The organism is Mesorhizobium sp. M0618, from assembly GCF_040320765.1.
Classification (GTDB): Bacteria; Pseudomonadota; Alphaproteobacteria; order Rhizobiales; family Rhizobiaceae; genus Mesorhizobium.
Map to the genome: position 1 here is coordinate 56725 of NZ_JAMYQH010000001.1, position 112327 is coordinate 169051.

A 112327-nucleotide genomic window follows, 5' to 3' on the forward strand; every position below is an offset into this window, starting at 1 on the left:
TCGCTAATTCGCTGCTTTCAAGCGCTGCACGCGCGGCAGGTCCGGTCAAGGGCGGCACACTGAAGGCCGGACTTGTCGGCGGCGAGTCCACCAACAGCCTTGATCCGGCACTGTTCATGACTCAGGTGCCGTTCGCCTTCGGCAAGATGTGGGGCGAATTGATCGTCGAGCTTTCGCCGGAAGGCAAGCTCGAGAACCGCATCGCCGAGGAGATCGGCTCGTCGGACGACGCCAAGGTATGGACGCTGAAGATCCGCGACGGCGTCGAATTCCACAACGGCAAGACGGTGACCGCCGAGGACGTGGCCGCCACACTTGAGCGCCATTCCGACGAGAAGTCGAAATCCGGCGCGCTCGGCTACATGAAGGGCATCGAGACCATCAAGGCCAGCGGCAAGGAAGTCGTGCTGACCCTGAAGGAAGCCAATGCCGATCTGCCCTATTTGCTCAGCGACTATCACCTGATCGTCCAACCGAATGGCGGCAAGGATAAGGCCGACGCAGGCATCTCGGCCGGTCCTTACAAGGTCACGACCAATGAGCCCGGCGTGCGCCATGGCGGCGAGCGTTTCGCCAATTATTGGCAGGGCGACAAGATGGGCCATGCCGACCAGATCGAGATCATCGTCATCAACGATGCGACGGCGCGCACCGCCGCCCTGCAAGGCGGCCAGGTCAACATGATCAACCGCGTCGAGCCGAAGATCGTCGACCTGATCAAGCGCCTGCCTGGCGTGACCATCCGCAACCATGCGGGTCCTGGCCACTATGTTTTCATCGCGCATTGCAACACCGCCCCCTTCGACAACAACGATCTGCGCATGGCCCTGAAGCTGGCCATCGACCGCGAAGAAATGCTCGACAAGATCCTGCGTGGCTACGGTTCGATCGGCAACGATTTCCCGATCAACGCTTCCTACCCGCTGTTCACTGATATCGAGCAGCGCAAGTACGATCCCGACAAGGCCAAGTTCCACTTCAAGAAGTCGGGCCATGACGGCGCCGTGCTGCTGCGGACTTCGGACGTCGCTTTCCCGGGCGCCGTCGACGCTTCCCAGCTCTTCCAGCAGAGCGCTGCCAAGGCCGGCATCAAGATCGAGCTCAAGCGTGAGCCCGGTGACGGCTATTGGAACGAGGTCTGGAACAAGCAGCCCTTCTGCGCTTCCTACTGGGGTGGCCGCTCGACCCAGGACCAGATGTACTCCACCGCTTATCTGTCGACCGCCGACTGGAACGACACGCGTTTCAAGCGCCCGGACTTCGACAAAATGGTGCTGGCCGCGCGCGCCGAGCTAGACGAGACCAAGCGCAAGCAGATGTACCATGACATGGCTGTCCTGGTCCGCGACGAAGGTGGCCTGATCTTGCCGATGTTCAACCAGTTCATCGACGCTACCGGCGCCAAGGTCGACGGCTGGGTCGACGATCCACATCAGGAGCTGATGAACGGTTACGCGCTGGCGAAGTGCTGGCTCGAAGCCTGAGCTTGGCCTTGCGGATATGTCCTCACCCATCTTGAAACTGGTGGCCCAGCGCGTTGCGCTGGGCATTCTCCTCTTGTTGGCCGTTTCGGTCCTGATCTTCGCCGGCACCCAGATCTTGCCCGGCGACGTCGCGCAAGCCATTCTCGGACAATCGGCGACACCGGAGTCGCTCGCCAATCTGCGCGAGCAACTCGGGCTCAACCAGCCAGCCTATCTCAGGTATTTTCATTGGCTGGGCGGCGTGCTGACCGGCGATCTCGGCACGGCCATGTCGAGCGGGCAGGATATCGCCACGTCGATCAAGGGACGGCTGTGGAACACGCTGTTCCTCGCCTTCTGGGCAGCGATCGTCGCCGTGCCGCTGGCGATCATCCTCGGCCTGATCGCGGTACGCTATCGCAATGCCTGGGTCGACAAGCTGATCTCCGGGCTGGCGCTGGCCTCGACCTCCTTTCCCGAGTTCTTCATCGGCTACGTGCTGGTCTATTTCTTCGCCGTGAAATGGCAAATCTTCCCCGGCATCTCGACCGTCTATGACCGCATGCCTTTTGGCGAGCGCATGCAGGCGATCGCCCTGCCGGCGGCAGCGCTGACGCTGGTCGTGCTCGCCCACATGATGCGCATGACACGCGCGGCGATCCTCAATGTCATGCAGTCGGCCTATGTCGAGACGGCGGAACTGAAAGGCCTGTCGGCCTTCAACGTCATCCGCAAGCACGCCTTCCCCAATGCCATCGCGCCGATCATCAACGTCGTCATGCTCAACCTCGCCTATCTGATCGTCGGCGTCGTCGTGGTCGAGGTGATCTTCGTCTATCCGGGCATGGGGCAGTATCTCGTCGACCACGTCACCAAACGCGACGTGCCGGTGGTGCAGGCGGTCGGCCTGATCTTCGCCGCCGTCTACATCAGCCTGAACATCATTGCGGACATCGGGGCTATCGTCGCCAATCCGCGTCTCAGACACCCGAAATAGGGGGCGGATATGCTCGATATCAAACGCATCCCCATCCCCGCGCTGATCGGCATTATCCTGACGACGCTGTTCGTGCTGGCGGCGGTCTTCGCACCGTGGATCGCACCGCACGGCAATGGCGAAATCGTCGGCGATGTCTGGGAACCGATGTCGGCTGCCCATTTGCTGGGCACCGACAATCTCGGCCGCGACCTGCTTTCGCGCATGATCTACGGTGCCCGCATCACTTTGTTCATCGCGGTGCTGGCCACCGCGCTGTCATTCTCGCTCGGCGCCATCCTCGGCTTCTCGGCGGCGGTGTTCGGCGGCTGGTTCGATACGCTGCTGTCGCGCCTCGTCGATCTCTTGATGTCTATCCCGACGCTGATCATGGGTCTCGTCGTGCTGTCCGTGCTGCCTACCAATCTGGTGACGCTGATCCTGGTGATGGGCATTCTGGACTCGACCCGCGTCTATCGCCTGTCGCGCGCGGTCGCCGTCGACATCAACGTCATGGACTATGTCGAGGCGGCGAAACTGCGTGGTGAGGGCAGCGGCTGGATCATCTTCCGCGAGATCCTGCCCAACGCATTGTCGCCGCTGGTTTCCGAACTCGGTCTGCGCTTCATCTACGCGGTGCTGTTCCTGTCGACGCTGTCGTTCCTCGGCCTTGGCGTGCAGCCACCGGACGCCGACTGGGGCGGCATGGTCAAGGAAAACAAGGACGGCATCGTCTTCGGCATCGCGGCCGCACTCATCCCGGCGGCGGCGATCGCCTTGCTGGCGATTTCCGTCAACCTGGTTGCCGACTGGGTGCTCAACCGGACGACAAGCCTCAAGGGAGGACGCGGGTGATGGCCGACACCAAAGCGAAACCTGGCTTGTTGCTCGACATCCGCAATCTGCGCATCGAGGCCACCGTCTTCCCGCCCGGAGAGCCGCCGAAGAACATCGTGCTGGTGCACGATGTCTCGCTGACGCTCGAGAAGGGCAAGGTGCTCGGCCTGATCGGCGAATCCGGGGCCGGCAAGTCGACCATCGGTCTGTCGTCGATGGGCTATGGCCGCGGCGGCGTACGCATCACCGGCGGCGAGGTCATCCTGAACGGCCGCGACATCCTCAAGGGCGGCAAGGATGGCTTCCGCAAATTACGCGGCCGCGAAGTCTGCTATGTCGCGCAGTCGGCGGCAGCGGCCTTCAATCCGGCGCACAGACTGATGGACCAGGTGGTGGAAGCCACGCTGCTGCACGGCACCGCGACACGAGCCGAGGCCGAGAAGCGCGCGGTTGCGCTGTTCAAGAAGCTCAGCCTGCCCAACCCCGAAACCATCGGCGAGCGTTTTCCGCACCAGGTTTCGGGCGGCCAGTTGCAGCGTGTGATGACGGCGATGGCGCTCTGCTCCGAGCCGGACCTGATCGTCTTCGACGAGCCCACAACGGCGCTCGATGTGACGACGCAGATCGACGTGCTGGCGGCGATAAAGGACGCCATCCGCGACACCCATGTCGCTGCGCTCTACATCACGCACGACCTTGCCGTCGTCGCCCAGGTCTCCGACGAGATCATGGTGCTGCGCCATGGAAGGCTGGTCGAATGGGGCGGCACGCGGCAGATCATCAAGGAGCCGCGTCAGGAATACACCAACGCGCTTGTCTCGGTGCATGAGATCGAACACCAGGAGCAGAAGCCCGGCACGGCACCGTTCCTGTCGGTGAAGAACATCACCGCCGCCTATGGCGGCAGCCATATCAAGGTGCTGAAAAACGTCTCCGTCGACATCTATCCGGGACAGACGCTTGCCGTGGTCGGCGAGTCCGGCTCTGGCAAGTCGACGCTGGCGCGCGCCATCACCGGTCTGCTGCCGCCCGAACAGGGCACCGTCACCTTCGACGGGCGCCCGCTGGCGAACCGGCTGGCCGACCGGCCGAAGGAGGATTTGCGCCAGCTGCAGATGATCTATCAGATGGCCGACGTGGCGATGAATCCCCGCCAGACCGTCGCCACCATCATCGGCCGGCCGCTGGAGTTCTATTTCGGCATGCGCGGCCGCGAGCGTGACAGGCGCGTTACCGAACTGCTCGACAAGATCGAGATGGGCAAGGGCTTTTCCGACCGCTACCCGGCCGAGCTTTCCGGCGGCCAGAAGCAGCGCGTCTGCATTGCCCGGTCGCTTGCCGCCAAGCCCAAGTTGATTATCTGCGACGAGGTCACCTCGGCACTCGATCCGCTGGTGGCACACGGCATTCTCGAGCTGCTGCTCGAGCTGCAGAAGGAAGAGAACGTCGCCTATCTGTTCATCACGCATGACCTCGCCACTGTGAAGTCGATCGCCGATTCGATCGCGGTGATGTATCGCGGCGAGGTGGTGCGCTACGGCCCCAAGAGCAAGGTGCTGAGCCCGCCCTTCGACGCCTACACCGACCTGCTGCTCTCCTCGGTTCCAGAGATGGAAATCGGCTGGCTGGAAAAGGCAATCAAGGGACGGCGCATGGCCAGCGCGGGGAACTAAAGCAATTCCGGGAAAACTGGAGACCAGTACTCCCGGAAGAAATGCAGGGCGCTTCCCTGGAAATCGCGTCAGATCAAGCCGCCACATCGGGGCGCCGGCGACCGTCATCCGGATGCAACACTAGAACGCCACACGTCCTTCGGGACAAGCGCCGCTCGCACGACTTTTAAACAGGGGTAGGACATGAAGACTGAATTCGATTATCTCGCTGAACTCGCCGGTCAAGGCCGGATATCGCGTCGCGCCTTTCTCGGGCGCGCCGCCGCGCTCGGCGTATCGGCGGCCCTGATGCCGGCGCTGGCCGGCAAGGCATTTGCCCAGACGGCGGTGAAGGGCGGTATCATCAAGGCCGGCCTGCAGGGCGGTGAATCCACCAACAGTCTCGATCCGGCGTTGAACCTCAGCCAGGTTACCTTCAGCTTCGGCAAGCTTTGGGGCGAGTATCTCGTGCGCCTCACACCGGACAACAAGCTGGTCAACCTGATTGCCGAGGAGATTGGCGCCTCGGCCGACGCCAAGACATGGACAATCAAGATCCGCGACGGCATCGAGTTCCACAATGGCAAGACGGTCGGCGCGGAGGATGTTGCCGCCACCATCGAGCGACATGCGGATGAGAAGTCCAAGTCCGGAGCACTCGGCATCCTCAAGAACATCAAGGGGATCAAGGCGAGCGGCAAGGAGGTCATCGTCACGCTCGGCGACGCCGATGCCGACTTCCCCTATCTGATGGCCGACTATCATCTCACCATCCAGCCGAATGGCGGCAAGGACGATCCGAACGCCGGCATCAGCGCCGGTCCCTATAAAGTTAGCGTCAACCAGCCCGGCGTGCGCCATGGCGGCGAGCGTTTCGCCAATTACTGGCTGCGCGACAAGGCCGGCCATGCCGACCAGGTCGAGATCATCGTCATCAATGATGCGACCGCACGGCTTGCAGCCTTGCAGGGCGGCCAGGTGCACATGATCAACCGCGTCGAACCCAAGGTCGTCGATCTGGTCAAGCGCATCGCCGGCGTTTCCATCGAGAACGTCTCGGGCAAAGGCTACTATCCGTTCAACATGTTCTGCGACACCGCACCTTTCGACAGCAACGACCTGCGCATGGCGCTGAAGCTAGCCATGGACCGCGACGAGATGCTGGAAAAGATCCTGCGCGGCTATGGCTCGGTGGGTAACGACTTCCCGATCAACGAGGCCTATCCGCTGTTTTCCGCCGACATCGAACAGCGCAAGTTCGACCCGGAAAAGGCAGCGGCAGCCTACAAGAAATCCGGCCACAGCGGCTCGATCGTGCTGCGCACCTCGGACGTCGCTTTTCCGGGCGCCGTCGATGCCGCACAGCTCTATCAGCAGTCCTGCGCCAAAGCCGGCATCAAGATCGAGATCAAGCGCGAACCCGGCGACGGCTACTGGTCTGAGGTCTGGAACAAGCAGCCTTTCTCGCTCTCCTACTGGGGCGGACGCGCCACGCAGGACCAGATGTATTCCACCGGCTATGTCTCGACCGCCGACTGGAACGACACGCGCTTCAAGCGGCCGGAATTCGACAAGATGCTGTTTACCGCGCGCGGCGAGCTCGACCAGGCCAAGCGCCAGGCGATCTACCACGATATGGCAGTGATGATGCGTGACGAAGGCGGGCTGATCGTGCCCTTCTTCAACCAGTTCATCGACGCGGCCGCCATCAACAAGATCGGCGGCTATGCCAAGAGCCCTATCGGCGAAATGATGGACGGCTACGCGCTTGCCGAGTGCTGGCTCAACGCTTGAGCGGACTCTGATCGTCCGATTTCATCTATCAAGAACGCCGTGTGCCCGGGACGGCACACGGCGTTCCCGTTCCAACCGCCAACCGCATGGAGCAGCCCATGGCGCTCAAATCCAAGCTTCTGCTGATCATCCTCGATGGCGTGCCTTACCGGAACTGGCGCCGGCTGATGGGCAATCTCGAAGGTTGGGTGCAATCGGGGGAGGCGCGCGTCTGGAAGATGCGCTCGGTGCTGCCGTCGACCTCGGCCTGCTGCTATGCGTCGATCCACACCGGGGTTTCACCGCAGGTGCACGGGATTCTCTCCAACGAGAACCGGTTCCGCGTCGAGCAGCCCGATATCTTCTCCGAGGTCAGCAAGGCGGGCGGCAAGACGGGGGCGGTGACCCACTCCTACTGGTCGGAATTCTTCCGCGCCTATCCGTTCGACCTGGTCGAGGACATGGAATTCGACGAGCCAAGCGGGCCGATCACGCATGGCCGCTTCCACACCATGACCGGTTACAATCTTCGCAACCAGATGACGCCGAGCGATGTCGACCTGTTCGCCACGCTGACGATGCTGACGAAACGCCATGGCATCGACTATGGCATCCTGCACACCTGCACGCTGGACTCGATGGGACACCGCTTCGGCCACGACTGCCACGAGATGGACCATGCCGTCTATGCGATGGACGGCATGCTGGCGGCCTTCCTGCCGCGCTGGATCGAAGCCGGCTATGAGGTGATCGTCACCGCCGATCACGGCCAGACCGATCGTGGCCATCATGGCGGCCATGACGACGAGATGCAGGATTTCGCGCTGTACTATTTTGGACAAGATAAGGGTCCGCAGGCCGACACGCTGCTCGACCAGCTGCAGCTGGCGCCGACAGTGCTGAGCCGGCTGGGTGTGGCAATACCGGAGACGATGAAGGCGAAGCCGTTTTTGGGGTGACAAGCGCTCCGTTGGCGTCCCCCTCTCCCCGTCCTTTACGGGAAGAGGGTAAGGATGAGGGCAGCGCCAACATCGCATATCAACAGCGAACGCCGGCGCCGCCCCTCATCCGCCTGCCGGCACCTTCTCCCCGTATAGTGACGGGGAGAAGGGATGCTCTGGCAACCGCCCCGCTCTTCGGTTAGCCTCCTAAAAATTCCTTGGCGGAGGATGAACCTTTTTGGACCGATCAGCGACAGAGCAGACAGGAGCCAGGCGGCTCGACCGGCCATGACGGCAGCGACGGAGACCGATCGCGCTCTCGTCGACCGGGTCGCGAAGGGCGACCGTGCCGCCGTGCGGCTCCTGTTCATGCGTCACCACGCGCGGGTCTACCGCTTCGTGGCGCGCCAGACGGGATCGGAAATGATGGCCGACGATATCGCCAACGAAGTCTTCCTCGAGCTGTGGCGCCAGGCGCCCGGCTTCGAAGGGCGTTCCGAAGTCTCGACATGGCTGCTCGGCATCGCCCGTTTCAAGGCACTGTCCTTTCTGCGCAAGAAGAAGGAAGACTGGATCGACGACGAGGCCGCCGCCGCGGTGCCCGACGGCGCCGACACGCCGGAAGTCGTCACCATGAAGGAAGACAAGGCCGCCGCCCTGCGGCGCTTCGTCGACACCTTGCCCGAAGAGCATCGCGTCGTCATCGATCTTGCCTATTATCACGGACAATCGGTGAGCGAGATCGGCGAGGTGCTCGACATTCCGGTCGCCACCGTCAAGACCCGGATGTTCTACGCCCGCAAGAAACTCGGAGAGGCCCTCAAGGCCGCCGGTTACGACAGGGGGTGGCCATGAGTGCCGCTGAAAAAATGTCGCGCCGCGACGAAATGGAAACGCTTCTGCCGTTCTACCTGAACGGCTCGCTGGAAGGTTCCGACCTGGAAGCGGTCGAGGAATGGCTGGCCAGCGACCCGGCCGCACTTGCCGCCCTTGGTGAGGCTGAAGCCGAATTCTCCGGCGCCACGGCCGCCAGCGAAGCAATCCGGCCGCCGGCCGATGCGCTCAGCCGCTTTGCAAAGGCACTCGACGCCGAGGCCGGGCCGGCGCGCAAGCCGGCAGGATCGTCCTGGCTGGCGCAGGCCTGGGGCCGCTTCATGGCGGTGCCGGTCGGTGTCGCCTGGGCGGCAGCCGCGGTTCTGCTAGCCCTGGTCATGGTGCAGTCGTTTGTCGAACCCGGCGGCAAAGGCAATGATTTCGAGATTGCCGGCGCGGAAAACGATCCGGCGAAAATGCCGTTCGCCCTGGTCAAGTTCAAGCCGGATGCCAACATGTCGGACATATCCGCCTTCCTCGGCAGCAACGGGCTGAAGATCGTAGGCGGACCGACCGCCGACGGCGTGTTCCGGCTTGGCATCCCGGCTGCCAACGCAGCCGACTACACCAGGCAAATCGGCCTTATTGCCGCCCAGCCCTTCGCGGAAACTGTGATCGAGGGAAGGAAACCGGTTGATGGCGGCTGAGGCAGTCATTCGATTTGCGGCAATCCTTGCGGCGGCGATGACAATCGTCGCCGTGCCCGCGTCGGCGCAGACCAACGACCCCAATCCAGACCAGACCAAAATCGACTGCCGCGACGGGACCAATGCGGCGGGAGCCGACTGCGCCAAGAACGGCAATGACACAAAGGGCGGATCGGACGCAGGCCAATCCGGCGCCGTCTTCCTGCCGGCGCTGATCGTCGACCTGTTTCCCAACCCGGTGGCGCCTCCGACCCCTGTGCCGACGCCACGGCCGGCACCCGCGACGCTGCCTGCCGATACTCAAGCCGGCCCCCCGCATGGCGGCCCGATCGTCTCGCCGACCGATCTCATCGCCGTTCAGCCGCGGCGCGCCGTGGTCGGCGATTTCGTGCCCGACGAGGTGCTGGTGACCGTCGACGGCGATGCCGGTGCCGTGCAGCAGATCGCCGCCTCCTTCGGCCTGCAGGTGCGCTCGCAGCGCCAGTCGCGGCTGCTTGGCACCACGCTGGTGCGCTTCGGCATTCCCGACGGCCGGCCCGTCGGCGTCGTGCTGGCGCAACTGGCCGCCGACGGCCGCACACAGCGGCGCGAGCCCAATCATGTGTATTCGCTGCAGCAGGCCGCCGGCATCGTCAACTATGCGTTCGATCATATCGCGCTCGATTCCAAACAGGCCAGCGGCGAAAACGTTCGCATCGCGGTGATCGACACCGGCATCGACGACACCAACCCGGCGCTGTCGGGCGTCATTGCCGGGCAGTTCGACGCCATGCCCGACGTGCCGATCGAAAAGCGCGATCACGGCACGTCGATCGACGGGCTGATCGCCGGCGTCGGCGTGCTGGAAGGCATGGCACCGGGCGCAAAAATCTATCACGCCCGCGCCTTCGAGGGCGGCAAGTCGACCATGGACGTCATCCTGTCGGCGCTCGACTGGGCGGCGGAACAGGACGTGCGCATCATCAATATGAGCTTCGTCGGGCCGAAGAACGATTTGCTCGGCGTCGCCTGCCGCAATGCCCGCGCACTCGGCATGGTGCTGGTCGCCGCAGCCGGCAACAACGGGCCGAAGGCGCCCTATGGCTATCCGGCGGCCTTCGATGGTGTCATCGCAGTCACCGCCACCGACGCCAAGGATGGGCTGATGCCGCAGGCCAATCGCGGCGCCTATGTCTTCATCTCGGCGCCCGGCGTCGAGATGGTGGCGCCGAGCGGCGGCGGTTCGGACGTGGTCACAGGCACCTCATTCGCGGCGGCGATCGTGAGCGGCGCCATCGCCAATCTCATCCATGCCGCGCCCGATCGTTCGGCCGACGACATCGAGAAAGCGCTCGCGGCGACGGCCAGGGATCTCGGCCCAAAGGGACGCGACAATGATTTCGGCTACGGGCTGCTGGACATCAAGGCGGCAGGGGCTGCGAAGGAGTAAGGTCGGCGCTTGCAGCGCTTCGGGAGACAGTTCTAAACAGGCGCCCCCGCCACCGATCCCCTAACCACCAGGTCGACCGGCCAGACCTCGCCGCGAGCGCCCTCCTCCAGGCCGGAAATCCGTGCCGCCAGCCGCTCGGCGACACGGGCGCCGGCCAGACGGATCGATGAACGCGTCGTTGACAGCGGCACCGAAAAATTCTCCGGCCTCAGCCAGGGGAAGACATCGTCATGGGCGATCAGCGACACGTCGCCCGGAATGCTCAGGCCGAGGTCGCGCACGGCGCGCACGACGCCGAGCGCCATGATCAGGCTGGAGCAGGCGATTGCCGTCGGCGCGTCGCCTTCTTCCAGCAAGCGCCTGGTGGCGCGATAGCCGTTCTCCTCGGTCATTTCGACCGAGCAGACATGGCGTTCGCTCAATGACAGTCCGCTCGCGGCGAGCGCCCGGCGCACGCCGCGTTCTCGATGGATAGCGAAGGTCTCGCGGTCGTCACCGTTGATCAGGGCCAGCCGCCGATGACCGAGCTGGATCAGCAGCCTGGCTGCTTCGTGGAAGGCGCCCTCATTGTCGATGTCGGTAAAAGCATACTCGAAGTCGAAGCCCTCACTGCGGCCATGGACGATGAAGGGAATGCCGAGCGTGTTGACCAGCGCCACGCGCCGGTCAGCGGGCCTTGGAGAGGAGATATAAACAGCGTCGACCTGCCGGTTGGCGACGATGCGCCGGTAGGTCGTCTCCTGGTCGTCGGCGTCGGCCGGCGACAGCACAAGGTCAAGCTCGTGCGAGCGGGCATAGTCGCCAAGACCGGACAGGAACTCGACGAAATGCGGATCGATGTCGACGGACGCACCGGTCGGCAGGACATAGCCGATCATGCCCGTCTTGCCGGTCGCCAGCCGGCGCGCGCTCGGATTGGGACGATAGCCATGGCGCTTGGCGGCATCCATGACACGCCTGCGCGTCTCCTCGTTGACCTCGGGATAGCCGTTCAGCGCACGGCTTACCGTGGTTTGCGAAAGTGCCAGCATATGGGCGAGCTGCTTGAGGTTCACGAAAGGTCTCCATTCCCTCAAAGCGCTTTTAAATTGAATCGACCCAAGTCCCAGCGGGGCCGAGCCATACCAAGCCGAACCATAGACGCGGTTCGGGCGTGTTTGAAACAAAAACTGCTGCTGCATCGCCATAATAGTATATTGCAGCGCACTTCTAGGGGTGCAAATGCGCGAACCTAATCGATTAATCCGCCGGCCTCTTGACTTCCTAGCAATTCAATGGCGTGATCGAAAAAGCCAAAGCGCTTTGGAAGACTCTTCGAAAGGTTGCGGTTCCTTTCCGACTGAGTCACAGTCCTGCGGCGTCGGCGGGCGGAATGGAGGTTCCGTCCGGTGTGTGAGACCCACTGGGAGGAATACCGATGAAGAAAATGCTTTTGCTGGGTGCTGCCTTTGCCACGTTCGCCCTGAACGCGCCCGCGCAGGCCGAACTGAAGTTCAAGCCCGGCGAAGACAAGCGCTTCAACTGGGCGAACTACGAAGAGCTCAAGAAAGTCGACCTCAAGGGTGAGACGCTGTCGATCTTCGGACCGTGGCGCGGCGAGGACGAAGGCCTGGTGCGTGGCGTTCTCGACTATTTCTCGGAAGCCACCGGCGTCGAGATCAAATACTCCTCCTCGGAGAATTACGAGCAGCAGATTGTCATCGACACACAGGCCGGCAGCCCGCCGAACATCGCCGTGCTGCCGCAGCCGGGCCTCATCCAGGACTTGGCGTCGAAGGGCCTTTTGACGCCGCTCGGTGACGACACCGCCAAATGGGTCAAGGACAATTACGGTGCCGGCCAGTCATGGGTCGATCTCGGCACCTTCAAGGACAAGGACGGCAAGCCGGGCTTCTTCGCCTTCCCTTACAAGGCCGATGTGAAGTCGCTGGTCTGGTATTCGCCGGATAATTTCGAGGAAGCCGGCTACAAGGTGCCGAAGACGCAGGAAGAACTCGCCGATCTCGAAAAGAAGATCATCGCCGATGGCAGCAAGCCGTGGTGCATCGGCCTCGGCTCCGGCGGCGCCACCGGCTGGCCGGCGACCGACTGGGTCGAAGACCTGATGCTGCGCACCCAGCCTCCGGAGGTCTACGACAAATGGGTGAAGAACGAGATCCCGTTCAACGACCCCGCAGTGGTCAACGCCATCGACATTTTCGGCAAGATCGCCACCGACGACAAGATGGTCGACGGCGGCGCCAAGGCGGTTGCGGCGACCGATTTCCGCGACAGTCCGAAGGGTCTCTTTTCGGTGCCGCCGAAATGCTACCTGCACCACCAGGCATCGTTCATCCCGACCTTCTTCCCGGAAGGCACCAAGGTCGGCCAGGACGCGGACTTCTTCTACTTCCCGCCCTATGCCTCCAAGCCTGAACTGGGCACGCCGGTGCTCGGCGCCGGTACGCTGGCGATGATCACCAAGGACAGCAAGAGTGCGCGCGCGTTCATCGAATTCCTGAAGATGCCGCTCGCCCACGAGATCTGGATGGCCGAAGGCGGCTTCGTGACGCCGCTCAAGTCGGTCAACAAGGATGCCTATGCCAGCGACGCGCTGAAGAAGCAGGGCGAAATCCTCGCCAATGCCTCGACTTTCCGCTTCGACGGTTCCGACCTGATGCCGGGCAAGATCGGCGCCGGCGCCTTCTGGACCGGCATGATCGACCTGGTCGGCGGCAAGTCGGCGCAGGACGTCGCCACCGACATCCAGAAGAGCTGGGACGCGATCAAGTAGCGGCCGGCACGTAAGCGACCAACCATTCTCGCACTGGGTCCGGGCCGTACTGGCCCGGATCCGACGGCGGCCGTGCCGCAGCCTTTCGTCATGAGCGCATTGACATGAAGCGCGATCGGCAATGTGCGCAAACCGCCGATGACGTGCTCCAAACAACTGAATCGGCGCCTGGTCCCCGTCACCAAGGTCATTCCTTGTCGGGTCATGCGCAGGGGGAGAGGGACCCATGGCGGCTCAGATTTTCTCGGCCATAACTGTCATCATCATCGGGGTCGGCGGTTGCGTCGCCTATTTCTGGGGCGCCAACAGGCTGGTCGACCTGATATTCCCATCACGCGGCGTCGCCGGTGCCGCGGCCATCGACAATCTGCGCCGGCAAGGGCTGGTCCGGCCATGGCTGTTCGTCGGTCCGGCGATGATCATCCTCACCATTTACCTGATCTATCCGGTGGTCGAGACGCTGCGGCTGTCGTTCCTCGATCGCAGCGGCATAAATTTCGTCGGCCTGGCGAACTATGAATGGGCGTTCGGCGATCGCGAGTTCCGCAACTCGATCCTCAACAACATCGTCTGGCTGGCGGTGGTGCCGGCCGCCTGCACCTTCCTTGGGCTGATCATCGCCGTGCTTACGGACAAGATCTGGTGGGGCACGATCGCCAAGAGCCTGATCTTCCTGCCGCTGGCGATCTCCTTCGTCGGCGCCAGCGTGATCTGGAAATTCATCTACGAATATCGCGGCGAAGGCCAGACGCAGATCGGCATCCTCAACGCCATCATTCAGCATTTCGGCGGCCAGCCGCAGGTCTGGATATCGCTGCCGTTCTGGAACAATTTCTTCCTGATGATCATCCTGATCTGGATCCAGACCGGCTTTGCCATGGTCATCCTGTCTTCCGCCCTGCGCGGCATCCCCGAGGAAACGCTGGAAGCCGCCGTCATCGACGGCGCCAATCCGTTCCAGATCTTCTGGAAGATCATGGTGCCGCAGATCTGGGGTACCATCGCCGTGGTCTGGACCACGATCACCATTCTGGTGCTCAAAGTGTTCGACATCGTGCTGACCATGACCAACGGCCAGTGGAACAGCCAGGTGCTGGCCAATCTGATGTTCGACTGGATGTTCCGCGGCGGCGGCGATTTCGGCCGCGGCGCCACCATTGCCATCATCATCATGATCGCGGTCATTCCGATCATGGTCTGGAACATCCGCCAGGCGAACAAAGAGACGGGAGGACATTGAGATGGCCGTCGCGACCGGAAATTCCTTCGCCAGCCGCTTTGGCGTCCACATCGCCGTGCTCGTCTTCGTCGCGATCTGGACCATACCGACGCTCGGCATCCTGGTCTCGTCGCTGCGCGACAAGAACCAGATCATCGCCTCGGGATGGTGGAACTCGTTCGCCAGTTCCACCCAGACGGAAGCCGGCCGGCTGCCGCCCGCCTCGGCGCAGGTCGAGAAAGACGGCAAGTTCCTCCTCGAGGGCAATATCTTCGGCGACGGCGCCAAGCGCGACATCAGCGCCTTCGGCGTCAAATCGGCGGCACCGACGCAATATCCCGCCGGCACCACAGCCGATCTCGGTGACGGGGTGACCTTTCAACTCAATGCCGACGGCAGCTTCGTCATGCAGTCCCCGAAAGCGTTCGAAGGCGATCGCGGCCAGCGTGTCTATTATGCTTCGTCGGCGCCGCCGAAATTCACCACCGACAACTACAGAACCGTGCTGTTCTCCGAAGGCATCGGACGGTCATTCATGAATTCTCTGACCGTCACTATCCCAGCGACAATCATCCCGATCCTGATCGCCGCCTTTGCCGCTTATGCGCTGGCCTGGATGCGGTTTCCCGGCCGGGCGCTGCTGATCGCGGTCATCATCGGCCTGCTGGTGGTGCCATTGCAGATGTCGCTAATCCCGCTTTTGAAACTTTACAACGGCGTCGGCTCGTTCTTCGGCATGCCGTCGAAGACCTATCTCGGCATCTGGCTGGCGCATACCGGCTTCGGCCTGCCCTTCGCCATCTACCTGCTGCGCAGCTACATTGCCGGCCTGCCGCGCGAAATCATGGAATCGGCGCGCATCGACGGCGCCAGCGATTTCGAGATCTTCGTCAAGATCGTCTTGCCGCTGTCGTTCCCGGTGCTGGCTTCGTTTGCCATCTTCCAGTTCCTGTGGGTATGGAACGATCTGCTGGTGGCGATGGTTTTCCTCGGTACAGAGGCAGACCAGATCGTGCTGACCGCTAAGCTCAACGCGCTGTTGGGCTCGCGCGGCGGCGACTGGGAGATTCTGACGACATCGGCTTTCGTGACCATAATCGTGCCGCTGATCGTGTTCTTCTCGCTGCAGCGCTATTTTGTCCGCGGGCTGCTTGCCGGCTCGGTGAAAGGAGGCTGAGACGATGCAATCCGCTTTGAAGGCCAGCTCGAAGCCTGACCTCGCCATCGATCGCGACTGGTGGCGGGGCGCGGTGATCTACCAGATCTATCCGCGCAGCTATCAGGACTCGAATGGCGACGGCATCGGTGATCTCAAGGGCATCATAGGCCGCCTCCCCTACATCGCCGCACTCGGCGCGGATGCCATCTGGATTTCGCCGTTCTTCAAGTCGCCGATGAAAGATTTCGGCTATGACGTATCGGATTACTGCGATGTCGATCCGATGTTCGGCACGCTGGCCGATTTCGACGCGCTGACCGGCGAGGCGCACAGGCTGGGCTTGAAGGTGATGATCGACGAGGTGCTGTCGCACACCGCCGACAACCACCCATGGTTCAAGGAAAGCCGGTCGAGCCGCAGCAACCCGAAAGCCGACTGGTACGTCTGGGCAGACGCCAGGCCGGACGGCACGCCGCCCAACAACTGGCTGTCGATCTTCGGCGGCTCGGCCTGGCAATGGGACACCAGCCGCCAGCAATATTACATGCACAATTTCCTGGCCGAACAGCCCGACCTCAACTTCCACAACCACGAAGTCCAGGACGCATTGCTCGACGTCACCCGCTTCTGGCTGGAGCGCGGCGTCGATGGTTTCCGGCTCGACACCATCAATTTCTACTTCCACAGCCAGGGCCTGGAAAACAATCCGCCGCTGCCGCCGGAAGAGCGCAACGACCAGACCGCGCCGGCGGTCAACCCCTACAACTACCAGGACCATCTCTACGACAAGAGCCGGCCCGAGAACCTCGGCTTCCTCGAACGGTTCCGTGCCCTGCTTGATGAATATCCGGCAACCGCAGCGGTCGGCGAGGTCGGCGATTCGCAGCGCGGGCTTGAAGTGGTTGCCGCCTACACCGCCGGCGGCAAGCGCGTGCACATGTGCTACTCCTTCGATTTCCTGGCGCCGGAAAAGATCAGCGCGGGCAAGGTTCGCTCGGTGCTGGAATCCTTCGGCAAGGTCGCCAGCGACGGCTGGTCGTGCTGGGCCTTTTCCAACCATGACGTGATGCGCCCGGCCTCGCGCTGGGCGGCCAATGAGGCCGACCCGACCGCCTACCTCAAGGTCATCTCGGCGCTGCTGATGTCCCTGCGCGGTTCGGTCTGCATCTATCAGGGCGAGGAGCTTGGGCTCGGTGAAGCAGAGCTGCGGTTCGAGGATTTGCAGGATCCCTACGGCATCCGCTTCTGGCCGGAATTCAAGGGCCGCGACGGCTGCCGCACACCGATGGTGTGGGATGGCGGCGCCAAGAATGGCGGCTTCTCCCCAGCAAAGCCCTGGCTGCCGGTGCCGGCCAAGCATCTAGCGCAAGCGGTCAATGTCCAACAGGGCGACGAGGCTTCGCTGCTTGAGCACTACCGGCGCTTTCTCACCTTCCGGCGTGCCCATCCGGCGCTCGCCAAGGGCGACATCAATTTCATCGAAAGTGAGGGCGACACCGTCGCCTTCATACGCCGCGCGGGCAATGAGCAGATCGTCTGCATCTTCAATCTGGGAGCCCGGCCGGCCAAGGTTGACCTTGGCGGCCGATCGCTGCAACCTCTGCCCGGGCACGGATTTTCGGGGCAGGCGAACAGCGGTTCCATCGAGCTTGGCGGCTACGGCGCCTGGTTCGGGCGTCTCGACTGAATTTCCAATCACTGGAGGAACCAAATGGCCGATGTCACGCTAAGACAAGTGAAGAAGTCCTACGGCAATCTGAACATTCTCCACGGCATCGACCTCGATATTAAGTCGGGCGAGTTCATCGTCTTCGTCGGCCCGTCGGGCTGCGGCAAGTCGACATTGCTGAGATCGATCGCCGGGCTCGAGGAAATCACCTCCGGCGAGCTTAGAATAGCCGGCGAAGTGGTGAACGACGTGCCGCCGTCGAAGCGCGGCATCGCCATGGTGTTCCAGTCCTACGCGCTCTACCCGCACATGACCGTCTACGACAACATGGCGTTCTCGATGAAGATCGGCAAAGAGAACAAGGCCGAGATCGACCGCCGTGTGCGTCAGGCCGCCGAGATCCTGCAATTGACCAAATATCTCGACCGCCTGCCCAAGGCGATGTCAGGCGGCCAGCGCCAGCGCGTCGCCATCGGCCGCGCCATCGTGCGCAATCCGAAGGTGTTCCTGTTCGACGAGCCGCTTTCGAACCTCGACGCCGCGCTGCGCGTCGCCACCCGCATCGAAATCGCCAAGCTCAAGGAATCGATGCCCAACACGACCATGATCTACGTCACCCACGATCAGGTCGAGGCGATGACGCTGGCCGACCGCATCGTGGTGCTCAAGGACGGCCATATCGAGCAGGTCGGCACGCCGATGGATCTCTACAAGAAGCCCGGCAATCTGTTCGTTGCCCAGTTCATTGGCTCGCCGGCCATGAACATCCTGCCCGCGACCATCGAAAAGACCGGCAATCCGACCGTCGTCAGCCATGTCGGCGGACGCAAGGCAACCGTGCCGATCGCAACGCCTGCTTCGGCGAAGGGTGCTGCGGTGAGCTTTGGCGTGCGGCCGGAGGACCTGATCATCGCCAGCGGCGCGGACTATCTGTTCGAGGGGACGGTCGACTATGTCGAGCAGCTCGGCGAGGTTCAGCTGGTCTATGTCGACATCGGTCGCGCCGACCTGCCGCTGGTGACCAAGCTGCCCGGCAATGTCGAAGTCAAGCGTGGTTCGACGTTGCGGCTGAGCGCCAATGGCGAGGACCTGCATATCTTCGACGCTGACGGACGGTCGTTTGCCCTTCATGAGGCTGAAGCGAAGGCGGCCTGAGGCAGGACCGCGTCTTGGACGCAAAAAGAGCGGCGGGCTAGGCCCGCCGCTCTTTTGTTGAAGATCAGCTTCGGCTGTTAACGGCCGAAGAGATTCCGGTCGCTGCCCTGAGGGGCGGACTTCTCCACGTCGCCCGACGAATTGAGCAGCTTCTCGACGAGGCCACCGCTGTTGCGGACCGAGCTCGTATGCGCGCTGTCAACCGAAGTAACCGCAGGCTGATTGGCGCCATTGGAGCCAAAGTTGTCGCTGCCGGCGAACGCGCTGCCGGTGATGGCCAGAACGGCGGCGGCAGCAATAAGGATCTTGTTCATTTTAGTCTCCTGAATTCTGGATTTCGCCAGGACGGCAGACACAGCTGCCGTCGGTTGCGAAATTGGCTGTTAGCGACCGAAGAGGTTACGGTCGCTGCCCTGAGCGGGCGTCTGGGCAGCCGGTTCCGAGATCTTGGTGGAAGCCGTGTACGACTGGTCCACAGCAGCGGCAGGCTGATTGGAGCCGTTCGAACCGTAGTTGTCGCTGCCCGCGAAAACGCTGCCGGTGATGGCCAGAACGGTGGCGGCAGCAATGAGGATCTTGCTCATCTTAAATACTCCTGAATGTCTGAATTTCGAATGTCTGAAGTTCGCCAGGGCGGCGAGCGAGCCCGCCGTCAACTGGGAATCGGCTGTTAGTTGTTGCCGAAGAGGTTGCGGTCAGCACCCTGGGCAGGCGCCTGAGCAGCCGGTTCCGACTTCTTGGTCGAAGCGGTGTACGAGCTGTCGACAGCAGTGGCTGCCGCGGCGTTCGAACCGTAGTGGTCGCTACCAGCGAAGGCGCTGCCGGAAATGGCCAGAAGGGCTGCGGCAGTGAGAATGATCTTTTTCATTTTTGTACTCCAGTATCGTCTTTTTCCGTCCGTCTAGCGGCGTGTCTTGGAAATGAAATCGCGTCGTTCGGACAGCCCCGATGTGGGAGGGCAACCCCGCCTTTTCCAATCACGAAGTTGTTCCGTGTGGACCATGAATCCACACCTTGAAATTGTACCAAGGGAATCTACGGGTATATTTTTCTTCTTTATATCAGCATGTTAAGTGTAACCGCTGGATGGATCACTGACTGTTTCAGAGGCCCAGCGTTCACACCGTCCTGCACGCACCGTCAACAGAAACGAACCGTTCGGTTCGATTTTAGATCGAGCTAATAGTCACTTTTCGAAACCGTTAACCTTTTTTGACCCCGCCAAGGGCTCCGATTCGGGGATATCGCAGCCGGCAAAATGGCCATCCGGGAGGTGGATTTCAGCCCGCGACGGTCTGCGGGAACGTTCGCAGGCCGTGTCGCGCCGCATGGATACGATGTCGTTTTCATGCCGACGGCGCGCCCCCGATCGTGGTTAGATCATACCATCTCAGGTGCCGCTTCGTGACGACGAGGCGGAGAATTGGGAAGCCGGTCAGAATCCGGCGCTGCCCCCGCAACGGTGGTGGAGTTCAAGTCGCAACGGGAGACCACTGGGCAACTGCCTGGGAAGGTGTCGCGATGGTCCGCAAGGACAACTCCAGAGCCCGGAAACCAGCCCGAGATTGTTAGACTCGACTGATCGCGGTGGGCGGTCAAGAGGTGGATAGCGCATGTCTGGCACCTAGCCGGCCTGCGTTTCAATCCTTCCTCCATCACCACCAGTTCAGTCCTTAGAAACGAGGACAGGACATGGATACCCGCAACGACATGCTGAGGCTCCTGAAGGGGCACCGGCAAGGCTTTTCGCTGGAGCAGCCCTTCTACACCGATCCAGACTACTTCAAGCTCGACATGGAGCTGATCTGGTATCGCGACTGGCTGTTCATCGGCCATGATTGCGAACTGCCGAAGCCGGGCAGCTACATCACCGTGCAGATCGGCGACTACCCGGTCGTCCTTGTCCGCGACCAGCACGGCAAGATCAACGCCTTCCACAATTCCTGCCGCCATCGCGGCAGCCGCGTGTGCAACGCGGAAAAGGGTACGGCGGCAAAGCTCGTCTGTCCGTATCATCAATGGACCTATGAGCTGGACGGCCGCCTGCTGTTTGCCCGCCAGATGGCCGACGGTTTCGACAAGAGTGATTTCGGCCTGAAGCCGGTCGCCTGCGAGAGCGTCGGCGGCTACATCTTCATCTGTCTGGCCAAGGAGCCGGCGGATTTCGCGCCGATGCGGGCGATGATCGAACCCTATCTTTTGCCGCACCGGTTGCGTGAAGCAAAGATCGCCTTCGAGAGCACGATCGTCGAGAAGGGCAACTGGAAGCTGGTCTGGGAAAACAACCGCGAGTGCTATCACTGCGCCGCCAATCATCCTGAGCTGTGCAAGACCTTCCCCGAGGCTCCGACCGTGACCGGCGTCAACGGCGCCGACAGCGACCCTGAAATGGTCGCGCACTGGGCCAAATGCGAGGCATCAGGCCTGCCGAGCAAATTCCGCATCGATCCGGCAGGGCAGTACCGCGCCACCCGCGCGCCGCTGCTGCGCGATGCCGTCAGCTACACCATGACGGGAAAACGGGCGGTCCAGAAGAACCTGTCCGACAGCGTTTCAACCGACCGCATCGGCTCCTTGCTGCTTTATCATTATCCGACAACCTGGAACCATATCCTCGGCGACCATGCCGTCACCTTCCGCGTGCTGCCGATCAGTGCCACGGAAACCGCGGTGACGACAAAATGGCTCGTCCACAAGGATGCGGTCGAAGGCGTCGACTACGATCTCGCTGAGCTTACCCATGTCTGGACCGAGACCAACGACCAGGACCGCCGCATCGTCGAGGAAAACGCCTTCGGCATCTTGTCGCCGGCCTACGAACCAGGCCCCTATTCGGAGCTGCATGAGGGCGGCGTGATCCAGTTCGTCGAGTGGTACGCGTCGTTCATCGGACCGCGCCTTGCCGAAGGCGACCGGCCGGCCCTGCGCAGCGTCGCCTAGCCCAGGGGACAAGAGGATGAATGCGATGACGGACCTTGGCCTCTATCGCCATCTCGACCAGATGACGCCCTGGAACGACAGGCTGCAGGTGCTGGAAGTGATCGGCGTCAGTGACGAAGCGCCTGACGTGAAGACCTTCACCTTCCGCTCCGACAACCAGACCTGGTTCCGCTACAAGCCGGGCCAATTCGTGACTCTGGAACTGCCGACATCGGACGGGCCGCTGATGCGCACCTACACGCTGTCCTCCTCGCCATCGCGGCCGTTCTCGATCGCGGTGACGGTGAAGGCGCAGGCGGGCAGCACCGGCACGCGCTGGATGTTCGACCATCTGACGCCCGGTTCGCACGTCAAGGCCTATGGGCCGACCGGCGACTTCTCGCTGCATAGCCACCCGGCGGCCAAATATCTGTTCATTTCGGCGGGCTCCGGCGTGACGCCGATGATGTCGATGCTGCGCTGGCTGAACGACTGTGCGCCATGGACAGATGTCGGCTTCGTCAACTGTGCGCGCCGCCCGGAAGAGATCATTTTCCGCAAGGAACTCGAGCTGCTCGGCAGCCGCATGCCCGGCCTGTCGCTCGGCTTCATGATCGAGGAGCGGTCGAGCCGCGAGGGCTGGTTCGGCCATATGGGCCGCATCGACGCAATCCGGCTGCCATTGCTGGCGCCCGATTTCCGTGAGCGCGAGATCTTCTGCTGCGGCCCCGATCCCTTCATGCGCGCCGTGCGCGGCATGCTGAACGCCGCCGGCTTCGACATGGCGAAATACCATCAGGAAAGCTTTGCGGCGCCTGCCGTGGAGGAGATCCAGGCGCCGTTCTCGCCACTGCCGGAAGACGGCGCCGCCGTTGCCGTCGAGGCCGTGACGCCGATCCGGTTTTCGCTTTCCGATGTCGATGCCGAATGCGTCGCCGGCCAGACCGTGCTGCAGACGGCACGCGCCTCTGGGGTGCGGATTCCCGCCGCCTGCGAGTTCGGCCTGTGCGGCACCTGCAAGGTGAGGAAGGTCGCGGGCGACGTCGAGATGAGTCACAATGGCGGCATCCTCGATCACGAAATCGAGGACGGCTTTATCCTCGCCTGTTGCTCGAAGCCGCTTTCTGCGCTTGAAATCGAAGCGTGACCGGCTGCGCTCGCCCGAGTCTGCGCCATCTTGCCAAAAACCCTGCAAATGGTTAGACGCCTGCAACGGTGGGGTTGACCGTAAGGCCCGAAGATCATCTCCGCGGCCTGCTCGGCGGGGGAGCAAACATGCGACAATCCGGCATCTATGCCATTGCCAGCAAGGATATCGTCTTTGAATCCTTCGACGGCGAAGCCGTCGTTCTTGACCTGACCACGGGCAAATATTTCGGCTTCTCTGATTCAGGCAGCAGACTTTGGGATGCACTGTCGTCCGGCGTGCCTGCCTCCGAACTGGTCGGCGCCGCGACCGGAATTGGCGCCCTCGATGCCGCCGCAATTGACGGCTTTGTTTCACAATTGCTCGAATTCGGTTTGCTGGCGGCCGTAACCGATGGCGTGGCAAGACCGGCTCCAAGCGAATTGCTGGCTCAGCTCGCCGCTGCCAGAGAGCCCCTCAAGGTCGACATCCATGACGATCTCGCCGATCTCATTGTCGTCGATCCCATCCACGAGGTCGAGGAGCCCCTCGGCTGGCCCGCGGTGAAGCAGGCCAACTGAAGCGCCCATCAGGTTCTCGTTGCCGGACAGCTCCGGAATAGGCAAACCCATGCCGAACGTCACTCTCGAAAACTTGGTTGACTACGCACGCCATGTCCTGGCGCAAGCAGAGAGCAGCGCCGCGCATTATCCACTGACCCGCAAGGCGGGCTTGCCGCATCTGGATTTGAGCGCGCATGTCAGCGCCGGCGCATTGGCGGATGCCGTCGCTCATGGCTTTGTCACTGCTCCGGGCAACCGAACGCCTGCCGACATCTGCCGCGTCTTCGTCGCACATCCCGGCATAGACGGCATCGCGGCACCGGTCAGTTGGGGCCAGGGGCCCTTCACGCAGCATGGGTTCGCCACCCGGCTGGCGGAGGCCGGATTGCGCGGCAACCATTTTCACGACCTGGATTTCTGGCAGTTTTATGATCCGCAACGTCGCGTTGGCGTGCAATTGATGGCTTCGGCCGATGCCTTTCCACCGTGGGAGCCGGGAGCGCCGCTGCGCCCCTTCCTCCATTGGGAATATGGGGCGCGCGGCATGCGCCTTGCCCATGCCGGCACGCTCGGCGCCAATGGCAAGGGCGTGCTGCTGGCCGGTGCGGGCGGGGCCGGGAAATCTGGAACCGTCGCCGCCGGCCTCCTCAACGGACTGGACAGCGTCGGCGACGACTATGTGCTGATCGACCTCTCCAAGGGCGTGACTGCCCGCCCGTTGTTTTCAACACTCAAGCAGGATCCCCAGGGATTCGCTCGGCTTGGGCTGAAGCACCGGCTGCCGGCGCATGGCCCGCTTAACTGGCAAGGCAAATATGCGTTTCACATTGATGACATCGCTCCCCGGCCGGTGCCTGAAACTCTCGACATCGTCGCGCTGTTGGCGCCACATATCGGCGGTGGTGGGGCAAGTTCGATCCTGCCGGTGTCGCGCAGGGATGCCATGATCGCCTTGGCGCCGTCGGGCATAGCGCAGATGCCGGGCGAGCGGGAGAGCGGCTTTCGCTTCTTCAGCGACCTGACCCGCCTGCTGCCGTGCTATCGTCTGTCGCTGGGGACGCAGCCACAGGAGATAGCCGGCACGATTGCGGACTTTCTCACGCGGGGCGCTTCGTGAAACTGAGCGTGATAATGCCCGTCTACAACCGTGAGCGCTATGTCGTTTCGGCATTGCGCTCGCTGGTGCGGCAGCGGGACGCCGCCGATCTCGACATCATCGTCATCGACGACGGCTCGACCGACGGCTCTGCTGAGGCCGTGCGCTCGATGATGCGCGAAAACCCCTGCATCCGACTGTTCCAGCAATCCAACATGGGCGTGGCCAGGGCGCGCAACGCCGGGCTGCGGCAACTGCCGCCGGATGCGGAGTTCGTGTCATTCCTGGATTCGGACGATATCTCGCCGGCCGGGCGCTTCAAGAAGGACCTTGCGCGCTTCAGAGCAGACCCCGGCCTCGAGCTGACTTATTCGCTGATGACGCTGGCTGACAGGATTGACGATGAGCGGCTGGAGCCGGCTGTCGATAGCCACACGATGACGCTTCGGGGAATTTCGCTGAGCGCCGCCGTGTTCAGCAGAGGGCTTGTCGACAGGACGGGCGAGTTCGATGAGGATTTCGAGCAGGCTGAGGATACCGACTATCTGCTGCGCGTTTTCGAGGCGGGACCGAACTACGAATTGTTGGACGCCGTCGCGATCTACTACCGACGCCATGCCGGAAATGTGACCAGGGAGCATAGCGGCAGGGTCCGCAACCACTTGCGCGCGATCCACAAGTCGATGCGGCGGCGCAAGGCCGATCCGTCACGGCGAGAGGTTCAGGGCATCTTCGAATTGAAGAGCCCCGCCGATTGGCGGATGCTATGATGCTCGACACAATCGGGTCGGATCAGCCAAGCCCGCAACGCTGCTGGAGACGCCGATGAGGCTGAGCGTCATCATGCCGGTCTACAATCGCGAACAATTCGTTGGCCTCGCGCTGCGCTCGTTGCTCAGGCAGCGCGAAGACATCGATCTCGACATCATCGTCATCGACGATGGGTCGACCGATGGCTCGGCAGCCGTCGTGAGGTCATTGATCGACGAGGCCCCGTGCATTCGTCTTTTCCAGCAGACCAATGGCGGAGTCACCAAAGCGCGCAATGCCGGGCTGAAACAGTTGCTGCCGCAGACTCGCCTGGTGTCGTTTCTCGATTCGGACGACATCTCCCCGACAGGGCGCTTCAAGGCGGATCTCGCCTGCTTCGAAGAGGATCCGGGCCTGGACCTGACCTATTCGCGCATGACGCTGGTCGACAAGATAGATGGCGAGACGCTGGAACCGGCCGCCGACAGCCACTCCATCACCGTGCGAGGGATCCACCTGTCCGCCGGGATCTTTGCGCGAGACCTCATCGAGCGCACCGGTGGTTTCGACGAGGATTTCAAACAGGCCGAGGACACCGACTATCTGTTGCGTATCTTTGAGAGCCAGGCAAAATACGTTATGCCCGATACGGTGGCTCTCTATTACAGGCGTCATCCCGGCAACATGACCAAGGAAGCCGATGTGCCCTTTCGCGAGTTCATGCGCGCCATTCACAAGTCGATGAAGCGTCGTAAGGCCGACCCCAACTTGCACCGGGTGGAGGGGATCTTCGACTTCAAGGATCTCGCGCAGTGGCGATTCCTTTGATGGCAGCCTACGGCGTCGTCATTCCGGCTTTCAATGCGGCCACCACCATCGGCGCGGCCCTGAACTCCGTCCTGGCCCAGACGGTAAAGGCGGACGCCATCGTCGTGGTCGATGACGGTTCGACCGACGACACGGTTGCGGTGATCGATGCGATGAACCTGCCGGTGACTGTGCTGCGACAGGACAATGCCGGACCTGGCAGCGCAACGACCCGTGGCATTGCGGCACTCTCGACGCCGCTCATCGCGACGCTCGATGCCGACGATTTGTGGCTGCCGAACAAGATCGAAAAGCAGCTGGCCTATCTCGTCCGCCATCCCGGGACAGCGGGCGTCTTTACGCATTGGCGGACGTTTCGCGGCGACAACCCCGATTTGGCCGATGCGACCAGTGGAGCTGGCTGGTCGCGCACGACGATGATGATCCGCCAGCAGGTGGTGCAGAGCGTCGGTCCCATCATCGACCCACCAGGCGGCCGCGGCGAGATGATCGACTGGATCGCCCGGGTTCGTGAGGCAGGCCTTGCCCTTGCCATGCTCGACGACGTGCTTGCATTGCGCCGCATCCGTCCGGGCAGCCTTTCCTACGGCCGCGATCCGGCGCGCGACCGGGGCTATCTCGAGGTCGCAAGGCTCGCCATGCAGCGGCGAGCCCGGAACAAGGCGGGCTCCAATTGAACGCCAGGCCCGTTCGCCGCATCGGCCGCCGCTTCCCGGACTATGGCTGGTCGTGGCCCACCGGCCAACTGGACCTGTTGCTGAAGGCGGCGCTGTTCTCCGATGAGGACGCGGCCGCTGGCTGCGCCGCGCGCTGGCTGGACGAGAACGACATCGATCTCGCCTCGTTTCGAGAACATCGTCTGCTCGCCGCCATCTCCGACAGGTTCGGCAGGAAGCTGGCCGGGCATACCGCCCATCCGCGCCTCGTCGGCCTGCAGAAGATGCTGTGGACGAAGTCGCGCATGGCGATGCGCGAAGCCGAGCCGGCGCTGAAGGCGATGGCCGACGGCGGCGCCGACATCATGCTGATCAAGGGCGCCAGCCGCATCGCCTTGAACGCGTCGGCGCAGCGGGGCCGGGTGGCGCATGACATCGACATACTGGTGCGCCCGCGCGACATGGCTGCCGTCTTCGACATCTTGCGCGACCGCGACTGGCAGATCGCCTCGGGCGTCAGCGCGCAATATCTGCGAACCCGGTTGGCGTCGCTGCGGTCGATGAACTTCTTCAAGGGCCGTTTCGGCGACATCGACCTGCACCAGCTCGGCTATGACGGGTCGCAGACGAGCGCGGAAGACGACCTGGCGATCTGGCAACGGGCGGTCCCAGCCGAATTCAGCGGCGTCGCGGTCTTCGTGCCGTCGCCGGCCGATCGCATGGCCCTGGCCATCGCCCATGGCGGCCTCGACGCCCACACCCACAGCGACTGGCTTGTCGACTGCGCGGTCGCCATCCATGGCGAAGACGTCGATTGGGACATGTTCCTCGACATCGTCGGCAGACGCGGCCTGGCTGTTCCAGCGGCGGTGGCGCTATCCTATCTGGCGTTCGAGATCGGCATTCCGGTGCCGGAACCGACAATGGTCGGAATCTTGGAGATGGCCGACCGGGCCGGCCTGTCGCGTTGGTCGTCGGTTCTGCAAGCCAAGCCGCGCACGGATTTCGGCGGCCTGGTCTGGCTGTCGCGCGGGCTTGCCAAGCAGTTGCGCCTGAAGCGGAAGAAGGGTCGGTTGCAACAGGAGCCACCCGCCAAACCTTGGCGCGGCAGACCGGCCGCGCGCAAGCCGCAAGCAGCATCGGCGCCTCTGATGTTTTCGCAGGCCATCGCCTGTCCGCAAACGACCGGCGACATGATGCTCGATATCACCGTCCGGATCGGCGTTCCGCCGGTCCGACGCCGCATCGAAATGGAGATCAATGCCGGCGACGACCATGTCGCCCGCCTGCGCGCCATGGCCATCAGCCGATCCGGCAGAGAACGCGTGCTGCATTTTCGCGGTAAGGTGACGCTCGACGGCGCGCGAGATGCCTTGACGCTCGAAGCACGACCGTCGCGGCAGTTTCGTGAATGGAACGACGAAGCCACAGTGGCCGCCTATGGCGCCTTACCCTTCGAGCTGCTGTCGGCGGATTTCTCGCCGGTTGGCTAACGGCGAATCCGACGAACCTTTCTCGAAAGGCGGCGTCGGTTCACACTCCGTAGCGTTCGGTGCGAATGATTTCGGCTGCAACGCCGGCATCGATCAGTGCCTGGGCGGCCGCGGAAACGAAGGCGTTGGAGCCGCAGACGAAGGCGATGCCAGGCGGCTCCGGCAGCCGCGTCATGGCTTGCACCATCATCGCGACGTCCACCCGCCGCGCATAGTCGGCTGGACGGCGTGCAGCTTCGCGGGTCAGTGTCAGCACCAGGTCGAAGCCGTCCTGGCGCTCATCGAGAACGATCAGCTCGTCACGAAAGATCACTTCGTCCCAGACCCGGACCGAAAAGACCAGGACGACGGGCACCGCTGAATTACGTGCGGCGCGGTGGCGGAGCATCGACATCAAGGGCACGACGCCCGAACCGCCGCCGACCAGAACAAGCGGCCCACTCTCATCCTCGGGCCAGACGAAATGCCCGCCAAGCGGCCCGCGCAGTTCTATTTCATCGCCCACTGCCGCGACCTCGTGGAAGAAGGGCGAGACCTCGCCATCGTCGAGTTTTTCGATCGCCAGTTCAATTACGCCATGCGTTTCGGGCGCGGAGGCGATGGAATAGGAGCGGCGCGCCTGATAGCCGTCCGGCGCCGTTAGCCTGACGTCGACATGCTGCCCTGCGCGATAGGCGAAGGGCCGAGACGGCTGGAAAAAGAAGCTGGTGACACGCGGCGTGCGCTTTTCGATGCGGACGATGCTGGCTGTTTGCCAGGGCGACTGCACTGCTGCCGCATCGCTCATGGATCATCCGTGTAGCGCTGCTCGCGCCATGGGTCGCCATAGATGTGGTAGCCGCGCAATTCCCAGAAACCGGGCTCGTCGCGCGTGGTGAATTGCAGGCCGTTCAACCATTTGGCCGATTTCCAGAAATAAAGATGCGGCACCAGCAGCCTTGCCGGGCCGCCATGGTCCGGTGTGATCGGCTTGCCTTCGTAGAGCAGCGCCACCATGGCCTTGCCGGCGGTGAGATCCGTGACCGGCACGTTGGTGGTGTAGCCGTCGAACGCGTGCGCCAACGTGAAGCCGGTCGGCGGCTCGACCCCCGCATCGGCAAGGATATCGTCGACCAGCACACCCTGCCACGGCGTGTCGAATTTGGTCCATGCTGTCACGCAATGGATATCGCGTGTCATTTTGGTCATCGGCAGCGCGTTGAACTCGGTCCAGTTCCATTTCTTGATCGGGCGTGGCCCGTGTTTCAGCGTGAAAGACCAATCCTCGGTACGCACGCGTGGCGTCGGACCGGCCGACAGCACCGGGAACCCTGTTCTAGATACTGGCCTGGCGGGATGCGGGCATCGCCATCGGTTGGCGGGCGCCGTCCTGAAGAGAAACCTCGGGTGACCATAGCGGCAATCCCCATGCGATCAGGCCACTATCGGCCTGACGCAATGTTCTCGAAGATGTCGTGACGGGCAACCTAAATCTTGACGGGCGGAGACCGGCGGGACCGTCACCGATGGACCTGCCGCTCCGCGTGCACGTCAACGCCATTTCTCAGCCATTGGCGAAAGGCACCGCGATGTACATTTGAGCGTCGCCACGCTCGACCAGCAACAGCACCGATTTCCTGCCGGACTTGCCGGCCAAGGCGATCGCCTGGGTTACCTGCCTGGCATTCTTGACCGGCACCTGATTGACGGCAACGATGATGTCGCCGGCCTGTATTCCGGAAGCGGCGGCCGCTTTGTCGGGGTTGACGCTGGCAACCACCGCGCCGTGCTGCTTGCCGGCAAGGTTCATCTGCTGGCGAATGTCGGGTGTTATATCCATCAAGCCGAGCCCTATCGCCGGAGCGCGCCCGGCGCTCGGCGCGTCGGACCCGTCGTCCAGCGACGCGGTCCTCGCATCGGCGCTGTTTTGGCCGACATCGACGGAAATCCGAATCGGCTTGCCTTTGCGCCAGACATCGACCGTTTCCCGGGCGCCCGGCGCGACATCTGCGACCGCCCGCGACAGGTCCTTGGGATCCTTCACGTCCTGCCCGGCAAAGCTGGTGATGACGTCACCCGTCTCGATGCCGGCCTTGGCCGCCGGCGAACCGTCGTTGACCTCTGAAACCAGCGCACCGCCGGAATGGTCGAGCCCGATGGCGCTCGCGACATCCGGCGTCACCTCCTGGATCTGAACGCCGATATAGCCGTACTGGATGGAGCCGCCCTTCATCAGCTTGGCGACCACCTTCTGGGCCTGGCCCGACGGAATGGCAAAACCGACGCCGACGCTGCCGCCATTGGGTGAATAGATCGCCGTGTTGATGCCGACGACATTGCCGGCGACATCCACCAGCGGGCCGCCGGAATTGCCGTGGTTGATCGGCGCGTCGATCTGGATGAAATCGTCGAAAGGCCCACTATGCAGGTCACGGCCGCGCGCCGAGACGATGCCTGCCGTGACGGTGGTGCCGATGCCGAACGGGTTGCCGAAGGCCAGCACCTGGTCGCCTGGCATGAGCTTGTCGGAATCGCCCCATTTGACTGTCGGCAGGGGTTTGTCCGACTTGATCTTGAGTACGGCGAGATCGTTCTTGGCATCGCGGCCGACAAGCTTGGCCGGAAGTTCGGTGCCGTCGTCGAGCGTAACCTTGATCGAAGAGGCGCCATCGATGACGTGATTGTTGGTGACGATGGTACCATCCGCGCCGACGATGAAGCCGGAACCCAGCGCCTCGGCGCGCTGCGGTTGCTGTTGTGGCGGCGTCTTGGGCGTCGGCATGCCCTGGTCACCGAAGAACTGGCGGAAATAGTCATCGAAAGGCGAGCCGCCGTCGAAAGGAGAGGCATCGCTCATCGTTTCAGGCTGTGCCTTCATGACGGTGGTAACCGTCACCACCGCCGGCTTGTCGGCGGCCACGATGGGCGCGAACGAGCCGTTGGGTGCAGTGATGCCGGCAACAGGCGTCTGGGTCGTCGGAACGGTGTTGCCCTCGCCTTGGGCGAAAGACATGACGAAGGGGGATATGATCAGCGCAGCGCCCAGCAAGGCCGCGACGCGATGCCTACGAAGGATATCTGACATGGTCGTTTGTCCGGGCGAGAGTTGATCCAGCGCCGTGGCCTCTCCCGTGCGGGGAAAATCGGTCATCGGCGTGTCGAGGTCGCAATTGCCCGTCTCGCCTACATGGCAGCCAACCGGATCGACGGCCTTGCATCTAGGGCGCGGATTCGCCCGATTTAGGGTTTTAGGGCGACCTTACGAAGATTTAATATCCGCACGGCGGCAGCGTCGCAAAGTCGTCGGGCCCCGCCTTGCTGCCTCGCTGGAGCCTCAGCCACCGGCGGTTCGCTCGAGATAGGCCGTGGCAATCTCGCGCATGCGCTTGCCGTCGAAGCTCGGTCCGTGTCCTCCGTGACCGATGCGGATCGGCAAGTCGAGCAGGCGCTGCATCGTGCTGACATAGGCGGCTCGGTCGGAATCCGGCAGGTCGTCGATCAGCATGGCGTCGTAGATGGCATCGCCGCTGAAGAACAGGCCGTCGACCTCGTCGAACAGCGCGATCGAATCCGGTGAATGGCCCGGCAAATGCAGCACGCGAAATTGCCAGTCGCCAAGATCGACGACATCGCCCTCGTCCAGGGTTCGCGTCAAGGGCGCGGGCGGGATCCTGTAGTCGGCCGACTTCCATCCGGGCGCCGGCAGTTTCGAGACGGCACCCTCGAGGTCATGAAACATGTAGGCGTAGGTCGCCGCCTCATCCATGCTCTCGAATTGTTCCGCGCTCATCCTTGGCCCGGCCCGCAACGGGAATTCATGCAGCGAGCCGACATGGTCAAGATGGATGTGGGTGGCGACGACCAGCAGCGGCTTGCCGTCCGCCGTCTCGATCTGCGGCGCCAGCGGACAGATGCCCATGCCGGTGTCGACCAGCAGGTCGGCATCGCGACCGCGCAGATGCCAGATATTGGCCCGAACATAGGCATGCACGAAGGGCTCGGTCAGCATCGTCGTCTTGTCGTCGACGACGCTCCTGCTGAACCAGCCTGGCATCAAGTGTGAGTCCGGCATGAGAAGCGAGCCGGGCATCAAGTGTGAGCCCGGCATCAGACGAAGGGCTTCCCGACCTTGTACTTTTCCGGCACCAGCCGCTTGAGATAGGCCATGCCGGCATCCGACAGCTGATTGACCTCGGGCTTCATGAAATCGCCCGGCATGTGGCGTGTCTTGCCGGCGACGTTCTTCAGCGGCACCTTCTTCAGCACCGTTCTGGTGCCGTCATATTGCAGCGCCACCGAACCGCCGCCCTGTTCGGCGACAGTGACGGCAAAAGCGCCGGCATCGAAGGCCTCCTGCGCGTCGACCGCGCTGATGGCGCCGATATAGCCGCGCGGCATGTAGCCTAGCGCATCGACGCGGGCCCGCTTGCCCGGCAGGCCTTCGGCCAACGCGCGCTCGAGTGCGGCCGGCAGGTCGCTGCCCGACAGCTTGACGTTGCCGTGCGCGTCGCGCTCAAGCTTGTCCGGCGGCACCAGGCTTTCGACCAGGGCCTTGCCGTCGGCGGTGCTGACCCCTTCCGAAACGGCGACGATGCAGCGCTTGTGGCGATCGAGCGTGGCACGGACGTCGTCGATGAAGCCGGCGGCTGAGAATGGGCGCTCGGGCACGTAGACGAGGTGCGGGCCGCTGTCGGCGTCGAGTTGCCAGGCAGCGGCGGCCGCGGTCAGGAAGCCGGCATGCCGGCCCATGACGATGCCGACATAGATGCCGGGCAGCGCACGGAAATCGAGATCGACGGAGAGGAAGGCGCCAGCGACGAACTCGGCCGCCGAAATGAAGCCCGGCGTGTGGTCGTTTTCCTCGAGATCATTGTCGATGGTTTTTGGCGCATGGACGAAGGCGATCTTGCCGCCGGCGGCATCGGTCAGGATCTGCTGCGTACCCGACGTGTCGTTGCCGCCGATATAGATGAAGGCGTCTGCGCCGGTCTTCTTCAGGCCGTCGAGGATGACGTCGCAATAGGCGGCATCGGGCTTGTCGCGGGTCGAGCCGAGGGCGGCGCTCGGCGTGCCGGCAATCAGCCGCAGCCGGTCCTCGGGGATGGCGGAAAGGTCGACATAATTGCCGTCACGGATGCCGCGCACACCATGGATGGAGCCCAGCACCTTGGCACCGGGATGCCGCTTGCGGATCTCTAGCGTCGCTCCGACAACCGTCTGGTTGATGACGGCGGTTGGGCCGCCGCCCTGCGCGATGACAAACGTTCCAGCCATGCTTGATTTCTCCCGGCGCGATGGTTTTCAAGGCACCTTGGCCTGTCTTGCCGCATCGCGCAACGGGAGTTTCGAGCGGCGCCAACACGCCGCATAAGCGTCAGACGACGACGACCGGATTTTTCTTGGAGACGCGGCTGTAGAGGTCGATGATGTCCTGGTTGATCAGGCGCACGCAGCCCGACGACATCGCCTGGCCGATGCTCCACCATTCGGGCGAGCCGTGGATGCGATAGCCGGTGTCCTTGCCGTCCTGGTAGATGTAGAGGGCACGCGCGCCGAGCGGATTGGTGAGGCCGCCGGGCTGTCCGGCTTGCCATTTCACCAGTTCAGGCTTGCGGGCAATCATCTCCGGCGGCGGCGTCCAGGTCGGCCATTCCCTGCCGTACTGGATGTTGGCGCGACCCGACCAGCGGAAACCATCCTTGCCGATGCCGACGCCGTAGCGAATGGCGTCGCCACCCGGCTGGACGAGATAGAGCATGCGCTCCTTGAGATGGACGACGATGGTGCCGGGTGCCTCGCCTGTCGTGTCGACGACAATCTGGCGGCGGAATTCCGGCTTGACCTTCAGATACGGCACTTCCGGCACGTTGAAGCCACCATCCGTCATCGCGGCATACATCACGCCGGGGCTGGTGATGTTCTTGTCGACGCTGATGCTTGGCCGGATCGGCCGCACGGAACCCGTGGTGACGTCGTCGAGCTCGAGCGCCGGCAGACCCAAGCCCGAGGTCGAGCAACCGGCGGCGCTCAGCAGCGCGAGCGCCCCTGCCCCGGACAGGATGGCACGGCGGGAAAGATGATGATCGGTTTCGATTGCGTCGCCATTTCGCGGCGGCGTCAGACCTTCCGGCAACTCACGCATATACCCAGACCCTACGCTGTCGGCGGGAAGCACGGTCCGGCCGGATAGCGGGCATTTTCATCATTCATGGTTGATAAAGCGTGAAGACCTTGCACAGCCTGCATTTGCGCATGGCCTTGACGATGTTCGACCTTCTTGCCTGAGCTTGAACGAAGGCTGCTGCACAAAAAGACCTCGGCCGGGTCATATTCCCGGCGCCGGCGTTTCCTACTCCTCGAACCATCAGCGAGGGCCCTCCATGTGCAAGACCTTAAAAACCGACATCAAGCTTTTTGCCGCTGCCATTGTCGCGGCGGCAACCGTTCTCGGTGCCAATGTCAGCCTGGCCGATATCGTGAGCACGCCGAGCGGCGCGAACTGACACCGATCCGCCGCTGGCGCAGTCAGGTCAATCGCCTCTTTACATTCTCCCGGGCCTAAGGATTTATCCTCTTCTTTAAGCTCAAAGGAGATGAGCATGTCCTTCGAAAACTGGGCCGCCTTCGCTGCCGCATCGACGATCCTTCTCATCATTCCGGGTCCGACCATCCTTCTCGTCGTGTCCTACGCGCTGGGCCAGGGCTGGCGCACCGCCTTGCCGATGGCGATCGGCGTGGCGCTGGGCGACTTCACGGCGATGACCTTGTCGATGCTGGGTATCGGCGCGCTGCTGGCGGCTTCGGCGACCGTCTTCACCATCCTGAAGCTGATCGGCGCCGGCTATCTGATCTATCTCGGCGTGAAACTGTTTCGCGCAGGCGGCGCGCTGAAGGCCGAACCGCGCACCGACGCGGTCTCCTCGGCCAAGATGATGGCGCACGCCTGGCTGGTCACCGCGCTCAATCCGAAAAGCATCACCTTCTTCGTCGCCTTCCTGCCGCAGTTCCTCGACCGGTACGCCGATTTCTGGACGCAGATGCTGATCTTCGAGACGACCTTCCTGGCGCTCGCCTTTGCCAATGCTTTCGGCTATGCGCTGATCGCCTCACGCGCACGCAACGTGGTGCGCAATCCCAAGGCGATCCGCATCTTCAACCGCACCGGCGGCACGCTGCTGGTTGGCGCCGGCATCGCCACGGTGGCGATGCGTTCCAGCAATTAGGCTCTCTGTCTGACCGTGACCCCGAAACTGTTTTTCGGGGTCATGACCGGCCTTACCATTTGACGCTGAACCCCAGATTGCCTTCGAGGATCCGACGCTCGTCGCCGCCGAGATTGGTGGTGTAGTCGCCGGTGGCGAAGATGCTGACCTTGTCCGTCACCTTGGCGATCACACCGCCACCGAATTCGAACGAGGTCGATCTGCCCTCGGTGGAGATATCGGTGGTGTCGAAATTGACATGGCTCGTGCCGCCGAAATCGTGCCAGATGTTGGCCTTGAGGTACGGCTGCAGCGCCATGCCATTGATCGTTGTTTCGCCTTGCAGCCGTGCGCCGAGCCGGCCGGTCACGCTGCCGTCCGTATCAAAGGAAACCGAAGCAAAGCGGTCTGACGCATCGTCGAGCGACAGTTGCTGCCAGACCAGTTGCGCCTGCGGTTCAAGCGTCCAGCCTTGCCCCAGCGCGATGGGATAGCCGCCTTCCAGCGAAGCGGTGATGCCGGTCCCGCCGACATCGATGCCGATGTCGCGCGACGATGTTGCGTTTCCGCCGAAGAAGGTGGCCATGAGGACGCCGTCCAGGTACCAGCCACCCTGACCGATCCGGGTCCAGTAGCCGCCGACGCTGGTGCCGTTGATATCCATGCTGCCGACGGACAGATTGTCCCAGCCCAGCGCCTGGCCGCGCACGTCGCCATTCATGCTGGCATAGGCGACGAACAGGCCGGCGCGATCGGTCTGGCCCGACGCGGTTTCGCGGCCGAACAGATCGAAGCCCGCCTGAAGGCCGAACAGGGTGCCGTCGAAGGACGGCGATACCGTTCCTGAATACGCCATCTTGCTGTCCTGACCGAAGATGCGGCCCCAGACCGGCGACAGCTCGGTGTTCGACAACAGGCTCTGCTCGCCGCGCCGTTCGTGGAAGGTGCCGAGCGTCGTCATCGCCAGATGTTCGGCGACCGGCGGCAAGGCCGAATAGACCGGAACCTCGATGCGATAGAGCAGGATCTCCTCGCCCGCCGCTGGTGTCGGTAGGTCGGGCACCTCCGTTGGCACCACCGGCGGCGGCGGGGGCGGATCTGCCACTGGTGCCGGCGGTGGTGCCGGTGGTGTCGCGGGCGGCGGATCGGTCGGCACGACCGGCGGCGCCGGATCAACCGGATCGGGGTCGCCGGGGGTGGATTCCGGCGGCGGCGGCGGCGCAGGGTCGATGGGCGGCGGCGGCGGCGGTTCGGCCGCCGGCGGCTCAGGTTCCGGCGGCGGAGCAGGTTCCAGCACCGGCGGGGCTGCGGCCGGCGGGGCCGGCGTGTTCAGCGTCGAGCGCAGGTACCAGTTCTCCTCGCTGCCGGCGCTGACGCCGCCCTTGAACAGGTAATATTCGAAGGCACCGGCGGCGACCGGGGCGTCGAGCGCAAATGTCGTGGCGCCCGAGGTGGCGCCGTTGATTGCCTGGACGACCATGATGCCGTCCTGCGTGGTCGCAGCCCCCGCGCCGCCGAGATTGACCACGGAGATGCCGGTCGAACCGGAAGCCGTTCCGCTCGACAGGACCAACTTGTCGGATGCGGAGGAATCGTCACCGAGCTCGGTCTGGATAAGCAGCAGGCCACCCAGGCCGACATAATTGCCCGAAATCGTCAGGCTGTCGGTGGCACCGGTGCTGCCATTGGTCAGGTCGATGCGTCCGGCATTGGTGACCTGCGCCAACTGACCCGCCGTAAACGCCTGGATCGCCGCGTTGAAACCGCCGCCATAGAGCGTGCTTGCGGCATCGACACTGAGCGAACCTGTGCCGGTGCCGCTGTCGCCGAGCACCAGATTGCCATCGAGCGTCAGCTCGGTGTCATTGGTGGCGTCGATGCTTTCCCAGTTCTGGAGCCGGCTGATCCCATCTAGTTTGACGTTGTCCAGGGTGAGCGCGTCGGTGCCGAGACCACCCGATATGGTATTCGTGGCACCGAGATTGGCGTTGGTGAGGTTGCTGAGTTCGGCGGTGTCGTTGTCGCCGCCGAGATCGACGGAACCATAGATGATGCCGCCACCGTTCCAGACGAAACTGTCGGCGCCAAAGCTCATCAGTATATCGCCACCGACCGTACCGCCGGTGACCGTGACGCTGTCGTTGCCGCCGCTGACGCTGATGTTGCCGCCGATGGTGCCGCCCGACAGGATGATCGTGTCCTTGTCGAAGCCGGTGACGAGGTTGCGGTCGATGGTGCCGCCGGACATGTTGAAGTAATTCTGATCGAGCTTCATGTTGACGCGGCCGATGCGGCCACCGGTCATCACGGCACGGTCGCCATCGTCGAAGAAATCGACGATGCGCCCGCCGGTCATGGTGAACGTGTCCAGGCCATCGCCCTGGTTGAGCGAACCGATCTGGCCGCCGCTCATGTTGAAGTCGTCGATGCCGGCGCCCTGCTGGACATTGCCGGCGACGGTACCCGCGCCGATGGTGAAAAAATCGGTGCCGCCACCCTGATCGACGGTGCCGGTGATGGTGCCTGACTGCATATCGATGCGGTCCGTGCCGACGCCAAAGGTGACATTGCCTGATATCTGCCCGGTGCCCCCGGCGGGAAAATTGAGCGTGTTGTCGCCATCGGGATCGGCGAGGCTGCCGCCTGAATCGCCGCTGTCGCAGGTGTAAACGGTGTTTCCGGCGGATGGACCCAGCACGCATGCGGCAAACGCGGCGGAGTTGGGCAGCAACGCAAAAGCCGTAGTTGAGAGGATGCTAATAAGCCACGGGTGTAGCGGATGCGGCTTTCGCCGTAGCGAAGCAACTGCCACCTGCACATCCTCCGAATGACTGTTCGGAAGTGAGTTCTTCATATGCCGCATCGCGTCCCCTCTCGATTCGCGATTTCCAGCCCCCGCCAGTCGCCGTAATGAAGACACAATTCATTCGATTTTACAAAGCCTAATCTGCCCCGCATGGTTGCTAAACTGCAAAGACTACTCAAATGACCTGGCGTAGCGCGCGGTTGGCGTTGCCGTGGCCCATGCTTTAGGATCGGTTTGGGCCGAAGGATCGAGGGCCTGTCACGGGTCGACAGAAGGACATCGCATGGCAACCAGGGACGCATTCGGCCTGGCATTTTCGGGCGCCACGGAGGCGGGATTCACCCCCTACAGCCAGGCAGTGCGTGAACTGCAGTGCTTCATCGGCGATCCCGTAGCCTCCGTCGACCGCGCCATCGCGGAAGATCCCGGCTTCGTCATGGCGCATGTCTTCAAGGGATATCTGTTCGGCCTCGCCACCGAGCGGGAGGCGACGGCCGTGGCCAAGGCCTGCCATGAGGCCGCACTGCCGCTTGCCGCGACCACGCGCGAGCGGGCGCATGTCTCGGCCCTCGGGCATCTCGCCAGCGGACGATGGCATCAAGCCAGCCGCATTCTCGAGGACATCACCATCGAGACGCCCCGCGACGGGCTGGCGCTGCAGGTCGGCCACCAGATCGATTTCTTCACCGGCAATGCACGCATGCTGCGCGACCGCATCGCACGCGCCCTGCCGTCATGGCAAAGCGGCATGCCCGGCTACCACGCCATGCTCGGCATGCAGGCCTTCGGGCTGGAGGAAATGGGTGATTATGTCAGGGCCGAGCAGCTTGGCCGCGCGGCGGTCGACATGGAGCCGCGCGATGGCTGGGCCCAGCACGCCGTCGCCCATGTCATGGAAATGCAGAGCCGGCAAAGGGATGGCATCGCCTGGATGCAGGCCAACCCGGAAGCGTGGACAAGGGAGAGCTTCCTGCAGGTGCACAATTGGTGGCACCTGGCGCTGTTCCATTACGATCTCGGCGAAACCGACGCGGTGCTGGCCCTCTATGACGGCCCTATCTACAGCGTACAATCGACGATGGCGCTCAACATGGTCGATGCCTCGGCAGTCTTGTGGCGGCTCGCCCTCGGCGGCGTCAATGTCGGCGACCGCTGGGCGGCGCTCGCCGCCAATTGGCACAAGGCCGGCGCCGGCAATTATGCCTTCAACGATGCCCACGCGATGATGGCCTTTGTCGGTGCAGGGTTCGATGCGCCGGCCCTCGCTTTGCTCGAGGCGCAGCGCGAGGCCATGCGTGGCAGCGACGACAATGCGGCTTTCACGCGGGATGTCGGCCATCCGCTGACGCTCGCCATCAAGGCATTCGGTGAGGGCAGCTACACCGAGGCCGTGCGCCTGATCCGGCCGATCCGCTCGATCGCTCATCGTTTCGGCGGCAGCCACGCCCAACGCGATGTTATCGACCTGACGCTGATCGAGGCAGCGTTGCGCGCCGGTGAGGGTGCGCTGGCCAGGGCGCTCACGGCCGAGCGTTCGATGGCGCGGCCCGACAGTCCGCTGTCAGCGCTGTTTGTGCGACGCGCCGCCGATTTGTCGGAGAATTGACCCGAAGCGGATCTTGTTTTAAAAACTGGCCAAGTCAGATTTTTTCGAGACCCGAAAAAATTAACTGGCGTGGGAGGAAGACATGTATCTGGGCCTCGATCTCGGGACGTCGGGCGTCAAGGCGCTGCTGATCGATGCCGGGCAAACCGTCATCGGTTCCGGCCACGGTTCGCTTGATGTTTCACGGCCGCATCCCGGCTGGTCGGAACAGAATCCCGAGCACTGGATCCGGGCCTGCGAAGACGCAATCGCCGAACTCAGATCCTCCCATCCGGATGAACTCGCGGCAGTCAAGGGCATTGGCCTGTCCGGGCAGATGCATGGCGCCACGCTGCTCGACGCCGCCGACAAGGTGCTGCGTCCCTGCATCCTGTGGAACGACACGCGCAGCCATGCCGAGGCGGCCGTGCTCGACGCCGATCCGCGCTTCCGCGCCCTGACCGGCAACATCGTCTTTCCCGGTTTCACCGCGCCGAAACTTGCCTGGGTGAAAAACAACGAACCCGCTCTCTTCGCCAAGGTCGCAAAAGTGCTGCTGCCCAAGGACTTCCTGCGGCTCTGGCTTTCGGGCGAACACATTTCGGAAATGTCGGATTCTGCCGGTACCTCCTGGCTCGATGTCGGCAAGCGGCGCTGGAGTACGGACCTGCTCGCAGCGACGTCGCTCGACGAGAGGCAGATGCCGTCGCTGGTTGAGGGTACGCACAAGGCAGGCGCACTGCGCAGCGAATTGGCATCGAAATGGGGCGTCCAGGCCGGCATTCCGATCGCCGGCGGCGCCGGCGACAATGCGGCCTCGGCCTGCGGCATGGGCACGGTCGGCGCCGGCCACGCTTTCGTCTCGCTCGGCACATCGGGCGTGCTGTTTGCCGCCAACGCTTCCTACCTGCCCAACCCGGCAAGTGCCGTGCATACCTTCTGCCACGCGCTGCCGAACACCTGGCATCAGATGGGGGTCATCCTGTCGGCGACGGATTCGCTCAACTGGCTGTCCGAAATCACCGGGAAGAGCGCCGGTGAATTGACCGTTGAGCTCGGCGACACATTGAAGGCGCCCAGCGGCGTGTCCTTCCTGCCTTATCTTTCGGGTGAGCGCACACCCTACAATGATGCCGCCATTCGCGGCGCGTTCACCGGGCTGGCGCATGAATCGAGCCGTGCCGTGCTGACCCAGGCCGTGCTGGAGGGTGTGGCCTTTGCCTTCCGCGACAGCCTCGAAGCGCTGGCCAAGGCCGGCACGAACTTGACGCGGGTGACGGCGATCGGCGGCGGCTCGCGCTCGCACTACTGGTTGAAGGCGATTGCCACCGCGCTTCAACTGCCTGTCGACATTCCCGCCGACGGCGATTTCGGCGCCGCCTTTGGTGCCGCACGGCTCGGTCTGATTGCTGCGACGGGTGCCGATCCGCTTGAAGTCTGTACGGCACCGAGAACGGATGCGACGATCGAACCGGACGCGGCCCTTGGCGGGGTCTATGCCGACGCCTATCAGCGCTACCGGGCGCTTTATCCGGCAATCAGGGCTGTAACCGCGTGAGTCGGCGCGAGGCGCCCCCCTCTGCCCTGCCGGGCATCTCCCCCGCAAGGGGGGAGATCAGCAGCTTTGACGGCGGCGCCAGTCTTGCAACGTGGCTAATTGGCGAAGGCGCGGATGCCCGCCAATCTCCCCCCTTGCGGGGGAGATGGCCGGCAGGCCAGAGGGGGGTGCCTCGTACCTGCTTTACCCAGAAGAGTTCACTGCGCAGGCACCTTGTCGAGAAAGCCGGTGACGCTCTTGAGGCGGCCGTTCTCGATGATTCCGATGTCGGTACCTTCGATCACCGAAGGCGTCCCCTCAGGTCCGAGATTCCACGAGAAGCGGATCATGTCGGCAAAACCGTCCGGCGTGCCCTTCAGCGAGAACCGGAAGCCGGCAAAGCGCTGCTGCACGCCGTCGATCAGAGCCGCGACGCCTTCATGGCCGTCGCCCTGCATGAGCGGATCACGATAGCTGACGTCTTCCGTGAAGGCCGCCTTGAGCAATTCGGCCCGGCGGCCGGCATCGCTTTCGTTCCAGGCGGTGATGTAGTTCTGGGCGATCTTGGTGAGGTCGGTCATGGTCTGTCTCCTTCATTTGACGGTTTTGACATGACCCTTTTCGACCAGCGCTGGCCTGAAACCAATTACGCCTGAGGTAATGGCGGCAGAACTTTGTGAGAGGACAGAAATCATGAGCAGCGGATTTTTCGGCGACATCAAGAAAATCAAATATGAAGGGCCGGATTCGACCAATCCGCTGGCCTATAGATTCTACAATCCCGACGAGGTCGTCGCCGGCAAACGGCTGGAAGACCATCTGCGCTTCGCCGTCGCCTACTGGCACTCCTTTGCCTGGCCGGGCGGCGATCCGTTCGGCGGCCAGACCTTCGACCGGCCGTGGTTCCCCAAGGCAGGCGGCACCGACACGATGGAGTTGGCCAAGCTCAAGGCCGATGTCGCCTTCGAGATGTTCTCGCTGCTCGGCGCACCCTATTTCTGCTTCCACGACGCCGATGTGCGGCCGGAGGGCAAGGACTTTTCCGAAAGTGCCGCGCGCCTCGATGAGATCGCCGATTACTTCGCAGGCAAGATGAAGCAGACCGGCGTCAAGCTGTTGTGGGGCACGGCCAACCTGTTCTCCAATCGCCGCTTCATGTCGGGTGCGGCCACCAATCCCGATCCGGACGTCTTTGCCTACGCGGCGGCGACGGTAAAAAGCTGCATCGACGTCACCAAGCGGCTGAAGGGCGAAAACTACGTGCTGTGGGGCGGGCGCGAAGGCTATGAGACGCTGCTCAACACCGACCTCGCGCGCGAGCAGGAACAGGCCGGCCGGTTCCTCAGCATGGTCGTCGACTACAAGCACAAGATCGGTTTCAAGGGCGCGATCCTGATCGAGCCGAAGCCGCAGGAGCCGACCAAGCATCAGTACGATTACGATGTCGCCACCGTCTACGGCTTCCTCAAGCGCTTCGGGCTGGAGAAGGAGGTCAAGGTCAATATCGAGCAGGGCCACGCCATCCTGGCCGGCCATTCCTTCGAGCACGAACTGGCTCTGGCCAATGCGCTCGGCATTTTCGGTTCGATCGATATGAACCGCAACGACTACCAGTCGGGCTGGGACACCGACCAGTTCCCCAACAACGTGCCGGAAATGGCGCTGGCCTACTATCAGGTCCTGCAGGCCGGCGGCTTCAAGACCGGCGGCACCAATTTCGACGCCAAGCTGCGCCGCCAGTCGCTCGATCCGCAGGACCTGCTGATCGGCCATATCGGCGGCATGGATTCTTGCGCACGCGGCCTGAAAGCCGCGGCCCGCATGGTCGAGGACAAGGCGCTATCGGCGCCGCTGGCCGAACGTTATGCCGGCTGGAACACGGCCGAGGGCAAGGCGATGCTCGCCGGCAAGCGCACGCTGGAGGATATCGCCGAGCGCGTCGTCAAGAAGAAGATCGAGCCGCAGCCGAGGTCCGGTCGCCAGGAACTGCTGGAAAATATCGTCAACCGCTACGTGTAAGGCGCGCGCCGCTCCATCTCTGGACCGACATCCGACACCACTGGCTGAAAGCCGCCGCTATCGCCATCTGCTAGTCAGCCCACTTCGCACGAGGCTGCCGGGGATCGCACAGATCTTCGGCAGCCAGCGTGTGATCAAGATGCCACGCGTGTCGCCGAAAGAGGGCCCGTGCGGCAGCCTTTATTTTATGCATGTCGCCATCCCAAAATCGCTGTGCGCTTTTGGGCGACATGCATTGGCGGGAGACGGAAAATGGCAGAGGATCGAATCATCGTGCGCCCGGCGCAGGCGAGCGATATTCCGGCGTTGAAGCAGGTGCTGCATGAAACCTTCGAAGGCACATGGCTGCCGAACATCACCGAAGCAGCGGCGCGGCGCTATGTCGAGACGGATATTGGCGGGCGCTATGTCGACCAGAGCTGGCCTGAATTCGCCGTTGCCGAGATCGATGGCGAGGTCGCCGGCCTGATCCATTGGCGCGCGGATTTCATCGAGGCCCTGCACGTCATGGCGTCCCGTCAAGGCCAAGGTGTCGGCCGCAAGCTGCTTTCCCATGCCGAACAGGCGATCGGCGCCGCCGGATTGGCGCAGGCGCGGCTGGAAACCGACACGTTCAACCTGCCCGCACAAGCACTCTACAAGGCGGTCGGCTATATCGAAAAAAACCGCTATCCAGACGACGAATGGGACAGTGGCTTCACCACGGTGCTGTTCGAAAAGCGGCTGTAGATTTCTCCTTGACCTGACCTGCCAAGGCGCAGGAACAGCTTTGCGCATGGCCCGGTCCCGCGACATGGTTTTGCCCTTCGACGCCCTTCAATGACCTCGCTCTTGCCTTCAAACTGCCGTCACGAATCTCGTATAAGACTGGCTCGTGGCGGGAGAGGAAGAAGGAGGCGAACCGATATGCAGAACGAACGTGAAATCGACGCCCTGCTCTCACCTGGCGAGGCCGGATCGATCATCGATAGACTGATGGCAATGCCGCATCCGAAGGATGGCACGCGCCGCTCGAACGAGTGGGACCGCGCCGTCGCCAGCCGTTTTGAGACCCACCTTGCTAAACAGATGCGCTCGCAGATCGATGGCGGCAGCGGCCGTCAGGACGCGGCCTGATCTTTCCGATTTTGTGCATATCGTCGTCCTTTCGGTCGACCTGCACTCAGCCCCGGCGCAGCCTGACCGGCGCTTCACCGAAAGCCCTTGAAAACGCCCTAGAAAATGCCGCGGCGGACGAAAATCCGGTCCGCCCGGCAATGTCGGCCATCGCCACTCTGGTGTCGACCACCAGCCGGCGGGCAGCACCCAGGCGCAGCCTGAGATAATAGGCGCCTGGCGTCTCGCCGATCGACTTGCGAAAGATGCTTTCCAGCGTCCGTGCCGTCACCCCGGCACGTTTTGCCACCGCTTCTATGGTGAGCGGCTGGTCGACATGCGATTCCATAAGCCGGATGGCTTGCGCCAGCCGCGGATCGTAGCCGTCGAGCCGGCCAAGCGAGACCAGTGGCTGGGCGTCGGTCGCGGCACGCGCCTGGTCATAGATGAAGACGCTGGCGACATCGAGCGCGACGGCCATGCCCAGCCGCGTGCGAATGAGATGCAGCATCAGGTCGAAGGTCGGCGACGCGCCGCCCGACGTGAACACCGGCCCGTCTATGACGTAGCGGTCCGGACGCACGTCGACCCCGGGGAAAGCCGACGAGAAATCCTCCATGTCCTCCCAGTGGGTGGTGGCGCTGCGCCCTTCCAGCAGGCCGGCGCGCGCCACCAGCCAGGTGCCGGCCTCGACACCGCCGCACGCGCGGGCCGTACGCGCAGCCCGGCGCAGTCCGGACAACAGAGCCGAGGTTGCATAATTCTGGGTGCCGAAGCCGGCGACGACGACAAGGACGTCGGTCGGCTCGCCCGCGTCGAAACGGCCACTGACCGCCACCGGCAGGCCGCATGTGGTGACCGGAGCCTCGCCGGTCACCGAGACCAGCTTGAAATCGAACAAGGTCTCGCCGGCGATACGGTTGGCGGCGCGCAGCGGATCGACGGCTGAGGCCACGCACATGATCGACGAGCCGGAAAACACCAACAGCGTCACCTTGAGCGGCAGACGCTCGGCGCGAAAGATCGTCGGTTTTTCGTTTTTCGTCACGGAAGCTTCGTAAAACGCAAAACAGTTTCCGGCAAGTCGGGCATTGTTGTGGCGTGTATCTAAGGGAGGAGAGTTCCATGCCGCTAGCGATGAACCGTGAGGTTTTCATTACCTGTGCCGTGACCGGGTCCGGCGGCTCGCAGGACCGCAGCCCGCATGTGCCACGCTCGCCCAAGCAGATCGCCGATTCCGCCATCGACGCAGCCAAGGCGGGTGCGGCGATCGTGCACTGCCATGTGCGCGATCCCGAAACCGGCAAGCCGAGGCGCGATGTGCATCTTTACCGCGAAGTGACCGAGCGCATCCGCGCGGCGGAAGTCGACGTCATCCTGAACCTAACCGCCGGCATGGGCGGCGACATGGTGTTCGGATCGCCGGAAGCGCCGCTGCCGCTCAACGAAAAAGGCACCGACATGGGCGGCGCCACCAACCGCATGGAACATGTGCGCCAGTGCCTGCCGGAAATCTGCACGCTCGACTGCGGCACCATGAATTTCGCCGAAGCCGACTATGTCATGACCAACACGCCCGGCATGCTGCGCGCCATGGGCGGCATGATGACGGCGCTCGGCGTCAAGCCGGAGATCGAGGCCTTCGACACCGGCCATCTGTGGTTCGCCAAGCAGCTGGTCGAGGAAAATGTGCTCAATCCGGATGCGCTGGTGCAGTTGTGCATGGGCGTGCCGTGGGGCGCGCCTGACGATCTCAACACCTTCATGGCCATGGTCAACAACGTGCCGTCGACCTGGAACTGGTCGGCCTTTGCCATCGGCCGCAACCAGATGGCCTATGCCGCGGCGGCGGTGCTGGCCGGTGGCAATGTCCGGGTAGGTCTCGAAGACAATCTGTGGCTCGACAAGGGCGTGCTGGCGACCAATGCTCAGCTGGTCGAGCGTGCCGCCAGCATCGTCACCAATCTGGGCGCCAGGATTCTTGGGCCGGAAGAGGTGCGGCAAAAGCTCAACCTCACCAAGCGGGCGCCGATCGCGGCATAACTTATTCATCGGGAGGGGCGGCATGACTACCGTAAAATTCACCGCGATGAAGGATGGCGACCGGGACGACTACGAGTTCCTGACCGCGCATGAGATCGACTATGCGGCAAGGACCGGCGAGCGGCTGCTCGATGCGCTGGTCCAGCTCGACGCGGGCCTGTCGGGCTACAAGATCACCCGGCTCGGCCATTCGCTGCAGGCGGCGACGCGTGCCTGGCGCGACGGCGCCGACACCGACTGGATCGCCTGCGCGCTGCTGCACGACATCGGCGACATTTACGCGCCATACAATCACGACGAATATGCCGCTTCGATCCTGAAACCCTTCGTGCGCGAACAATGCACCTGGGTGGTGGAAAAGCATGGCGACTTCCAGCGGCTCTACTATGCCCATCATCTGGGCGGTAACCGCCATGCGCGCGACCGCTTTGCCGGCCACGCCTATTTCGACGATTGCGACCAGTTTTGCGAACGCTGGGACCAGTCGAGCTTCGACCCCGACTATGACACCCTGCCGATCGAATTCTTCCGGCCCTTCGTGCTCGAAGCCTTTGCCCGCAAGGCCTACGACCCGTCCGTGATCCGCGCCGGCGAACGCGTGCCGCTCATAGATCCCACAACCGCCATGACCAGAACCGGAGCTTCCGCATGAGCATCATCAACAAGGCAGCCGCCATCGGTGGCGGCGTCATCGGCGCCGGCTGGGTGGCGCGGCTGCTGCTCAACGGCATCGACGTGTCGATCTTCGATCCCGATCCCGAGGCGTCGCGCAAGGTCGGCGAAGTGATGAAGGGCGCGCGCCGCGCCTACAAGCAGATGGTGCCCGGCGGCCTGCCCAAGGAGGGCAAGCTGACCTTCGCCAAGACCATCGCCGAGGCAGTGGCCGATGCCGATTTCATTCAGGAAAGCGTGCCGGAACGGCTCGACCTCAAGCACCGGGTGCTCGCCGAGATCGATACCCACGCGCCGGCCAATGCGATTGTCGGCTCATCGACCTCCGGCATCAAGCCGACCGACATGCAGGTGGCGATGAAGAAGCATCCGGAGCGGCTGGTCGTCGGCCATCCGTTCAACCCGGTCTATCTCCTGCCGCTGGTCGAGATCGTCGGTGGCGAGCAGACCTTCCCAGAGGCGATCGAGGTCGCCAAGGAGATGTATGCCTCGATCGGCATGAAGCCGGTCGTCATCCGCAAGGAGATCGAGGCCTTCGTCGGCGACCGCCTGCTCGAAGCGGCATGGCGCGAGGCGCTATGGCTGATCAAGGACGGCATCTGCACGGTCGAGGAACTCGACGACATCATGCGCTACGGCTTCGGCCTGCGCTGGGCGCAGATGGGCATGTTCCAGGTCTATCGCGTCGCCGGCGGCGAGGCCGGCATGCGCCACTTCATGGCGCAGTTCGGGCCCTGCCTGAAATGGCCATGGACCAAGCTGATGGATGTGCCGGAGTTCAACGACGAACTGGTCGACCTGATCGCCACGCAGTCGGACGACCAGGCGCATGGCCTGTCGATCCGCGAACTGGAAAAGATCCGCGACGATAATCTGGTCGCCATCATGGACGCGCTGTCGAAGCAGAACAAAGGCAAGGGCTGGGGCGCCGGCGCCCTGCACAAGGACTATACTAGGCAGTTGGCCAAACTGGCGGCGAAGAATCCCACGGCCTCCAAGGCGGCCGAGAAGGCCAAGGCGTTGAAGCCGGTGAAGAAAGCCGAAAAGCCGAAGAAAAAGACCGGCAAGAAGAAAGGCTGAGACCATGGATTTCGGGCTGTCGGAGGAACAGAGGCTCATCGTCGAGACGACGCGTGCGTTCGTCGAGAACGAGCTTTACCCGCATGAGCGCGAGGTCGAGCGCACCGGCGTGCTGCGCCGCGACCTGATCGAGGAGATCAAGGTCAAGGCAATCGAGGCCGGGCTCTATGCCGCCAACATGCCGGCCGATGTCGGCGGTGCAGGCCTCGATACCGTGACCTGGCTGCTTTACGAAAAGGAGCTCGGCCGCGCCAACTATGCACTGCACTGGACCTGCGTGGCGCGTCCCTCCAACATCCTCCTGGCCGGCACACCCGAGCAGCGCGAAAAGTATCTGTTCCCCTGCATCCGTGGCGAGAAATGGGACTGCCTGGCGATGACCGAGCCGGGCGCAGGCTCCGATTTGCGCGGCATGAAGGCGACCGCCGTGCAGGATGGCGACGACTGGGTGCTGAACGGCACCAAGCATTTTATCTCCCACGCCGACCTCGCCGACTTTGCCATCGTCTTCATGGCCTCAGGCGAAGAGGATTCGCCGCGCGGCAAACGCAAGAAGATCACCGCCTTCTTCGTCGACAAAGGGACGAAGGGCTTCACCGTCCGCGATGGCTACCGCAACGTCTCGCATCGCGGCTACACCAACGCCATCCTCGAATTCGACGATTGCCGGCTGCCCGCCGCCCAAGTGTTGGGCGAAGTCCACAAGGGTTTCGACGTCGCCAATTCCTGGCTCGGCGCCACCCGGCTGCAGGTCGGCGCCACCTGCCTCGGCCGCGCCGAGCGGGCGCTTGGTCATGCCGTGGAATACGCAGCACAACGCCAGCAGTTCGGCCAGCAGATCGGCAAATTCCAGGGCGTGTCGTTCAAACTCGCCGACATGGCGACCGAACTGAAGGCCGCCGACCTGATGGTGTTCGAAGCCGGCTGGAAGTACGATCAGGGCACCGTCACCGATCAGGACATGGCCATGGCCAAGCTGAAGGCCACCGAAATGCTTGCATACGTTGCCGATGAAGCGATCCAGATCCATGGCGGCATGGGGCTGATGGACGATTTGCCGCTGGAGCGCATCTGGCGCGACGCGCGCGTCGAGCGCATCTGGGAGGGCACGTCGGAAATCCAGCGCCACATCATTTCACGGGCGCTGCTGCGTCCGTTTGGGGCATAACATATGCACAAGCTTGAGCGTCTTCTGCGGCCGAAATCGATCGCCGTCTTCGGCGGTGCACAGGCCGCAGCCGTCGTCGCGCAGTCGATCAAGATGGGCTTTGCCGGCGATATCTGGCCGGTGCATCCGACCAAGGACGAGGTTGCCGGCCGCAGGGCCTATCGTTCGGTCGCCGATTTGCCGAGCGCACCGGACGCTGCCTTTGTCGGCGTCAACCGGCATTTGACCATCGAGGTGGTCAAGGCGCTGGCCGAACGCGGTGCTGGCGGTGCCGTCTGCTTTGCCGCCGGCTTCCTCGAAACCGAGGCCTATGACGACGACGGCGAGCGGCTGCAGGCCGAGCTGGTCGGGGCGGCCGGCTCGATGCCGATCATCGGGCCGAATTGCTACGGCCTGATCAATTATGCCGACGGCGCGCTTCTGTGGCCCGACCAGCATGGCGGGATAAGACTGGCCGAGGGCGGCAAGGGCGTCGCCATCATCACCCAGTCCTCCAACATCGCCATCAACATGACGATGCAAAGGCGCGGCCTGCCGATCGCCTTCCTGATGACCGCCGGCAACCAGGCGCAGACCGGCCTGTCCGAAATGGCGCTCGGCCTGATCGAGGACGAGCGGGTCACGTCGCTCGGCCTGCATATCGAGGCTTTCGATTCGGTAGCCGGCTTCGAGCGGCTGGCGGCACGGGCGCGCGAGCTGAAGAAGCCGATCATCGCCATGAAGGTCGGCCGTTCCGAACAGGCCAGGCAGGCGACTGTCTCGCATACCGCCTCGCTGGCCGGCTCGGACGCGGCCTCGGGTGCGTTCCTGCGGCGGCTCGGCATTGCGCGTGTCGATTCGATCCCCGCCTTCATCGAGGCGTTGAAGCTGCTGCACATCACCGGACCTTTGCCCGGTTATAGGCTGTCGTCGATGAGCTGCTCGGGCGGCGAGGCCTCTGTCATGGCCGACAGCGCCGAAGGGCGCTGGGTCAATTTCCCTGTACTGACCGACAGCCACCGCGCCCATGTCAAATCGACGCTCGGGCCGCTGGTCGCGGTCGCCAACCCGCTCGACTACCACACCTTCATCTGGAACAACGAGCCGGCGATGACCGCCACCTTCACGGCCATGGTGTCGGGCGGCTTCGACCTCAACATGCTGGTGCTCGATTTTCCGCGCCCCGACCGCTGCTCGGTCACCGACTGGTGGGCGACGCTACGCGCCTTCGAATCGGCGCTGAAGACCAACAAGGCACATGGCGCGATCGTCTCCTCGCTGCCGGAGAACCTGCCGGAGGAATACACGGCCGAGTTGATGGCGCGCGGCATGGTGCCGTTGTTCGGCATTTCGGAAGCCATGGATGCAGCCGGGGCGGCGGCCTTCATCGGCTGGGCTTGGGCCGAACCGCAGGCGCAGCCGATCGACACGTCCGCATCCGGTGCGCCTGGCGGCGACCACGTCACGCCCGATGAGGCCGAGGCGAAGTCACGGCTGATCAAGGCCGGCCTGCCGGTGCCGAAGGGCGAACGCGCCGCCAATGCGGTCGAGGCGGTGATCTCTTCCATGGCGCTCGGCTTCCCGGTGGCGCTGAAGGCGCTCGGCGTCAGCCACAAATCCGAAGTTGGCGCCGTCAGGCTCAATCTCAGGGATGCCGAATCCGTCAGCACCGCGGCGCATGACCTCTTGCCGCTCGGCACCGGGCTCTATGTCGAGCGCATGGTGCGCGACGGTGTCGCCGAGCTCATCGTCGGCTTCACCCGCGATCCGATGTTCGGCGCGGTGATGACGCTCGGCACCGGCGGCGTGCTGGTCGAGCTGTTGCGCGACAGCGTTACGCTCATGCTGCCGGCGACCCGCGACGATATCGAGGCGGCGCTGCGCGGCCTGAAACTGTTCCCGCTGCTCGAAGGCTATCGCGGCCGGCCGAAAGCCGATGTCGCGGCTGCCATCGATGCCATTTCGGGCATTGCCGCCTTCGTGCAGCAGAATGCCGGTGAGATCGAGGAACTCGACATCAACCCGCTGATCGTCTGTGCAGAGGGCAAGGGCGCCTGGATCGCCGACGCGCTGCTGGTGCTGGGAGAGAACAAGAATGTCTGACGTCATTTCGACCCGCCGCGAGGGCACCATCCTCGAAGTCACCCTCGACCGGCCCAAGGCCAACGCCATCGACCTGAAGACCTCGCGGCTGATGGGCGAGACCTTCAAGGCATTCCGAGACGATCCGGAATTGCGCGTCGCCATCGTCAAGACCGCAGGCGACAAGTTCTTCTGCGCCGGCTGGGATTTGAAGGCCGCTGCAGGCGGCGATGCGGTCGACGGCGACTATGGCGTCGGCGGCTTTGCCGGGCTACAGGAATTGCGCGACCTCAACAAGCCGGTCATCGCTTGCGTCAACGGCATGGCGGTGGGCGGCGGCTTCGAACTGGCGCTTTCCTGCGACCTCATCTACGCCTCCGGCCATTCCTCCTTCGCGCTGCCCGAAATCCGCGCCGGCACGCTGGCCGATGCGGCAACGATCAAGCTGCCGAAGCGCATCCCCTACCATGTCGCCATGGACCTGCTGCTCACTGGCCGCTGGATGGATGTCGCTGAAGCGCATCGCTGGGGCCTGGTCAACGAAGTGCTGCCCAAGGAGAAGCTCGAGGAGCGCGTCTGGGAGATCGCCCGGCTGCTGGCCGGCGGCCCGCCGCTGGTGTTTGCCGCGATCAAGGAGACGGCGCGCGTGGCCGAGGCGCTGACCTTCCAGGATGCGATGAACAGGGTGACGCGGCGCCAGTTGGCGACGGTCGATGCGCTTTATGGTTCCGAGGACAATATGGAAGGTTTTCGCGCGTTTGCGGAAAAGCGCGATCCGGTGTGGAAGGGGAAGTAGTGGGAACGATGGCGTCCCGTCACACCCCCCTCTGCCCTGCCGGGCATCTCCCCCGCAAGGGGGGAGATTGGATGTCGTTTCTGCTTTCGCCAATCGTCAACGTTGCAAGAAGAGCGCCGCGATCGACGCTGTCGATCTCCCCCCTTGCGGGGGAGATGTCCGGCAGGACAGAGGGGGGTGCCCAGGTTCGACTTCGGCAGCCTCACTCATGACCGACTACAAAACCCTCATCGACGCCGAGACGTGGGCCTTTATCGAGGGGACGAATTCCTATTACCCGCCCGATACAATCGACTACACGATCGCGCAGCAGCGCGAGATCTACGACCGCATGTGCCGCGAGTTCTTTGCCGGCCATCCCGACGGCGTTGCGGTCGAAACCTCCGCAATTTCAACCCTCACGCACGACATCCCGATCCGCACCTACCTAAGCACACACGAAGCTGCGGTGACGGTGCTCTATGTCCATGGCGGCGGCTTCATCCTCGGTGGGCTGAACAGCCACGACGATGTTTGCGCGGAGCTGTGCGCCCGCACAGGCTATGACGTGGTCTCGGTCGATTATCGGCTGGCGCCGGAACATCTGCATCCGGCCGCCTTCGACGATGCGATGAGCGCCTTCGAATGGGCCACCTCCACCCGCAACCACCCAATTCTGCTGTGCGGCGACAGCGCCGGCGGCAATCTCTGCGCCGCCGTCAGTCACGCCACGCGCGGCCATTCGAAAAGGCCGGTTGGCCAGGTGCTGATCTATCCCGGCCTCGGCGGAGACCGCTCGAAAGGCTCCTATGTCAAGCACGCCGAAGCGCCGATGCTGACCGTGCGCGATCTCGAATTCTACAAGCACATCCGCACCGGCGGCGTGGATAGGACCGGGGACATCACGCTGGCCCCGCTCGCCGACATCGACTTCTCCAACCTGCCGCCGACAATGCTGATCACCGCTGAGTGCGACCCGTTGTCGTCGGATGGTGAGAACTATCGAGACCTAGTCGTGGCGGCGGGCGGACGCGCGACCTGGTTCGAGGAAGCGGGGCTGGTGCATGGTTATCTCCGAGGCCGGCACACGGTCGGCCGCGCCCGCACCAGCTTCACCCGGATCGTCGATGCGGTGACCGCGCTTGGACAGGGCGATTGGCGCTGGTGATCGCGGCTAGACTCCGGGGGCCGACCGGCGCCGGCTCACCCTACCGAAGCGGCCGCCGACCGACCGGCGCTGCGGCCGGAAAAGATGCAGCCGCCGAGGAAGGTGCCTTCGAGCGCCGCATAGCCATGCACACCGCCCCCGCCGAAACCGGCGGCTTCGCCGACGGCGTAGAGTCCCGCGACCGGCTGGCCATCGGCATCCAGCACGCGGCTGTCGAGGTCGGTCTGCAGGCCGCCCAGCGTCTTGCGGGTCAGGATGTTGAGACGCACCGCGATCAGCGGGCCATTTGCCGGATCGAGCATCTTGTGCGGCTTGGCCGTGCGGATCAGGCGGTCGCCGAGATAGGCGCGCGCCCCGCGCAGGGCGCTGATCTGCATATCCTTGGAGAACGGGTTGTCGAGCTGCCTGTCGCGGGCGCGGATTTCCCGCTCTACCTGGGCGACGTCGAGCAGCGGCTCGCCGCCGGCCAGCGCGTTCATGCGGGCGACCAGCGCCGGCAAATCGGCCTCGACGATGAAATCCTCGCCCTTCTCCATGAACGCCTTGACCGGACCCGGAATGCCTGACGTGGCGCGGCCGAGCACCTGGCGCCAGCTCTTGCCGGTCAGGTCCGGGTTCTGCTCGGAGCCCGACAGCGCGAACTCCTTCTGGATGATTTTCCTGGTCAGGATGAACCAGGAATAATCGAAACCGGTGCTCATGATATGGCTGAGCGTGCCCAGCGTGTCGAAGCCGGGATAGAGCGGCACCGGCAAGCGCTTGCCGCGCGCATCGAGCCACAGCGATGACGGGCCGGGCAGGATGCGGATCGCATGGTCGGTCCAGATCGGCGACCAGTTCCTGATGCCCTCGACATAGTGCCACATGCGGTCGCGGTTGACGATCGAGCCGCCGGCCCGTTCGGTGATCGCCAGCATTCGGCCGTCGACATGGTCGGGCACACCGGTGATCATGCGCTTGGGCGCCGTGCCAAGCCGCTTGGGCCAATTCTCCCGCACCAGTTGATGGTTGGCGCCGATGCCGCCGGAGGCGACGATCACCGCTTGGGCGTGAAGCTCGAAATCGCCTGATATTTCGCGCGAACTCTTGTGGCCGCGCTCGACAGCGCTGGGCTGCAGGATGGCGCCGCGCACACCGGTCACAACAGCACCCGTCCGCGTCAGTTCATTGACCCGATGACGGAACTTGAAGCTTATCAATCCGCGTTTTTGCGCCTCGCGCACGCGCTGCACGAACGGTTCGAGAACGCCGGGGCCGGTGCCCCAGGTGATGTGGAAGCGCGGCACCGAATTGCCGTGGCCGATGGCATTGCCGCCGCCGCGCTCGGCCCAGCCGACCACCGGAAAGAATTTCAGGCCGCGTTGCATCAGCCAGGAGCGTTTTTCGCCGGCGGCGAAGCCGACATAGGCTTCCGCCCATCTGCGCGGCCAGAAATCCTCGGGCCGATCGAAAGCCGCGGTGCCCAGCCAGTCTTCGAGCGCCAGGTCATGCGAATCGCGGATGCGCATGCGCCGCTGCTCGGGCGAATCGACGAGGAAAAGGCCGCCGAACGACCAGAACGCCTGGCCGCCGAGCGACTGCTCCGGCTCCTGGTCGACGATGATGATTTTCTTGCCGGCCTCGGCAAGCTCGGCGGCGGCAACCAGCCCTGCAAGGCCAGCGCCGACAATGATCACGTCCGCATCGTCAGCCATCTTTCCTCCCAGAATTAGCCGGCTATTTCAACGCAAGGGGTCAGACGGCCTCCCAGCCGTCCGTGCCGCCGGCGCGGAAGATGGCATCGATGACTTTCTGATTGAGCACAGATTCCTCCAGCGTGAAGACGCGCTCCTTGCCGCCCTGTGCCGCACGCGCGAAGGTCTCGACCTCCAGCCGGTACTGCTGCGTGCCGGGAAAGCGGAACACCTGCGCCTCGGAGTGGTTCTGGTTGTGCAGTTCGACGCGGTGGTGGTCGTAGAGCCCGGCATTGAAAGGCGAGAACAACTCGATGAAACCCTTCTCACCGTGGAACACCATGACCTGGCGCGCCGCCATCTGCGTCGACAGGTAGAAGGACAGTTCGAAGTCACCGAAATCGGCGCGGATCGAGGAGTAGATGTCGGTGCCGAATTTCTGGTCGCGCTCGATCGTCGCCTGCACGCGCAGCGGCTCCTTGCCGGTCGAAAAGCGCGTCGACACGGTCGGGTAGACGCCGATGTCGGGCAGCGCGCCGCCGCCGAGGTCGAGCTGGTTGCGCATGTTGCTGGGGTCGACATTGTAGTAGGAGAAGGCACCCTGCACATGGCGCAGCCGGCCGATGGCGCCGCTGGCGATCAGGTCGCGTACCTTGATCCATTGCGGGTGGTAGATGACCATGAAGGCCTCGCAGACCAGCACCTTTTTCTGGTCGCGCAGCTTGATCAGCGGAAGAATGTCGTTGGCGTCGAGCGCCAGCGGCTTTTCGACCAGCACGTGCTTGCCGGCTTCGATGGCCTTTGCCGTCCATTCGACATGCTGCGAAGTCGGCAGCGGGATGTAGACGCCGTCGACCTCATTGGAGGCAAGCAGTTCCTCATAGGAGCCGAAGGCATGCCGCGCGCCGAAGCGGTCGGCGAGCGCCTTGGCCTTCGACAGGTCGCGGCTGGCGATCGCCGACAGCACGCCATTCTCCGCCTCGACCATGGCCGGCAACAAATGCTCGCGGCCGATCTTGGCCGTCGACAACACACCCCATCGGAACATCAGGCTTCTCCTCTCGATTACAGGCGACGAGGTTTGCCCGAAATCGGGAGAAAAGCCAATTAGAGACTGTCCAACGAACCGCGCCTTCGTCATCCTCGGGCTTGACCCGAGGATCCATGCCGCGACATCCGCCAAGGAATGCAGCGGAACGGATTCTGGACCGTGGCAACGCCTTGATGTCGCGGCATGGATCTTGGGGTCTGCGCCGCGTCGCTTCGCTCCTTGCTACGCCCCAGGATGACGATGCGCGAGGTGTGTCTGCCAATCGCAAAGGTGCTGACAGAGAGCTAACCCCTTTTGCCGGTCAGCGTCATATCGAAGTCGACGATGTTGGAATAGATCGGCGTGCCGACATCCATGCCGTAGCGTGACCTCAACACCTTGCCGGTGACATGGAATTTTATGGTGCCAGCCTTGAGACCGCCAAGCTCGGCCGTGAATTTTTCCGGGAACGTCTTGCCGCGCGCCGTCAGCCGGCCGCTGACGAGGGCCGTGGTGTCGCTGGTTCGGGTCACGCTGGTCGAGCGGAACTGGATTTCCGGGTTCTTGGCGGCATCGAACACCGCGTCGGAGCGCAGGAAGGCATCGATACGGCCCTGGCCGGTGCCGACGCTTTCGGGAAAGATGGTGAAATTGACCTGCGAGCGCCCGACATCGCTGTTGTCGATGCGGATCGACCCCTTGAAGCGGGCAAAGGCGCCATTGAGGCTGCCGCCGCCGACCTTGTCGATGGAGAAGCGGATGCTGGAGCTGGCCGGGCTAATCGAATAGCTGCCGGCGGCGTCACCAAGCGCGACGGCCGCTGAAACAGGCATGGCAAGGCAAGCGGCGACCGCCGCAAATCCGAGGATGCGCGTGTACATGGGATGTTCCTTGTTGGAGGCAGCGCATTTCTTGCGCCCTCACTCCATGAACGAATGAACCGCTCGCTCTATTCCGGATCTGACGAAGGCGTGATCATGCGCGTGAGCACGCCATCCCTGAGCTGGAAATGATGCCGCAGTGCCGCCGCGACGTGGAGCGCGACCAGAGCCATGCCGGCATAGCCGAGATACCAGTGCGCCGCCGCCCAGAAGCTTTCGGCACCATCCGATTCGGCCAGCGGCAGGTTCGGCATGATGAACAGGTTGAACGGCAGGCTGGGAATCTCCAGCATCGAGACCGACACCAGCGCCCAGCCGGACAAGGGCAAGGCAAGCTGGAACGCGTAGAGCGCAAAATGGGCCAACGGTGCCGCCCGACGCTCCAGAGTCCCGACCGAGCGCGGCAGCGGCGGCCATACATTGCCAAGGCGCCAGGCGATGCGCAGGACGATCAGGCCGAGCAGCAGAAAACCGAAGGATTTGTGCAGCTGGATCAGTTCGAAGGCGGTGCGCTGGCTGGTCAGCCGCACCATGACGAAGCCGAGTCCGAACTGGCCGATGAAGATGAGCGCAATCAGCCAGTGGAGAATGATCGCGCCCCAGCCGTAGCTGGTCGTGCTATTGGTGATCGATGTTTGCATCGTTGGTGAACGACCGCGATGCCGGTTTTCTTCCACCAGGGGGAGGGGCGAGCCCGCTCTATCCACTCACCTTGAAGAAATCGACAAACGCCCTAAGCGCTGGCCGCATCTGACGGCGGCTCGGATAATAGACAAAGAAGCCGTCGAAGGGCGGGCACCAGTCCTCCAGCACGCGGATCAGCCTGCCGTCGGCGAGCGGTGCGCGGACATAATCCTCAAAGACGAAGGCAAGCCCGGCGCCGTCGACCGCCGCCTGGGCGATCAGATGGTCCTCGTCGAGGATCAGCGGTCCCTCCACCGCCATCTCGATCCTCTCGCGGCCTTTCTCGAATTCCCAGCGGTAGAGGATGCCGCTGGAGAAGCGGAAGCGGATGCAGCGGTGGCCGGCTAGGTCGCGCGGGTGGAGCGGCTTGGGGCTCACCTCGAAATAGACCGGGGCGCCGACCACCGCGCCGCGAAGGTCCGGCCCGATGCGCACCGCGATCATGTCGCGCTGCAGGCTCTCGCCTAGCCTGACTCCAGCATCGAAGCCGCCTTCCACCACGTCGGTGAAGCGGTCCTCGATGACGATCTCCAGCACGATGTCGGGATAGGCCGACGCAAAGGCGCCCAGCCGTGGCGTCAGCGCCAAATGGGCCGCCGTGCGCGGCACGGTCAGCCGCAGATTGCCGGCCGGCCGGTCGCGCGCTTCGATTGCCGTCTCCAGCGCCAGGTCGATCTCGGAAAGCGCCGGCCGCAATCGCTCGAGCAGTTGCGCGCCCTCCTCGGTCGGGGCAACGCTGCGCGTGCTGCGTGCCAACAGGCGCACGCCAAGCCGGGCTTCGAGGCTGGATACCGCGTGGCTAACCGCCGAAGGCGCGATGGCCAATTCCCTGGCAGCGCCGCGAAAGCTGCCGCATTGAGCGACAGTCGCCAGCACCGCCAGTTGTGAAAGATGCGCTCGATTCATTGATCTATCTTTTAGTACAGCCCGTGCGGATGAAAACCGATTATCGAACACAAGGCAAGGCGCTATTTCTCCCACATCGCAACAAGGAGACGCGTTATGCAAACCCGCAAGCTAGGAACTGAATTGAACGTCTACCCCGTCGGCCTCGGCTGCATGGGCATGAGCTTCGCCTATGGCGGCCAAGCGGAAGCCGATGCGATCGCCACGCTGCACCGCGCCGTCGACATCGGCGTCAATTTCTTCGACACGGCGGAAGTCTATGGCCCTTACGAGAACGAGATCCTGCTCGGCAAGGCGCTGAAGTCGGTGCGTGACAAGGTGACGATCGCGACAAAATTCGGCTTCAAGATTTTGGAGGAAGGCACAGGCCTCGACCGCATGGCGGGCGTCGACAGCCGCCCCGAGCACGTCAAGGCGGTCGCCGAGGCCTCGCTGAAACGGCTGGGCACCGATGTGATCGACCTCTACTATCAGCACCGTGTCGACCCCAACGTGCCGATCGAGGATACGGTCGGCGCCATGGCCGAACTGGTGCGCGAGGGCAAGGTGCGCGCGCTTGGCCTGTCCGAGGCGAGTGCCGCGACCATCCGCCGGGCCCATGCCGTTCATCCGATATCGGCCGTGCAGAGCGAGTATTCGCTGTGGAGCCGCGACCCGGAAGACGAGGTGTTCGCCGTCTGCCGCGAGCTCGGCATCGGCTTCGTTCCCTATAGCCCGCTCGGCCGTGGGCTGCTGACCGGCACGATCGCCAAGCCCGAGGCCTTGAGCGACGACGACTGGCGCCGGACCTTGCCGCGCTTCCAGGCCGAGGCGATGGAAGCCAATGCCGCCGTCATCGCCACGCTGGAAAAGCTGGCGGCTGAAAAGGGCGCAACCTCGGCGCAGCTGGCGCTGGCCTGGGTGCTGCACCAGGGCGATTTCATCGTACCGATCCCCGGTGCGCGCAAAATCCGCCATCTCGAGCAGAACACGGCGGCGGCGGACATTGCACTTAGCGCTGTCGAGGTGCAGGCGATTGGCGATGCGCTGTCGCCCGACAAGGTGGTCGGTAGGCGCTATGCGCAGAAGGAGTTGGCGCTGGTGAATGGGTGAAAGCTGGTGAGTAAGCGGAAGGGGTGCTTCGGCGCCCCTTTTCATGCGCGATGGTGCAGAAGGTTGCGTGACGTTGGCGCGAGGCACCCCCCTCTGTCCTGCCGGACATCTCCCCCGCAAGGGGGGAGATCGGATGTCACGCCGGCTTTCGCCAATCACCAACGTTGCAAGAAGGGTGCCGCCGATGAAGTTGCCAATCTCCCTCCTTGCGGGGGAGATGGCCGGCAGGCCAGAGGGGGGTGCCTCGCGCCAACATTCCGGCAACTCCCTACCAAGGCACGACAGTGGTCTCCGGCCAATACTCCTGGGCGCGTCTGCCCTTCACCTCATGCGTGCGCTGATTGTCCATCACCCGGTTCGGTGTGATGCGGAACGAAAAAATATCGTCAAGACCAAATGGAGCCACGATCTCGAGCTGCCCATCCGCATCGTATCGCACACCCACCGCATGGGTCTTCGACGCAAAATAGCTGACGGATTCGCTGGCGCTCGAATAGCGCGGGCAGGGTTGGCAGAACTTCTGCGGATACCATAGGTGCACCCGCGCCTGGTTGCGCACCTCGACCGGCAACGCTAGCCCCTCGAAATGCCGCGCCGCCCGGCGGATCACCGCGTCCTCGGCCTCGTAGGACAGGTCGCTGTCATCGAAGTAGAAGAGATCAACGTCCTTGATGCCGTAACCCGAAGGCTTGCCGGTCAGGTGGTTCCAGACACTGTTGTAGAGCGCGCCGGACACCACCAGCCAGTCCGGCAGGTCGAGCGTGCGAGCCCGCGCCAGCGCGTCGCGTAACAGCGGGTCGGCAAGCACGATGGCGAGAAACGCCGCGCGCTGTTCTTCGAAAGGAAGTCCGGAATAGCGCAGATGGTCCATCGCCCTTTGGAGGGCGATTCGCCATCTGCTCGCAAGTCTTAGCCGCGCAGAACGCCGCCCGTCTGCTTGCCGACATTCTCGATGATGCGCTTGGCCAGCGCCTCGAAATCCTCGTCGGTCAGCGTCTTTTCGACCGGCTGGATCGACACTTCGATGGCGATCGACTTCTTGCCCTCGCCGAGCGACGCGCCTTCGAAGATGTCGAAGACCGAGACGGCGGTGATGAGCTTCTTGTCGGCGGCGAGCGCTGCGCGCACCAGCGTGCCGGCCTCGACCGACTTGTCGACGACGAAAGCGAAGTCGCGCTTGACCGCCTGGAAGGGGGACAGTTCCAGTTTCGGCTTGGTTTTCGTCGGCTTGGCCTTCGGTTCGGGCACCGCATCGACGAACACCTCGAAGCCGCACAGCGGCCCGGAAACATCGAGCCCCTCCAGCGTCTTCGGGTGGAATTCGCCAAAGGTGCCGAGCACGGTTTTCGGGCCGAGCTTGATGGTGCCGGAACGGCCGGGATGGTACCAGGCTGGACCGCCGGCCTCGATCTGCAGCCGCTCGACCGGCGCACCGCAGGCTTCGAGCGCGGCGATTGCGTCGGCCTTGGCGTCGAACACGCCGACCGCACCCGAATTGCCGGCCCAGTTGCGGCCGGAGCCGTCGAGCTTGGCGGTGCCGCGACGCACACCGGCGGCGACGCGCCGCTGTTGGTCGGCGCCGTCGCCCTCATAGGTGCCCGACACTTCGAACAGCGCCACGTCGCCAATACCCTTGTCGGCATTGCGCTGTGCAGCGGCGATCAGCCCGGGCAGCAGCGACGGCCGCATGTCGGACATGTCGGCGGCGATCGGGTTGGCGAGCTTCAGCGCGGTCTGGCCACCGCCGAACAGCTCGGCATGCTTGGCCGGAATGAACGACCAGGTGACGGCTTCCATCATGCCGCGCACGGCAAGCGCGCGCTTGGCGGTGCGGGTACGGACCTGCAGCGTGGTGAGTATCCTGGCGTTGACCGCGTCATGCGCACCGAGCGGCTGCGGCGCGATGTTGTCGACGCCGTGGATGCGCATGACTTCCTCGACCAGATCTGCCTTGCCATCGACGTCGGGGCGCCAGGACGGCACGGCGACATCGACGACATCGCCCGAGCCCTCCGGCTTGAAGCCGAGGCGCGACAGGATGTCGAGGCTTTCCGCCCTGGGAACCTCGATGCCGGTCAGCCTCTTCACTTCCGAAAGCGGGAAGGAAACGATCTTCGACTTGTGGCCGGCATAACCGACGACTTCCATTTCGGTCGGCGTGCCGCCGCAGAAATCGAGCACCAGTTTCGTTGCCAACTCGACGCCGGGAACCATGAATTCGGGGTCCACGCCGCGCTCGAAGCGGTAGCGCGCGTCGGTGATGATGCCGAGCGTGCGGCCGGTGCGCGCCGTGGTGATCGGATCCCAAAGGGCGGATTCGATCAGCACGTCGGTCGTGTTCTCGTCGCAGCCCGAATGCTCGCCGCCCATGATGCCGGCGATGGACTCGACGCCATTGTCATCAGCGATGACACACATTTCCGGCGTCAGCGTGTATTCGCGGCCGTCGAGCGCCTGCACCTTTTCACCATCGCGCGCGCGGCGCACGACGAGATTGCCGGCAACCTTGCTGGCGTCGAACACATGCAGCGGGCGTCCGCGGTCGAAGGTGACGTAGTTGGTGATGTCGACCAGCGCGCTGATGGGTCTCAGCCCAATGGCGATCAGCCGCTGCTGCAGCCATTTTGGCGACGGCCCATTCTTGACGCCCTTGACCAGGTTGAGCGCGAAGCCGGGGCAAAGCTCCGGCGCTTCGATCGTCACCTTGACCGGACACATGCCATTGCCGACATGCGGCATGATGGCGCCGCCAACGAGGCGGCCAAGCCCGCTCGCCGCCAGATCCCTGGCGATGCCATAGACGCTGGTGGCATCCGGCCGGTTCGGCGTCAAATTGATCTCGATGACCGGATCGTCGATATGCGCATAGGCGGCGAAGCTGGTGCCGACCGGCGCATCCTCGGGCAGGTCGATGATGCCGTTGTGTTCGTCTGACAGTTCCAGCTCGCGCTCGGAACACATCATGCCGTGGCTTTCGACCCCCCTGATCTTGCCGACCGCCAGCGTCACGTCGATGCCGGGCACATAGGTGCCGGGCGCGGCAAAGGCGCCGATCAGGCCAGCGCGGGCGTTTGGCGCGCCGCAGACGACCTGCACGGGTGGCTTGCCGTCGCCCGTATCGACGGTCAGCACGCGCAGCCGGTCGGCATCGGGATGCTGGACCGCCGTCAGCACCCTGGCGATGACGAAGGGCTTCAGGCTTGACTTGTCGTCGACATGCTCGACTTCGAGGCCGATCGAGGTCAGCCGCTCGACGATCTCGTCGAGCGTAGCGTCGGTCTCTAGGTGGTCCTTGAGCCAGGAGAGGGTGAATTTCATGGGGCTGTTCCGTCTGGTCTTTTGACGCTTGATTTCAGATGTCTCGGCAGGTCGTCGGACATATGCAGGTAGGGCAGCTGCTCGCCGACATAGGCATGCAGCGTGGGTTCAAAATCGGCTGGCATGTCCATGGCGCCGAGCATGAAGTAGATGTCGTCTTCCAGCCGCTCGTCGACATAGGCGATGGGTGAGCCGCAAGTGCCGCAGAACGAGCGCGTCACCGGGCCGTTCTCGAACATCTTCAGCGCCTTGCCGGTGAACGCGACCTGACCGGCCGGGAAGCCGACAAAGGCCGATACAGGCGCGCCGCTGGCCCGCCGGCAATCGCCGCAATGGCAATAGCTGACGTGGTGCGGTTCGGCCGATGCCTCGAACCGCACGGCGCCGCAGCGACAGCCGCCGGCGTAGGGCGCTGTCATGCGCTCAGGCCCCCAAACAGCGTCGGCATGTCGAGCGGCCTGAACCCGTAATGCGACAGCCAGCGCACGTCGGCATCGAAGAAGGCGCGCAGGTCCGGCATGCCGTATTTCAGCATGGCGATGCGGTCGATGCCCATGCCCCAGGCAAAGCCCTGATATTCGTCCGGATCGAGCCCGCCATGGCGCAGCACGTTGGGATGGACCATGCCGCAGCCGAGGATCTCCATCCAGTCGGAGCCTTCGCCGAAGCGCACTTCGCCCGGCCGCGAGCGGTCGCACTGGATGTCGACCTCGAGGCTCGGCTCGGTGAACGGGAAGAAGGACGGCCGGAAGCGCATCTTGACCTGCGGCACCTCGAAGAAGGCCTTGCAGAACTCCTCCAGCACCCACTTCATGTTGGCGACGTTGGCCGTCTTGTCGATCACCAGCCCCTCGACCTGATGGAACATCGGCGAGTGAGTGGCGTCCGAATCCTGGCGGTAAGTCTTGCCCGGAATGACGATGCGGATCGGCGGCTTCTTCGTCTCCATGGTGCGTATCTGCACCGGCGAAGTGTGCGTGCGCAAAAGCTTGCGCTCGCCCTTCTCGTCCGGCTGGAAGAAGAAGGTGTCGTGCATCTCGCGCGCCGGATGGCCTTCGGGGAAATTCAGCGCAGTGAAATTGTAGTAATCGGTCTCGATATCGGGACCTTCCGCGATGGAAAACCCGAGGTCGCCGAAGATCGCCGCGATCTCATCGATGACCTGGCTGATCGGGTGGATACGGCCGCGCTCGGCCGGCGACTGCCGCACCGGCAGCGTCACATCGACCCTTTCGGCGGCGAGGCGGGCGGTGATCGCCACATCTTTCAACTCGGCCTTGCGCACCGTCAGCGCATCTGTGACGCGGTTCTTGAGCCCGTTGATTGCGGGGCCTTTGACCTGACGCTCCTCAGCGGTCATGGCGCCAAGGGTCTTCAGCATCTCGGACACGGCGCCCTTCTTGCCGAAAGCAGCGATGCGCACGGCCTCGATGGCCGGCTCATCGGCGGCCGAGGCGATTTCGGCCAGAAGTGAGTTTTCAAGCGTATCCAGGCCAGTGGTTGCGTCGTTCACGGTCAAACTCGCTACGTTGGAAATCAGCTCAAAGTGAAAGTCACTTTTAAGTTGAAAGTTCAGGCAAAAGAAAAACCCGCGCCAGCCGTGCCAGCGCGGGTTCCCCAAATCAGAATTGCGAATGCTTGGGAAGCGCTGGTCTTAGGCGACAGCGCTTTCAAAAGCGTTCGGCGTGGTGTTCTTCAGATATTCGAGCGCCACCTTGGCCTTGGCGACCAGGGCTGCGAAAGCCTGCGGCTCATGGATGGCCATGTCCGACAGGATCTTGCGATCGATCTCGATGCCCGACTTGTTGAGGCCGTCGATGAAGCGGCCATAGGTCAGGCCATGCTCGTGCGTCGCGGCGTTGATGCGCTGGATCCACAGCGCGCGGAACGAGCGCTTGCGGTTCTTGCGGTCGCGATACGCATACTGCATCGACTTTTCCACCGCCTGCTTGGCGATGCGGATGGTGTTCTTGCGGCGGCCGTAGAAGCCTTTCGCGGCTTTCAGGACCTTCTTGTGCTTGGCGTGCGAGGTGACGCCTCTTTTTACGCGTGCCATGTCATGATCTCCTTAAAAGCAATTCCAGGAAAAGTGCCTTGCGGTTTTCCGTTCGGAATTGCGTAAAACAAATGCGTGTCCGGACCGAATGATCTTATTTTGGCGAATGATGTTTTCCAAAAAGTCTGCAACTTTTTGGCATCATTCCCTAGAGACCGTTCGGCAGAAAATTCTTGATGACCTTCTTGCCATCCGGTTCAGCCAGAACCATCGTGCCGCGGGCATTTCGAATGAACTTGTTGGAACGCTTGATCATGCCGTGACGCTTGCCGGCCGCAGCCGACAGGACTTTACCCGTACCTGTGATCTTGAACCGCTTCTTGGCGGCCGATTTGGTCTTCATCTTGGGCATTTTGCTACTCCGTATTGTTGGCGCACTATCGCGCTTCTTGTTCGCTTCGGGCCGACCAAAGCCCGAAAAGCAAATGAAACCGCCACGGCATGCCCTGCCGGGCGGTTTTCTTGAACGGCGGTGCTATACGTCAAAGACGGCCCGCGCGCAACACCTGTGGAGATGCGGCGCTGTGTCCTTGGTCAGGGCAGCGTGAACCAGACCGGCAACATGCCTGACAGCTGGGCTCCGTCTATCAGCTCGAAGGCCGGCAGGGCGATGAGAAACACCAAGCCGTCGAGCAGCGTGGTCAGCAGCAGGCGGGGCTTGAAGCTGCCCGTATCGCCCTCCTGGTAGAGCGACAGTTTCGGGAAGAAGCGCGGCACCTTCTCCAGATAGGCCTGGTACGGCGCGCCGAGCGCTTCCTTGAGGAACTTCTCTTCGCGCAGGATGACGATGTGGAAGGCACCCGCGCACAGCAGCGCAAAGAGGATGATGCCGGAGAACGAGCCGATCTGGGCGCCGACGCCGGCCGCGGCCACGGTCGAGAACACATAGAGTGGGTTGCGGGTGATCGAGTAAGGCCCGCCGGTCACCACCTCGGAAGATTTGCGCCCGCCTATGTAGAGCGTCGCCCAAAGGCGCCCGACGATGCCGAGGAAAATCAGCAGCACGCCGAACATTTCGATCGACTCATGCACCCAGGTTTCAGGCGGAAACGTCGATTGACCAAATAGCAATGCTGCGAACAGCACGACCACGAGAACGGCAAGCACTATCCGGCGCATATGCTGGTAGTTGCCCAGCCCGTGTGCCTCGACGGGCGCAGACTTGATTTCATTGACCATGGCGGAATCCGATCGTCGAAAAACTTGCCGGCGATCGCAGCTTCTGGCCAAGAAAACAGGCCCCGCCGATCGTTGGGATGACTTGCAGGATAATTCAGGCGGATTTAATGCATGTCGCCTCTTTTGACTGCCTACCGCAGCTCAATACAGCCAGAAGAGGACGGGAATTACTCCGCTTTCCTGTCCGGACTCGATGAGTTCGAAAAACGGTATGGAAACCAGAAACATCAAGCCGTCGCGCAGCGTATGATTGAAGATGCGCGGTGTGAAGGTGACCTCGGCCTGATCGCGATAAAGCCGGGGATTGGGAAAAAAACGCGGCACCCGTGCAACGTACTCCTTGTACGGCGCCCCGAGCACGGTCGTCAAATGCCGTTCCTCGCGCAGCGTGACGATGTGGAACGCGGCCGCGCACAAAACCGCCGACGCTACCGCGACGATCGCGCTGCCGGTCTGGGTGCCGATGCCGACGGCCGCTACGGTGGAGAAAAAATACAGCGGGTTGCGCATCACCGAATATGGGCCGGTTGCAACCACTTCAGCCGACTTGCGGCCGCCGATATAGAGGATCGACCAGAGCCGGCCGCCGATCCCGATCAGTATCAGGGCGATCCCGTGCGCCTCTATGCGTTCGTGGGTTAGTTCATCGTGCGGGGAGCCGCCGAAGATCAGCAAAGCGCAAAAAGCGCCGATTAGCAGCGCCAGCAGGACGCGCCGGCGCCGCTGATAGCGACCCATTTCACTTGTAGAACGTGCCGCAGCGGTCATGGGAGAATCCTTTCGCCGCGAGGACCGGCAACCAGAATCCTTGTCGAAGCAACTTGCGGAGAAATCATGGCGGAGGCAAAACAAAACAAAAGCCGCCGAAGCGGCCTTTGCTTTTGACGGGGATCGCTCTAGCGCGGCGACAGCACCATCATCATCTGGCGGCCTTCGAGCTTCGGTTCCGCTTCGACCTTGGCAATCGTCGCCACTTCCTCGCGGACCTTGTTCAGAAGCTGCATGCCGAGTTCCATATGCGCCATCTCGCGGCCACGGAAGCGCAGCGTCAGCTTGACCTTGTCGCCTTCCTCGAAGAAGCGGCGAACCGCCTTCATCTTGGTCTCGTAGTCATGGCTGTCGATGTTCGGGCGCATCTTGATCTCCTTGATCTCGATGACCTTCTGGTTCTTGCGCGCCTCGGCCGCCTTCTTCTGGTTGGCGTATTTCAACTTGCCGAGATCGAGGATCTTGACGACGGGGGGCACCGCATTGGGCGATATCTCGACGAGATCGAGCCCAGCCTCTTCGGCGAGCAGCAACGCATCGTTGATGGAAATATCGCCGCGGTTCTGGCCATCGGCGTCGATAAGCTGGACCCTGGGAACCCGGATGTCACGGTTGGAGCGCGGGCCATCCTTGGTCGGCGCCGCTGCTTTGAAAGGTCTGCGAATGGTCGTGGTCTCCTTGGCCGTTTCGTTCAGGTTCGTCAGTCTTGATGCGTGGACGCGCAATGTGGTGAGCGCGCGGGCGGAGTCAATAGCACAGCATTGACAGAAAATCACCCTGATCGCTGCTCTGCACCAAACAAACAACATCGTGAGCACTTTTCGCCACGCCACCGGCTGTGTCACAAGACCCGCGTTGAGGAAAAGCCATGACTGCCACGCTCCCAATCTTTCTGGATATAGATGGATCGCGCATCGCGGTGCGCCATACTGCTGGCTCTGCGCCAGGTATCGTCTGGCTCGGCGGCTACAAGTCGGACATGCTGGGCACGAAAGCTCAGACGCTGTCGGACTGGGCGGCAAGCGAGGGCCGCGCCTTCCTGCGCCACGATTATTCTGGCCATGGCGAATCCGGCGGCGCCTTTGCCGACGGCACGATTTCGACATGGCTTGCGCAGAGCCTTGCCGTGTTCCGGCATTTCACCCGGGGCAGCCAGATCCTGGTCGGCTCCTCGATGGGCGCCTGGATCGCGCTGCGCATGGTGCAGGAATTGCGCAAGGCAGGCGATAGCAACGTCGCCGGCATGGTGCTGCTGGCGCCAGCCCCGGATTTCACCGCCGACCTGGTCGAACCGGTGCTGACCAAGGCGCAGAAGCGCGATCTCGCCAAAAAAGGTTTCTTCGAAGAGCCGTCGGACTATTCCACGGAACCCTACATCTACACCCGCGCCCTGATCGAGGACGGGCGCTACAACCGGGTTATGACAGGCCCGATCGACACCCATTGCCCGGTGCACATCCTGCAGGGCCTGGCCGATGCGGACGTGCCTGCAAGCCACGCACTGAAGCTGGTCAGCTTGCTGCCCGCCGACGACGTGACACTGTCATTGATCCCCGACGGCGACCATCGCTTGTCGCGACCCCAAGATCTCGACATGCTGGTGCGGGCCGTCGATGCGATGGCGCAGAGGGGAAACTGATGCGCCTTTCCATCCCGATATCCGCCTTCGTCGCGGCGATCGTCGGCTTCGGCGGCACGCTGGCCATCGTCATCGCAGCCGCCACCGCAGTCGGTGCGACGCAGATCGAGACGGCAAGCTGGGTGACGACGATCTGCCTGGCCATGGCGATCGAGAGCCTGTGGCTGTCATGGCGCACGAAAATGCCTGTCATCACCGCCTGGTCGACGCCGGGCCTGGCGCTGATCGCGGCATCGAGCGGCTTTTCGATGAGCGAGGCCGTCGCCGCCTTCATCGTCACCGGCGTCCTTCTGATCGCCACAGGGCTGTTTCGGCCCCTGACCAAGCTGATCTCGAGGATACCGCCCTCCGTCGCCTCGGGCATGCTGGCCGGCATCGTCGTCACCTTCGCGCTCAATGCGGTGAAGACCATTTCGATCGACCCGTGGCTGATCCTGCCGCTGATCGCCGTCTTCTTCGTTATCAGGCTGTTCAACCCGGCGCTGTCGGTGCTGGCGGTTCTGATCGGCGGTGGCCTCGCCGCTTTCCTCACCGGCCGTGTCGGTGGCCTGCCGACACCGGAACTGTCGACGCTGACGCTGATTGCGCCTGACTTCACCACCAAGGCGGTGATTGGCCTGGCACTGCCGCTCTACCTCGTCACCATGGCGTCGCAAAACCTGTCCGGCCTCGCCGTGCTGCGCGCCGCCGGCTATCACCCGGAGCCCGGCCCGCTGATCGGTGTCACGGGCCTGTTTTCGCTGCTGTCGGCGCCGTTCGGCGGCTCGACGACCAATCTGGCGGCGATCTCGGCGGCGATCTGCACCGGGCCGGACGTCCACCCCGATCCGGCCGAGCGCTGGAAGACCGGGCCGTTTTATGCGCTCGCCTATCTCATCTTTGCTATTTTCGGCGCTTCGCTGGTGGCGATCTTCGCGGTGCTGCCGCAGAGCCTGATCGTGCTGGTGGCAGGCCTGGCGCTGATGGCGTCGCTCGCCAACGCGCTGTCTATCGCGCTGAAGGAAGAGGCGGATCGCATGGCCGCCACCGTCACCTTTGTCGTCACCGCGTCGGGCCTGACGCTGTTCGGCGTTGGCGCCGCATTCTGGGGCCTGATTGCCGGGTTGGTCGTGCTTTCCCTCGATATGATCAAAAAGCGGTAATCATTTCAGATGCTTGTCCGGATTTGGCGGACATTGTCTTGAATCGCCGTTTTTCTCTTCCCATTTCGATTCCACGCAGCCGGGTTTGGCTGTCTCCAACCGAAGGAATGGGAGAAAATGAACACATCCGCATTGATCCGTCCGGCCTGGACGCCCGCAACCATCGCGTTGATGGTTGTGGGTTTCATGGTGTTCTGGCCACTCGGCTTCGCCATGCTCGCCTACATCATCTGGGGCGACCGCCTCGATGGCTTCAAGCGTGACGTCAACCGCGCGACCGACGGCATCTTCGCCGGATGCCGCCGCGGTTCCGACAAGGCCGCGCGCTGGGGCAATGGCTCCGCCCGCACCGGCAACGTCGCTTTCGACGACTGGCGCGAAAAGGAACTGGAGCGCCTGAACGAAGAGCGTCGCAAGCTCGACGAGATGCTGACCCAGTTCGACGAGTATGCCCGCGAATTGCGCCGCGCCAAGGATCAGGACGAGTTCGACCGGTTCATGGCCAACCGCAACAAGTCGACGGCTCCGACGAAGACCGATCCGGGCGCCGGAACGACGACCACCAAGCGTGGCAAGGGTTCGAACCTGCTTGACGACTGAGGCCCGACGCATAACCCCGAAAACCGGAACCGGTTTTCGGGTCATGCGCCAACTTAAAGTGCTACAGCGTCCTTTGCGCGTCCCAGAGGACGCGCGGCGCTGTAGGACAGGCCAAGGTATGACGACGGCGTCGCGCGAGTGGCGCCGTTTCTTTTTTGTTCTAGTCGTTTTTCTCGAATCGCGTATCGTCCCGCCATGACTCTCGGCTTCTTTCGCAATCTGACAAAGCCCAAGCCCACGCCTGTCGTGGAACGCGAATATTGCATCGCCGGCCGCACGCTGCCGCTCAAGATCGTCGAGAGCGCCAGGGCGCGCCGAATGACGCTGCGCATCGATTCAGGCGGCCAGGGTCTGCGCATCACCGTGCCGCCAGGCCTGCGCCGCGGCGAGGTAGACAGGTTCCTCGAGCGGCACCAGGACTGGCTGGAGCAGCGACTGGCCAAGGTGCCGACGCGGCCGCAGGTGCGGCCCGGCATCAGGATCCCGGTGCGTGGCGTGGCGCACCGCATCGTCCATGAGCCATCAAAGCGCGGGACCGTGACGGTGTCGAGCGATGAGCGCGGCCCGCTGCTGATCGTGCACGGCGATCGCATACACCTACCGCGCCGCATCGCCGACTTCCTCAAGCGCGAGGCCAAGAAGGACATCGAGAAGCTGGTGCTCAAGCACACCCAGGCGTTAGGCAAACGCGCCAAGGCCGTCCGCTTCAAGGACACGTCGAGCCGCTGGGGCTCCTGCACCTCCGAAGGCAATCTGTCCTTCTCCTGGCGCATCATGATGGCGCCGTCGCCGGTCATCAATTATCTCGTCGCGCATGAAGTGGCGCATCTCAAGGAGATGAACCATGGTCCGAAATTCTGGAAATTGTGCGAAAAGCTCTGCCCCGACACCGATCGCTGCAAGGACTGGCTGAAGCGCAATGGCGGTGCGCTGCAGGCGATCATGTTCGAGTAGATCGCTCAGTCGTCGTTTGCGGCGTTCAAGTCCTCAGGCCGCAACCCCTCATCGCCATGATGCGGCCACGGCAGGAAATTGCCGTCGAATTCATCGCCGCCGAAATAGTCGAGCGCCCGGTGCGCTTCGGCGCCGTTGAAGGCAGCCTTGTCGATCAGGTGCGCGATGACCTCGCGCGCCTGCGCGACCTTCTGCCTGAGTTCGGCAATTGTCCTGTCGGTCATGATCGTGCTCCCGCCGTGTCCTGTTCATCCATAGGTAGCGCCTTTGGCCGTGTCGGCAAACAGCATGCTTTTTCTCGACTCTTTTCGCTTTTCATGCCAATTCCCGCGCCATGGCACTCGACATCAAGATCTGCGGCTTGAAGACCGACGGGGCAATGGCCGCGGCGCTGGCCGGCGGCGCCAGCCATGTCGGGTTTATCTTCTTCGCCAAAAGCCCGCGCTATGTCGAACCTGCCGAGGCTGGCCGTCTGCGCGAGACTGCGCGCGGCAAGGCGATGGCGGTTGCCGTCACCGTAGATACCAGCGACGCCTTCCTTGATGAAATCGTTGCCAAAATGCAGCCTGACATGCTGCAGCTGCATGGTGCGGAAACGCCCGATCGCGTCGCCGAGGTCAAAGCCCGCTATGGCCTGCCGGTGATGAAGGCGCTGCCGCTCAGCGAGGCCGCCGATCTCGAACGGATAAAGCCGTTCATCGGCATAGCCGACCGGTTCCTGTTCGACGCCAAGCCGCCGAAAGGCTCGCAACTGCCGGGCGGCAATGGTGTGGCCTTCGACTGGCACATCCTCGCCGGCCTTGACGGCAGCGTCGATTACATGCTTTCCGGTGGGCTCAACGCCGCCAATATCGGCGATGCCCTTCGGCTTGCCGACCCGCCCGGAATAGACATTTCCTCAGGCGTGGAAAGCGCGCCGGGCATCAAGGATCCGGCGCTGATCGAACAGTTTTTCCGGGCCGTCAGGGCCGCGCGGAACACCCGCGCAGCCTGAGCGTGCTGTAAACGACAAGCCAGGAGATCGGCGATGAACAAGCCGGCGACACCCAATTCCTTCCGCACCGGACCCGACGAACAGGGCATGTTCGGCATTTTCGGCGGTCGTTTCGTTGCCGAAACGTTGATGCCGCTGATCCTCGATCTGGAGCGGCACTGGAACGAGGTCAAGAACGATGCGGATTTCAGGGCCGAGCTGACTGACCTGTCGACCCACTATGCCGGACGGCCGTCGAAGCTTTATTTCGCCGAAGGCCTCACGAAGCATCTCGGCGGCGCAAAGGTCTATTTCAAGCGCGAGGATCTGAACCATACCGGTTCGCACAAGATCAACAATTGCCTCGGCCAGATCCTGCTGGCCAAGCGCATGGGCAAGAAGCGCATCATCGCCGAGACCGGCGCCGGCCAGCACGGCGTGGCGTCGGCCACGGTCGCGGCCCGCTTCGGCTTTCCCTGCGTCGTCTATATGGGCGCCACCGACGTCGCCCGGCAAAGCCCCAATGTCTTCCGCATGAAGCTGCTCGGCGCCGAAGTGCGGCCGGTGACCGCCGGTCACGGCACGCTGAAGGACGCCATGAACGAGGCGTTGCGCGACTGGGTGACCAATGTCGAGGACACCTATTACTTGATCGGCACCGCTGCGGGCCCGCATCCCTATCCGGAGCTGGTGCGCGATTTCCAGTCGGTGATCGGCATCGAGGCGCGGGCGCAGATCCTCGAACAGGAGGGCCGGCTGCCGGACACGATCATCGCCGCTGTCGGCGGCGGCTCCAACGCCATCGGCCTGTTCCATCCGTTCCTCGACGACAAGGATGTCCGCATCATCGGCATCGAAGCCGGCGGGCGCGGTCTCGACGGCATCGAGCATTGCGCGTCGATGAATGCCGGCGCGCCCGGCGTGCTGCACGGCAACCGTACCTATCTCCTGCAGAACTCTGACGGCCAGATCATGGATGGCCATTCGATCTCGGCCGGCCTCGATTACCCTGGTGTCGGCCCGGAGCACTCGTGGCTGCGTGATTCAGGCCGCGTCGAATACGTGCCGATCCTCGACGACGAGGCGCTGGAGGCCTTCAAGCTGACGACGCGCGTCGAAGGCATCATCCCGGCGCTGGAATCCGCGCATGCCATTGCGCATGCGGTGAAGATCGTGCCCGTCATGGACAAGGACCAGATCGTCATCGTCAACCTGTCCGGCCGTGGCGACAAGGACGTGCATACGGTGGCCTCGATGCTGGGCATGGAGATCTGATCATGGTGACCCGCATCGACCGCCGCATGGCAAAACTGAAAGCCGAAGGCCGCCCGGCGCTCGTCACCTATTTCATGGGCGGCGACCCTGACTACGACACCTCCTTGTCGATCATGAAGGCGCTGCCCAAGGCTGGCGCCGACATCATCGAGCTCGGCATGCCGTTTTCCGACCCGATGGCCGACGGCCCGGCGATCCAGGCGGCGGGCCTGCGGGCGCTGAAGGGCGGCCAGACGCTGGTCAAGACGCTGAAGATGGCGGCCGACTTCCGTGTCGGCGACAATGAAACGCCGATCGTGCTGATGGGCTATTACAATCCGATCTACATCTATGGCGTCGACCGCTTCCTCAAGGACGCGATCGCCAGCGGCATCGACGGGCTGATCGTCGTCGACCTGCCGCCCGAGATGGACGAAGAACTGTGCATTCCGGCGCTCAAGGCCGGCATCAATTTCATCCGGCTGGCGACACCGACGACCGACGACAAGCGCCTGCCCAAGGTGCTGCAGAACACGTCGGGCTTCGTCTACTATGTGTCGATGACCGGCATCACCGGCTCGGCGCTGGCCGACACCGGCAAGGTGGCGGCGGCAGTCAAGCGCATCAAGGGCCATACCGACCTGCCGGTCTGCGTCGGCTTCGGCGTCAAGACCGCCGAGCAGGCCCGGGTGATCGGCGCCAATGCCGATGGCGTCGTCGTCGGCACCGCCATCGTCAATGCGGTGGCCAATGTGCTGGGACCGAAGGGCGAGAAGACCGCCGACCCGGCCGAGGCCGTCGCCACGCTGGTCAGCGGCCTTGCGCAAGGTGTGCGCTCGGCCCGCCTTGCTGCTGCCGAATAGTTTCCCTACGTCTTTAGCCAAATCTTCGTCAGGACAGGAGCCGAAGCGATGAACTGGATCACCAATTACGTTCGCCCGAAGATCAATTCGATGCTCGGCCGGCGCACCGACATGCCCGAGAATCTCTGGATCAAGGATCCGGAGACCGGCGAGATGGTGTTCCACAAGGACCTGGAATCCAACCAGTTCGTCATTCCTTCGTCCGGCCATCACATGAAGATCTCGGCCAAGGAGCGGCTGAGATTCTTCTTCGATGGCGGCAAATACGAGACCCTGGACAACCCCAAGGTGATGCAGGATCCGCTGAAATTCCGCGACGAGAAGCGCTATGTCGACCGGTTGAAGGACGCCAAGGCCAAGACCGGCCTTGAGGACGCGATCATCAATGCGCTGGGCACCGTCGAGGGTCTGCCGGTGGTGGTGACGGTGCAGGACTTCGCCTTCATGGGCGGCTCGCTCGGCATGGCTGCCGGCGACGCCATCGTGCATGGCTTCGAAGTGGCCCTGCAGCGCAAGCGGCCGCTGATCCTGTTCGCCGCTTCCGGCGGCGCGCGCATGCAGGAAGGTATTTTGTCCCTGATGCAATTGCCGCGGACAACGATCGGTGTCGACCGGCTGAAGGAAGCCGGCCTGCCCTATATCGTCGTTTTGACCAACCCGACCACGGGCGGCGTGACCGCCTCCTACGCCATGCTGGGCGACGTGCACATTGCCGAGCCCGGCGCGCTGATCGGCTTTGCCGGACCGCGCGTCATCGAACAGACGATCCGCGAGAAATTGCCCGACGGCTTCCAGCGCTCCGAATATCTGATGGAGCACGGCATGGTCGACATGGTGGTGTCGCGGCTGGAGCTGCGCGAAACCATATCGCGGCTGCTCAAGATGCTGCTCAAGCTGCCGGAGGAGCAAAAGCCGCTGGAGCCGGAAATCCTGCCGCCGGCAGCGGTCGCCGCGGAAGCTCGGCCGCAAGCCTGAAGCGACACGAGGCGCCGCGACCGCGATTGCACGAGGGCTTCGGCGCGCTGTAGCTTTTGATTGCCATGGCCATCCGAAACGATTCTGGTTTTCAGGCTCATGCGCTAGGATTCTGCCATGACGACGCTTGCCGCCGACCGCGAAATCGAAGCCCTGATGGCACTTCATCCGAAAGGCTTCGACCTTTCGCTCGACCGCATTTCGCGGCTGCTGGAGCGGCTTGACAATCCGCAGGACCGGCTGCCCCCGGTCATCCACATCGCCGGCACCAACGGCAAGGGCTCGTGCGCCGCCTTTTCGCGCGCCCTGCTCGAGGCCGCAGACTACCGCGTCCATGTCCACACCTCGCCGCATCTGGTCAACTGGCATGAGCGTTACCGGCTGGCCGCCGATGGCGGCGGCAGGCTGGTCGAAGACAGGGTTTTCGCCGATGCTATTGCTCGTGCCGCCAGGGCCAATGAGGGCGAGAAGATTACCGTCTTCGAGATCCTCACCGCAGTCACCTTCCTCTTGTTTTCCGAACACCAGGCCGACGCCGCCATCATCGAGGTCGGGCTCGGCGGCCGCTTCGACGCGACCAATGTCGTCAAGGAGCCGGCCGTGTCGGTGATCATGCCGGTGTCGCTCGACCACGAGGCCTATCTCGGCGACCGGGTCGAACTGATCGCGGCCGAAAAGGCCGGCATCATCAAGCCCGGCTGTCCGGTGGTCATCGGCGCGCAGGAGAGCGAGACTGCGCTGCAGGTGCTGATCGAAACCGCCGAGCGGCTTGAATGCCCAACCTTCGTCTACGGCCAGGATTTCCTTGCCTTCGAGGAAAACGGCCGCATGGTCTACCAGGACGAAGACGGGTTGATGGACCTGCCGCCGCCCAGGCTGCCCGGCCGCCACCAGTTCGCCAATGCGGCGGCGGCGATTGCCGCGGTCAAGGCGGCCGGTTTCGAGATCAGCCATCGCGCCGCCGAAAAGGCGATGATCAATGTCGCCTGGCCTGGCCGCATGCAGAAGCTGATGCAGGGCCGGCTGGCCGAACTGGCACCCAAGGGCGCCGATATCTGGCTCGACGGTGGCCACAATCCGGGGGCCGGCGTGGTGGTTGCCGAAGCGTTGGCCGAGCAGGAAGAGAAGAACCCGCGTCCGCTGTTCCTCATCTCGGGCATGATCAACACCAAGGACCAGAGCGGCTATTTCCGTGCCTTCAAGGGCCTCGCCCGGCATGTCTACACGGTGCCGGTGAGCCTCAGCGAGGCCGGCGTGCCTAATGACGAACTGGCGATCCGCGCGACGGAAGCCGGGCTGACCGCCGAGCCGGTGAGTTCCGTCGCCAGCGCGCTGATGCTGCTGCGCGACACCTGGGACGGCCCGGCGCCACGCATCCTGATCAGCGGTTCGTTGTATCTGACCGGCGCGGTGCTGGCCGAGAACGGCACTCCGCCGACCTGAGGTCGGAGTTGCGAGGAACCCGTCATGATCAAGGTCAAGCAGCTCGCTCACGTCTGCATCTTCGCGCATGACCTGGAGGCAACGCGAAGCTTCTATCGCGACGTGCTGGGCCTGGATACGCAGTTCAATTTCCTGCGCGACGGCAAGATTTTCGGGTTCTACCTCAATTGCGGCGGGCGCAGCCATATCGAGGTGTTCCAGAAGGACGGCACGGCCTACACCGAGCAGAACCAGATCAACCATTTCTGCCTCGAGGTGGAAAACATCGATGCTGCGATCGATCACATCAAATCGAAGGGCATCGACGTCACGGCCAAGAAGCACGCCTGCGACGACACTTTCCAGGCGTGGATCCGCGATCCCAACGGCGTGAAGATCGAGCTGTTCGAATACACCGGCAAAAGCGCACAGTTCGCCGGCGGCGACCGCATCGCCGATTGGTAGAGCATTCCTCCTTTTCCGTGAAACGGTGAAACGCCCTAACGCGTGTCGCGTCTGAACGGATTCAGGTGACCCGCTTTAGGCCATTGTTTTTATGCATGTCGTCTTCCCAAAACCGAGATCACTTTTGGGCGACATGCATTAGAAATCCCAAGGTGAGATCAGCTCGAGGTTGGCCGGGCCGAAGTCGTTCAGGTTACGCGTTGCCAGCCGACCGCCATTCACGCGCGCTATCGCTGCAATCATGCCATCGGGTGCCGACATGCCCCGGCCCTGGCGCGTCGCCGTTCCCATAATCTCGCCATAAGCCAGAGCCGCCTCCTCCGTCAGCCCAAAAATGCGACCGGCAAAGCGATGGCGCCATTGGGAGAGACCTTGCTCCAGGCGATCGGCACGCTCGTCAGGTCGTATCTTTTGGATACCGAAAGCGATTTCGGCAATCGCCACCGTGGGAAGCGCCAGTTCGGTATCGTTGCGAACCAGCCAAGCCATGACAGCCGCGTCAGGCGCCTTTCCAGGCTCTCAGAGATCACATTGGTGTCGACGAAAATCAAAGCTCCGGCCCTGTATGGACCTTGCGGCTTTCCCGGATGATTTCTTCCAGATCGATGTCGACGCCAACGCTTGCCGTCAGGCGAGAGTAGAAGGCGGATGCCGGTTCTCGCCCGGCCGCACGAATCTCATAGGATTCAAGCGCGCGTTCGACGATATCAGCTATTGAGCGGTTTTCGCGACGAGCGAGTCGATGCGCAAGATCGCGTGCTTTTGCGCTGCGGACGGAAAGCTGGGGTTCGGCCATTTCAAACTCCCTTTTGAGAAAGATATAGCCTTTCCTGCCCTTGCCATCTAGATGGCAGATGATGGCACGCCATCACTTCAGCTCGATCTCGACGAAGGCGTATTCACCCTCATTGGCGCTGATCACGTCGTGCTCGACGCCTTCCTTGCGGAAATAGGGCGCGCCCTTCTTCATCTCGGCGAAGCTCTCGCCATCCTTGGTCACCAGTTTCACCTTGCCGTCCATCAGCGGCACCACGACATAGTCATGGCCATGGCGATGCCAGCCGGTATTGTCGCCCGGCTGGAAGCGGTATTCGGTGACGATGACGCGCTCATTGTCGATGAAGACGGTGGCCTTGGCGGATCCGGTCATATCATTTCTCCCTGCTTGCGCTGCCAACAGAAGACATGGATCGCCCGGATGTGAGGGCCAGAGCCTGTTACCAATGACGCCAACAAAAAGCCCGGCGCGAGGCCGGGCTTGATATCAGGAATTTCAGACAGGTCAGGCGAGGTTGCCATTGATCCAGTGCGACAGCGCGGTCTTCGGCGCCGCACCCACCTTCATGTCGGCCATTTCGCCGCCCTTGAAGATCATCAGCGTCGGGATCGAGCGCACGCCGAACTGGGCGGCAAGCTCGGGATTCTCGTCGATGTTCAGCTTGGCGATCTTGACCTTGGCGCCGAGTTCGGTGGCGATGTCTTCGAGCGCCGGAGCGATCTGCTTGCAGGGGCCGCACCATTCCGCCCAGAAATCGACGACGACCGGTACGTTGGCGTCAAGCACGTCAGCCTGGAAGTTGCTCTTGTCGACCTTCACGGTTGCCATATGGAAAAATCCTTTTGAAAGTTTTTGTACCACCAAATGTGGTGGCGATCGCGCCCTTCTTCAAGCAGGTGTTGTGTCACGCTCGCGTGAGTCGAGCAAGAGCGTCGTCCATGGCGCTGGCCGGCAGTTCGATCAGCCGTGGCGCCTCGGTGAACAGCAAGGCCGCCTTGACCGTGCGGCCGGGATAGAGCGGTTGCAGCAAGGCGCGATAGAGCGCGAGCTGCAGGACATAGGCCGGCGTAACCTCGGCCAGAGAGCCGGGCGCCGGCCGATTGGTCTTGTAGTCGACGATCGACACACTGTCCGATGTCACCGCCAACCGGTCGATCTTGCCGGAAATCGAGCGCTTCTTGCCCTTGACCTCCAGGCTGCCCATGATCGCGACCTCGGCGCGCGACGTCGGTGCAAACAGCTGACCGAAGCTGACGTCGGCAAGGATTGATGTGACCGAAGCCAGGGCCTTTTCACGCTCTGACGAAGGCCATTCTGCACCGGTTCGTGCGAGATAGCGTTCCGCCGCGCCCTGGCGTTCGGGCTCGGCAATGCCGGGCAACATCTGCAGCAGTTTGTGCAGGGCAAGCCCGCGCAGCACGGCAAAGCCCGGCTCGGCATCGGCGTCCAGCACCGGAGACGTCTTGTCGACCACAGCTTCCTTGCCTTCGTCTATCAGCGCCGAGGCACCGGATGGCGACAGCGGACGCGGCAGATCCTCGAAGGGCGGCAAGGGCCGGAACAAAGTCGCCGGCAAAGGTCCGAAAGCATCCGTCCGCCGCGCCTGCTCGCTGGAAGCCTGTGCGACCGGCGGCAGCTTGGTGACATGGAAACGATGCACCGGCTCGCCGCCGGCGGGATGCGCACGCTGTTCGCTTTCCGGCGCGCCGATCAGCGCGCGGCTGACGATCGAGTGCCAGGTGCCGGCGTTCGGCGCCCGCTTGCCGTGATAGCCGCAGACGATCAGCCGGTCCTCGGCACGGGTCATGCCGACATAGAGCAGCCGGCGGTATTCGTCGTCGGCGAGTTCCCGTGCCCGCGCTGCCGCTGCTTTGGAAAAGCCGTTGGCGACGTCGCTGGCCGAGCGCCAGAGATAGCCCTTGCCGTCCCAGTTCGCGCCGGAGCCGTCGAAGGGCATCAGGCGCGGCAAATGCTGGTCGCTGAACGGGGCGGAACCGCCATCGACCAGGAACACGACCGGCGCTTCCAGCCCCTTGGCAGCGTGCACGGTCATGACCCGGACCTCGTCGCGGGTCTGGTCCATCTCCCGCTTGATCTCGGGACCGGCGTTTTCCAGCGTCGACAGGAAGGCTTCCAGCCCCGGCAGGCCGGTCCGCTCCTCGGCAAGGCAGAAGCTCAGGAACTCGTCGAGAATGTCGCCGGCTTCGGGCCCAAGCCGCGCGATCATCTTGCGGCGCACGCCATCGCGCGCCAGCAGGCAAGCGTAAAACTCGAACACCGGTTTGAAGGCGGCCTCGTTCGTCCAGATGTCGACCTGAGCGACGATCTTCGCCATTCTCTCGCTTTCGCCGGCGTGCTGGCGCAGCGATGCGATCAACGACAGGCCAGCCGGCCTCTGCGCGGCGAGCGTGAAAAGCGTCTCTTCCGGCAGATCGAAGATCGGGCTGCGCAGCACCGCGGCGAGCGACAGGTCGTCCTGCGGCTGGATGAGGAGGTGACCGAGCGCAATCAGGTCCTTGACCGCGATGTGCCCGGGCAGGCTCAGCCGGTCGGCGCCGGCGACCGGAATGTCGCGGCGTTTGAGTGCGCGGGTCAGCGCATGGACGAAGCGATCGCGTTTGCGCACCAGCACAAGCACATCGCCCGGCCGCAGCCGCTTGCCGCGACCCTCGATGATCTCACCGGTGCCGATCCAGCCGGCTATGGTGGCGGCGACGTTCTCGGCCACGCGCACCGCCGGCGCGTGCGCATGGTCGATGGCTTGCGTCCAGTCGTCGGGCTCATCGACGACATCGGCGCCGACTGACGGCCACACCTCGACATAGCCCGGTGCGTCGGTGCGGATCGCCTGGTGGCGCAGCGGATCGGGATCATGGCTGATGCCGCGCCGCACGCTCGCGTCGGCAAAGACGCGGTCGACCGCGGTCAGAACATCGTCGGTCGAGCGGAACGACCAGGTCAGCTTGAGGTCGGCAAAGGACGCCTCGGCGTCACGCACTCGTCCGGCGAACAACAGCCGGCTGTCGGCGAAGGAGTCCGGGGCAGCCCCCTGGAACGAATAGATCGACTGCTTCTCGTCGCCGACGGCGAAGACCGTGCGATGGACCCTGTCGCGCGCGCCCAAGCCGGCAAAGAATTCTTCCGCCAGCCGTTTCACCACTTCCCATTGGTCCGGACTGGTGTCCTGCGCTTCATCGAGCAGGATATGGTCGATGCCCTGGTCGAGCTTGTACTGCACCCAGGGGCCGGCGTCTGGTCGCGCCAGCAGGTTGACGGTGCGGGTGATCAGGTCGTTGAAATCGAGAAAGCCGCGGCTGCGCTTCAGCATTTCGTAGCGGGCGATCAGCCAGTCGGCGATGGTCAGCGCCGCTCTTGTACCCTCCAGCATCCGGAACAGGGCCAGCCGGTCGGTGGTTTCGACGATGGCGTTGGCGGCCGAGAGATAGCGCTCCGCCAGATCCGGCAGCCGGTCGACCAGGGCCTTCTTGAAGGCCTTTGCCGGGTCGTAGGCGTCGCCATCGGTCTTGAGGAAGGCTCGCGCGAGCAGTTGCAGGCGCCGAATGGGATCGCCCTCGGCGAAAGCCTGCCGCGCATAGGGCAGGATGTTGTTCAGCACCGATCTGGCGTCGGTGGCCTCGGCTGCGTGGGCGAAGCCGGCAAAATAGTCGGGCAGGAAACCCGGCAACGGCCATACCGAAGCGGCTATGCCCTCGGCCGTCTGGCCTGGATGGAAATGGAATTCGTCGAACAGGGCCTGGAAGCGCGTGCCGTCACGCCCGACGGCGTCGATGAAATTGCGCAAGCCGTCGCGCTTGCGCACGATCTCACCCAGCAAGGCGTCTAGCCCGGCTTCGCCGCCCCGATCGAGAATGGCGGCAAAAGCCTCAGCCAGATTCTTGTCACCGGCGGATGTGCCCGAAATCATCTCGCGGCGAGCCGCGGCAAACAGCGAGGCCTCCATCTGGCCGTCGAGCATCTCGAAATGGGCCGGGATATTGGCTTCCAGCGGGAACTGGTGCAGCACCGATTCGCAGAAGGCATGGATGGTCTGGATCTTCAGCCCACCGGGTGTTTCCAGCGCCTCGGCGAACAGGCGCCGCGCCCGGCGCATGGTCTCGAGATCGGGCCGGCGGCCCTCCAGCGCCTCGACCTTTGCCGCAAGGTCCGCGTCACCAAGCGTCGTCCACTCCGACAGCGTCGAGAACACCCGGTTCGACATGTTGGCGGCGGCGGCACGCGTATAGGTCAGGCACAGGATCTTCGACGGATCGGTGCCGCGCAGCAGCAGCCGGATGACGCGCTGGGCCAGCACATGGGTCTTGCCGGATCCGGCATTCGCCGACACCCAGGCGGAATTGCCGGGATCGGCGGCGCGGGCCTGGCTGGTCGCGGTGTCGCTGGGGATCGGATAGGCCTTTTTCATGCCTCCCCTCCCTCGTCACCGGCATCGCCGCCTGCCGACCATTCGAGCACGCGGGCAAGATGGTCGTAGTCGCCATCGGTCTCGCCTTCGCGGAACGGCAGCGCGCGCGACAGATAACCCGTCGCAGGATCGGCATAGTGGATCAACAGCTTTTCCAGCCGCGCCCAGGCGTCTTCGGCAAGGTCGGTCGCGGTCCGCGGCTGGCGATTGTGTTCGAGGATGGATTCCTCGAACACCTCGCCATTCGGCTTCAGCCTGATGAAGGCCAGTTGAGAGGGCTCGCGCGCGCCCAAATCCTTGAAGGCGCCGCGCCTGAGCAGCGCGCCCTCCAACGCCAGTTGCGGCGCAAGCAGTGTGTGCGCCTGCGCCTTGGACGGCGAGGACCCCGTCTTGTAATCCAGTATGTCGGCCATGCCGCCGGCCAAAAGGTCAACGCGGTCGGCGTAGCCGGACAGAGTCACGCCGGATTGGCCGACGACGGTCTTTCCGGCGCGCTCCTCGGCATGGCGCCTTGTCACTGCATCGGCGCGCGTGCGCTCCCACTCGATGATGTTTGCGGCGAGTTTCTCGAAACGTGGCCACCACACGGCCTCGACATCCGCCGGAAGGTCGGCTTCGACGAAACAGACGCGGCCGGCGGCGATAAGGCCGGCAAGCGCATCGGGGGCGCGCGGATCGGCGACGCTGCCTGAGAACAGGTGCAGGATGGCGTGAAACAGCGTGCCGCGCTCGGCCGCACCAGGATCGCGAATGACCGGATCGAGCGGCATCAGGCCGAGGATGCGTCTTGCATAGACGGCGTAGGGGTCACGGCGCAGGGTCTCGATCTCGGTGACCGAGAAATGCGTCGGGCGCACCGACAAGGGCGGCTTCGGCTGCGGCCGTGGCGCGAAATCCTGCCTTGGGCCTGTATCCAGCGCGCGCGCCCAGGCGAGCAGTTCGTCGCCACGCCGGCGCAGCTCCACTGCCTGATCTTTGCCGATGAAGGTCAGCAGCCGCTGAAGCCAGCGCGACGGCACGGCGGGTGCGTCGCCGGCACGCGCCGAGCGGGACAGCACAACCTTCCTGGCGCCCATGGCCATCTGGAAATCATGCGCGGCAAGGCCGATGCGCCGCTCGGGCGGTTCGAGGTCGATGCCGGTCTTCATCAGCCGCGACATGAAGCGGTCGCTCTCGGGCTTGCGCGGCCATACGCCCTCGTTGAGCCCGCCGATGACCAGCGTGTCGACGGTCTGCAAGCGCGCTTCCAGCGCGCCCCAGATGGCGATGTTCCGGTCGGTGCCGTGTGCCGGCTTGACCGTTTCAGGCGCGATCAGCGCCGCCATGATATCGGGCCACTCGGTCGCCGCGAAGGATAGCGAAGCCGAAGCCGCGACCAGCCCGCGCAGCAGTTCGGCAAGCTTCTCGCCGGCGTCACCGGCATAGAGTTCACCAAGGCCTCCGTCGGCGGTGCGGCCGAGATTTTCGAGGGTGGCGACACTGGCCCTGACAAGCGCGGCAAGGTCGGCATCGTCCCGGCCGCGGAAGGCTGCGAGCGGCGCCAGCGCCTGCTTGAGACGTTCAAGCAAATTCCGGGCGGTTTCGATGGAGCGCACGGTCAGCCGGGAAAACCAGAAGGGCTGCCGGCCGCCGCCGCCCAGGCCGGTGAGGCGGGCCTCAAACAGTTCCGGCACCGAAACGATGTCGGGGCGGCCGGTGCCGCCGCGCAGCGCCACCAGCTCGACCAGTTCCGCCGCGTGGCGCACATCGGCCCGTTCGAGGCCGAGGCCAAGCAGCGGATGCTTGAGCAGCGACAGCAGGCCGACCGGATCGCCTGGCCTGAACAGCGCCTCGAGCGCCAGCCTGAGCAGGCTGGCCGCGGGGGTGTTGGCCAGCGGCGTGCCACCGGAATCGTCGGCAACGACGCCGAAGCGCTGGAGCTCGATCGAGACGCGCCGCGCAAGCGCGCGGTCGCCGGTGACGAGAGCCGCCCTTTGGCCGGGCTGTTCGACCGCGCGCTTGAGCGCGACGGCGATGGCGACGGCTTCATCACGTTCGCTTGCAGCTTCGAGCAAGGTCACCCCGGCGAAGGCGCCGGCCATATCGGAGGCCGGGAAGCCCGCACGTGTCTCGGCCCAGAGTTCGGTGGTCTCGGCCGGCCGCAGCGCTTCGCCGACAAGAGCGGCGCGGAGCGCCAGACGCGGCTCGGCCACGCCGAGCTCGTCGACGTCACCGCGCAGCCCGCCGACCTTGGCGATCAATCTGGCCAGGCCATATTGCGGGTGGCCGAGCACGGCTGGACGCGCGCCTAGCGCGGCGATTGCCTGGAACGACGCTTCGTCCAGCGTACGGTCGAGGCCGGGCAGCACGATGGCGCCGCCGGGCAGGCCGGCGATGGCGGCAAGCAGTTCGGCCGTGGCGGGTATCGAGCCGGTCGAGCCCGCGGCGATAACGGGGCCGGCGGGCGGATTGCGCAGCAGCCGCGCCGCCTCGGCGCGGATCAGCGCACTGCGATGCGCGGCCGGATTGGAGCGGTCGCTTTCCGCGAGGAATTTCGGCCAGGCTTCGGTGACGATGCCGAGGAATTCGAGCGTCACCTGCCACCATCCGGCAAGATTGCCGGTCACCAGATCTGTGAGCTTGGCCCAGTCGGTGCCTTCCGTCTCGATCTCGTCCATCAGCCGGGCGAGATCGCGCGCCAGCCAGATTGCGTCGGCGGTGGAAGCCGGGATGACGATCTCCTCGGCGAAAAGGGCGGCGACATGCGCCGGCAGCCGGCGTTTCCAGGCCCGAACCAGCGGCGTCAGCAGCAACAGGCGTTCGGTTGCCGAAATCGGCGGCGCGAGATCGATGGCCGCCGATGCCTCCGTCTCGAATGCGGCCTCATCCTCGTCGAACTCGCCCAGTGGCCGGATGACCGGCAGGATCGCCGAGCCGCCGCCGCCGCGTGCCGCCAGGCTGTCGACGAAGACACCCCGCAGAGCGCGCGCAGCACGGCGTGTCGGCACATAGATGGTGACATCGGCCAAAGCGAGCGGGTCGCCGTCAAATCGAAACCCCGGGACAAGACGGCCGGCAAGCAGCGCCTCGGCAAGCGTCGGCAGAAACGGCGCTCCGGGCGGGATCGAGAAAACGCGGCTGGAGCCGCTCATTGCGACTCGATGAGCGCACCGGCGACCGCCGCTTCCGCGAGCGGTACGGCATCGGGCGTGCCGACGGTGATCCAGTGGCCATGCATCGGCATGCCGAACAGGCGGCCGGCCGCGATGGCGGAATCGAAATAGGCGTTGAGCGAGTGCGGCCCGGCCGGTGCACCCTCGAACAGGCGCGGATGGACGATCGCCGCCCCGGCATAGATCAGCCCCACCGGGTCGCCTTTCGAACGCCGTAAGCCGCCATCCGGCGCCACCAGGAAATCGGTGCTGCCGCAGTGTCCGGTCGCCTGTTGGAGATCCGCCAGCATCAGCAGAATATCCATTTTCGCCGCGTCCCATGCAAGGGCGAGGCGCTGGAGATTGAGCGGACCGTCATCGATCCAGAAGGTGTCGGCGTTGAGGATGTAGAAGGGCTGATCGCCCAGTTCCCGCAACGCCTTGACGATGCCGCCGGCGGAATCGAGCAGTTGTTCGCTCTCGTCGGAAATGACGATGTTTGGCGCGCGGCGGGCAGTGACATGGGCGACGATCTGTTCGGGAAAGTAGTGAACGTTGACGACCGCCTTGCCGACGCCGGCGGCGGCCAGGCTGTCCAGGCTCCAGTCGAGCAACGTCTTGCCGGCAATCCTGACCAGCGGCTTGGGAATGGTGTCGGTGATCGGCCGCATGCGTTTGCCAAGGCCGGCGGCAAGTACGATGGCGGTGTCCGGTCCTGCTGTCACAGCGCTCGCTCCTCCAGCAAACCGTGGGCGTCGTAGAACTCGCGCAGGCTTGCCAGCGCCGGATGAGACAAGGCCCGGCGCAGATAATCGCGGATGCGCGGCAGGTGCTTCAGATAGTAGGGCTTGCCGTCGCGTTTTTCGAGACGGACGAAGATGCCGAGGATCTTGGAATTTCGCTGCGCCGCCATGATGGCGTAGGATTCCAGGAAGCTTGCTTCGTCGAAAGCACCGGCTGCGTGGCGCGCCGCGACATAGGCATCGAGCGCCGCTCTCTCGAGCTCGGGCGACATCGTAACACGAGCGTCCATGGCAAGCGAAGCGACGTCATAGGCGGACGGGCCGATCAGCGCATCCTGGAAATCGACGATGCCCAGCCGGTCATGGCCGGAACGATCACCGCGCCAGATGATGTTGGGTGAATGGAAATCGCGCAGCATCAGCGTGACCTCGCGGCCTTGCAGCCGGTCGAGGAGCGCGTTCCATTCCTTGTGGTAACCGGCGCGCAAGGCATCGCTTGCCGGGGCGCCGGAGATTGCAGGCACGTACCAGTCGACCAGCAGGTCGGCTTCGATCATCATCGCATCGCGGTCGAAGGGTGGCACGTCGTGGAAGCCGCCGTGTCCCGTTTCCAGGCGCCGCGGCCAATTTCTGCCATGCATCATGGCCAGCAGCTCGGCCGCCGCCGCGCAGCGCTCGGCGACCGGCTGGCCATCGCTGCCGAGGAACCCTTCGGAACCAAGATGTTCGAGCAGCAGGAATCCCTGTTCCTGGTCTTCGGCATGGATTTCCGGGACACTGACGCCGCCGGCCCTCAAGGCGCGGTCGATGGCGACGAAGGCGGAGACCGACTGGGCGGTATGAGCGATCTCGGCATAGGGCCTGCCATCGCGCACCGGGGGGCCGAGCACCAGCCGTGGCGAATTCATCAGCACTCGCGGCTTCTGGTCCGGCAGCGAAACGATCTCATAGGAGCGGGCCGAGGCATCGCCAATGAAATGGCGGCGTTGCGCTTCCCCCCAGCCTGCGTTCACGAGAAAGTCGCGCATGGCCAGCGACCGTGCCGCCCGATCGAAGGCAGTTCCCTGCCCCGACAATCGCGCCAGCCGGCCGTCGCCATGCTGGACGAGCTCGATCAGGATCGTGGTTTTCGGCAGATGGGCTTCCGCCCGTTCCGGCCATTCGACCAAAGCAGCACCCTGCGCCAGGGCTTCGTCGAAACCAAGTTCATCGAGCTCGTCCGCCGAGGACAGGCGGTAGAGATCGAAATGATGGACCGGAATGCGGGTGTCGTAGCTCTGCACCAATGTGAAGGTCGGACTCGGAACGTCGAGGCCGGCATCGTCGGCCAGGGTCCTGATCAAGGCCCGCGCCAGCGTCGACTTGCCGGCGCCCAGATCGCCCTTGAGGGCGAGCACGTCGCCCGAGCGCAGCGACAGCGCCAAATCTTCGCCCAGCCGCGCTGTGTGGGTCTCGTCGGCGAGTAATCGCTCCAGCACCAGTCCGGTCATCGAACGCGCTACTCGGCCGCGGCGCGGATGCCCGGCATGTCTGGAAAGGTGCAGATGACGGTCGTGCCCTTGTCCTTGCCGGTTTCGATGCGAACGCTGCCGCCATGCAGCTCGACGAAGCTCTTGACGATCGACAAGCCGAGGCCGGCGCCGCGCCGGCGGCCGCCATTGGCGCGCGGCTCGAAACGGCGGAACACCGAATCAAGCACATCCGGCGGCATGCCGGGGCCGTCGTCATGAACCGAGAATTCCACCCCGTCCGCCAGATGGCGGCAAGTGAGCCGGATGATGCTGGCTTCCGGGGCGTAATTGGCTGCGTTGCTGAGCAGATTGTAGAGGATCTGGCGGACGCGGACCTCATCGCCGTGAAATGTCTTCGGCGCCGCGACGGCGTCGACCTGGAGACTGATCGAATGCTCTTCCAGCCGGTCGGCCACCAGCTCGGCCGCAGCGGCGATGGTGCGATCGACCTGCACTTCGGAGATGTCGAGCTGCATGATGCCGGCGTCCACCGTCGCCAGGTCGAGGATGTCGTTGACGATGGTGAGCAGGACCGAGGAGGACGAGCTGACATGCTCGACATATTCGCGCTGCTTCTGCGTCAGCGGACCGGTCGTGGGCTGCGACAGGAGTTCGGTGAAGCCGATGATGTTGGTCAGCGGCGAGCGCAGTTCATAGGAGACGTGCTGGACGAATTCGTTCTTGAGCTGGTCGGACTTTTGCAGCGCCTCGTTCTTGTCCTTCAGCGCCCGCTCGACATGGACGCTGTCGGTAACGTCGACGAAGGTCATCATCACCTGCCCGTTGGGCAGCGGGATCATGGCGTAACTCAGCACATTGCCGTTGTTGAGCTCGGTCTGTCCGTGGCGGTCGCGGCGCTCGTCGTCAAAGCCGGTGATGGCGGCAACGAAGCTGGGCCAGGGGCTGTCCGCGGCCTGCCGGTCGCAGAGGTCACGTATCGCCGACACATGGACGCTGGGCTTGGCCGCTTCACCGCTCAATCCCCAGAGAGTGGCAAAGGCAGGATTCGACAGCCGGAGCCTGCCGTCGGGTCCGAACACCGCCACGCCTTCGGCAAGATTGTCGAGCGTCTCGCCCTGAACCCGCACCGCTGTCTGGTAGCGGCTTTCGAGGTCCATCTTCTCGGTCAGGTTCTCGAACACCCAGGTCACGCCGCCCTTGGGCTGCGGATTGGCGACGACGCGAATGGTCTTGCCATCCGGCAGATGCCACCAATGTTCCTGGGATTCGACGGCGCGATAGGCGCCGAGCAGGCCTTCCTTCCAGCGGCGCCATTCAGGCTGTTCGGCGATCTTGCCTTCGCTGCGCAGCCGGTCGAGCAGCAAGGCATTGTCGGGTGCGCTGTGCAGGAAGCCGGCGTCCAGCCCCCAAAGCTTCTGGAAGGCCTGATTGAAGAACCGCAGCTTCTCGTCGATGTCGAAAATGGCGACCGCCGTGTTGAGCTGGTCGAGCGTGTCGGCGTGGCTTCGCACCGTCCGTTCGTATTCGCCGCGAACGGCCTCAATGGCACTGGTGTCGCAGGCAAGGCCGGCCGAGCCATCGCTGCCGGCGAAATCGGTGACCGCGAACACACGGCGGTCACCTTCGATCACGGTGGACAGCGACTGCTCGAAAACCGGATGCGTCTTGTGCTGGGCGGCAATAGCATCGCGCGCCTGACCGCCGAGGAACTCCTTTTTCTCCCGAACCGCGGCTTCGGCATTTTCGGCTTCGACGGCATCGGCATAGGCGCGGTTGACCCACTTCAGCCCGCCATCCTCGCCGCGGAGCCATGCCGGCATGTTCATCGCGTCGAGCAGGCCGATCATCGTGTCGTGGTCGGCGGCCAGCCGCTGGTTCTCGATCTTCAGCCTGGCCTGGCTGCGCTGCGTCTCCGAGAGCGAGACGAAACGCACGAGCACATGCGCGGCACTCTTGCGGCCATGCACTTCGAGCGGCGCGCCGGCCTGCGATTCGATGACGAGGTCGAAGGGTTTGGCCCTTTCGCGCAATCCCGCGACGGCATGTTCGAGTGCCGCCGCCGAACGCGGCATCAGCCAGCGGCCGAAAGCAAGAAAAGCGGCCCTATCCTCGGGAGCGCCGCTTTCGACGGGCAATGTGCCGATGAGCTCGGGCTTCTTGTTTTCCGCGGCCCAGACGACGACGCGCTGGTCGCGCAGATTGAGCAGCGCCTCCGAACGGCGGAGCGCCGCGTTGATGTCGGCCAAGCGGCTCCTGAGTTCGACATTCTCCGCCGAGGTGCGGGCTCTTTCGCGGATGAGAACGATGGCCGATATCAGTGCGGCACCAGTCACGCCGACGAACACGGCAAGCTGCATGACCTCGATGGCGCTCAGCGACAGTCCGGCGACGCTGGCAGCAGCGGTTTCGGCATGCGCGACGGCGCCAGCCAAGGGGACCGTGAGCGCGGAGGTGGCAAGAAATGTCGACGCGCGGGCGCGCCAGGACAGGCTCCCGCCTTCCAGGGCGGAGCCAGCAATCCCCGAATCGTCATGGCCGCCGGAAACGGCCCGTCCCGCTCTGTGCGGGTGTTGCCCCGGCATGTCTTGGTCCTCTCCGCCGCCTGAATGCAAGACCGCCCTGATGCGTGCCTCTCTTGACCCTCTCGGGCTGGAAGCATCGCCGAATCACCTGACAATAACCCCTCGCCGAATCGCCGTGAAGGCTGATGGCGCGCAAAAATATGGCCGGGCGAAAAGTCAATCGCCCGGCCTCAATATCTGGTAGTAATTTTAGCTTTGGTTAATAGCGGTAGTGTTCCGGCTTGAACGGACCCTGCGGCGTGACGCCGATATAGGCGGCTTGTTCACCGGACAGTTCGGTCAAGCGGGCGCCGAGCTTGTCGAGATGCAGGCGCGCGACCTTTTCGTCGAGATGCTTGGGCAGGACATAGACCTGGTTCTCGTACTGGCCGGGCTTGGTGTAGAGCTCGATCTGGGCCAGCACCTGGTTGGTGAAGGATGCCGACATGACGAAGCTCGGGTGGCCGGTGGCGTTGCCGAGATTGAGCAGCCGCCCTTCCGACAAAAGGATCATCCGCTTGCCGTCCGCGAAGGTGATCATGTCGACCTGCGGCTTGACGTTTGTCCATTTCAAATTGCGCAGCGCGGCGACCTGGATCTCATTGTCGAAGTGGCCGATGTTGCCGACGATGACCATGTCCTTCATCGAGCGCATATGGTCGAGGGTGACGACATCCTTGTTGCCGGTGGTGGTGATGACGATGTCGGCGGTGGGGGCCGCATCTTCCAGCGTGACGACTTCAAAACCGTCCATCGCCGCCTGCAGGGCGCAAATCGGATCGACCTCGGTGACCTTGACGCGGGCGCCGGCGCCCTTGAGCGAGGCCGACGAGCCCTTGCCGACGTCGCCATAGCCGCACACGACAGCGACCTTGCCGGCCATCATCGTGTCGGTGCCGCGGCGGATGCCGTCGACCAGCGATTCCTTGCAGCCATATTTGTTGTCGAACTTCGACTTGGTGACCGAGTCGTTGACGTTGATGGCGGGGAAGGGCAGCAGGCCCTTCTTCTGCAGCTGGTATAGGCGGTTGACGCCGGTGGTCGTCTCTTCGGTGACGCCGCGGATCGCCGCCTTCTGCTTGGTGAAGAAGCCGGGCGAAGCCTTCAGGCGCTTCTTGACCTGGGCGTAGAAGTATTCCTCTTCCTCGCTCTGCGGGTTGGACAGCACATCCTCGCCTGCCTCGGCGCGGGCGCCGATCAGGATGTACATGGTGGCATCGCCGCCATCATCGAGGATCATGTTGGAGAGGCCGCCATCGGCCCACTGGAAGATCTTGTCGGTGTAGTCCCAATACTCCTCGAGCGACTCGCCCTTGACGGCGAACACCGGGATGCCGGCTTCGGCGATGGCCGCGGCCGCATGGTCCTGGGTCGAGAAGATGTTGCAGGAGGCCCAGCGGATATCGGCGCCCAATTCCTTCAGCGTCTCGATCAGCACCGCCGTCTGGATCGTCATGTGCAGCGAACCGGTGATGCGCGCGCCCTTGAGCGGCTGCTTGGGACCGAATTCCTCACGGCAGGCCATCAGGCCCGGCATTTCGGTTTCGGCGATCTCGAGTTCCTTGCGGCCCCAGCCGGCAAGCGAGATGTCGGCGACCACATAGTCCTTGCTACCCGTCATGGCAGTACTCCGATGCGAATGTTGTGCTTGCGAATTTGTTGCGGACACGCCCGCGCCGGTCGGCGCGTCGAAGGGCGCGAATTGCCGGCCTGACTAGCAGATCGGAGCAGGGTCGACAATGGGATATAAAGAAATCTTTATCCCTGCATGTCTCTCAGACGCGCATCTGCACTCAGCATTCCTCGCCAAAGCGGGACGCCACCAGCTGCTCCAGGGCGTCGATGACCTGCCGGGCCTCCGGCCCGCTGGCGGTGACGCGGATCGAATAGCCGGGGCTTGCCGCCAGCATCATCAGGCCCATGATCGAGGTGCCGCCGACCTTGACGCCATCCTTCTCGACATGCACCGAGGCATCGAAGCCGCTGGCCAGCTGGACGAACTTCGCCGAAGCGCGCGCATGAAGGCCACGTTGGTTGATGATGGGAAAATCCCGGACAATTTGGTCTTTTTCCGGGGACAGCGCGGTCATTTGCTGCTCAGGAGCTGGCTGGCGACGTTGATGTATTTGCGGCCGGCGGCCTGAGCCTCATCGAGCGCGGCGGCCATATTGTCGCCCTTGCGGATCGAGGAGAGCTTGATCAGCATCGGCAGGTTCATGCCGGCGATCACCTCGGTGCGGCCGGATTCCATCACCGAGATGGCAAGGTTGGAGGGCGTGCCGCCGAACATGTCGGTCAGCACGATGACGCCCGCCCCGGTATCGACACGGGCAACAGCGTCGACGATGTCGCGGCGACGCTGCTCCATATCGTCGTCGGCACCGATCGCCACGGTTTCGAAATTGTCTTGTGGCCCGACGACATGTTCGACGGCATGTCGGAACTCGGTGGCCAGTTGACCGTGCGTTACAAGCACGAGTCCGATCATTCTTTGGTGGCTCCCGTCATCGCCGCTTCACAGGCGCATTTTATGCTCGCCAGCCAATCCAGGCGGCGGGAGCGCTATCTTGTCGACGCACGGCCCGTTGACAAGCCCAAAATTGCGCAGGCACATGCCATTTTGACGCATTGCAGCAAAAAACCCGGAACGGATCATAGAAAAGGCGCGATCGACAGCCGCGCCATCACGACCGGCAAGACCGCTGGGACATTGCGTTCGACCACGTCGACCCGCGGCACCAGACAGCCCGCAATGCTGCTTGCGGTATCCTCCTGGAAGCGCACCGCTTCGCCGGCCGGCACCAGGCGGACATGGAGGTCGACGAGGCCTGCCGGCTCGAATGGCAGAGGTCGGGGGCCGAGCCCCGGCACCTCGGCGAGGCCTTCTATGGCGGCGGGAGCGCGGCACAGCAGCCGCCCGGCATGCGCCTCGACGAAGAGCTGATCGTCGCCGACGAGCCGCGAGAACAGGCCGCGATGGCGACAATGGTCGATGAGCGCCAGTGCCAGCGTCGTCTTGCCCGAGCCGGATGCTCCGGTGACGAGAATGCCGCGCTCGCCGATCAAAACCATTGTCGCGTGAATGTTTTCAGGCTGCACGGCTGGACCAGGCGTGGTGGAATTCATGCTCTCAGCCTTCGGCCGGCAATGTCACCACAAAGCGTGCGCCCTTGATCTCGCCGGGTTTGGTGCCGGGGATGTTCTCGGCGGTCAGCGTGCCGCCATGGGCCTCGACGATTTGCCTGGATATCGACAGGCCAAGGCCCGAATTCTGGCCGAATGCCTCGCCGGCCGGCCGATCCGTGTAGAAGCGTTCGAAGATGCGGTCGATGTTGTCGGCCCGGATGCCGGGGCCATTGTCGTCGACGGTGACGATGTTGAACTTGCCGGCACGCGCCAGCGAGAGGCTGATGTGGCCATGGTCCTCGGGAACGAAGGAACGGGCGTTCTCGATCAAATTGGTGATGACCTGGCCGATGCGCAGATCATGCCCGACGACGACGTAGCCTTTGACGCCTTGCGGCAGTTTGGCGGCCTTGAACTCGATCTCGACCGCCTTCTTGTTACGCGTCGCTTCGCGCGAAACGGCGACGAGATCGGTGATGAATTTCTTCAGGTCGACCGTCCCGGCATCTTCACGCGCGAGCTCCGCGTCCAGGCGCGATGCGTCGGAAATATCGGTGATGAGCCGGTCCAGCCGCCTGACATCGTGCTGGATGATATCCATCAGCCGGCCGCGCGAATCGTCGTTCTTGGCCAGCGGCAAGGTTTCCACCGCGCTGCGCAGCGACGTCAGCGGGTTCTTCAATTCATGCGACACGTCGGCCGCAAAGCTTTCGATCGCCTCGATACGGGCGTAGAGCGCGTTGGTCATGTCGCGTATGGCGATCGACAGATTGCCGATCTCGTCCTGACGGTCGGAAAAGTCGGGGATCTCTTCACGGCTCTTGACGCCGCGCCGCACCCGCACCGCCGCCGCCGACAGCCGGCGCAGCGGATTGGCGATGGTGGAGGCAAGCAGCATCGACAGGATGGCGGTGACAAGGGCCGCGATACCGAAGACGCGCAGGATCGCCTTGCGCTCGGCGGCGACGATCTTGTCGATGTCGCCGCCTTCGGTCGACAGCATCAGCACGCCCAGGACGGCACGAAAGCGCTGGATCGGCACCGCCACCGAAACGATCTGCTCGCCTTGCTCGCTGACGCGCACGATGGTCGACGGACTGCCGGTGAGAGCCTTGACCACTTCCGGGAAAGCGGCGCCATTGCCGCCCGGCTGCTCGTGATAGACCGGCAGCTCGGTGTTGCGGAAGAAGTCGAAGACGAATTTCTGGATGCGCTCGACAAGATCGGGCTCTTCCTCTTCAACCGGCGGCAGATCGTAGCGCAGGATCTGGCCGCGCGAATAGAGGTGGCGCGAATCGAGCAGCAGATTGGCGTCGCGGTCATAGATGCGTGCGCGGGTCCTGGTCGGCGAGATCAGCCTTCTCAGCACCGGCGCGACCCGCTCCGGGTTGATCGGGAAGTCGAGATTGTCGAGCTGGTCGGAGCCGGGTCCCAGGCTTTCGCCGGCCTGCAGCTCAAGCAGCTTTTCCGGGTCGATGCTGATCGAATCCGTCTCGACGGTCGCCGACGCGGCAATGGCGCCGGCGATGATCTCGCCCTGGGTCATCAGGCTTTCGACGCGGGCGTCGATCAGTCCGTCGCGGAAGGTGTTGAGATAGAGGATGCCGGTCACCAGGACGGCGAGGCCGGCAAGGTTGAGGAACAGGATACGCCGCGTCAGGCTGGAAAAGATATGATGACCAAGGAAGCGGCGCATCGGCACCGTGATCTTCGAGACGAAGGACGGCATGATCCGCGACGGCCGCCTGGAGGCGCCCGCCGGTCTTGTTCGCTGTGCTTCCACTGCCATCGAATAGCAGGCCCTGCTACTTACGCTTCGCGGAACCGGTATCCGACTCCGTAAAGGGTTTCGATCATCTCGAAGTCGTCGTCGACGGCCTTGAACTTCTTGCGCAGCCGCTTGATGTGGCTGTCGATGGTGCGGTCGTCGACATAGACCTGTTCATCATAGGCCGAATCCATCAGCGCATCACGGCTTTTTACGACGCCTGGACGCTGCGCCAGCGAATGCAGGATCAGGAACTCGGTGACGGTGAGCGTCACCGGCTCGCCTTTCCAGGTGCAAGTGTGGCGCTCCTGGTCCATGACGAGCTGGCCGCGCTCGAGCGAGCGGGCCTGCTGGCTTGGCGTCTTGGCGGCAGCCTCGCGGGCACTGGCGCGGCGCAGCACGGCGCGCACGCGCTCGACCAGCAGGCGCTGCGAGAAGGGTTTGCGGATGAAGTCGTCGGCGCCCATCTTGAGACCGAACAACTCGTCGATCTCATCGTCCTTGGAGGTCAGGAAGATCACCGGCAGGTCGGACTTCTGGCGCATCCGGCGCAGCAGTTCCATGCCGTCCATGCGCGGCATCTTGATGTCGAGGATGGCAAGGTTCGGCGGGCGTGCCGCCAGGCCTTCCAGCGCCGACGCACCATCCGTGTAGGTCTCGACGCGATACCCCTCGGATTCCAAGGCGATCGACACCGATGTCAGAATGTTGCGGTCGTCATCGACAAGCGCGATTGTTGCCATTTCAAGCGGCTCCCTCATGAGCTGTCCCTTCTGTCGTAGAGAAGGGGCTTTTGCAGGACAAATTAGGTACAAAATGTGGCATAGGCCTTGTCCGCTGTCACGCGCGGCATGCCGGCGGCCAAAATCCTACCTCGACATGGGTTGGACGAACGTACATCGCCAATCCTTTGGGCAACCGCGAAACTTTTTGCACATATAAACGATTTAAACAACTTTCAAAATATTTAAATCGATTAATGATTTGATATCATTTGCCTTTTCTGGTTCTGACCATCTCAGCCCGCGTAGTGGGCGTGCTGGAAACGTGCCGGCAAAGATGCGGCAAATCCAAGAGGGACACTCGATGTCGGAAGTCGGCAAACGCAATTCCGCCTGCGCGATCGATCATATCGGCCTGAAAACCACCGGCGTGGTGCACTATAATTTCGGTGCGGCTACCCTTTATGAGGAATCGATCCGGCGCGGCGAGGCCCGCTTGACCGCACATGGCGCGCTGGTCGCCGAAACCGGACAGCACACCGGCCGCTCGCCCAAGGACAAGTTCGTCGTCCGCAACAGTGACACCGAACCACATGTCTGGTGGGACAACAACAAGGCGATCTCGCCGGCCCAGTTCGACACGCTGCTCGCCGATTTCCAGGCGCATGCCGCGGACAAGGATCTATACGTCCAGGATCTGGTCGGCGGCGCCGATGCGGAGTCGAGGCTGCCGACCAGGGTGATCACCGAATTTGCCTGGCACTCGCTGTTCATCCGCAATCTGCTCATTCGTCCCGGTGCCGCCGAACTCAAACAGTTCGTGCCTGACATGACGATCATCGACCTGCCGTCCTTCCGCGCCGATCCCCTCCGTCACGGCAGCCGCACCGAAACGGTGATCGCCGTCGATCTTTCGCGCAAGATCGTGCTGATCGGCGGCACCTCCTATGCCGGCGAGATGAAGAAGTCGGTGTTCACCATGCTCAACTATCTCCTGCCGGCGAAAGGCGTGATGCCGATGCATTGCTCGGCCAATGAGGGTGCGGCCGGCGACGCCGCCATCTTCTTCGGCCTGTCGGGCACCGGCAAGACGACGCTCTCGGCCGATCCCTCGCGCACGTTGATCGGCGACGACGAGCATGGCTGGGGGCCGCACGGCATCTTCAATTTCGAAGGCGGCTGCTACGCCAAGACGATCAAGCTGTCGGCGGAAGCCGAGCCGGAAATCTTCGCCACCACGCAGCGCTTCGGCACGGTGCTGGAAAATGTCGTGCTCGACGCCGATGGCGTGCCGGATTTCAACGACGGAAGGCTGACCGAAAACACACGCTGCGCGTACCCGCTGGACTTCATCCCCAATGCCAGCAAGACCGGCCGCGCCAACCATCCCAACAACATCATCATGCTGACCGCCGACGCCTTCGGCGTGATGCCGCCGATCGCGCGGCTGACCCCGGCGCAGGCGATGTATCACTTCCTCTCCGGCTACACCGCCAAGGTGGCCGGAACCGAAAAGGGGGTAACCGAGCCCGAAGCGACGTTTTCGACCTGTTTCGGTGCGCCGTTCATGCCGCGCCATCCCTCTGAATACGGCAATCTGCTGCGCGAGCTGATTGCAGGCCACGGCGCCGATTGCTGGCTGGTCAATACCGGCTGGACCGGCGGCGCCTACGGCACCGGCAAGCGCATGCCGATCAAGGCGACGCGCGCCTTGCTTGCCGCCGCACTTGACGGCTCGCTGAAGACGGCCGAGTTCCGCACCGACCCTCATTTCGGTTTCGCGGTGCCGGTGGCTGTCCCGGGCGTCGACAGCGCCATTCTCGACCCGATGATTCTGGACCCCCGGGCGACCTGGGCCGACAAGGCCGGCTATGACCGGCAGGCGGCAAGGCTGGTCGGCATGTTCGCCGTCAATTTCGAGAAATTCGAAAGCCATGTCGATGCCGTGGTGCTGGGCGCCGCGCCGCGCATGCAGGAAGCGGCGGAGTAATCGCGCCACAGGGTTCAGCTTTCGTTGAAAGGCCCGGTTCGATCGGGCCTTTTCTTTTTCGATCCGCCGCGCCATGACTGCGGCATGGCCAGCGACGACAACATCATCATATCAGGCGATGCGGTGATCCATCCGGGGGACCTGCACGAGGATTTCATCCGCTCGTCCGGTCCCGGCGGCCAGAACGTCAACAAGGTGGCGACGGCGGTGCAACTGCGCTTCGACGCGGCCAACGCAACGGGTCTGTCGGAGCGCGTGCGCGAGCGGACGATCAAGCTTGCCGGCCAGCGTGCCACCAAGGACGGCGTCATCGTCATCGAGGCAGGCCGCTTCCGCACCCAGGAACAGAACCGGGCGGATGCGCGGGCACGGCTGACGGCATTGGTCGCCAAGGCCGCCGAACCGCCACCGCCGCCGCGCAAGAAAACACGGCCGTCTAAGGGTGCCGTGGAACGGCGGCTGAAGAGCAAGGCCGGGCGCGGCACGATCAAGAAGCTGCGCGGCCGGGTGGAGAACGATTAAGCACCACACCAATCACGCGCACAAAACGACTTCCCATTTTGGACCGCAGATGCAAGGTTCACCATTGCCATTAGCAAGGGAGACCAAGGATGGGCATGTTCGATTTCGTCAAGAGCGTCGGCAAGAAACTGGGCATCGGCGGCGACGAAGAAGCCGCACCCACGGCCGACACACTCAAGAAGGAGCTCGATTCGCACAAGCTCGGCACCGATGGCGTCGAGGTCGTCGTCACGGGCGATACGGCGGTGCTGAAGGGCGTGGTCAAGGACCAGTCGATCTTCGAGAAGGCGGTCATCGCCGTCGGCAACACGCTCGGCGTCTCCAAGGTGCAGGCGGACGAATTGCAGGTCGCGCCAGCGTCTGGCACGGCCGCCGCCCCGGCCAAGGAGCCCACCTTTTACACGGTGAAGAAGGGCGACAATCTCTGGAAGATCGCCGAGAAAAGCTACGGCAAGGGCCAAGGCGTCAAGAACACGGTCATATTCGAGGCCAACAAGCCGATGCTGACCCATCCCGACAAGATCTATCCGGGCCAGGTGCTGCGCATCCCAGATCTCGCCTGATCAAGGCGATGCCAATTTGCGAAAAGCAATTCCAGGAAAAGTGTGAAACGGTTTTCCGTCCGGAATTGTGCCAAACAAAGAGTTAGAACGGCGGCTTTCGGGTCGCCGTTTTCTTTTGATCGTGACATTTTACGGTTCCGAACCATCCGGGAGGTGACCGAATCCGTGCTCGTTCTGCCCAAAGGTGTCCGCCACATGCCGGCCTATCTGTCACGCACCGTGCAGGAAGCGCTGGTCGATGAGGTGAGACGGATCGTGCAGCAGGCGCCGCTGTTCGTGCCGGCCATGCCGCGCACCGGCAAGGAGATGAGCGTGCGCATGACCAATTGCGGGCCGCTCGGCTGGGTCACCGACAAGGAGCACGGCTATCGTTACCAGCCGGCGCATCCGGTAACCGGGGCGCCTTGGCCGCCAATTCCGGATGCGCTGCTCGAGCTGTGGCGCGAGGTCTCGGGCTATCCGCACCCGCCGGAAGCATGCCTGATCAATTTCTACACGCCGGATGCAAAAATGGGGCTGCATCAGGACCGCGACGAGGCCGATTTTTCGGCGCCGGTCGTCTCCGTCTCGCTCGGCGACGACTGCCTGTTCCGAGTCGGCCAGACTACGCGTGATGGCGCCACCAAGTCGTTCAGGCTGCAAAGCGGTGACGTCGTGGTGCTCGGCGGCGAGGGGCGGCTGTGCTTTCACGGCGTCGATCGGATCTATCCCTCGACCTCGGCACTGCTGAAAAACGGTGGGCGGATCAATCTGACATTACGACGGGTGACGGAGCCGGCCGTCACAGCTTCCTGAGCGCCACTTCCTCGATCAGGTGGTCGGCGCCCTTGCGCAGGATCAAGTCGGCGCGGGCCCGCGTCGGCAGGATGTTCTCGCGCAGATTCTTCAAATTGATGTTGGTCCACAGGCCTTCGGCGATGGCGCGCGCCGACCCCTCCGACAGCTGCGAATAGCGGTGAAAGAAGGAGTCCGGATTGCGGAAGGCGGTCTCACGCAGCCGCATGAAGCGGGAAATGTACCAGTTGTGGATCAGCTTCTCGTCGGCATCGATGTAGATGGCGAAGTCGAAGAAGTCCGACAGGAAAGGCACGATCTTGCCGTCCTGCGGCAGCTTGCCGGGCTGCAGGACATTGATGCCTTCGAAGATCAATATGTCCGGCCTGTCGATGGTGACGAACTCGCCGGGAATGACGTCATAGGTCAGGTGCGAATAGACAGGCGCGCGGACATCGGGCAGCGCCGACTTGATGCCCGACAGGAACCGCAGCAGCGCGCCCACATCGTAGCTGTCGGGGAAACCCTTGCGCTCCATCAGGTTCTCGCGGCGCAGGACCTCGTTGGGCAGCAGGAAGCCGTCGGTGGTGATGAGATCGACCTTGGGGCTCGACGGCCAGCGCGCCAGCAACTCCTTCAGCACGCGTGCGGTGGTCGATTTGCCGACGGCGACCGAACCGGCGATGCCGATGATGAACGGCGTCTTGACCACGTCGACCGCGTTGAAAAAGGCCTGGCGTTGCCGAAACAGCAGCTGGCTCGCTTCGACATGCGCGGACAAAAGCCGCGACAGCGACAGATAGATGCGCGTGACCTCTTCGAGATCGACCGGATCGTTGAGCGAGCGCAGGCGGCGGAATTCGTCCGCGCTCAGCGTCAGCGGCGTGTCGGCACGGAATTGCGACCATTGATCGGCGGAGAAGAAACGAAAGGGGGAATATTTCTCGGTCGGCGCGAGCTGATCCATCGAGATACCTGCCCTCCTCGCGGTCAGCCCTTGGGCCGTGACGCCTTCTCGGCGATGCCCGAACGCCGGGTGCGGCCTTCGAGTTCCCTAAGCACGTCGCTCAGCGGAACCCCGGAGAGGCCGAGAACGACGAGCCAATGATATATAAGATCGGCACTTTCCGAAACGATGGCCGGTTTGTCGCCCTTGACGGCGGCAATCACCGTCTCGACCGCCTCCTCGCCGAGCTTCTGCGCCGCCTTGTCGATGCCGCGCGCGAACAGTTTTGCCGTCCACGAGTCCGGGTCGCCGGAATGGGCGCGTTCCCCAACGATTTTTTCCAGATCGGAAAGCGAAAACTCAGCCATGGCGTCATCTATCTGCTTGTTTAAGCGTGATCTTTTCCGAAAACCGGTTCCCACTTTTCGGGATCATGCTTTAGGGCCGATTATTCACAGAGTCCAGCCGCATCGGCAGCCCCGCGGCGGCCATATGTGCCTTGGCCTGCGCTATCGTGTAGGTGCCGAAATGGAAGATCGACGCCGCCAGAACCGCGCCGGCATGGCCGTCGCGAATGCCTTCGACCATGTGGTCGAGCGTGCCGACACCGCCGGAAGCGATCACCGGCGCGCGCACGGCGTCTGATATCGCGCGGGTCAGCGCGATGTCGTAGCCGGCCTTGGTGCCGTCCCGATCCATCGAGGTCAGCAGGATCTCGCCGGCGCCGCGATCGACCATTTTCCGGGCGAACTCGACCGCATCGATGCCGGTCTTTTCGCGGCCGCCATGGGTGAAGATCTCCCAGCGGTCGGTCTCACTGGTGCTCGACACCTTCTTGGCGTCGATGGCGACGACGATGCACTGGTTGCCGAACTTGTCGGCGGCCTCGGCAACGAAATCCGGGTTCTTCACCGCGGCCGTGTTGATCGACACCTTGTCGGCGCCGGCCAAGAGCAGCTTCCTGATATCGGCGACCTGGCGCACGCCGCCCCCGACGGTCAGCGGCATGAAACATTGTTCGGCGGTGCGTGCGATGACGTCGAAGATGGTTTCGCGATTGTCCGACGAAGCGGTGATGTCGAGGAAGCAGAGTTCGTCGGCGCCGGCCGCGTCATAGGCCTTGGCCGCCTCGACCGGATCGCCGGCGTCGACGAGATCGACGAAGTTGACGCCCTTGACGACACGGCCGTTCTTGACGTCGAGACAGGGGATGACACGGGCTTTCAGCATCAGCGGCCCTCTATCGTGGCGATGAGATCGTTCAGCAACTGGCCAACCAGCGGCGGAACATCGGCCTGGGCGTCGAAGGCCGGGTCGTAGGCGGAGACGGTGATGCCGACGACCGGCACCGCCAGCGCCATGGCGCAAGTGACGTCGCGCAGCTGTTCCGGGCTCGGGCCGCCCGAAGTGATATAGCGGTTGGCCTGCAGCTCCCGGGGATCGTGCACGTCCATATCGAGATGCATGTGCACGCGTCTGGCGCCGGCGATCTTCAGTCTTTCGGCCGCCTGGGCCACCCCGGAGCATTCCGTCCGCACGATCGGCAAGGTCTCGAGAAGCTGTCTTTCCGCCGGATCGAGATCGCGCGCGTTGACGAGCACGCAACGCGACGGATCGATCGGCCTGAAGCCGGGAATGGCCGACGCCATCGGCCGCCAGCACAGGCCAAGCACCGTCGCCAGCGCCATGCCGTCGAGAAAGCCATATGTGGATGTCTCGGGCGTGTTCAGGTCGCCATGCTGGTCGGCCCAGATGATCGCATCGGCGTCCTCACCGGCGACCGCGCCGGCGCTGGTCAGGCAGTTTCCCGCAAGGACGATGGGAAACCGACCGGCGTCACGGGCAAGGCGAACCTCGCTCGCAACCGCGTTGCAGACGGCAAAGCCGGTGGCGATTTCGCGCTCCTGGGCATCTCCAACCTTGCCGATATCCTCGACCATCACATCGTGGCCGGCCATCGTCAGGGCGTCGACGAGCCCGCCTGAGACCAGCGCGTCCGGACCCTGGCCCATGCCGCCATGGTAATGGCCGCTGTCATAGGACGCCAGGATGATGGAGATTTTCACGTCCGCGTCTCCGCCGCTGGCCGGCCCTGCAGGATCGCCAGCGCCTCGGCCGGATCAATGCGACCGTCATAGAGCGCGCGCCCGGAGATCGCGCCTTCGAGCTTTTGCGCATCGGGCATGGTCATGCGCACGATGTCGGCGATCGATGCGAGGCCGCCCGACGCGATGACCGGGATCGACACGGCCTCTGCGAGGTCGATGGTGGCGTCCCAATTGATGCCGGTCAAAACGCCGTCGCGGTCGATGTCGGTGTAGATGATGGCGGCGACGCCGGCGCCCTCGAATTTCCTGGCCAGTTCGACGACGCCGAGGCTCGACGCCTCGGCCCAGCCCTCGACGGCGACCTTGCCGCCCTTGGCGTCGATGCCGACCGCGACCTTGCCCGGAAACGCCTTGCAGGCCTGCTTGACCAGGTCGGGATCGCGCACCGCCACCGTGCCGAGGATGACGCGGGCCAGCCCGCGCTCGAGCCAATCCTCGATCTGCGCCAGCGTGCGGATGCCGCCGCCGAGCTGCACCGGGTTCTTCGTCGCCTTGAGGATGGCGCCGACCGCCGCACTGTTGACGCTCTGGCCCTGGAAGGCGCCGTTGAGGTCGACGACATGCAGCCATTCGAAGCCCTGTTGCTCGAAGGCCCGCGCCTGGGCTGCAGGATCATCGTTGTAGATGGTCGCGGTCGCCATGTCACCGTGCCTGAGGCGCACGCACTGGCCGTCCTTGAGGTCGATGGCGGGGAAAAGGATCATCCGTTCAGGCGCCTTCCACAATGGCGAAATGCGACGTCGAATAGAGGCGTCGGAACTTCAGCGCCGCCTGGTATTCGGGCGAATGGAAGCAGGCGAGTGCGACCGCGTAGCTCTCGAACTCGATGATGACATGGCGATTGCCCGATGGCCCTTCCGGGCTCGACGACCGACCGCCGCGGGTCAGGAATTTTGCGCCATATTTGTCGAAAGCCGCTTTGTTGGCGGCAATGTATAGCGGATAGTTTTCCGGATCGGTCACCTCGACCATCGCCATCCAGTAGCCCTTCTTGCTCATCGGTTTTCCCTTTGCTTGAGCATGATCTTTTCCGAAAACCGGGGTCCACTTTTCGGGATCATGCTCTAGGGCCTCCAGCGCAGGAAATTGGTGATCAGCGCCAGACCGAGCGCCTGGCTCTTTTCCGGGTGGAACTGCGTGCCGACGAGATTGTCGCGGGCGACGGCCGCCGTCACCGGGCCGCCATAGTCGGCGACCGCCAGAACCTCTTCCGCCTTGCCCGCATCGAGATGGTAGGAATGCACGAAATAGGCATGCAGCCCGCTTGCGCCAGTCGGTATGCCGGCAAACAGCGGATGCTGGCGCTTGAGCTCGATCGTGTTCCAGCCGATCTGCGGGATCTTCAGCGTCGGATCGGCCGGCGTGATCTCCTTGACGTCACCTGATACCCAGCCGAAGCCGTTGGTGATTGTCTTTTCCAGGCCGCGCTCGGACATCAGCTGCATGCCGACGCAGATGCCGAGGAACGGCCGGCCCTTGTCGATAGCCACCTCCTCGACCGCTTCCCACATGCCTTCGAGGGCATGCAAGCCGGCCGCGCAGTCGGCATAGGCGCCGACGCCGGGCAGGACGATGCGGTCGGCCGTGCGCACCCGTTCGGCATCCGATGTCAGGTCGATAGCAGCCGATATGCCGGCTTCCCGCGCGGCGCGCTCGAAAGCCTTGGTGGCCGAGCGCAGATTGCCCGAACCGTAATCGATGATCGCAACCCGCATCAGCTTCTTCCCGGGATGTGGGTCAGCCCCAGCGCCATGCCCGGCTGCGACGGCCGCGCCAGGGCAGCATCGGGGACCATGCGCGGCGCCGGCACAACCTCATCGGCAAGCGCTTCCGCCTCCAGCGCATAGCGTGTGTCGGCATCGTCGAGCCAACCGGCTTCGACCGCGCCCCATTCGTGCCAGCCGCGCCGGCGAAGTGCCGCGATGCGCAGGCCTTGCCCTTCCAGTCCGACATAGAGCGAAACCAGCAACGACAGCAACGACCCGGCCAGACCAAGGCCGAGCTTCTGGCCCAGCATCGAAAGCAGGCCCATGACGACGAAGGCAAGCGCCGCCTCGATCCACAGCCGATGCCAGGCGAACCATAGCGGCGGCACCAGAAGGCCCAGCCAGGTGAAGCCATCGCGGACAAAGGCCGTGGCATCGGCCTTTTCGCTGCGGCCTGGCGGTTCCATCACGACATAGGTGGCCATTGCCTTATCCCTTCAACGATCCCTTGGTGGAGGGAACCGCATCCGGCTGGCGCGGATCGCGTTCGAGAGCAACGCGCAGCGCGCGCGCCACCGCCTTGAAGCAGGTCTCGGCGATGTGGTGGTTGTTGGCGCCGTAGTGATTGGTGACATGCAGCGTGATGCCGGCATTCTGCGCCAGCGCCTGGAAGAACTCGCGCACCAGCTCGGTGTCGAAGGTGCCGATCTTCGGCGATGAGAAGGAAACGTTCCAGACCAGGAACGGACGGCCGGACACGTCGATCGCGGCGCGCGTCAGCGTCTCGTCCATGGCAAGGTCGATCGAGGCATAACGCATGATGCCGCGCCGCTCGCCCAGTGCCTTGGCCAGCGCCTGGCCGAGCGCGATGCCGGTGTCCTCGACCGTGTGGTGATCGTCGATATGCAGGTCGCCCTTGGCCCTGACCGTCATGTCGATCAGGGAATGGCGCGAGAGCTGGTCCAGCATATGGTCGAAGAAGCCGACCCCCGTGGCGATATCCGACTTGCCGGAGCCGTCGACATGGACCGACACGGAGATGTCGGTTTCCTTGGTCTTGCGGCTTGCTTCGGCGGAACGGGGCGGCATCACTCTATCCTTGTCGCAGAGGTTCACATCGTGACCGGCTCAGAGGCTTCAAGCGCTCGCAGGCTTGAAAACGAAAGCCTTCTAGCAGCATGGTCCAGCGATTGCCAGTTACCTCTGGGAGCGGAATCGGCCTTGCCGCGGAGGCGATTTGCAATCACCGGCCCCATGCATACATATGGCCGATCAAAGTTACTCGTACCGCGCCGATCGCCTTATCGGGATGGCGCTGCTCGGAGCCAGGAAATGTCCAATGAACTGACCATGCACGCCACGACCATCGTGACGGTGCGCAAGGGCAACAAGGTGGTGATCGCCGGCGACGGCCAGGTCAGCCTTGGCCAGACCATCATGAAGGGCAACGCCAAGAAGGTGCGCCGCATCGGCAAGGGCGGCAATGTGATCGCCGGGTTCGCCGGTGCCACCGCCGACGCCTTCACGCTGCTGGAACGGCTCGAGGCCAAGCTCGAACAATATCCAGACCAGCTGACGCGCGCCTGCGTCGAACTCGCCAAGGACTGGCGCACCGACCGCTATCTGCGCCGGCTCGAGGCGATGATGCTGGTGGCCGACAAGTCGGTGTCGCTGGCGCTGACCGGCACCGGCGACGTGCTCGAACCCGAATTTGGTGTCATGGCCATCGGTTCGGGCGGCAATTACGCGCTGGCGGCGGCACGCGCGCTGATGGACAGCGACAAGGATGCCGAGGAGATCGCCCGCAAGGCGATGCAGATCGCATCCGACATCTGCGTCTACACCAACAACAGCTTCGTCGTCGAAACGCTCGATGTCGGCTGAGCGGGCCGACCATGATCCCGAAACGTGGAAACCGGTTTTCTCGGACGAACGGTTCCGTTCGTCCAGAGATCATGGTCAAACAAGAAGATAGCTATGATTTTCGGCCGGTGACCGAGAAAGACCTGCCGATGATCGCCGGCTGGCTCGCCGAACCGCATGTCGCCGAGTGGTGGGACGATCCCGAGATCGAGATCGCGCAGATCCGCGAGCACATCGACTCGATTTCCGTCGAGCCGCTGATTATCGAACTCGACGGCAAGCCGATCGGTTATCTGCAGACCTATGATCCGCATCTGGAGGACGGCCATCCCTATGCCGACCAGCCGTTCGGCACGCTCGGCATCGACCTGTCGATCGGCCGGCCGGAGCTGGTCGGGCGTGGCCATGGCTCGGCAATCGTGCGCCAGTTCGTCGAACAGCTTTTCGACGAAGGCGTGCCGCGCGTCATCATCGATCCTGATCCCGCCAATGTCAGGGCCATCCGCGCCTATGAAAAGGCTGGCTTTGTTGCCTTTGACACCAGAACATCGGAGTACGGGCCTGCCTTGATGATGGCGCGCGACGCGACGCAGGAGCCCAATTGATCAGCGCCGAAACACTCGACAAGGCAGTCGCGAAAGGTTTGATCTCGCAGACCCTGCGCGATCAGTTGGAGGCCATGGAACGCGCGGTCGCTCTCGCCCCCGAGGTCAGGCGCGCCGATGACGAGGGTGACGAGGAAAACCTGCGGCTGGTCGGCGGCGGCAACGATCTGTTCGTCACCGTTGGAACCGTTCTGCTCAGCGCCGGCTTCTTCTTTGTCCTCACCACCTTGCTTCCAGGCCAGACATTCTGGATCGCCGGCATCCTCGCGGTTTTCGCCTGGGGGCTTGCCGAAATTGTCACGCGTCAGCACCGGATGAAATTATCGTCGTTCGTGCTTGCCCTGATTTTCATGGCCGCCATTCTGGCCGCTCTGGCGCTACAGGTGGAGTCCAGCTTCGGCATACGCAAGCCGGAGACTATCTGGCAGCTATTGGCGTTGCGCCAGAAGGCGTCCCAGGCCGGATATCTGTTCCTGGGCGGAGGAATAATCGCGGCGGCGATCTATTTCTGGCGTTTTCGCGTCCCCATCATTGCCGGGGCTATCGCCATCGCCTTTACACTGCTTGCCTTCCTGCAAACGGCGATAATCCTGTATGACAGCGTGACAGCGGGTGCGATTGCGCCGCCGCGTATTGAGGATGTTCCCGAATTGCTCCGCGCGGCACTTTACATGCCGCTGATCTGCGGCCTGATCGTGTTCGCAACGGGTGTAGCTTTTGACATTTACGACAGGGATCGACGCAAGATCTGGTCTGATTGCGCTTTCTGGCTGCATGTCGTCTCGGCGCCCATGCTGGTGCATCCGCTGTTTATCATGGCAACCGGCCAGAACGTCGTATTCGGACATATCGCGCCGGATGCCAATGCAACCATCATGCTGACGATTCTGATCCTTGGCTTCCTCTATGTCGCGCTTGCCATCGACCGCCGTTCGCTTCTGGTTCCGACATTGGCTTACTTCGGCTCGCTGGGCATCTACTATCTGGTGAATTCCGCCTCCGATTCGACGGGTATCCCGCCTTTTGCCTTGATCCTGGTCGTTGTTGGCGCGCTGATTATTCTGTTCGGGGCTGGCTGGCAGCGTATCCGGCGGATTGTGGTCAAACCCACCTTGCCGGCTGCCGTGATCCGCCGGCTACCGCCGCTGAAGGCGTGACAAGGCTTTGTGATGATCGACACGGCGACGCGAAACGAGGGGGAATGAACCGATGACGACACCGGCCACGGAGAGCAGCTATTCGGCCTATGAAGACAGCTGGCGGATGGGGCTTCTGCTGGTGCTTGCCCTGGTCATCTTCCAGGCTGGGGCGCTCTACGGCATGGGGCGAGCGCCGATCTGCACCTGCGGCTATGTGAAACTCTGGCACGGCGTGGTGAACAGTTCGGAGAATTCCCAGCACATTTCGGACTGGTATACGTTCTCGCACATCATCCACGGCTTCCTGTTCTATGCGCTGGCCAAATTCCTGTTCCCGCGTTCGCCGATCGGACTGAGGCTGGCGTTCGCCGTCTTCATCGAAGGCGGCTGGGAGCTGCTCGAAAACAGCCCGTTCATCATCGAGCGCTACCGCGCCGGCACCATCTCGCTCGACTATTACGGCGACAGCATCATCAATTCGGTGTCCGACACACTGGCCATGGTGCTGGGATTTGTGATGGCGCGAAGGCTACCTATATGGGTGATCGTCAGCCTTGCCATCATCTTCGAACTCGGTACCGGCTATCTCATCCGGGACAATCTGACACTCAACGTGATCATGCTGCTGCATCCGTTCGAGGCCATCAAGCAGTGGCAAAGTGGAATCTAGTGATATGAGCACATTTTCTCCCCGCGAAATCGTTTCGGAACTCGACCGTTTCATCATCGGCCAGAAGGACGCCAAGCGCGCCGTGGCTATCGCCTTGCGCAACCGCTGGCGCCGCCAGCAGCTGGAAGGCCAGATGCGCGAAGAGGTGATGCCGAAGAACATCCTGATGATCGGGCCGACCGGCGTCGGCAAGACGGAAATCTCGCGCCGCCTGGCGCGGCTCGCCGGTGCGCCTTTCGTCAAGGTCGAGGCGACCAAGTTCACCGAGGTCGGCTATGTCGGCCGCGATGTCGAACAGATCATCCGTGATCTGGTCGAGATCGCCATCGGCCTGGTGCGCGAGAAGATGCGCGAGGACGTCAAGGCGCGCGCCCACGTCAACGCCGAGGAACGCGTACTGGAAGCATTGGTCGGCAAGACGGCGAGCCCGGCCACCCGCGACTCGTTCCGCAAGAAGCTGCGCGACGGCGAACTCGATGACAAGGAGATCGAGGTCGAGGTCGCCGACACCGGCGCTGGCGGCATGCCCGGCTTCGAAATCCCCGGTATGCCGGGCGCCAATATCGGCGTGCTGAACATCAACGACATGCTGTCGAAGGCGATGGGCGGCAAGAAGACCAAGATGCGCAAGACGACGGTCAAGGAGTCCTACGATCTGCTGGTCAACGACGAGTCCGACAAGCTGCTCGACCAGGACGAGGTGGTGCGCCGGGCGCTCGATGCGACGGAGAATGACGGCATCGTCTTCCTCGACGAGATCGACAAGATCGCGTCGCGTGAAGGCGGCATGGGCGCCGGCGTTTCCCGCGAAGGCGTGCAGCGCGACCTGCTGCCGCTGATCGAAGGCACCACGGTGGCGACCAAATACGGACCGCTGAAGACCGACCACATCCTGTTCATCGCCTCGGGTGCGTTCCACGTGTCCAAGCCGTCAGACCTGTTGCCGGAATTGCAGGGCCGCCTGCCGATCCGGGTCGAGCTGCGGGCGCTGGAAAAGGACGATTTCGTCCGTATCCTGACCGAGACAGAGGCCAGCCTGATCAAGCAGTATATCGCGCTGATGAAGACCGAGGGCGTCGACCTGACCTTCACCGACGACGCTATCGATTCGCTGGCCGGCATTGCCGTCGACCTCAACGCGAGCGTCGAGAACATCGGCGCAAGAAGACTGCAGACAGTGATGGAGCGGGTGCTGGACGAAATCTCCTACGACGCGCCCGACCGCAACGGAACCAGCGTCACCATCGACGCCGCCTATGTGGAAAAGCATGTCGGCGATCTCTCCAGGAATACCGACCTGTCGCGGTTCATCCTTTGAACGACGGCGCCGGAACGTTCCGGCGCCGGTCCAGGCAACATTTTCCGGCCAGCAAAATCATGTGTGGCCAGATGGTATCATCTGGCCAGCTTTCGTAGTGCCGGGTGAAGGGGCGCTCTCGACTCGACCAAGAGCTTTACCTAGTTTGCGCGGCAATTCTCGATCTCTTGGTTTGACGCAATTCCGGAAAACCGTTTCACACTTTTCCTGGAATTGCTTGGGCGGCGGTGCATGAAAAAACTTATCCTGGTCATTCTCGGCTTGACGCTGGCGGCGACGCTGTTCGCCGCCGAGGCAGCGACATTGGTGGCGCCGGGAAATCGCAATGCCGTGCAGCCCGACATTCCCGGCGCCTCCAGCCGGCGCACGCAAGCGACCAACACCAGCTTCCAGGCGAAGTACCGCAAGGTCTACGCCCTGCTGCAGAACGACGCCGATCTGCGCGGCAAGATCAAGAAGGCAGCCGCCACCTACGGCATCGATCCCTTGCACATCGTCGGCGCCATCGTCGGCGAGCACACCTACAATGTCGATGCCTATGACCGGCTGCAGACCTACTATGTCAAGGCGATCTCCTATCTCTCCAGCAAGCTGTCCTTCGCCTATGACGGCGAGGACATCACCGATTTCGTGCAGCGGCCGGAATTCAAGAAATGCGCCGCAATGTCCGACAGCTACGATCTGTGGGAATGCCGCGAACAGGTGTGGAACCGTTCGTTTCGCGGCAAGTCGGTCGGCGGGACGAACTTTCCCGACGACCGTTTCGGCGCCACCTTCTTCCAGCCCTATTATGCCGGCCAGACCTTCGGCCTGGGTCAGCTCAATCCGCTGACCGCCCTGCAGATGAGCGATCTGGTGCACAAGGTTTCGGGCCTGCCCAGGCTCGACGTCGGCGATCCCAATTCGGTCTACAAGACCATCATGGATCCCGACCTGACGCTGCCTTACGTCGCCGCGACGATCAGGAAATCGATCGATGCCTACAAAAGCATTGCCGGCTTCGACATTTCGGGCAATCCCGGGCTGACCGCCACGCTCTACAATGTCGGCAATCCGGAGCAGCGCGCCGACGCGCTGAAGGCGGAGAACGACAGGCGCCGCGCCGCCGGCGAGCCGGAGAAGCTGCCCGAGGAGAATTACTATGGCTGGCTGGTGAATGACAAATTGGCGGAGCTGAAGGCGCTGTTTTAGCGGGTTTGAGGTCAGGCCTCTACCTCCCGCTTGTGGGGAGGGTATCGCATATGGAATTCCTGAGATGTCTGCCCGGCACGGACCCCCACCCCCTAACCCTTCCCACAAGGGGGAGGGAGACTTCCGTTGGCGCTGACCTAGGGCGAATCGCCTGTCTTTTTGACGCCAAAGAAGAATTAAAGGTACGCGGCAGCGTTCCCTCCCCCTTGTGGGGAGGGTTAGGGTGGGGGTCCTTCTTCGCAAAATCCATATGAGATAGCTCTGCCCACAAGAGGATCGGCTCACGCCGCCAGCAGCGACTTCAGCTTGACGTCCTGCGATCCCAGCGCTTCCGGGGCCGGCTTCGCGCGCTTGCCGATCAGCATTTCGGCCAGCCTGATGTCGCGGGCGACCGCGTTGCCGGGGCCGATGCCGCTGGCCGCCACCAGCCTGCCGTCCTGGGCCAGATGGAAGAGGATGAAAGCACCGTCGCCGAGGTCGCGGCGCACGGTGCTGCTGCCTTCGTCGGACAGCCCGGCGATCTGCAGAGACAGACCATATTGATCCGACCAGAACCATGGCACCGCCGCATGCGCCTCTCCGGCACCCAGCATATTCCTCGCCGCCAGCGCGCCCTGCTCCTGGGCGTTGCGCCAGGCCTCCAGCCGCACGCGGCGGCCGCCATAGACGGCGAGCGGAAACGAGCAGCAATCGCCGGCGGCAAAGATGTCGGGATCGCTGCTGCGCAGCTCGGCATCGACGGCAATGCCGTTGTCGATCGCCAGCCCAGCTTCGGCCGCAAGCCCGGTCACCGGCACGGCGCCGATGCCGATGATCGCGAGGTCGGCGACGATTTCCCGGCCGCCGGCAAGCGCTATGCGCACCTTGTTGCCGTCGTCGGCGATGGACGCGATGCCATCCCCGCACAGAATATCAACGCCCTCGGCGACATGCGCGTCATGGATGATTTCGGCGATCTCCGCCGGCACGCCGCGCATCAGGATGCGCGGCTGCGCCTCGATAACGGTGGCCGCAGCGCCTAGCTTGCGGGCCGCGGCCGCGAGTTCGAGACCGATGAAACCGCCGCCGATGATGGCGATGCGGTTGCCGGCGGTGAGATGCGCACGAATGGCGAGCGCATCGGCAAAGGTGCGGAGATAGACGCAGC

108 protein-coding genes, 2 pseudogenes and 1 riboswitch (2 of these 111 running past the window's edge) are annotated in these 112327 nt (G+C 63.4%); of the genes and pseudogenes, 57 read left to right on the top strand and 53 right to left on the bottom strand.

Features of this window, described 5'->3' with window-relative positions:
- The 9 genes from NKJ04_RS00265 to NKJ04_RS00305 all read left to right on the top strand — a co-directional run.
- On the top strand, window positions 1-1484 hold the 3' portion of the coding sequence (locus NKJ04_RS00265; RefSeq protein ID WP_023813638.1) for an ABC transporter substrate-binding protein. It extends 103 nt beyond the left edge of the window; 1484 of the gene's 1587 nt are visible here — the last part of the coding sequence; the start codon falls outside the window, past its left edge; the stop codon is at window positions 1482-1484.
- Between the two features lie 16 nt (window positions 1485-1500).
- Window positions 1501-2460, top strand: coding sequence for an ABC transporter permease (locus NKJ04_RS00270; RefSeq protein ID WP_352672743.1), 960 nt, complete (start codon window positions 1501-1503; stop codon window positions 2458-2460).
- Window positions 2461-2469: 9 nt separating this feature from the next.
- Window positions 2470-3294 (top strand): ABC transporter permease, encoded by an 825-nt coding sequence (locus tag NKJ04_RS00275; protein ID WP_027039888.1) that lies wholly within the window; start codon window positions 2470-2472, stop codon window positions 3292-3294.
- On the top strand, window positions 3294-4949 hold the full coding sequence (locus NKJ04_RS00280; protein WP_352672745.1) for an ABC transporter ATP-binding protein: 1656 nt from the start codon (window positions 3294-3296) through the stop codon (window positions 4947-4949). Before NKJ04_RS00275 ends, NKJ04_RS00280 begins: the two co-directional genes overlap by 1 nt.
- 183 nt (window positions 4950-5132) lie before the next feature.
- Entirely contained in the window at window positions 5133-6722 is a 1590-nt protein-coding gene (locus NKJ04_RS00285; protein WP_352672746.1) for an ABC transporter substrate-binding protein, read from the top strand.
- 98 nt (window positions 6723-6820) lie between these two features.
- Complete coding sequence (locus tag NKJ04_RS00290) at window positions 6821-7660, top strand: alkaline phosphatase family protein (protein WP_023813643.1); 840 nt, start codon at window positions 6821-6823, stop codon at window positions 7658-7660.
- 270 nt (window positions 7661-7930) lie between these two features.
- Window positions 7931-8497: a sigma-70 family RNA polymerase sigma factor gene (locus NKJ04_RS00295; RefSeq protein WP_127268161.1), complete on the top strand. Its 567-nt coding sequence runs from the start codon at window positions 7931-7933 to the stop codon at window positions 8495-8497.
- Window positions 8494-9162, top strand: coding sequence for an anti-sigma factor (locus tag NKJ04_RS00300; RefSeq protein WP_352672747.1), 669 nt, complete (start codon window positions 8494-8496; stop codon window positions 9160-9162). The genes NKJ04_RS00295 and NKJ04_RS00300 overlap by 4 nt, the downstream gene beginning before the upstream one ends.
- Window positions 9152-10591, top strand: a complete 1440-nt coding sequence (locus NKJ04_RS00305; RefSeq protein ID WP_352672749.1) for a S8 family serine peptidase — start codon at window positions 9152-9154, stop codon at window positions 10589-10591. The genes NKJ04_RS00300 and NKJ04_RS00305 overlap by 11 nt, the downstream gene beginning before the upstream one ends.
- A 32-nt stretch (window positions 10592-10623) precedes the next feature.
- On the opposite strand, the gene NKJ04_RS00310 is transcribed toward NKJ04_RS00305, so the two are convergent.
- Complete coding sequence (locus NKJ04_RS00310) at window positions 10624-11646, bottom strand: LacI family DNA-binding transcriptional regulator (protein ID WP_352672751.1); 1023 nt, start codon at window positions 11644-11646, stop codon at window positions 10624-10626.
- Window positions 11647-12008: 362 nt separating this feature from the next.
- Here NKJ04_RS00310 and NKJ04_RS00315 point away from each other — a divergent pair, with 362 nt between their 5' ends.
- The 5 genes from NKJ04_RS00315 to NKJ04_RS00335 all read left to right on the top strand — a co-directional run bounded on the left by NKJ04_RS00315 (window position 12009) and on the right by NKJ04_RS00335 (window position 18566).
- Window positions 12009-13364, top strand: coding sequence for an ABC transporter substrate-binding protein (locus NKJ04_RS00315; protein ID WP_352672753.1), 1356 nt, complete (start codon window positions 12009-12011; stop codon window positions 13362-13364).
- Window positions 13365-13590: 226 nt separating this feature from the next.
- Window positions 13591-14604, top strand: coding sequence for a carbohydrate ABC transporter permease (locus NKJ04_RS00320; RefSeq protein WP_352672755.1), 1014 nt, complete (start codon window positions 13591-13593; stop codon window positions 14602-14604).
- Window position 14605: 1 nt separating this feature from the next.
- On the top strand, window positions 14606-15760 hold the full coding sequence (locus NKJ04_RS00325) for a carbohydrate ABC transporter permease (protein ID WP_352672757.1): 1155 nt from the start codon (window positions 14606-14608) through the stop codon (window positions 15758-15760).
- A gap of 4 nt (window positions 15761-15764) precedes the next feature.
- Window positions 15765-17429: a beta-galactosidase BglA gene (gene bglA, locus NKJ04_RS00330; RefSeq protein WP_352672759.1), complete on the top strand. Its 1665-nt coding sequence runs from the start codon at window positions 15765-15767 to the stop codon at window positions 17427-17429.
- A 24-nt stretch (window positions 17430-17453) separates the two neighbouring features.
- Window positions 17454-18566 (top strand): ABC transporter ATP-binding protein, encoded by a 1113-nt coding sequence (locus NKJ04_RS00335; protein WP_352672761.1) that lies wholly within the window; start codon window positions 17454-17456, stop codon window positions 18564-18566.
- 77 nt (window positions 18567-18643) lie between these two features.
- Here NKJ04_RS00335 and NKJ04_RS00340 read toward each other — a convergent pair whose 3' ends face one another.
- The 3 genes from NKJ04_RS00340 to NKJ04_RS00350 form a co-directional block, all read right to left on the bottom strand.
- A complete protein-coding gene (locus tag NKJ04_RS00340) occupies window positions 18644-18880 on the bottom strand; it encodes a DUF680 domain-containing protein (protein WP_023813652.1) in 237 nt (78 codons plus the stop codon).
- Window positions 18881-18949: 69 nt separating this feature from the next.
- Window positions 18950-19150, bottom strand: coding sequence for a DUF680 domain-containing protein (locus NKJ04_RS00345; protein ID WP_352672763.1), 201 nt, complete (start codon window positions 19148-19150; stop codon window positions 18950-18952).
- An 86-nt stretch (window positions 19151-19236) separates the two neighbouring features.
- The gene (locus tag NKJ04_RS00350) at window positions 19237-19434 is read right to left on the bottom strand and encodes a DUF680 domain-containing protein (protein WP_013528268.1); all 198 of its coding nucleotides are present in this window, start codon (window positions 19432-19434) and stop codon (window positions 19237-19239) included.
- Between the two features lie 507 nt (window positions 19435-19941).
- Window positions 19942-20143, top strand: a riboswitch (cobalamin riboswitch).
- Window positions 20144-20258: 115 nt separating this feature from the next.
- Between NKJ04_RS00350 and NKJ04_RS00355 the strand changes: the two genes are divergently transcribed.
- The 8 genes from NKJ04_RS00355 (at window position 20259) to NKJ04_RS00390 (ending at window position 27997) form a co-directional block, all read left to right on the top strand.
- Window positions 20259-21506, top strand: a complete 1248-nt coding sequence (locus NKJ04_RS00355) for an aromatic ring-hydroxylating oxygenase subunit alpha (protein WP_352672765.1) — start codon at window positions 20259-20261, stop codon at window positions 21504-21506.
- 25 nt (window positions 21507-21531) lie between these two features.
- The gene (locus NKJ04_RS00360; RefSeq protein ID WP_352672767.1) at window positions 21532-22632 is read left to right on the top strand and encodes an FAD-binding oxidoreductase; all 1101 of its coding nucleotides are present in this window, start codon (window positions 21532-21534) and stop codon (window positions 22630-22632) included.
- Between the two features lie 128 nt (window positions 22633-22760).
- The gene (locus NKJ04_RS00365) at window positions 22761-23192 is read left to right on the top strand and encodes a PqqD family protein (protein ID WP_127267344.1); all 432 of its coding nucleotides are present in this window, start codon (window positions 22761-22763) and stop codon (window positions 23190-23192) included.
- A gap of 49 nt (window positions 23193-23241) precedes the next feature.
- On the top strand, window positions 23242-24291 hold the full coding sequence (locus tag NKJ04_RS00370) for a serine kinase (protein ID WP_352672769.1): 1050 nt from the start codon (window positions 23242-23244) through the stop codon (window positions 24289-24291).
- 14 nt (window positions 24292-24305) lie between these two features.
- Window positions 24306-25040 carry a glycosyltransferase family 2 protein gene (locus NKJ04_RS00375; protein WP_081738946.1) on the top strand — a complete coding sequence of 245 codons (735 nt, stop codon included), beginning with the start codon at window positions 24306-24308 and terminating at the stop codon, window positions 25038-25040.
- Between the two features lie 55 nt (window positions 25041-25095).
- Window positions 25096-25848 carry a glycosyltransferase family 2 protein gene (locus NKJ04_RS00380; RefSeq protein ID WP_352672771.1) on the top strand — a complete coding sequence of 251 codons (753 nt, stop codon included), beginning with the start codon at window positions 25096-25098 and terminating at the stop codon, window positions 25846-25848.
- Window positions 25848-26525: a glycosyltransferase family 2 protein gene (locus tag NKJ04_RS00385; protein WP_352672773.1), complete on the top strand. Its 678-nt coding sequence runs from the start codon at window positions 25848-25850 to the stop codon at window positions 26523-26525. The genes NKJ04_RS00380 and NKJ04_RS00385 overlap by 1 nt, the downstream gene beginning before the upstream one ends.
- Window positions 26522-27997, top strand: a complete 1476-nt coding sequence (locus NKJ04_RS00390) for a nucleotidyltransferase family protein (protein WP_352672775.1) — start codon at window positions 26522-26524, stop codon at window positions 27995-27997. The genes NKJ04_RS00385 and NKJ04_RS00390 overlap by 4 nt, the downstream gene beginning before the upstream one ends.
- 40 nt (window positions 27998-28037) lie before the next feature.
- Here the strand turns inward: NKJ04_RS00390 and NKJ04_RS00395 are convergent, their stop codons facing one another.
- The 6 genes and pseudogenes from NKJ04_RS00395 to NKJ04_RS00420 form a co-directional block, all read right to left on the bottom strand.
- Window positions 28038-28784, bottom strand: a complete 747-nt coding sequence (locus NKJ04_RS00395; protein ID WP_128302757.1) for an FAD-binding oxidoreductase — start codon at window positions 28782-28784, stop codon at window positions 28038-28040.
- Window positions 28781-29391: pseudogene (locus NKJ04_RS00400) on the bottom strand (sulfite oxidase-like oxidoreductase). Before NKJ04_RS00400 ends, NKJ04_RS00395 begins: the two are co-directional and overlap by 4 nt.
- Before the next feature lie 149 nt (window positions 29392-29540).
- Window positions 29541-31061: a DegQ family serine endoprotease gene (locus tag NKJ04_RS00405; protein ID WP_128302756.1), complete on the bottom strand. Its 1521-nt coding sequence runs from the start codon at window positions 31059-31061 to the stop codon at window positions 29541-29543.
- 249 nt (window positions 31062-31310) lie between these two features.
- A complete protein-coding gene (locus NKJ04_RS00410; RefSeq protein ID WP_352672777.1) occupies window positions 31311-32030 on the bottom strand; it encodes an MBL fold metallo-hydrolase in 720 nt (239 codons plus the stop codon).
- Window positions 32031-32083: 53 nt separating this feature from the next.
- A complete protein-coding gene (locus NKJ04_RS00415) occupies window positions 32084-33250 on the bottom strand; it encodes a diphosphate--fructose-6-phosphate 1-phosphotransferase (protein ID WP_352672779.1) in 1167 nt (388 codons plus the stop codon).
- A gap of 100 nt (window positions 33251-33350) precedes the next feature.
- The gene (locus tag NKJ04_RS00420; protein ID WP_128302753.1) at window positions 33351-34118 is read right to left on the bottom strand and encodes a L,D-transpeptidase; all 768 of its coding nucleotides are present in this window, start codon (window positions 34116-34118) and stop codon (window positions 33351-33353) included.
- 238 nt (window positions 34119-34356) lie between these two features.
- On the opposite strand from NKJ04_RS00420, the gene NKJ04_RS00425 reads away from it, so the two are divergent.
- Window positions 34357-34479 carry a hypothetical protein gene (locus NKJ04_RS00425; RefSeq protein WP_128302752.1) on the top strand — a complete coding sequence of 41 codons (123 nt, stop codon included), beginning with the start codon at window positions 34357-34359 and terminating at the stop codon, window positions 34477-34479.
- Between the two features lie 96 nt (window positions 34480-34575).
- Window positions 34576-35199, top strand: coding sequence for a LysE family translocator (locus NKJ04_RS00430; RefSeq protein ID WP_128302751.1), 624 nt, complete (start codon window positions 34576-34578; stop codon window positions 35197-35199).
- 52 nt (window positions 35200-35251) lie between these two features.
- On the opposite strand, the gene NKJ04_RS00435 is transcribed toward NKJ04_RS00430, so the two are convergent.
- Complete coding sequence (locus NKJ04_RS00435) at window positions 35252-38041, bottom strand: autotransporter family protein (protein WP_352672782.1); 2790 nt, start codon at window positions 38039-38041, stop codon at window positions 35252-35254.
- Between the two features lie 226 nt (window positions 38042-38267).
- Between NKJ04_RS00435 and NKJ04_RS00440 the strand changes: the two genes are divergently transcribed.
- The gene (locus NKJ04_RS00440; protein ID WP_352672784.1) at window positions 38268-39590 is read left to right on the top strand and encodes a tetratricopeptide repeat protein; all 1323 of its coding nucleotides are present in this window, start codon (window positions 38268-38270) and stop codon (window positions 39588-39590) included.
- Window positions 39591-39672: 82 nt separating this feature from the next.
- Window positions 39673-41127 (top strand): xylulokinase, encoded by a 1455-nt coding sequence (gene xylB / locus NKJ04_RS00445; protein ID WP_352672786.1) that lies wholly within the window; start codon window positions 39673-39675, stop codon window positions 41125-41127.
- A 197-nt stretch (window positions 41128-41324) separates the two neighbouring features.
- Here the strand turns inward: xylB and NKJ04_RS00450 are convergent, their stop codons facing one another.
- Window positions 41325-41687, bottom strand: coding sequence for a nuclear transport factor 2 family protein (locus NKJ04_RS00450; protein ID WP_352672788.1), 363 nt, complete (start codon window positions 41685-41687; stop codon window positions 41325-41327).
- A 112-nt stretch (window positions 41688-41799) separates the two neighbouring features.
- Here NKJ04_RS00450 and xylA point away from each other — a divergent pair, with 112 nt between their 5' ends.
- The 3 genes from xylA to NKJ04_RS00465 all read left to right on the top strand — a co-directional run bounded on the left by xylA (window position 41800) and on the right by NKJ04_RS00465 (window position 44241).
- Window positions 41800-43125: a xylose isomerase gene (xylA, locus tag NKJ04_RS00455; RefSeq protein ID WP_352672790.1), complete on the top strand. Its 1326-nt coding sequence runs from the start codon at window positions 41800-41802 to the stop codon at window positions 43123-43125.
- 252 nt (window positions 43126-43377) lie between these two features.
- Window positions 43378-43854, top strand: a complete 477-nt coding sequence (locus NKJ04_RS00460) for a GNAT family N-acetyltransferase (RefSeq protein WP_127289632.1) — start codon at window positions 43378-43380, stop codon at window positions 43852-43854.
- Between the two features lie 177 nt (window positions 43855-44031).
- Window positions 44032-44241: a hypothetical protein gene (locus tag NKJ04_RS00465; RefSeq protein ID WP_352629929.1), complete on the top strand. Its 210-nt coding sequence runs from the start codon at window positions 44032-44034 to the stop codon at window positions 44239-44241.
- A 46-nt stretch (window positions 44242-44287) separates the two neighbouring features.
- Here the strand turns inward: NKJ04_RS00465 and NKJ04_RS00470 are convergent, their stop codons facing one another.
- Window positions 44288-45268: a GlxA family transcriptional regulator gene (locus NKJ04_RS00470; RefSeq protein WP_352672792.1), complete on the bottom strand. Its 981-nt coding sequence runs from the start codon at window positions 45266-45268 to the stop codon at window positions 44288-44290.
- Between the two features lie 77 nt (window positions 45269-45345).
- Here NKJ04_RS00470 and bcoG point away from each other — a divergent pair, with 77 nt between their 5' ends.
- The 7 genes from bcoG (at window position 45346) to NKJ04_RS00505 (ending at window position 53187) form a co-directional block, all read left to right on the top strand.
- The gene (gene bcoG, locus NKJ04_RS00475) at window positions 45346-46263 is read left to right on the top strand and encodes a 3-dehydrocarnitine:acetyl-CoA trimethylamine transferase BcoG (RefSeq protein ID WP_352672794.1); all 918 of its coding nucleotides are present in this window, start codon (window positions 45346-45348) and stop codon (window positions 46261-46263) included.
- Window positions 46264-46285: 22 nt separating this feature from the next.
- Complete coding sequence (locus NKJ04_RS00480; RefSeq protein ID WP_023810590.1) at window positions 46286-46915, top strand: HD domain-containing protein; 630 nt, start codon at window positions 46286-46288, stop codon at window positions 46913-46915.
- Window positions 46912-48015 (top strand): carnitine 3-dehydrogenase, encoded by a 1104-nt coding sequence (locus NKJ04_RS00485; protein WP_352672796.1) that lies wholly within the window; start codon window positions 46912-46914, stop codon window positions 48013-48015. Before NKJ04_RS00480 ends, NKJ04_RS00485 begins: the two co-directional genes overlap by 4 nt.
- Before the next feature lie 4 nt (window positions 48016-48019).
- The gene (locus NKJ04_RS00490) at window positions 48020-49183 is read left to right on the top strand and encodes an acyl-CoA dehydrogenase family protein (RefSeq protein WP_023810592.1); all 1164 of its coding nucleotides are present in this window, start codon (window positions 48020-48022) and stop codon (window positions 49181-49183) included.
- Between the two features lie 3 nt (window positions 49184-49186).
- Window positions 49187-51265: an acetate--CoA ligase family protein gene (locus tag NKJ04_RS00495; protein ID WP_352672798.1), complete on the top strand. Its 2079-nt coding sequence runs from the start codon at window positions 49187-49189 to the stop codon at window positions 51263-51265.
- Window positions 51258-52040, top strand: a complete 783-nt coding sequence (locus tag NKJ04_RS00500; protein ID WP_352554623.1) for a carnitinyl-CoA dehydratase — start codon at window positions 51258-51260, stop codon at window positions 52038-52040. The genes NKJ04_RS00495 and NKJ04_RS00500 overlap by 8 nt, the downstream gene beginning before the upstream one ends.
- A gap of 208 nt (window positions 52041-52248) precedes the next feature.
- Entirely contained in the window at window positions 52249-53187 is a 939-nt protein-coding gene (locus tag NKJ04_RS00505) for an alpha/beta hydrolase (RefSeq protein ID WP_352672800.1), read from the top strand.
- A gap of 35 nt (window positions 53188-53222) precedes the next feature.
- Here NKJ04_RS00505 and NKJ04_RS00510 read toward each other — a convergent pair whose 3' ends face one another.
- From NKJ04_RS00510 to NKJ04_RS00530, 5 genes are all read right to left on the bottom strand, one after another.
- A complete protein-coding gene (locus NKJ04_RS00510; protein ID WP_352672802.1) occupies window positions 53223-54881 on the bottom strand; it encodes an FAD-binding dehydrogenase in 1659 nt (552 codons plus the stop codon).
- A 40-nt stretch (window positions 54882-54921) separates the two neighbouring features.
- Complete coding sequence (locus NKJ04_RS00515) at window positions 54922-55908, bottom strand: Gfo/Idh/MocA family protein (RefSeq protein WP_352672804.1); 987 nt, start codon at window positions 55906-55908, stop codon at window positions 54922-54924.
- A gap of 287 nt (window positions 55909-56195) precedes the next feature.
- Window positions 56196-56771 (bottom strand): YceI family protein, encoded by a 576-nt coding sequence (locus tag NKJ04_RS00520; RefSeq protein WP_352672806.1) that lies wholly within the window; start codon window positions 56769-56771, stop codon window positions 56196-56198.
- Between the two features lie 68 nt (window positions 56772-56839).
- Window positions 56840-57412 (bottom strand): cytochrome b, encoded by a 573-nt coding sequence (locus NKJ04_RS00525; protein WP_023810599.1) that lies wholly within the window; start codon window positions 57410-57412, stop codon window positions 56840-56842.
- Between the two features lie 58 nt (window positions 57413-57470).
- Window positions 57471-58361 (bottom strand): LysR family transcriptional regulator, encoded by an 891-nt coding sequence (locus NKJ04_RS00530; RefSeq protein ID WP_352440498.1) that lies wholly within the window; start codon window positions 58359-58361, stop codon window positions 57471-57473.
- Window positions 58362-58457: 96 nt separating this feature from the next.
- Here NKJ04_RS00530 and NKJ04_RS00535 point away from each other — a divergent pair, with 96 nt between their 5' ends.
- Window positions 58458-59453, top strand: coding sequence for an aldo/keto reductase (locus NKJ04_RS00535; RefSeq protein ID WP_352440499.1), 996 nt, complete (start codon window positions 58458-58460; stop codon window positions 59451-59453).
- Between the two features lie 268 nt (window positions 59454-59721).
- On the opposite strand, the gene NKJ04_RS00540 is transcribed toward NKJ04_RS00535, so the two are convergent.
- The 9 genes from NKJ04_RS00540 to infC form a co-directional block, all read right to left on the bottom strand.
- Window positions 59722-60324, bottom strand: coding sequence for a nucleotidyltransferase family protein (locus NKJ04_RS00540; RefSeq protein WP_352672809.1), 603 nt, complete (start codon window positions 60322-60324; stop codon window positions 59722-59724).
- Between the two features lie 38 nt (window positions 60325-60362).
- A complete protein-coding gene (gene pheT / locus NKJ04_RS00545; protein WP_352672811.1) occupies window positions 60363-62771 on the bottom strand; it encodes a phenylalanine--tRNA ligase subunit beta in 2409 nt (802 codons plus the stop codon).
- Window positions 62768-63190 carry a GFA family protein gene (locus tag NKJ04_RS00550; protein WP_023810604.1) on the bottom strand — a complete coding sequence of 141 codons (423 nt, stop codon included), beginning with the start codon at window positions 63188-63190 and terminating at the stop codon, window positions 62768-62770. Before NKJ04_RS00550 ends, pheT begins: the two co-directional genes overlap by 4 nt.
- A complete protein-coding gene (pheS, locus tag NKJ04_RS00555) occupies window positions 63187-64284 on the bottom strand; it encodes a phenylalanine--tRNA ligase subunit alpha (RefSeq protein ID WP_352554632.1) in 1098 nt (365 codons plus the stop codon). Before pheS ends, NKJ04_RS00550 begins: the two co-directional genes overlap by 4 nt.
- A gap of 141 nt (window positions 64285-64425) precedes the next feature.
- Entirely contained in the window at window positions 64426-64827 is a 402-nt protein-coding gene (gene rplT / locus NKJ04_RS00560) for a 50S ribosomal protein L20 (RefSeq protein WP_023672281.1), read from the bottom strand.
- Window positions 64828-64975: 148 nt separating this feature from the next.
- Window positions 64976-65179, bottom strand: a complete 204-nt coding sequence (gene rpmI / locus NKJ04_RS00565) for a 50S ribosomal protein L35 (protein WP_006201248.1) — start codon at window positions 65177-65179, stop codon at window positions 64976-64978.
- A gap of 182 nt (window positions 65180-65361) precedes the next feature.
- Complete coding sequence (locus NKJ04_RS00570) at window positions 65362-66006, bottom strand: methyltransferase family protein (RefSeq protein WP_352554633.1); 645 nt, start codon at window positions 66004-66006, stop codon at window positions 65362-65364.
- A 141-nt stretch (window positions 66007-66147) separates the two neighbouring features.
- Entirely contained in the window at window positions 66148-66774 is a 627-nt protein-coding gene (locus NKJ04_RS00575; RefSeq protein WP_352554634.1) for a methyltransferase family protein, read from the bottom strand.
- A gap of 128 nt (window positions 66775-66902) precedes the next feature.
- Window positions 66903-67439 (bottom strand): translation initiation factor IF-3, encoded by a 537-nt coding sequence (gene infC, locus NKJ04_RS00580; RefSeq protein WP_023810608.1) that lies wholly within the window; start codon window positions 67437-67439, stop codon window positions 66903-66905.
- A gap of 203 nt (window positions 67440-67642) precedes the next feature.
- Between infC and NKJ04_RS00585 the strand changes: the two genes are divergently transcribed.
- From NKJ04_RS00585 to NKJ04_RS00600, 4 genes are all read left to right on the top strand, one after another.
- A complete protein-coding gene (locus tag NKJ04_RS00585) occupies window positions 67643-68413 on the top strand; it encodes an alpha/beta hydrolase (protein ID WP_352672814.1) in 771 nt (256 codons plus the stop codon).
- Window positions 68413-69555, top strand: coding sequence for a benzoate/H(+) symporter BenE family transporter (locus NKJ04_RS00590; RefSeq protein ID WP_352672816.1), 1143 nt, complete (start codon window positions 68413-68415; stop codon window positions 69553-69555). The genes NKJ04_RS00585 and NKJ04_RS00590 overlap by 1 nt, the downstream gene beginning before the upstream one ends.
- 117 nt (window positions 69556-69672) lie before the next feature.
- Window positions 69673-70155, top strand: a complete 483-nt coding sequence (locus tag NKJ04_RS00595; RefSeq protein WP_023810611.1) for a DUF2852 domain-containing protein — start codon at window positions 69673-69675, stop codon at window positions 70153-70155.
- A gap of 195 nt (window positions 70156-70350) precedes the next feature.
- A complete protein-coding gene (locus NKJ04_RS00600) occupies window positions 70351-71109 on the top strand; it encodes a M48 family metallopeptidase (RefSeq protein ID WP_023810612.1) in 759 nt (252 codons plus the stop codon).
- A 5-nt stretch (window positions 71110-71114) separates the two neighbouring features.
- On the opposite strand, the gene NKJ04_RS00605 is transcribed toward NKJ04_RS00600, so the two are convergent.
- Window positions 71115-71333: a hypothetical protein gene (locus NKJ04_RS00605; RefSeq protein ID WP_023810613.1), complete on the bottom strand. Its 219-nt coding sequence runs from the start codon at window positions 71331-71333 to the stop codon at window positions 71115-71117.
- Between the two features lie 110 nt (window positions 71334-71443).
- Here NKJ04_RS00605 and NKJ04_RS00610 point away from each other — a divergent pair, with 110 nt between their 5' ends.
- From NKJ04_RS00610 to NKJ04_RS00635, 6 genes are all read left to right on the top strand, one after another.
- A complete protein-coding gene (locus tag NKJ04_RS00610) occupies window positions 71444-72103 on the top strand; it encodes a phosphoribosylanthranilate isomerase (protein WP_023810614.1) in 660 nt (219 codons plus the stop codon).
- A 33-nt stretch (window positions 72104-72136) separates the two neighbouring features.
- The gene (gene trpB, locus NKJ04_RS00615; protein WP_352672819.1) at window positions 72137-73357 is read left to right on the top strand and encodes a tryptophan synthase subunit beta; all 1221 of its coding nucleotides are present in this window, start codon (window positions 72137-72139) and stop codon (window positions 73355-73357) included.
- A 2-nt stretch (window positions 73358-73359) separates the two neighbouring features.
- On the top strand, window positions 73360-74199 hold the full coding sequence (gene trpA, locus NKJ04_RS00620; protein ID WP_352672821.1) for a tryptophan synthase subunit alpha: 840 nt from the start codon (window positions 73360-73362) through the stop codon (window positions 74197-74199).
- A 48-nt stretch (window positions 74200-74247) separates the two neighbouring features.
- Window positions 74248-75174 (top strand): acetyl-CoA carboxylase, carboxyltransferase subunit beta, encoded by a 927-nt coding sequence (gene accD, locus NKJ04_RS00625; protein ID WP_023810617.1) that lies wholly within the window; start codon window positions 74248-74250, stop codon window positions 75172-75174.
- A 117-nt stretch (window positions 75175-75291) separates the two neighbouring features.
- Window positions 75292-76617, top strand: a complete 1326-nt coding sequence (locus tag NKJ04_RS00630) for a bifunctional folylpolyglutamate synthase/dihydrofolate synthase (RefSeq protein ID WP_352440510.1) — start codon at window positions 75292-75294, stop codon at window positions 76615-76617.
- 24 nt (window positions 76618-76641) lie between these two features.
- On the top strand, window positions 76642-77061 hold the full coding sequence (locus tag NKJ04_RS00635) for a VOC family protein (protein WP_023810619.1): 420 nt from the start codon (window positions 76642-76644) through the stop codon (window positions 77059-77061).
- A gap of 138 nt (window positions 77062-77199) precedes the next feature.
- Here NKJ04_RS00635 and NKJ04_RS00640 read toward each other — a convergent pair.
- From NKJ04_RS00640 to NKJ04_RS00710, 15 genes and pseudogenes are all read right to left on the bottom strand, one after another.
- Window positions 77200-77612, bottom strand: a pseudogene (locus NKJ04_RS00640) (type II toxin-antitoxin system VapC family toxin).
- Window positions 77609-77857, bottom strand: coding sequence for a plasmid stabilization protein (locus tag NKJ04_RS00645; RefSeq protein ID WP_352554638.1), 249 nt, complete (start codon window positions 77855-77857; stop codon window positions 77609-77611). Before NKJ04_RS00645 ends, NKJ04_RS00640 begins: the two are co-directional and overlap by 4 nt.
- Before the next feature lie 72 nt (window positions 77858-77929).
- The gene (locus tag NKJ04_RS00650; protein ID WP_352554639.1) at window positions 77930-78211 is read right to left on the bottom strand and encodes a cupin domain-containing protein; all 282 of its coding nucleotides are present in this window, start codon (window positions 78209-78211) and stop codon (window positions 77930-77932) included.
- Window positions 78212-78343: 132 nt separating this feature from the next.
- Window positions 78344-78667, bottom strand: coding sequence for a thioredoxin (gene trxA / locus NKJ04_RS00655; RefSeq protein WP_023810623.1), 324 nt, complete (start codon window positions 78665-78667; stop codon window positions 78344-78346).
- A 76-nt stretch (window positions 78668-78743) separates the two neighbouring features.
- Window positions 78744-82262 (bottom strand): double-strand break repair helicase AddA, encoded by a 3519-nt coding sequence (addA, locus tag NKJ04_RS00660; RefSeq protein WP_352672823.1) that lies wholly within the window; start codon window positions 82260-82262, stop codon window positions 78744-78746.
- Window positions 82259-85393, bottom strand: coding sequence for a double-strand break repair protein AddB (gene addB, locus NKJ04_RS00665; RefSeq protein ID WP_352672825.1), 3135 nt, complete (start codon window positions 85391-85393; stop codon window positions 82259-82261). The genes addA and addB overlap by 4 nt, the downstream gene beginning before the upstream one ends.
- A complete protein-coding gene (locus NKJ04_RS00670) occupies window positions 85390-86118 on the bottom strand; it encodes a nucleotidyltransferase family protein (protein ID WP_352672827.1) in 729 nt (242 codons plus the stop codon). The genes addB and NKJ04_RS00670 overlap by 4 nt, the downstream gene beginning before the upstream one ends.
- Window positions 86115-87626: a tRNA (adenosine(37)-N6)-threonylcarbamoyltransferase complex ATPase subunit type 1 TsaE gene (gene tsaE, locus NKJ04_RS00675; RefSeq protein WP_352631992.1), complete on the bottom strand. Its 1512-nt coding sequence runs from the start codon at window positions 87624-87626 to the stop codon at window positions 86115-86117. Before tsaE ends, NKJ04_RS00670 begins: the two co-directional genes overlap by 4 nt.
- Before the next feature lie 8 nt (window positions 87627-87634).
- Window positions 87635-90190, bottom strand: coding sequence for a sensor histidine kinase (locus NKJ04_RS00680; protein ID WP_352672830.1), 2556 nt, complete (start codon window positions 90188-90190; stop codon window positions 87635-87637).
- A gap of 199 nt (window positions 90191-90389) precedes the next feature.
- Entirely contained in the window at window positions 90390-91790 is a 1401-nt protein-coding gene (gene ahcY / locus NKJ04_RS00685; protein WP_023810629.1) for an adenosylhomocysteinase, read from the bottom strand.
- Between the two features lie 172 nt (window positions 91791-91962).
- Window positions 91963-92259: an HPr family phosphocarrier protein gene (locus NKJ04_RS00690; protein ID WP_027039963.1), complete on the bottom strand. Its 297-nt coding sequence runs from the start codon at window positions 92257-92259 to the stop codon at window positions 91963-91965.
- Window positions 92256-92657 (bottom strand): PTS sugar transporter subunit IIA, encoded by a 402-nt coding sequence (locus tag NKJ04_RS00695; protein ID WP_010912939.1) that lies wholly within the window; start codon window positions 92655-92657, stop codon window positions 92256-92258. Before NKJ04_RS00695 ends, NKJ04_RS00690 begins: the two co-directional genes overlap by 4 nt.
- Window positions 92658-92821: 164 nt before the next feature.
- On the bottom strand, window positions 92822-93295 hold the full coding sequence (locus NKJ04_RS00700) for an HPr kinase/phosphorylase (protein ID WP_352631998.1): 474 nt from the start codon (window positions 93293-93295) through the stop codon (window positions 92822-92824).
- Between the two features lie 4 nt (window positions 93296-93299).
- Window positions 93300-95084, bottom strand: coding sequence for a sensor histidine kinase (locus NKJ04_RS00705; protein WP_013528336.1), 1785 nt, complete (start codon window positions 95082-95084; stop codon window positions 93300-93302).
- Between the two features lie 20 nt (window positions 95085-95104).
- Window positions 95105-95806 (bottom strand): response regulator transcription factor, encoded by a 702-nt coding sequence (locus tag NKJ04_RS00710; protein WP_013528337.1) that lies wholly within the window; start codon window positions 95804-95806, stop codon window positions 95105-95107.
- 343 nt (window positions 95807-96149) lie between these two features.
- Here NKJ04_RS00710 and NKJ04_RS00715 point away from each other — a divergent pair, with 343 nt between their 5' ends.
- From NKJ04_RS00715 to NKJ04_RS00730, 4 genes are all read left to right on the top strand, one after another.
- The gene (locus NKJ04_RS00715) at window positions 96150-97775 is read left to right on the top strand and encodes a phosphoenolpyruvate carboxykinase (RefSeq protein WP_352672836.1); all 1626 of its coding nucleotides are present in this window, start codon (window positions 96150-96152) and stop codon (window positions 97773-97775) included.
- Window positions 97776-97859: 84 nt separating this feature from the next.
- Window positions 97860-98297, top strand: a complete 438-nt coding sequence (arfB, locus tag NKJ04_RS00720) for an alternative ribosome rescue aminoacyl-tRNA hydrolase ArfB (protein WP_023810634.1) — start codon at window positions 97860-97862, stop codon at window positions 98295-98297.
- An 89-nt stretch (window positions 98298-98386) separates the two neighbouring features.
- Window positions 98387-98860: a peptidoglycan-binding protein LysM gene (lysM, locus tag NKJ04_RS00725; RefSeq protein ID WP_127289548.1), complete on the top strand. Its 474-nt coding sequence runs from the start codon at window positions 98387-98389 to the stop codon at window positions 98858-98860.
- Window positions 98861-99025: 165 nt separating this feature from the next.
- Complete coding sequence (locus NKJ04_RS00730; protein ID WP_352672839.1) at window positions 99026-99655, top strand: alpha-ketoglutarate-dependent dioxygenase AlkB family protein; 630 nt, start codon at window positions 99026-99028, stop codon at window positions 99653-99655.
- Here NKJ04_RS00730 and coaA read toward each other — a convergent pair.
- The 9 genes from coaA to hisB all read right to left on the bottom strand — a co-directional run bounded on the left by coaA (window position 99642) and on the right by hisB (window position 105483).
- Window positions 99642-100601 (bottom strand): type I pantothenate kinase, encoded by a 960-nt coding sequence (gene coaA, locus NKJ04_RS00735; RefSeq protein WP_027039969.1) that lies wholly within the window; start codon window positions 100599-100601, stop codon window positions 99642-99644. The two genes, NKJ04_RS00730 and coaA, sit on opposite strands and share 14 nt — an antisense overlap.
- A gap of 23 nt (window positions 100602-100624) precedes the next feature.
- Complete coding sequence (locus tag NKJ04_RS00740) at window positions 100625-100948, bottom strand: phosphoribosyl-ATP diphosphatase (RefSeq protein ID WP_128302728.1); 324 nt, start codon at window positions 100946-100948, stop codon at window positions 100625-100627.
- A gap of 70 nt (window positions 100949-101018) precedes the next feature.
- Window positions 101019-101813, bottom strand: a complete 795-nt coding sequence (hisF, locus tag NKJ04_RS00745) for an imidazole glycerol phosphate synthase subunit HisF (protein WP_023810638.1) — start codon at window positions 101811-101813, stop codon at window positions 101019-101021.
- Window positions 101810-102646, bottom strand: coding sequence for an arginase family protein (locus tag NKJ04_RS00750; protein ID WP_352672842.1), 837 nt, complete (start codon window positions 102644-102646; stop codon window positions 101810-101812). Before NKJ04_RS00750 ends, hisF begins: the two co-directional genes overlap by 4 nt.
- A complete protein-coding gene (gene hisA / locus NKJ04_RS00755; RefSeq protein WP_352672845.1) occupies window positions 102643-103392 on the bottom strand; it encodes a 1-(5-phosphoribosyl)-5-[(5-phosphoribosylamino)methylideneamino]imidazole-4-carboxamide isomerase in 750 nt (249 codons plus the stop codon). Before hisA ends, NKJ04_RS00750 begins: the two co-directional genes overlap by 4 nt.
- A 4-nt stretch (window positions 103393-103396) precedes the next feature.
- Window positions 103397-103687, bottom strand: a complete 291-nt coding sequence (locus tag NKJ04_RS00760; protein WP_023810641.1) for a DUF1330 domain-containing protein — start codon at window positions 103685-103687, stop codon at window positions 103397-103399.
- A 65-nt stretch (window positions 103688-103752) separates the two neighbouring features.
- A complete protein-coding gene (gene hisH, locus NKJ04_RS00765; RefSeq protein WP_128302724.1) occupies window positions 103753-104403 on the bottom strand; it encodes an imidazole glycerol phosphate synthase subunit HisH in 651 nt (216 codons plus the stop codon).
- Complete coding sequence (locus tag NKJ04_RS00770; RefSeq protein ID WP_352672849.1) at window positions 104403-104879, bottom strand: DUF2628 domain-containing protein; 477 nt, start codon at window positions 104877-104879, stop codon at window positions 104403-104405. The genes hisH and NKJ04_RS00770 overlap by 1 nt, the downstream gene beginning before the upstream one ends.
- A gap of 4 nt (window positions 104880-104883) precedes the next feature.
- On the bottom strand, window positions 104884-105483 hold the full coding sequence (hisB, locus tag NKJ04_RS00775; RefSeq protein WP_127289532.1) for an imidazoleglycerol-phosphate dehydratase HisB: 600 nt from the start codon (window positions 105481-105483) through the stop codon (window positions 104884-104886).
- 243 nt (window positions 105484-105726) lie between these two features.
- Here hisB and hslV point away from each other — a divergent pair, with 243 nt between their 5' ends.
- The 6 genes from hslV (at window position 105727) to NKJ04_RS00805 (ending at window position 111180) form a co-directional block, all read left to right on the top strand.
- The gene (hslV, locus tag NKJ04_RS00780; RefSeq protein WP_023810644.1) at window positions 105727-106278 is read left to right on the top strand and encodes an ATP-dependent protease subunit HslV; all 552 of its coding nucleotides are present in this window, start codon (window positions 105727-105729) and stop codon (window positions 106276-106278) included.
- Window positions 106279-106349: 71 nt separating this feature from the next.
- Window positions 106350-106862 carry a GNAT family N-acetyltransferase gene (locus tag NKJ04_RS00785; RefSeq protein ID WP_352672853.1) on the top strand — a complete coding sequence of 171 codons (513 nt, stop codon included), beginning with the start codon at window positions 106350-106352 and terminating at the stop codon, window positions 106860-106862.
- On the top strand, window positions 106859-108019 hold the full coding sequence (locus NKJ04_RS00790; protein WP_352672856.1) for a hypothetical protein: 1161 nt from the start codon (window positions 106859-106861) through the stop codon (window positions 108017-108019). The genes NKJ04_RS00785 and NKJ04_RS00790 overlap by 4 nt, the downstream gene beginning before the upstream one ends.
- Before the next feature lie 52 nt (window positions 108020-108071).
- Window positions 108072-108671 carry a DUF2585 domain-containing protein gene (locus NKJ04_RS00795; protein WP_023810647.1) on the top strand — a complete coding sequence of 200 codons (600 nt, stop codon included), beginning with the start codon at window positions 108072-108074 and terminating at the stop codon, window positions 108669-108671.
- A gap of 4 nt (window positions 108672-108675) precedes the next feature.
- Window positions 108676-109989: an ATP-dependent protease ATPase subunit HslU gene (gene hslU, locus NKJ04_RS00800; RefSeq protein ID WP_023810648.1), complete on the top strand. Its 1314-nt coding sequence runs from the start codon at window positions 108676-108678 to the stop codon at window positions 109987-109989.
- A 231-nt stretch (window positions 109990-110220) separates the two neighbouring features.
- A complete protein-coding gene (locus NKJ04_RS00805) occupies window positions 110221-111180 on the top strand; it encodes a DUF1402 family protein (protein WP_352554655.1) in 960 nt (319 codons plus the stop codon).
- Window positions 111181-111461: 281 nt separating this feature from the next.
- On the opposite strand, the gene NKJ04_RS00810 is transcribed toward NKJ04_RS00805, so the two are convergent.
- A protein-coding gene (locus NKJ04_RS00810; RefSeq protein WP_352672860.1) for an NAD(P)/FAD-dependent oxidoreductase crosses the window boundary here: on the bottom strand, window positions 111462-112327 show its 3' portion. It continues 373 nt past the right edge of the window; 866 of the gene's 1239 nt are visible here — the last part of the coding sequence; the start codon falls outside the window, past its right edge; the stop codon is at window positions 111462-111464.

Bases quoted from the DNA above. Each gene is read 5' to 3' on its own strand.
- NKJ04_RS00270 (WP_352672743.1), top strand. From the start codon at position 1,501: ATGTCCTCACCCATCTTGAAACTGGTGGCCCAGCGCGTTGCGCTGGGC.
- NKJ04_RS00275 (WP_027039888.1), top strand. From the start codon at position 2,470: ATGCTCGATATCAAACGCATCCCCATCCCCGCGCTGATCGGCATTATC.
- NKJ04_RS00280 (WP_352672745.1), top strand. From the start codon at position 3,294: ATGGCCGACACCAAAGCGAAACCTGGCTTGTTGCTCGACATCCGCAAT.
- NKJ04_RS00285 (WP_352672746.1), top strand. From the start codon at position 5,133: ATGAAGACTGAATTCGATTATCTCGCTGAACTCGCCGGTCAAGGCCGG.
- NKJ04_RS00290 (WP_023813643.1), top strand. From the start codon at position 6,821: ATGGCGCTCAAATCCAAGCTTCTGCTGATCATCCTCGATGGCGTGCCT.
- NKJ04_RS00295 (WP_127268161.1), top strand. From the start codon at position 7,931: ATGACGGCAGCGACGGAGACCGATCGCGCTCTCGTCGACCGGGTCGCG.
- NKJ04_RS00300 (WP_352672747.1), top strand. From the start codon at position 8,494: ATGAGTGCCGCTGAAAAAATGTCGCGCCGCGACGAAATGGAAACGCTT.
- NKJ04_RS00305 (WP_352672749.1), top strand. From the start codon at position 9,152: ATGGCGGCTGAGGCAGTCATTCGATTTGCGGCAATCCTTGCGGCGGCG.
- NKJ04_RS00315 (WP_352672753.1), top strand. From the start codon at position 12,009: ATGAAGAAAATGCTTTTGCTGGGTGCTGCCTTTGCCACGTTCGCCCTG.
- NKJ04_RS00320 (WP_352672755.1), top strand. From the start codon at position 13,591: ATGGCGGCTCAGATTTTCTCGGCCATAACTGTCATCATCATCGGGGTC.
- NKJ04_RS00325 (WP_352672757.1), top strand. From the start codon at position 14,606: ATGGCCGTCGCGACCGGAAATTCCTTCGCCAGCCGCTTTGGCGTCCAC.
- bglA (WP_352672759.1), top strand. From the start codon at position 15,765: ATGCAATCCGCTTTGAAGGCCAGCTCGAAGCCTGACCTCGCCATCGAT.
- NKJ04_RS00335 (WP_352672761.1), top strand. From the start codon at position 17,454: ATGGCCGATGTCACGCTAAGACAAGTGAAGAAGTCCTACGGCAATCTG.
- NKJ04_RS00340 (WP_023813652.1), bottom strand. From the start codon at position 18,880: ATGAACAAGATCCTTATTGCTGCCGCCGCCGTTCTGGCCATCACCGGC.
- NKJ04_RS00345 (WP_352672763.1), bottom strand. From the start codon at position 19,150: ATGAGCAAGATCCTCATTGCTGCCGCCACCGTTCTGGCCATCACCGGC.
- NKJ04_RS00350 (WP_013528268.1), bottom strand. From the start codon at position 19,434: ATGAAAAAGATCATTCTCACTGCCGCAGCCCTTCTGGCCATTTCCGGC.
- NKJ04_RS00355 (WP_352672765.1), top strand. From the start codon at position 20,259: ATGGATACCCGCAACGACATGCTGAGGCTCCTGAAGGGGCACCGGCAA.
- NKJ04_RS00360 (WP_352672767.1), top strand. From the start codon at position 21,532: ATGACGGACCTTGGCCTCTATCGCCATCTCGACCAGATGACGCCCTGG.
- NKJ04_RS00365 (WP_127267344.1), top strand. From the start codon at position 22,761: ATGCGACAATCCGGCATCTATGCCATTGCCAGCAAGGATATCGTCTTT.
- NKJ04_RS00370 (WP_352672769.1), top strand. From the start codon at position 23,242: ATGCCGAACGTCACTCTCGAAAACTTGGTTGACTACGCACGCCATGTC.
- NKJ04_RS00375 (WP_081738946.1), top strand. From the start codon at position 24,306: ATGCCCGTCTACAACCGTGAGCGCTATGTCGTTTCGGCATTGCGCTCG.
- NKJ04_RS00380 (WP_352672771.1), top strand. From the start codon at position 25,096: ATGAGGCTGAGCGTCATCATGCCGGTCTACAATCGCGAACAATTCGTT.
- NKJ04_RS00385 (WP_352672773.1), top strand. From the start codon at position 25,848: ATGGCAGCCTACGGCGTCGTCATTCCGGCTTTCAATGCGGCCACCACC.
- NKJ04_RS00395 (WP_128302757.1), bottom strand. From the start codon at position 28,784: ATGAGCGATGCGGCAGCAGTGCAGTCGCCCTGGCAAACAGCCAGCATC.
- NKJ04_RS00405 (WP_128302756.1), bottom strand. From the start codon at position 31,061: ATGTCAGATATCCTTCGTAGGCATCGCGTCGCGGCCTTGCTGGGCGCT.
- NKJ04_RS00410 (WP_352672777.1), bottom strand. From the start codon at position 32,030: ATGCCAGGCTGGTTCAGCAGGAGCGTCGTCGACGACAAGACGACGATG.
- NKJ04_RS00415 (WP_352672779.1), bottom strand. From the start codon at position 33,250: ATGGCTGGAACGTTTGTCATCGCGCAGGGCGGCGGCCCAACCGCCGTC.
- NKJ04_RS00420 (WP_128302753.1), bottom strand. From the start codon at position 34,118: ATGCGTGAGTTGCCGGAAGGTCTGACGCCGCCGCGAAATGGCGACGCA.
- NKJ04_RS00425 (WP_128302752.1), top strand. From the start codon at position 34,357: ATGTGCAAGACCTTAAAAACCGACATCAAGCTTTTTGCCGCTGCCATT.
- NKJ04_RS00430 (WP_128302751.1), top strand. From the start codon at position 34,576: ATGTCCTTCGAAAACTGGGCCGCCTTCGCTGCCGCATCGACGATCCTT.
- NKJ04_RS00435 (WP_352672782.1), bottom strand. From the start codon at position 38,041: ATGCGGCATATGAAGAACTCACTTCCGAACAGTCATTCGGAGGATGTG.
- NKJ04_RS00440 (WP_352672784.1), top strand. From the start codon at position 38,268: ATGGCAACCAGGGACGCATTCGGCCTGGCATTTTCGGGCGCCACGGAG.
- xylB (WP_352672786.1), top strand. From the start codon at position 39,673: ATGTATCTGGGCCTCGATCTCGGGACGTCGGGCGTCAAGGCGCTGCTG.
- NKJ04_RS00450 (WP_352672788.1), bottom strand. From the start codon at position 41,687: ATGACCGACCTCACCAAGATCGCCCAGAACTACATCACCGCCTGGAAC.
- xylA (WP_352672790.1), top strand. From the start codon at position 41,800: ATGAGCAGCGGATTTTTCGGCGACATCAAGAAAATCAAATATGAAGGG.
- NKJ04_RS00460 (WP_127289632.1), top strand. From the start codon at position 43,378: ATGGCAGAGGATCGAATCATCGTGCGCCCGGCGCAGGCGAGCGATATT.
- NKJ04_RS00465 (WP_352629929.1), top strand. From the start codon at position 44,032: ATGCAGAACGAACGTGAAATCGACGCCCTGCTCTCACCTGGCGAGGCC.
- bcoG (WP_352672794.1), top strand. From the start codon at position 45,346: ATGCCGCTAGCGATGAACCGTGAGGTTTTCATTACCTGTGCCGTGACC.
- NKJ04_RS00480 (WP_023810590.1), top strand. From the start codon at position 46,286: ATGACTACCGTAAAATTCACCGCGATGAAGGATGGCGACCGGGACGAC.
- NKJ04_RS00485 (WP_352672796.1), top strand. From the start codon at position 46,912: ATGAGCATCATCAACAAGGCAGCCGCCATCGGTGGCGGCGTCATCGGC.
- NKJ04_RS00490 (WP_023810592.1), top strand. From the start codon at position 48,020: ATGGATTTCGGGCTGTCGGAGGAACAGAGGCTCATCGTCGAGACGACG.
- NKJ04_RS00495 (WP_352672798.1), top strand. From the start codon at position 49,187: ATGCACAAGCTTGAGCGTCTTCTGCGGCCGAAATCGATCGCCGTCTTC.
- NKJ04_RS00500 (WP_352554623.1), top strand. From the start codon at position 51,258: ATGTCTGACGTCATTTCGACCCGCCGCGAGGGCACCATCCTCGAAGTC.
- NKJ04_RS00505 (WP_352672800.1), top strand. From the start codon at position 52,249: ATGACCGACTACAAAACCCTCATCGACGCCGAGACGTGGGCCTTTATC.
- NKJ04_RS00510 (WP_352672802.1), bottom strand. From the start codon at position 54,881: ATGGCTGACGATGCGGACGTGATCATTGTCGGCGCTGGCCTTGCAGGG.
- NKJ04_RS00515 (WP_352672804.1), bottom strand. From the start codon at position 55,908: ATGTTCCGATGGGGTGTGTTGTCGACGGCCAAGATCGGCCGCGAGCAT.
- NKJ04_RS00520 (WP_352672806.1), bottom strand. From the start codon at position 56,771: ATGTACACGCGCATCCTCGGATTTGCGGCGGTCGCCGCTTGCCTTGCC.
- NKJ04_RS00525 (WP_023810599.1), bottom strand. From the start codon at position 57,412: ATGCAAACATCGATCACCAATAGCACGACCAGCTACGGCTGGGGCGCG.
- NKJ04_RS00530 (WP_352440498.1), bottom strand. From the start codon at position 58,361: ATGAATCGAGCGCATCTTTCACAACTGGCGGTGCTGGCGACTGTCGCT.
- NKJ04_RS00535 (WP_352440499.1), top strand. From the start codon at position 58,458: ATGCAAACCCGCAAGCTAGGAACTGAATTGAACGTCTACCCCGTCGGC.
- NKJ04_RS00540 (WP_352672809.1), bottom strand. From the start codon at position 60,324: ATGGACCATCTGCGCTATTCCGGACTTCCTTTCGAAGAACAGCGCGCG.
- pheT (WP_352672811.1), bottom strand. From the start codon at position 62,771: ATGAAATTCACCCTCTCCTGGCTCAAGGACCACCTAGAGACCGACGCT.
- NKJ04_RS00550 (WP_023810604.1), bottom strand. From the start codon at position 63,190: ATGACAGCGCCCTACGCCGGCGGCTGTCGCTGCGGCGCCGTGCGGTTC.
- rplT (WP_023672281.1), bottom strand. From the start codon at position 64,827: ATGGCACGCGTAAAAAGAGGCGTCACCTCGCACGCCAAGCACAAGAAG.
- rpmI (WP_006201248.1), bottom strand. From the start codon at position 65,179: ATGCCCAAGATGAAGACCAAATCGGCCGCCAAGAAGCGGTTCAAGATC.
- NKJ04_RS00570 (WP_352554633.1), bottom strand. From the start codon at position 66,006: ATGGTCAATGAAATCAAGTCTGCGCCCGTCGAGGCACACGGGCTGGGC.
- NKJ04_RS00575 (WP_352554634.1), bottom strand. From the start codon at position 66,774: ATGACCGCTGCGGCACGTTCTACAAGTGAAATGGGTCGCTATCAGCGG.
- NKJ04_RS00585 (WP_352672814.1), top strand. From the start codon at position 67,643: ATGACTGCCACGCTCCCAATCTTTCTGGATATAGATGGATCGCGCATC.
- NKJ04_RS00590 (WP_352672816.1), top strand. From the start codon at position 68,413: ATGCGCCTTTCCATCCCGATATCCGCCTTCGTCGCGGCGATCGTCGGC.
- NKJ04_RS00595 (WP_023810611.1), top strand. From the start codon at position 69,673: ATGAACACATCCGCATTGATCCGTCCGGCCTGGACGCCCGCAACCATC.
- NKJ04_RS00600 (WP_023810612.1), top strand. From the start codon at position 70,351: ATGACTCTCGGCTTCTTTCGCAATCTGACAAAGCCCAAGCCCACGCCT.
- NKJ04_RS00605 (WP_023810613.1), bottom strand. From the start codon at position 71,333: ATGACCGACAGGACAATTGCCGAACTCAGGCAGAAGGTCGCGCAGGCG.
- NKJ04_RS00610 (WP_023810614.1), top strand. From the start codon at position 71,444: ATGGCACTCGACATCAAGATCTGCGGCTTGAAGACCGACGGGGCAATG.
- trpB (WP_352672819.1), top strand. From the start codon at position 72,137: ATGAACAAGCCGGCGACACCCAATTCCTTCCGCACCGGACCCGACGAA.
- trpA (WP_352672821.1), top strand. From the start codon at position 73,360: ATGGTGACCCGCATCGACCGCCGCATGGCAAAACTGAAAGCCGAAGGC.
- accD (WP_023810617.1), top strand. From the start codon at position 74,248: ATGAACTGGATCACCAATTACGTTCGCCCGAAGATCAATTCGATGCTC.
- NKJ04_RS00630 (WP_352440510.1), top strand. From the start codon at position 75,292: ATGACGACGCTTGCCGCCGACCGCGAAATCGAAGCCCTGATGGCACTT.
- NKJ04_RS00635 (WP_023810619.1), top strand. From the start codon at position 76,642: ATGATCAAGGTCAAGCAGCTCGCTCACGTCTGCATCTTCGCGCATGAC.
- NKJ04_RS00645 (WP_352554638.1), bottom strand. From the start codon at position 77,857: ATGGCCGAACCCCAGCTTTCCGTCCGCAGCGCAAAAGCACGCGATCTT.
- NKJ04_RS00650 (WP_352554639.1), bottom strand. From the start codon at position 78,211: ATGACCGGATCCGCCAAGGCCACCGTCTTCATCGACAATGAGCGCGTC.
- trxA (WP_023810623.1), bottom strand. From the start codon at position 78,667: ATGGCAACCGTGAAGGTCGACAAGAGCAACTTCCAGGCTGACGTGCTT.
- addA (WP_352672823.1), bottom strand. From the start codon at position 82,262: ATGAAAAAGGCCTATCCGATCCCCAGCGACACCGCGACCAGCCAGGCC.
- addB (WP_352672825.1), bottom strand. From the start codon at position 85,393: ATGAGCGGCTCCAGCCGCGTTTTCTCGATCCCGCCCGGAGCGCCGTTT.
- tsaE (WP_352631992.1), bottom strand. From the start codon at position 87,626: ATGACCGGACTGGTGCTGGAGCGATTACTCGCCGACGAGACCCACACA.
- NKJ04_RS00680 (WP_352672830.1), bottom strand. From the start codon at position 90,190: ATGCCGGGGCAACACCCGCACAGAGCGGGACGGGCCGTTTCCGGCGGC.
- ahcY (WP_023810629.1), bottom strand. From the start codon at position 91,790: ATGACGGGTAGCAAGGACTATGTGGTCGCCGACATCTCGCTTGCCGGC.
- NKJ04_RS00690 (WP_027039963.1), bottom strand. From the start codon at position 92,259: ATGACCGCGCTGTCCCCGGAAAAAGACCAAATTGTCCGGGATTTTCCC.
- NKJ04_RS00695 (WP_010912939.1), bottom strand. From the start codon at position 92,657: ATGATCGGACTCGTGCTTGTAACGCACGGTCAACTGGCCACCGAGTTC.
- NKJ04_RS00700 (WP_352631998.1), bottom strand. From the start codon at position 93,295: ATGAATTCCACCACGCCTGGTCCAGCCGTGCAGCCTGAAAACATTCAC.
- NKJ04_RS00705 (WP_013528336.1), bottom strand. From the start codon at position 95,084: ATGGCAGTGGAAGCACAGCGAACAAGACCGGCGGGCGCCTCCAGGCGG.
- NKJ04_RS00710 (WP_013528337.1), bottom strand. From the start codon at position 95,806: ATGGCAACAATCGCGCTTGTCGATGACGACCGCAACATTCTGACATCG.
- NKJ04_RS00715 (WP_352672836.1), top strand. From the start codon at position 96,150: ATGTCGGAAGTCGGCAAACGCAATTCCGCCTGCGCGATCGATCATATC.
- arfB (WP_023810634.1), top strand. From the start codon at position 97,860: ATGGCCAGCGACGACAACATCATCATATCAGGCGATGCGGTGATCCAT.
- lysM (WP_127289548.1), top strand. From the start codon at position 98,387: ATGGGCATGTTCGATTTCGTCAAGAGCGTCGGCAAGAAACTGGGCATC.
- coaA (WP_027039969.1), bottom strand. From the start codon at position 100,601: ATGGATCAGCTCGCGCCGACCGAGAAATATTCCCCCTTTCGTTTCTTC.
- NKJ04_RS00740 (WP_128302728.1), bottom strand. From the start codon at position 100,948: ATGGCTGAGTTTTCGCTTTCCGATCTGGAAAAAATCGTTGGGGAACGC.
- hisA (WP_352672845.1), bottom strand. From the start codon at position 103,392: ATGATCCTTTTCCCCGCCATCGACCTCAAGGACGGCCAGTGCGTGCGC.
- NKJ04_RS00760 (WP_023810641.1), bottom strand. From the start codon at position 103,687: ATGAGCAAGAAGGGCTACTGGATGGCGATGGTCGAGGTGACCGATCCG.
- hisH (WP_128302724.1), bottom strand. From the start codon at position 104,403: ATGCGGGTTGCGATCATCGATTACGGTTCGGGCAATCTGCGCTCGGCC.
- NKJ04_RS00770 (WP_352672849.1), bottom strand. From the start codon at position 104,879: ATGGCCACCTATGTCGTGATGGAACCGCCAGGCCGCAGCGAAAAGGCC.
- hisB (WP_127289532.1), bottom strand. From the start codon at position 105,483: ATGCCGCCCCGTTCCGCCGAAGCAAGCCGCAAGACCAAGGAAACCGAC.
- hslV (WP_023810644.1), top strand. From the start codon at position 105,727: ATGTCCAATGAACTGACCATGCACGCCACGACCATCGTGACGGTGCGC.
- NKJ04_RS00785 (WP_352672853.1), top strand. From the start codon at position 106,350: ATGGTCAAACAAGAAGATAGCTATGATTTTCGGCCGGTGACCGAGAAA.
- NKJ04_RS00795 (WP_023810647.1), top strand. From the start codon at position 108,072: ATGACGACACCGGCCACGGAGAGCAGCTATTCGGCCTATGAAGACAGC.
- hslU (WP_023810648.1), top strand. From the start codon at position 108,676: ATGAGCACATTTTCTCCCCGCGAAATCGTTTCGGAACTCGACCGTTTC.
- NKJ04_RS00805 (WP_352554655.1), top strand. From the start codon at position 110,221: ATGAAAAAACTTATCCTGGTCATTCTCGGCTTGACGCTGGCGGCGACG.